Raw genomic sequence first — 113,421 nt, forward strand, 5'->3', positions numbered from 1 at the left:
AGCCACCCCCCGCCCCCCCCTGGCGTGGGCGGCCGTCCTCGGGGCCCGCCGCCGACCTCCCCCCCCCCACCCACCTCGTCCGCCCCCGCCAACCCCCCGCGGCTCCTGCGAGCAGGACGGCGCAGACGGCCGCCGTGGCCCGTGGTGCGGGTCGCGCGTGTGGCATCGCCGACCACCCTCCTATTTGTGTGATTAACGGAATATCGGATGAACCGAATCCACAGGGGAGGGTGCACCGAGTCAAGCGACACGGCCCACACGGTCGCTGCAACGGACCCGCGCTTCCCCCCGGCTCCGGCGGCCCGGTCGACCGCTCACCGCACCATTCGCCGCTCGGTGCGACCGTTCGCCGACAGATCGCGGCGCACCGTCTGTCGCAGCGCGCCGGGATGCGTTCGTATACGCCACGTGTCAGGGGACTTCTACGGAGAAGGGTGCAGGCGATGGCGACCGCGACCGCGACGACCGACGAGCAGGCATTGGCAGATCTGCAGCGGGAGCACGGCCCCGCGCTGCTGAGCTTCCTGCTGGGCCTTACCTACGGTGACCAGCAGCGCGCCGAGGACCTGCTGCAGGAAACACTGGTCAGGGCCTGGCAGCACCCCGAGGCCTTCGACGCCCCGTACGACTCCATGCGCCCCTGGCTGTTCACCGTGGGGCGCCGGCTCGCCATCGACGCCCGGCGCTCCCGGATGGCCCGGCCCACCGAGATAGGCGACGGGGTGCTGGCCATCACGCCCGACCCGGCCGACGTCACCGAGAGCGCGGTGGCCGCCCTCGACGTGCGGGCCGCGGTCGGCTCGCTCAGCCCGGAGCACCGCGCCGTTCTCGTCCGGATCTACTTCCACGGGATGAGCGTCAACGAGGCCGCGCAGGCCCTCGGCATTCCGCCGGGCACGGTCAAGTCCCGTTCGCACTACGCGCTGCGCGCCCTCGCCCGCTGTCTGCCGGGGTACAGCAGGCGCACCGCCCCCTCCGCCCCGGCGGCCACGGTGATGGCCGCCTCCCCCACCGGTAGCGGGTGCCGGACCGCCGTATGCGAAACGTCACGCGCGAGTTGAGTAAACCGGCCTTCCCCACCGTGTCTGTCGGTGGAGGCTCGTCGTGGAGAGGCGAACCCAGTCCCACGGGAGAGGGTGAGGAGACATGCGGCCGGGAAGTACGAACGGCACCAGCGGAGGCGGCATCGCCGTCCCCATGGCGTGGCTGTGCGCCGAATACACCGCGGACGAGATGATGCGCACCGCCGCGCTGGTGGATCCGGCCTCCCTCGAGTTCCGGGCCGGCCGGCAGGCGCTCGCCCTCACCATCCATCTGTGCGACGGCGCCGACCCGCTCTCCGGGACGTCACCCACGGCGTGTGCCGACGACTGGCTGGCCGTTACCTCGTACGGGCACCCCTGGCCGCAGTGGGTGCGGGAACGGCTCGCGGCCCGCAGGGCACGGGAGCGGCACGGCGGTGAGGACCCCGACCTGGCGCTCGCGGTCGACGCCTGGCGTCTGCTGCGCGAGACCGAACTGCTCGCCACCGACCTCGGGGGCCTCGAGCCGTGGCACACCTCCCGTCCGGCGGAGACCCCGCCCGACGAGGCCGTGCAGGTGTGGATGCCCGCCTGGGAGCTCGGGCTGCCGCTCGGGCATCTGGCGATCCGTCTGTGGTGAACCGTCCCCCCGCTGCGGCCGGCGGGGTCAGGTCAGGGCACGCGGGCCCGCCGAGGAGTGGACGCCCGCCCGGTACTTGGGTATCCGGACGGTGATCTTCATCCCGGCGCCGACGGCGGTCTCGATGACCAGGCCGTAGTCGTCCCCGTACACCTGGCGCAGCCGCTCGTCGACGTTGCTCAGGCCGATGCCCGACGAGGTGGTGCGCTCCCCGGCGAGGATGGCGCGCAGGGTGTCCGGGTCCATGCCCACGCCGTCGTCCTCGACGGTCACCATCGCCTCCGCGCCCGCGTCCTGGGCGGAGATCGTGACGCGGCAGGCGTTCCTGGAGTCCTCGAGGCCGTGCTTGACGGCGTTCTCGACCAGGGGCTGGAGGCACAGGAACGGCAGCGTGACCGGCAGGACCTCGGGGGCGACCTGGAGGGTGACCTTGAGCCGGTCGCCGAAGCGGGCCCCGGCGAGGGCCAGATACTGCTCGATGGAGCGCAGTTCGTCGGCGAGCTGGGTGAACTCGCCGTGCCGGCGGAACGAGTAGCGCGTGAAGTCGGCGAACTCCAGCAGCAGTTCGCGGGCCCGCTCCGGATCGGTGCGGACGAAGGACGCGATCGCGGCCAGCGAGTTGAAGATGAAGTGGGGGGAGATCTGCGCCCGCAGGGCGCGGATCTCCGCCTCGATCAGGCGGGTGCGGGAGCGGTCCAGCTCGGCCAGTTCCAGTTGTACGGAGACCCAGCGTGCCACCTCGGTGGCCGCCCGCACCAGTACGGCCGACTCCCGGGAGCCGTACGCGACCAAGGCGCCCAGCACCCCTTCCTCGCCGGTCAGCGGTGCGATGACGACCCAGCGCAGCGGGCAGTCCAGCTCGTCGCACTCGGCATGGACGCTGCGGCTGCGCCCGGAGTCGAGCACCTCCGCCACCAGCTCCATGACCTGCTGCCGGTGGCGGTCGGCGCCGGGCCCGTCCCAGGCGAGCACCCCGTCGCGGTCCGTGAGGCAGAGGGTCTCCGTCCCGAGCAGCGGGCGCAGCCGCCGGGCGGCCTTGCGCGCCGTGTCCTCCGTGAGGCCCGCCCGCAGCGGCGGCGCGGCGAGGGACGCGGTGTGCAGGGTGTGGAAGGTCGCACGCTCGACGGGCGTGCCGAGGTCGAGGTCCCGGTCGCCGCCGCGGCCGGCGGTCAGCCGGCCGATCACCGTGCCGAGGGCCAGCAGCAGGAGCCCCGCCGCGGCCAGTGCGGCCCACTCGGTCCCGGTCATCGTGGTGCTCCTTCGCGCTGCGGCCGGCCCACCAGGCCCTCCGGGAGATGAAGCCGGGCCAGCGTCGCGGCGGCGCCGGCCGGTATGTGGCGCGGGGTGGCCAGGGACACCCCGATCATGGTCAGGAAGCCGAGCGGCACCGACCAGACGGCGGGCCAGGCCAACAGCGTGTGCGTCCAGCCTCCCGGTGCCAGGCCGGTGCGGGTGGCCATCACCGCGGTCAGGGCCGCTCCGCCGCCGACGACGAGACCGGCCGCCGCGCCGGGCGGGGTGAGCCCGCGCCACCAGATGCCGAGGATCAGCAGCGGGCAGAACGAGGAGGCGGAGACGGCGAAGGCGAGGCCGACCGCGTCGGCGACCGGGACCTTCGTCGCCAGCACGCTCAGCGCGAGCGGCGCGGCCATCGCGAACAGGGTCGCGAGGCGGAAGTGCCGTACACCGCGCGAGGGCAGCACGTCCTGGGTGAGCACTCCGGCCACGGACATCGTGAGGCCGGAGGCGGTGGACAGGAAGGCGGCGAACGCGCCGCCGGCGAGCAGCGCGCCGAGCAGTTCCCCGGCGAGCCCGCCGATGACCCGGTCCGGCAGCACCAGCACGGCCGCGTCGGCGGCGCCGGTGAGTGCCAGTTCGGGCGCGTAGATGCGGCCCAGCGCGCCGTAGACCGGCGGGAGCAGATAGAAGGCGCCGATCAGTCCGAGCACGACCAGGGTGGTGCGGCGGGCGGCGCGGCCGTTGGGACTGGTGTAGAAGCGGACGGCGACATGGGGCAGGCCCATGGTGCCGAGGAAGGTGGCGAGGATCAGCCCGTAGGTCGCGTAGAGCTGGTGGCCGTCCCGGTCGCCGGACAGCGGCTCCGACCAGCCGTACGGGCCGGTGCCCTCGCTGCTCCGCCGGGGGACCTCCGCGCCCTCGGGGAAGCGCAACGTCGTGCCCGCCTCGATCCGGTGCGTGCCCTCGCTCAGGGTGACGGGGCTCCGCTCGTGCCGCGCGCCGTCGACCGTTCCGGAGACGGTGAGGCTCAGCGGCACCTCGACGTCGACACGGACGGTGTCGTCGAAGCGGACGGCGGTGTGTTCCTGGAAGACGGCGGGCGCGTCGAACCGGGCGCGCGGGGCGTCGTCGCCGACCCAGGCCGCGACCAGGAACAGTGCCGGGACGAGCAGGGCGGTGAGCTTCAGCCAGTACTGGAAGGCCTGGACGAAGGTGATGCTGCGCATCCCGCCGGCGGCGACGGCCCCGGTGACGACGACGGCCACGACGACGCTGCCGACCCAGTCCGGCGCGCCGGTAAGGATTTCCAGGGTCAGGCCCGCGCCCTGGAGCTGCGGCAGCAGATACAGCCAGCCGATGCCGACGACGAAGAGACTCGCGAGCCTGCGCACCTGCGCCGATTCGAGGCGGGCGTCCGCGAAGTCGGAGAGCGTGTACGCCCCCGAGCGGCGCAGCGGGGCGGCGACGAATACGAGAAGGACCAGATAGCCGGCCGTGTACCCGACCGGGTACCAGAGCAGGTCCGGGCCCTGGAGGAGCACCAGCCCGGTGATGCCGAGGAAGGACGCGGCGGAGAGGTACTCGCCGCTGATGGCGGCCGCGTTGAGGGCGGGCTTGACGGTGCGGGAGGCGACGTAGAAGTCGGAGGTGGTGCGGGATATGCGCAGGCCGAGCGCGCCGACGAGCACAGTGGCGAGCACCACGGCGGTGACGGCGGCCACCGCGTAGGTCTGGTTCACGTGGTTACTCCCGCGGGCACCGTCAGCGGCCCTCGACAAGCCTGGTGAAGTCGCGTTCGTTGCGCTCGGCCCGGTGCACGTACCAGCGGGCGATCAGCCACATCACGGGGTAGACGGCCACGCCGAGCACGGCCCAGACGAACGGCTCCGGCGACGCGGGCGAACCTCCGAGGGCGGACGGCAGGGCGAACAGCAGCGGCAGCGAGCCGACGAGGAGGGCGAGCGTGCCGAGCGCGTACAGGGCGGCCCGTAGCTGACTGCGCATCAGGGAGCGGACGTACGTGGCGCCGAGGGTCGTCTGCTCGCTGATCTCGGAGCGGGCGGGCGCGTGGCCGGGCGGACGGCGGGCGCCGCGCGGCACACCGGTGACCACCTCGCGGCGTGGGGATTGCTCTGCAGACATCGTCGTCCGCTCCAGCGTCTGTATCGGCGAACTCGGGGAGGTGCTGGAGTCTACGCACGAGCGGTTGTGGGCGGTAGAGACGAGCGGGGCCCTCCTGAGCGGCGGGCCCGGCCCGCCGGGCCGCGGCTCAGCGGCCGGTGTCACCGGCGCAGTCCCGCAGCGCGATCTCCAGCTCCACGTAGGACTCCTCGGCCCGCCGGAAGGCGACTTCGAGGGCCGCTTCCGCACGTGGTCCGGCGATCCCCTGTGCCGACTGGCGGATCTCGTCCAGCACGTCGGCCCACCGTCCCGCGGCGCTGCGCACGGTGGCGAGGAGCTCCTGGAGATCGTGGACGTCGGCCGGGCAGGTGTGCGGAACGCCGCGGAGCTCGTCCAGCAGTGCGTCGATGTCGCGCATCAGGCCCCTTCTTCCCGGCGTGATCAAGGTTAGGGGCGGGCGGGCGCGGTCATGGCATCGGTCCGCGGCCACGTCGCCGTACGGCCGGTCCCGCGCGACGAACGGCCGCTGCTGATCGCCGAACGGTCCGTCAGCCTCTGGCGTGCCGCAGCAGCAGGTCACGGAGCTGGCGCGCGTGACGCCGGCTGACCGCGAGCTCGGCGCCGCCGACCCGTACGGTCGTCGCGCCGGCGTCCAGCCGCAGTTCGTCGATGCGGCCGAGGGCCACCAGGTGACTGCGGTGGATACGGACGAACCCGCGCGACGCCCAGCGCTCCTCGAGGGCGGACAGCGGGATGCGGACCAGATGGCTGCCCGCGGGGGTGTGCAGCCGGGCGTAGTCGCCCTGCGCCTCGACGTAGGTGATGTCGTCGACCGGCACGAAGCGGGTGACCCCGCCGAGTTCGACGGGTATCTGCTCCGGTCCCCCGCCCGCGGCCTGCTGCGCGGCCTCCGGGGCCTCCTGGGCGGGCGCGGGCTGGTCGGGGCGCTGCGGTTCGCGCAGGGTGAAGACCAGGTCGCTGACCCTGCGCACCGCTTCGGCGAGCCGCTCCCGGCGCACGGGCTTGAGCACGTAGTCGACGGCCTTGAGGTCGAAGGCCTGGACCGCGAACCCCTCGTGCGCCGTGACGAAGACGATCAGGGGCGGCCTGGCGAATCCGGCGAGGAGCCGGGCGACGTCCAGCCCGGTCAGCCCGGCCATGTGGATGTCGAGGAACACGACGTCGATGTCGTCCTCGCCGTCCGGCCCGCCCTCCAGGGCGCGGCCGATGCGGCGCAGCGCCTCCGTGGCGTCGGTGGCGCCCTCAGCGCTGCGGATCCGTGAGTCGGCACGCAGGAGGTAGAGCAGTTCCTCGAGCGCCGGTTTCTCGTCGTCGACAGCCAGTACGCGCAGCATGGGGCGGAGTCTAGGTCCGCCGCCGAGTCTCGGCCACGGGCGGTCCGCTTTGCGATTGCGGCCGTGTCCGCGGCGGGTTGAGCAGAGCGCCTTCCCGCTGCGTATTCCAGGGTGACCGCCCGTAACACCTTGAGGAAACGAGGACCGCCCATGAGCCGGCAGCAGCCGCACCAGGATGTGGCCGCGTATGCGCTGGGCATCCTGGAACCGGCCGACGCCCATCGGTTCGAGGAGCATCTCGCCGGTTGCGCCGCGTGTGCCGTGGGGCTGTCCGACTTCGCCGGCGTCGCGACCGCGCTGTCCGAGCTCGCCGGCCCGGGCCGGATCGACGCCCGCCCCGGGCCGCAGCTGCTCGAACGTCTGACCGGCGCCGTCGTGCTGCAGCGGCGGCGGGACCGCAGGCGGCGCTTCCGGCTGGTGGCCGTGGCCGCCGCGCTGATCGTCGCCCTGCCCGTCGCCGTGGTCACCGTCCGGGACGCCGCGCAGGAGCCCGCGCCGCCCCGGGTCGTCGCCTCGGACCCCGTCTCGGGGGTGACCGCGTCGGTGGCGCTGGAGGACCGCGACTGGGGTACGTCGGTCGCGATGCGGCTGAGCGGACTGGCCGGTCCGCGCACCTGCCGGCTCATTGCGATCGGCAAGGACGGGGTGGAGCACCCGGTGCTCAGCTGGTGGGTGCCGAAGGGCGGTTACGGCGTCCAGAAGGAGCCCGGCGGGGAGGGCCCGCTGGACCTGGAGGCGAGCACCGGGCTGCACCCGGGCGAGATCGGCCGCTGGGAGGTCCGCTCGGACCAGGGCGAGCGGCTGCTGTCGATCGGCGGCTGACGGCCCGGACCGCGTGACCCCAGCGACCGCCCGCGCCGGCCTCACTCGGGCAAACCTCACTTGAGGAGGCGGGAGAGCCTGCGGTCGGCGAGCGGCTTGCCACCGGTCTGGCAGGCCGGGCAGTACTGCAGGGACGAGTCGCTGAAGGACACCTCGCGCACGGTGTCCCCGCAGACGGGGCAGGGCTCGCCGGTGCGGCCGTGGACGCGCAGCCGGCTCTTCTTCTCCGACTTGAGGCGGCCGGCCGCCACGCCCCGGGAGTGTTCGACGGCCTCGCCGAGCGTCGTCCGGAGCGCCTCGTACAGCGCGTCGCGCTCGGCGTCGTCCAGGTTCTGCACCGGTTTGAAGGGGGACATCTTCGCCGCGTGGAGGATCTCGTCGCTGTACGCGTTCCCGATCCCGGCGATCAGGCGCTGGTCGCGCAGCGCTCCCTTGAGCTGTCGCCGTTCACCGGCCAGCACGCGGGCGAACGCGGCGCGGTCGAAGTCGTCGGCGAGCGGGTCGGGCCCCAGCGCCGCCACCCCGGGCACCTCGGCCGGGTCGCGCACGAGGTGCACGGCGAGGCGCTTGGTCGTACCGGCCTCGGTCAGGTCGAAGCCGCCGCCCTCCGCCAGCACGGTCCGCAGCGCCAGCGGGCCCTTGCCGGGCCGGGGCGGCGCGGCGGGGATCTCGTCCTGCCACCGGAGCCAGCCGGCGCGGGCCAGGTGGATCACCAGGTGGAGGCCGCCCGCGGTGACGTCGAGCCACTTGCCGTGCCGGTCCACGGCGGTGACCTGCGCGCCTTCCACGGCGGAGATCGGCGGGTCGTACGTCTTGAGCACGCTGACGGCCACCGGCAGCACGCGGGCGATGCGGCGGCCCACCAGATGGGTGCCGAGGAATTCGCGCAGCGCCTCGACCTCGGGCAGTTCGGGCATGCCTCCACCCTGCCGCAGCGGACGGCCGGTCGCGCGCCGAGTCGCGCGGAACCCGTGAATGCGGAGCGCGTGAATGCGGAGCCCGTACGTCAGAGCCCGTACACACGCGCCGCCGTGCCGCCGAAGACCGCGCGCCGCTCCGCCTCGCCGAGGTGTCCGGTCAGTGTGCGGGCGCCGTCGAGGACCTCCTCGTAACCGGCGGCGAGCAGACACACGGGCCAGTCGGAGCCGAACATCAGCCGGTCCGGGCCGAAGGCGTCCAGCGCGGTGTCCGCATAGGGCCGCAGGTCCTCGACGGTCCACACGGACGGGTCGGCCTCCGTCATTAGTCCGGAGAGTTTGCAGACGGTGTTCGGCAGCGCGGCCAGGCTCCGCAGCGCGCCGCGCCAGGGCTCGAGCCGACCGGAGGCGACGGGCGGTTTGCCGAGGTGGTCGAGGACGAACGTGAGTCCCGGCAGCCGGGCGGCCGCCTCCACGGCGGCGGGCAGCTGGTGCGGCAGGACCACGAGGTCGTGGGCGAGCCCGGCGTCCGCGACGGCCGCGAGGCCGCGCAGCACGTCGGGGCGCAGCAGCCAGCGGGGGTCCGGTTCGCTCTGGACCTGGTGGCGGATGCCGACGAGCCGCCGCCCGCCGGGGAGTTCGCGGAGGGCGGCGAGGGCGTCGGCGACACCGGGGGCGGTGAGGTCGGTCCATCCGACGACGCCGGCGACGAGGCCGCCGGCCGCGGCGAGGGCGAGGAGCTCCGGGGTCTCCTGCGCGGCACACACGGTCTGGACGAGGACGGTGGCGTGCACACCGGCGGCCCGGGCCCGCGGCGCCAGGTCCTCGATGCCGAAGCTGCGCCGGATGGCGGCCGTGCCGGGGCCGTTGAGCCATTCCTGGTCCCGTACGGACAGGTCCCACACATGGTGGTGGGCGTCGACGACGGTCACCGGTCCGCCAGGCCCGGCGGGGGTGTGTCCCGCAGCAGTCCCTCGGCGCGCAGCTCGTCGTAGAGCGCGGGCGGTACGGGCACGGCGAGCAGGGCGGCCGTGTCCCGCACCTCGGCGGCGGACCGCCCGCCGGCGACGACGCCCGCCACGGCCGGACGGCCGAGGGGGTAGTGCAGGGCGGCGGCGCGCAGCGGGACGCCGTGGCGTTCGGCGACGGCCTTCATGCGCAGGGCGCGTTCGACGAGAGACGGTGGCGCGGTGGCGTAGTCGTAGCGGGCGCCGGGCCGGGGATCGGCGAGCAGGCCGGAGTTGAACACGCCGCCGACGACGACGCTCCTGCCGCGCGCGGCGGCCACCGGCAGCAGTTCGGCGAGCGCGCTCTGGTCGAGCAGGGTGCAGCGGCCGGCGCACAGCACCACGTCGATGTCGGTGTCGCGTACGAACCGGGCGAGCATCGCCGCCTGGTTCATGCCCGCGCCGATGGCCCCGACGACTCCCTCGGCGCGCAGCGCTTCCAGCGCTGGACAGGCGTGGCGCAGCGCGGTCTCCTCGTGGTCGTCCGGGTCGTGGAGGTGGACGACGTCGATACGGTCCAGGCCCAGCCGCAGCAGGCTCGCCTCGATGGAGCGGCGTACGCCGTCGGCGCTGAAGTCCCAGATCCGCCGGTGGTCGGCGGGCACGGCGAAGCCGTGGGCGAGGTCGTCGCCGTCGGCAGGGCAGGGTTCGAGCAGCCGGCCCACCTTGGTGGAGAGGGTGTACGCCTCGCGCGGCCTGCCGCGCAGCGCCTCGCCGAGTCTGCGCTCGGAGAGGCCGAGTCCGTAGTGGGGTGCGGTGTCGAAGGCGCGGATGCCCGCCTCCCAGGCGGCGTCGACCGCGGCCAGCGCGGCGTCGTGGCCCATGGGTGCGTAGAGGTTTCCGATGCCGGCCGCCCCGAAGGACAGTTCGGTGATCTCGACGGCGCTGTGCCCGAGCCTGGTGCGTCGCATCCGGCTGCTGCCCCCTCGCCCTGGATCCGGACGTCCGTCCCTGCATATTCATCGGAGCACTTCGAACCCGTCAACACCTGGGGAGCGGGAACTGCGCTTTCCGGCCGACCATTTGTCCGATCTCTGGGGACGCTTGAGAGCCGGCCGGCCGGGTACCCGCGATCCGCACGGGCCGCAGCCGATCCGTACGGGCCGCACCCAAGGAGGTCTCCATGCCCGCTCGCGACGCCCTGGCGGAGTACCGCCGCAAGCGCGACTTCCACCGGACCACGGAGCCCTCGGGCGACGGCGGGCCCCGCGACGCCGAGACCAGCTCGTTCGTGGTGCAGATCCACGACGCGAGCACCATGCACTTCGACTTCCGCCTCGAGGTCGACGGCGTCCTCAAGAGCTGGGCGGTGCCCAAGGGGCCGTCCGCCGATCCGGGCGCGAAGCGGCTGGCCATGCCGACCGAGGACCATCCCCTGGAGTACGCGGACTACGAAGGGGTCATCGCACCGGGCGAGTACGGCGCCGGGGCCGTCATCATCTGGGACGAGGGCACCTACCGCAGCCTCGCCACCGACCGGCGCGGTCACGAGATCCCGTTCGCCGAGGCACTGGAGAACGGGCACGCCTCGTTCTGGCTCGACGGCGCGAAGCTGCACGGCGGCTACGCGCTCACCCGCACCCGCGGCGGCCGGTACGGCGAGCGGGAGACCTGGCTGCTGGTGAAGAAGCAGGACCGGCACGCCTCCTCGCACGACGCGCCCGAGCCGCGCCGCGCCAGGTCGGCGCGCACCGGCCGCACCCTGGGGCGGGTGGCCGCGGACGCGGAGGCCGGCCGTACCTGAACGACGGTCGCGGAGAACGGGTCACGGCGCGGACCGGTCCGGCACCCGGAACTCGCACCACACGCACTTGCCGGTGCCCCGCGACTCGACACCCCAGGCGTCGGACAACCGCTCGACCAGCATCAGGCCCCGCCCGGAGATGCCCGACACGCTCACCTCACGCCGGCGCGGCAGCGCGCTGGAGCGGTCCTCGACCTCCACCCGCAGCCGCCATTCGCCGCCGGCCGGCACCCGTACGGTGACGATCGCCCCGCCGTCGGTGTGCACCAGCGCGTTGGTGATCAGTTCGTCCGCGGCCAGTTCGATCTCGTCCGCCCGGTACCGGGCGCCCCAGGACTCCACGGCCGCGCGGACCATGTGGCGGGCGGAGCGCAGCGCCTCCGGGTCGCCCTGGGCGACGTGCTGCTGGAGCCGGCCGCCGGCCTTGGCGGTGTAGGCCTCCTTGCGGCGCAGCAGCAGGAGCGCCACGTCGTCGTCACCGCCGCGTTCGTCCACCACTTCGCAGAGCCGGTCGGCGAGGCGCTGGACGTCGCGGGGGCCCTCGCGGACCAGCTCGGACAGGGCCCGCATGCCGTCGTCGAGGTCGGAGCCCGGCTGTTCGACCAGGCCGTCGGTGTACATCACCAGCGTCTGCCCCGGGTCCAGCTCGATGATGATGACCGGGTACTCCAGCCGGCCGAACTCCGCGGACAGCCCGAGCGGCAGGCCGCCCGACATCGCGAGTCTGCGGCACGTGCCGTCCCGGTCGCGCATCAGCGGGTCGACGTGTCCGGCCCTGACCACCTGCACCACCCCGGTGGACAGGTCCGCCTCGGCGTAGATGCACGTCGCGAACCGGTCGGTGTCCAGTTCGTGCAGGAAGACGGAGGCGCGGGCCATCACCGTGGCCGGGGGGTGGCCCTCCGCCGCGTACGCCCGCAGGACGATGCGCAGCTGTCCCATGACGGCGGCCGCGTGCGTGTCGTGCCCCTGTACGTCGCCGATGACCGCGCCGACGCGGCCGCCGGGCAGCGGGATGACGTCGTACCAGTCGCCGCCGATGTCCTGGCCGAAGCGCGCGGAGCGGTAGCGGACCGCGATCTGGGCGCCCGGCACGTCGGGGATCCGGCGCGGCAGCATGGCCTGCTGCAGGCCCTCGGCGAGGTCGTGCTCCTGCTCGTACAGCACGGCGCGCTGGAGGCTCTGCGCGATGCTGCTGCCGAGGGCCACCAGCAGATTGCGCTCGTCGGGGCTGAAGGCGGTCTTGTCGCGGTAGAGCAGGCCGAGCGCGCCGATGGGGCGGGCCTGCGCGATGAGCGGCAGATAGGCGGCGGCGGTGATGCCGAGTCCGCTGATGTGCGGCCACAGGATCGGGTACGACCGGGCGAAGTCGGCCTTGGACTCGATGAAGCGAGGGGTGAGCGTGCGCACCACCTCGCTCATCGGGTACTGCTCGTCGACCCGCGTGTAGCGGGTGCCGGGGACGAAGGAGCCTTCGGGCCCCTCCGCCACCAGATGGATCCGGCCCGACTCCAGGAGGCCCATGACAAGGCTGGTGGCCCCGAGGTGCTCCAGGCCGTGGGAGTCCTTCAGCAGTTCGATGACGTCCTGCACGGTGCGGGCGTGGGCGAGGGCGGCGGTGGTGCTCTCGACGACGCTGGTCTGCCTGCGGCGCTCGAGGTCGACCTCCACATGGGCGCTGGAGTCGGCCAGCTCCTGGGTCGCGTCCCTGACGATGCCGATGATGCGCACCGGACGGCCGGTCTCGTCCCGCCGTACGCAGGCCTGGGTGTGGGTCCAGCGCAGATGTCCGTCGCGGCACCGGATGCGGAAGTAGGCGCCGTAGTGGTCGCTCCCGTTCTTCAGCGCCTGGGACACCATGGTGTCGAGACGGGCGGCCTCGTCGGCGGGCACCCGTGGCGCCAGGCTCTCCGGACGGCCGTCGTACTCCTCGGGGCGCAGGTCGAACACCTCGAGACCGGGCCCGTCCATGTGCATGAGCCCGCTGGTGAGGTCCCAGTCGAACGTGCCCATCCGGTTGAGGACGAGACTTAGATCCGCGTGCGCCGGCCAGTCGTCGGGAAGCGACAGGGCACCCGCTGCCCGATCAGCCATGGGGCCACTCTGCCATGGTTTGTCGCGATTCACGAGCGGTCGGTACCGGGCCTGTCCGGCGGTCAGGGCCGGAACGCGTCACCCTCGGCGGGCCCGTCCGGGGCCGGACCGGACGGCGCGGCCGGGCCGCCACCCGCTCCCGCACCGGCGCCGCCGGGGAGCGCCGGCTCGGCGGGCTCGGGGACCACGGGGGCCGCGGGGTCCGGCTCCGAGGGCAGATCGGGGAAGTCGGGGAGGTCGGGCTGCGGGGCGGCGGGAAGGTCCGGCTCGACCGGCGGCGCGGGCTCCGCGGGCGCGGCGGGGGGCTCGGCGGGGGGCTGCGGCTGCGCCGGGCTCTCCGAGGGCCGCGGCCCCGAGTTCGTACCCTCGGCGCCCTCCACGCCCGCGGGGTCGGCGGCGCCGTCCGGCTCGGTGCGGTCGGGGTCGGCGAAGACCTCCTCGGGGTCCACGGGCGGCTGCGCCGCCGGCCGGGAGTCGTCCTCGCCCTCGGTGCCGCTGGGACGCTCGATCCAGCCGTTGTCCACGATGCTGACGAGCAGCAGGTTGTTGACGGGCTGCCCCGAGGGCTTGACGACGAGCGTCCGGTCGGCGCGGTAGCCGGGCCAGGCGGTGCCCTTGGCGACCATCCCGGCCGCGGCCGGCACCGGGGGCTTCAATGGCGTGCCGGAGGCGCACCGCAGGCGCGGGGCGCCGTACTGGTCGACCAGGATCGCCGTGCCGGCCTGGAGGACCGACTGCCGGGCGACGGCCGAGCCGTCACGGAAGCCGTGGCCGGTGACGCGGACGTCGGCGCGCAGCACGACCGGGGTGAGGCCGCGCAGGAAGGCACCGATGCCCGACGGCTCGATGTCCGCCCCCTCGGCGAACGCGCGGGCCTTGTCCTTCTCGGCGGCCAGCAGTCCGGCCTGCCGTGCCACGTCGCAGGCCGCCACCTCCTGGGTGCCGGCGTACAGGCCCGGTGTCGCGCCCGACAGGGTGCGCAGGGTCACCCCTCCCCCGGACGGGCTCTTGGGCGCGCTCGCGACTCGCGGCAGCGCGGGCGGCGGTCCGGGCGTGGCGGTCGAGGCCGTGAAGGGGTCGGGGCCCTGCGCCGCGGACGACTGGAGGAGGATCTCCTCCGGCTCCGCCGCCTTGCTCTCGCCGCCGCAGCCGGCGGCCAGCGGCCCCACGCACAGCGCGGCGACCGCCGCGTACAGACCACGCATCGGTGAGCGCACCAAGATCTCCTGCCTTTCGCAACCCGGGACGTCCCTCAATTTCTGACGGGTCATCATGAAGAATGCGACTTGAACGCGTTCAGTTCGGTGCGTAGAGTCGACGCCGAGGCGTTTGAACACGTTCAATCATTGGGGGGGTGCGGCATGTTCGTACTGGTCAACCTGATCGTCATGCTCGGGATGCTGTTCGTCGTCCCCGCCGGGCTGCGGCTGGTGGACCCCGTACGGCTCGCGCCCGTTCGGCGGATCTGGCCGCTCTTCGCCGTGCCGGGTGCGGTCGCGCTCTGGCTGCCGCGAGGGGGCGGAGCCACCGCCCTGGCCGTCGTCTACGCGCTCGGCACGCTGCTGCCGGCCGCCCACGCGCTCCGCCGGCTCGCCGCCGGCCGCTCGGTCGCGCCCGTGGAGATCGCGGTGCTGACGGCCCTGGTCGCACCTTCCGTCGCGGGTGTCGCGCTGGTCGCGGAGCGGGCCGGTCACGAGCTGTTCGGCTTCACGCTGCCGATCCTGGCGCTGACCGTGCCGCACTTCCACTTCGCCGGCTTCGCCGCCGCGCTCGTCGCGGGCCTGGTCTGCGGGCCGGCCGACGGGCCGCTCGCGCGGTTCGCCGCGCTCAGCGTGCCCATCGGCACACTGGGCGTCCTCGGCGGCTACTTCGTCGACGACTGGGCCGAGCTGGCCGGCGCGCTGGTGCTGACCGCGGGCATGTGGGCCGTGGCCCTGGGGACCTGGCGCGACGTCCGCGGCGCGGAACGCGACCCGTGGACGCGGGCCCTGCTCGCCGTCTCCGCGGCCGTGCTGGTGGCGACGATGCTGCTGGCGCTGAGCTGGGCGGTCGGCGAGGCCGCGGACCTCCCCCACCCGAACCTGACCTGGATGGCCGCCACCCACGGCCTCGGCAACGCCCTCGGCTTCGCGCTCTGCTCGGTGCTGGCCTGGCGCAGGATCCACGACATGAGAAGGACCGAGAACATGAAGGAGAGTGCCGTATGAGCGCCGCACGCAGGAACACCACCCGCAGCTTCGACTACCCCGAGGTCGGCGCGACACGGAACGACCCGCTGCCGGCCGGCTACCACCATCTGCGCCACACCGCCCGGATCGGCAGCGGCCGGGCCGCCTTCGAGGCGGCGGGCGGCGCCGTCACGACCTGGCGCATGCACCGCGCGTCGGGGGCCAGGGTGCGGGCCACCGCGGAGCGCGCCGCGGCCGGGGTGCGGGTCGAGGTCTCCGTCGGCGTCGGACCGCTGCGCGTCGCCGCGCCCTGCGAGGTCGTCTGGACCGTCTACGACAAGGACCGCACGGGCTTCGCGTACGGCACGCTGACCGGCCACCCCGAGCAGGGTGAGGAGGCGTTCACCGTCGATCTGCGCGACGACGGCTCCGTGTGGTTCACCGTGCTCGCGTTCAGCCGGCCCGCCGCCTGGTACTGCAGGCTCGGCGGACCGCTCGTGCCCGTGCTGCAGCGCTGGTACGCCCGGCGGCTGGGCAACACGCTGCGGCGGATCGCTGCCGGCTGATCCCGGAGGGCGGGCCGATACTGGGGGCCATGGAATGGTTCGGCGACGACGCCTACTGGCTGAGCCGGCTGGTCTTCCAGCGGGCGCTCGCCGCCGTGTATCTCGTCGCCTTCCTCTCCGCCGCCCTGCAGTTCAAGGCGCTGATCGGCGAGCGCGGCATGCTGCCCGTGCCGGACTACCTGCACCGGACGGACCGGCGCAGCGCGCCGACCCTGTTCCGGCTGCACTACTCCGACCGCTTCTTCGCGCTGGTCGCCTGGACCGGCTGCCTGCTCTCTGCGGCCCTGGTCGCGGGAGCGGCCGACCGGCTGCCGCTCGGGGCCGCGATGGCCTGGTGGGCGGTGCTGTGGGTGCTGTACCTGTCGATCGTCAACGTGGGGCAGACCTGGTACGGCTTCGGATGGGAGTCGCTGCTGCTGGAGACCGGGTTCCTCGCGGTCTTCCTCGGCAACGAGCACGTCGAGCCGCCGGTGCTGGTGCTGTGGCTGCTGCGCTGGCTGCTGTTCCGGGTGGAGTTCGGGGCGGGGTTGATCAAGCTCCGCGGTGACGCGTGTTGGCGCGATCTGACCTGTCTGTACTTCCATCACGAGACCCAGCCGATGCCCGGACCGCTGAGCCGGCTCTTCCATCTGCTGCCGAAGCCCGTCCACCGGATCGAGACCGCGGCCAACCACGTGGTCCAACTCGGCGTACCGGTGCTGCTGTTCACCCCGCAGCCGGTGGCGAGTATCGCCGCGGCACTGATCGTGGTGACCCAGCTGTGGCTGGTCCTGTCGGGCAACTTCGCCTGGCTGAACTGGCTGACCATCGTCCTCGCCCTCTCCGCGGTCGACGGCTCGCTGATCGCGGGCGCCCACCCACTGCCCCGGGCGCCGCTCTGGTACCAGGTCGTGGTGCTGGCCGTGACCGCGCTGGTGCTGGTCCTCAGCTACCGCCCGGCGCTCAACCTGTTCTCCAAGCACCAGGCGATGAACCGCTCCTACGACGCGCTGCACCTGGTGAACTCCTACGGCGCCTTCGGCACGGTGGGCCGGGTCCGCCAGGAACTGGTGGTCGAGGGCACGGACGAGGGCACCGTCTGGCGGGAGTACGAGTTCAAGGGCAAGCCGGGCGACGAGCGGCGGCTGCCGCGCCAGTACGCCCCGTACCATCTGCGGCTCGACTGGATGATGTGGTTCGCCGCGCTCTCCCCCGCCTACGCGCGGCCGTGGTTCCTGCCGTTCGTGGAGCGGCTGCTCGAAGGGGACCGGGACACGCTCCGGCTGCTGCGGCGCAATCCGTTCCCGGACGCGCCGCCCGCGTACGTACGGGCGCGGCTCTACCGCTACCGGTTCACGACCCGGCGGGAGCGGCGGGAGACCGGGGCGCGGTGGCACCGGACCTTCGTACGGGAGTTCCTGGCGCCGACACGGCTGTCCTGACCCGCTCGGCCGCGGGCCCGGGGGCGCAGCGGTGTGCCCCCTGCGGGGCGACAGGGGGCACACGGTGAAGCACTGGTCAGTCGATACCCGGCAGGATGTGCGGTTCGGCGAGGTCCTCCTCGTAACCGGCGAGCCGGATCGGGGCCGAGCGTGCCCAGACCTCGAGATTGCCGAGCTCTTCGGCCTTGCCGGCCCGTTCGCCGCCGCGCTCGGGCGGTCGTTGGTCTTGCTTCACATCTGGTGTCACCGCGCACTCCTCTGTGTCGGGTAACTGGGGCAGGGGCAGTTCGGTCGCGGTGGCGCCGTCACTCGGGCGGGACCGCGGCCTGGTTGCAGACCTGTCCCAGGACGGCCGAAGGGGGTTTGTGGATCCCTTGGTGACTCGTCCGTTCACCCCAAGATAACCAAATGAGCACCGCCGCGCTCGATAGCGCCTCGAATTGCGCTCGTTTCCGGCCGATCGGTGTCCGGAGACAGACCGACGGCCGGTGCACCCCTGACGGGTGCACCGGCCGTGACGGGCGGTGCGATGTGCCCTCGGCGGTCTACCAGTTGGCGGGGGCGTAGTCCTTGAGGAAGCAGCCGAACAGGTCTTCGCCCTCCTCGCCGCGCACGATCGGGTCGTAGACGCGGGCCGCGCCGTCGATCAGGTCGAGAGGGGCGTGGAAGCCGGCGTCCGCCAGCCGCATCTTGTCGGGGTGCGGCCGCTCGTCGGTGATCCAGCCGGTGTCGACGGCCGTCATCAGGATGCCGTCCGCCTCGAACATCTCCTGGGCGCTGGTGCGAGTCAGCATGTTCAGCGCGGCCTTGGCCATGTTGGTGTGCGGGTGGCCCGCGCCCTTGTAGCCGCGACTGAAGACGCCCTCCATCGCGGAGACGTTGACGACGTACTTCCGCCGGGACGCGGCCGCCGCCATCGCCGGGCGTAGCCGGCTGATCAGGATGAACGGCGCGGTCGAGTTGCAGAGCTGGACCTCGAGGAGTTCGACCGGATCGACCTCGGAGACGGTCTGGATCCAGCTGTTCGTGTCGTGCAGGTCGGGCACCAGGCCGCCCGCGTCGATGGCCGTGCCCGCCGCGATGCGCTCCAGGGAGGCGGAGCCGCTGACCAGGGCGAGGCCCGTGACGTCCTGCGCCGTCAGCCCCTGCGCGCCCGACGACGGCAGCGCGGCCACCGAGTCGACGGCGCCGCTGCCGAAGGTGCCGATGACCTCGGCCGGCGGCAGCTCGCCCGCCGGCAGCGGCGCCGACTCCGCGGCGATCAGCTCCCGGTACGCCTGCGGGGAGCGGCGGACCGTCTGGGCGGCGTTGTTGATCAGGATGTCGAGCGGGCCCGCGGCGGCGACGGAGTCGGCGAGGGCGACGACCTGGGCCGGGTCGCGCAGGTCGATCCCCACGACCTTGAGGCGGTGGATCCACTCGTCGCTGTCCGGCATCGCCTTGAAGCGGCGGATGGCGTCGCTCGGGAAGCGGGTGGTGATGGTGGTGTGGGCGCCGTCACGCAGCAGCCGCAGCGCGATGTACATGCCGATCTTGGCCCGGCCGCCCGTGAGCAGGGCGCGCTTGCCGGTCAGGTCGGCGCGGGCGTCGCGCCGGGCGCGGTTCTCCGTGGCGCACTCCTGGCAGAGCTGGTGGTAGAACGCGTCGACCTCGACGTAGCGGGTCTTGCAGATGTAGCAGGAGCGGGGGCGCCGCAGGACGCCCGCGATCTCCCCCTGGGACGAGGACGACGGCAGCACGCCCTGCGTCTCGTCGTCGATCCGGGCCGCGGAGCCCGTCGCGGTCGCCTCCGTGACGGCCTTGTCGTGCGCCGTCTTGGCCGCGCGGCGCTCCTGGCGGCGGCGCTGCTTCACCGTCCGGTACACACCGGCGGTGGCGCGGCGTACCGCGATCGCGTCGGGGTGGTCGACCTCGAGCTTGTCGAGCTCTTCGAGCACGCTCAGGCAGACGGCCAGCCGCTCAGGGTCGATGCCCGGCCCGTACGCCACCGGGCTGTCCTCTGTCACCGTCATCGCTTGTTGCCGTTCTTCCTAGGTCACTCGAATGCCGCGTTTCAAAAGCTCGACTTTACTGACTGTTGAGGTACCGACCAAATGACACCCGTCACATGAGATCCGGCGGCGGGACCGCTCGCTCCGGGGGGCGCCGCGGGGAAAACCGGGCCGGGCGCGGATTGGCCGAATTGTGTGCGACGCCGCCGGTGATCGACATCGGAGGTGATTGGTCTGTACCTGTGTAGGTGTCGACATTCGCTCTCCCCAGGCGCCGCCTGCCGATCCGCTGCCGCGGCGGTCACCTCACGCGTCCGGCCGTCCCGTGTGAGCCGTACGGCCGGCCCTGGGCGCCACATCCGTTTTGCGCCAGGTTTCACCGTCCCCACACACTTATGGCGTAGCGCACCTCACTATGTGATCCGACAGAGCCGACGTGGCGGGTCGCCGTTGCGGTCCGGCCATTTCTGGGGGGACAGGGCATGCCGGATGGGGGTCCGGCATGCCCTGTCAGGGGAGGGACCACTGTGAGGCGTACCGTCCGCACCACCGCTTTCGCCTGCGCAGGCGCACTGCTGCCGGCTCTCATGGCGCCGGCGGCGAGCGCCGCGGAGCCGCCCGCGCCGCGGGTCGATCTGCGGGTGCTCGTGGTCGACGACGGCGGTCCCGCCGTCGAGGCGATCGCCGCCGAACTGGGCGACCAGGGCACACCGTTCACCCGGGTGGATCTCCGCAGGGCAGAGCGCGCGGAGATCGACGCGGCGTTCCTCGCCGACACCGTCGACGGCCGGCCGCGCGCCAAGTACCAGGCGGTGGTGCTGCCCAGCGACAGCCCGGCCCAGCTGGCGGCGGCCGAGCTCGCCGCGCTCACCTCGTACGAGAAGCGCTTCGCGATCCCGCAGGTGGACGCGTACACCTATGCCAGGCCCGAGGTGGGGCTCGCCTATCCGGTGCACGGCGGCTACAGCGGTTCGCTGGACGGCGCGGAGGCGGGGGTCACGGCCGCCGGCCGGGCCGGGCCGTTCGGCTATCTGGACGGGCCCGTCCCGTTCGAGGACAACTCCCCCGTCGTCGGCGAGAGTTACGCCCATGCCGCGCTGCCGGCGGCCGGCGCGGACTTCACCACCTATGTGGACGTCCCCATGCCGGGCACCGGCGGGCGCGGCTCGCTCGTCGGGGAGTACCGGCACGACGGCCGGCGGGAACTCGTCGTCACCTTCGTCTACAACCAGTACCAGCAGCAGTTCCGGCTGCTGGCGCGGGGCATCGTGGACTGGATGACGCAGGGCGTGCGGCTCGGCGCGGGCCGCAACCACTTCGCGGTCCACGTCGACGACGTGCTGGCCGCCGACGACCGCTGGGACAGCGAGCTCAACTGCACGCCCGGCGACGTCGACTGCCCGCCCGGTCAGGGCGAGCCCGACCCGATCCGGATGTCCGCGGAGGACGCCCGGTACGCCGCCGGGTGGTCGGTCTCGAGGGACTTCACCCTCGACATGGTCTTCAACGGCGGCGGCAGCGAGCTGTTCAAGGAGGAGAACGGCGGCGGCGACCCGCTGGCCGGGCAGCTCACCGCCGACAGGGACCTCTACCGGTGGGTGAACCACACCTACAATCACCCGTTCCTCGGCTGCGTCCAGGACGTCTCCACCGTCCCGTGGACCTGCGCCAAGAACGCGGACGGCAGTGTGAAGTACGTCAGCCGCGCCGAGATCGCCGGCCAGATCGCGGACAACCGCGCCTGGGGCCGGCGCGCCGGACTCCCGATGCGGGCCGACGAGCTGGTCACCGGCGAGCACTCGGGCCTCAAGGTCCTGCCGCAGCAGCCGGACGACAACCCGAACCTCGCGCCCGCCCTGGCCGACAACGCGATCACGTCCCTTGCCTCGGACAACTCCCGCGACGGGCAGCAGCGCACAGTGGGCCCGGCCCTGACCGTGCCCCGCTACCCGATGAACATCTTCTACAACGCGGGCCGCAAGGCCGAGCAGATCGACGAGTACAACTGGATCTACACCCGGGCCGCCGACGGAGGCAGCGGCATCTGCGAGTCCTCGCCCGTCACCACGTGTCTGGACGAACCGCTGGACCCGGCCACCGGGTACGACGCGTACCTCGTCCCGCTGGAGGCGCGGATCGCGCTCGGCCATGTGCTGTCCGGCGACCCGCGGCCCCACTTCATCCACCAGTCCAATCTGGCGGAGGACCGCATCGCCTACCCGGTACTCGACCGCGTCCTGGAGACGTACACCGCCCTGTTCGCCGACAGCGCGCCGCTGGTGAATCTGCGTCAGCGCGACATCGGCGCGGAACTGCGGGCTCGCGCGGCATGGGGGGCGGCGGTCGCGGCCGGGCAGGTGACCGCGTACCGCATCGGCGACGCGGTGACCGTGCGGGCGCCTTCCGGCGTACAGGTCACGGCCACGATGCCGACTGGCACCCGCCAGAACCAACTCCTGGGCTCGACCGCCTTCGGCACCCCGTACGCCGGTTCCGTCTCCGGCTGGGTGTCGCCGGGGCTGCTGCAGGACCGGGTCACGCTCGCCCTGCCGGCGGGCACGCCGGCGCCCGCACTCCTCCGCGCGAAGAAGGCGGAACCGGTGCGGGAGCGCACGCCGCGGCTGCCGCTGCCCCGAGGGGTGCGCGAGCCGGTGGCACACGGGGTCGCGCGCTGACCACGCGCACCCGACCGAAGGACGACTCGCACCACTCGCACACCCGGGGGAAGTTCCGCATGGCACCGAGGATCGGGCCGCCGCGTGCCGGCGCGCCGCAGGTCACCCTGCTGACCGAGGGCACATATCCGCACAGTCACGGCGGCGTGAGCGTCTGGTGCGACCAGCTCGTGCGCGGCATGCCCGATGTCGGTTTCCGCGTCACCGCGGTGACCGGCACCGGGCGGGAGCCGGTCGTCTGGGAGCTGCCGCGCCATGTCGCGGACCCGGTCACCGTGCCCATGTGGGGCCCGGCCCCGACGGGACGGGCGCCGCGCGGGGCACGGCTGCGCCGGCTGACCGGCGTCTACGAGCGGTTCCTGACCGCGCTCGTCGATCCGGCGGCCGAGGACGGCTTCGGGCCGGCGCTGTACGAGCTGGCCCGCGGCGCCCGTGACGGCGTGCTGTCCCCGGTGCTGCGGTCCGACCGCGCGGTGCGTGTCCTGACGGACCTGTGGACGCGGCGCGACCTGCCGCTGTCCGCCGCGCAGCCCACGCTCCACGACGCGCTCACCGCCACCGACCTGCTGGAGCACGCCCTGCGGCCGCTGGCCGCGGCCCCTCCCGAGACCGGCGTCGCGCATGCCGTCAGCGGCGGGATCGCGGCGCTGCCGGGTCTGGTGGGCGCGCACGAACACGGTGTGCCGCTGCTGCTCACCGAGCACGGCGTCTACTTGCGGGAACGTTTCCTCGGCTATCGCACCGGGCCGTACAGCTGGCCGGTCAAGGCGCTGCTGCTGGGCTTCTTCCGGCTGCTGGCCGAGCAGACGTACCGGGTGGCCGCCCTGGTCACGCCGGGCAACCGCTACAACCGGCTGTGGGAGGAGCGCGGTGGCGCCGACCCGCGGCTGATACGCACCGTCTACAACGGCGTCGACCCGTCCGCGTTCCCGCCCGCCGGGCCGGAGCCCGCGACGCCGACGCTGAGCTGGGCCGGCCGGGTCGACCCGATAAAGGATCTCGGGACGCTGATCCGGGCGTTCGCGCTCGTACGGCAGGAGGTGCCGCAGGCGCGGCTGAGGCTGTTCGGCGGCACACCGCGCGGCGGGGAGGCGTACCGGGAGAGCTGCGAGGCGCTCGCGGCCGAGCTGGGGCACGGCGAGGCCGTCCGGTTCGAGGGGCGCGTGGACGACATAAGGGACGCGTACGCGGCGGGCAGTGTGGTGATGCTGTCCAGCATCAGCGAGGGCTTCCCGTTCACCCTGATCGAGGCCATGTCGTGCGGGCGGGCGACCGTCTCGACCGATGTCGGCGGGGTGCGGGAGGCCGTCGGTGAGTGCGGTCTTGTCGTGCCGCCGCGGGAGCCGGAGGCCATGGCCCGTGCCGCGCTGGAGCTGCTGCGCGATCCGGGGCGCCGGGCGGCGCTGGGCGAGCGGGCACGGCTGCGGGTGATCGAGCAGTTCACCCTGCGGCAGACCGTCGACACCTTCCGCTCCATCTATCTCGAACTCGCCCTGGGCACACGGGAAGCCGTCGTGGCGCGTCCGTTCGCCACCGCGGGAGCCACCGGATGAGCGGCCCGCTGCGGCTGGTCCCCGGCGACGGGGACACGCTGTCCGCCTCCCTGGCGGCGCCGCTCCCCCGAGAGCGCCGGCGGCCCGGCTGGGCGAAGGACCCCGCCGACGAGCTGGCCGAGCGGCTCTTCGAGCCGATCGCGTCCGCCGTGCACCCCTACGAGGTGGCGGCCCTGCTCGAGTCGGACGGGCTGACGCCCGATCAGATCGGCGAACGCTACGGCCGGCCCGACCTGTTCACGCTTGCCGAGGACCTGTACGAGCGGGTGCCGCGCCACTATCCGCGGCCGCCCGCGGCCGTCGACCCGTGGCGTGCGGACCCCGTCCGCTGTGTGCTGCGCAGCCTCGTCTTCGCGCTGCCCGGACTGGCGTACGTGCTGGGCGGCGGGCTGTGGCACGGTCGTTCGGAGATCGCCGGGCTGGTCGTCGCCGGACTGGCCGCCTGGGCGTGGAACCAGGGGCTGAGCCATCGCGCCCATGTCCGGCTCGCGGCCGGGGGCCGGGCGGCGGCCGGGCGGACCCTGGCGGTGGGGGCGCCCGCGGGGGCACTGGTCGCCTCGGCCGCCGGGCTGGCCGTCGCGGGCCCCGGCCCGGGCGCGTTGTTCGCCGTCGGGCAGTCCTGCTATCTGGCCGCGGCGAGCGTCCTGCTCGTCCTCGGGCGGGAGCGGCTGCTGCTGGCCTCGCTCCTGCCGGTCGCCGCGGGAGCCGCCGCCACCGCGGCCGGAACGCCGCCCGTGCCGCCGGCCGTTGCGCTGCTGCTCGCCACGGTGCTGCTGGCCGCCGCGGCAGCCACGCACAGGGTGCGCTCCGCGCTGCGGTCGGGACCGGCCGCCGGCGACGACGGCGGGCCGGGGCTGCCGCGCTCGCTTCCGTACGGCCTGTTCGGGCTCGGTGCCGGGGTGCTCGCGGCGCTCATGGGGGCGGCGGACCCGGCCCTCGTCGTGGTGCTCACGCTCAGCATGGGCTACGCCGAATGGCTGCTGTACCGGTTCCGGTCCCTCGCCGTGGGCGCCCTGCGGAACAGCACCGGCATGAGCGACTTCAGGCTGCGCGCGGCCGGGGCGCTTGTGCGCTGCCTGTGCGGGTACTCGGCGCTCCTGGCGGCCGGCGCCCTGCTGTTGGGGAGGGGGCCCGCCGCCCTGCTGTCGCTGCTGACGCTCGGCGTCGTGCTGTGGACGGCGCTGCTGCTCCAGGCGTTCGCGCTGCCGTGGGTCCCCGCTCTGGTGACGCTTCTCGCCGCCGCCGCACAGGCGGGCGCCGCGGCGGCCGGCCTCCCACAGGACACCGTCCGGACCGTCTGCGGCACCGCGGCGGCGGCCGTCCTGGTCCTCACCGCGGTACGGCGGCTCTGCCGGCCGACCGCGCACCGCTGACCGCCATGTCCGTACTCCGTCACTGCGTCACTCCGACATCCACCACGGGAGCTCTTTCGTGACACCGAACACGCTGGTCGCCGTCACCGGGGCGGAGGGTTTCATCGGTTCGCACCTGACCGAGACACTCGTCGCCGCGGGATTCCGGGTCCGGGCGATGGCCCAGTACAACTCCTTCTCCTCCTACGGCTGGCTGGAGACCCTCTCCCCCGAGGTACTGGACCAGGTCGAGATCGTCCTCGGCGACGTCCGCGACCCGGGCTCCGTGCACCAGCTCGTCGACGGCGCGGAGGCGGTCTACCACCTCGCCGCGCTCATCGCCATCCCGTACTCCTACCAGGCGCCGCACAGTTACGTGGACACCAACGTCACCGGCACGCTCAACGTGCTGGAGGCGGTGCGGCGGCTCGGCGTCCCGCGGCTGGTGCACACCTCCACCAGTGAGACGTACGGCACCGCGCAGACGGTGCCGATCAGCGAGGACCATCCGATCAACACCCAGTCCCCGTACGCCGCTTCGAAGGCGGGCGGCGACCGGCTCGCCGACAGCTACCACGCGAGCTTCGGCACGCCGGTGGTGACACTGCGGCCCTTCAACACCTTCGGACCGCGCCAGTCGATGCGCGCCGTCATCCCCACCGTCATCGGGCAGGTCGCCGCGGGGGAACGGACGATCACCCTCGGGGACCTGCGCCCGACCCGCGACTTCCTCTACGTCAAGGACACGGCGCGCGCCTTCCTCACGGTGGGCACGGCGCCCGCCGACGCCGTCGTGGGCCGCACCTTCAACGCCGGCACCGGCGGCGAGGTGTCGGTCGGCGAACTGACCGCGCTCATCGGCAAACTGATGGGCGCGGACCTCGAGATACGGCAGGACGAGCAGCGCATCCGGCCGGCCGCCTCCGAGGTGATGCGCCTGGTCGCCGACGCCTCCCGGCTGCGCGCCGCGACCGGCTGGGCGCCGGAGCACGACCTGGAGCGCGGCCTGGGCCACACCATCGACTTCTTCCGCGACCCGGCCAACCTGGCCCGCTACAAGACCGGCATCTACAACATCTGATCGACGTCCGAGCCGTCCGACGCAGACGTCCGACGGACGAGGGTCCGAGGCACAGGTCCGAGCACGGGTCCGACGCACAGGTCCGGCCCACCGGGGGAATCCGGCCCGGACCTCCCGCCCGGACCCTCCACACGGCAACCGACCGCACAGGGGAGCCCCATGCACGCAGTGATACTCGCCGGAGGCAAGGGCGTCCGGCTCCGCCCGTACACGACCGCCCTGCCCAAACCGCTGGTGCCCATCGGCGACCAGCACGCCATCCTGGAGATCGTGCTCCGCCAGCTGGCGACCGCCGGCTTCAGCAGCTGCACGCTCGCGATCGGCCATCTCGGCCACATCATCCGCGCCTACGTCGGCAACGGCTCCCAGTGGGGGCTGCGGGTCGGCTACTCCAGCGAGGACAGCCCCCTCGGCACGATGGGTCCGCTGCTCACCATGACGGACCGGCTGCCCGAGCACTTCCTCGTGATGAACGGGGACGTCCTCACCGACCTGGACTACGGCGACGTGCTGAGACAGCACACCGGGTCCGGCGCGCCGCTGACCGTCGCCACGTACGCCCGCAAGGTCGCCATCGACTTCGGCGTGCTCACCACCGAGGCGGGCAGGGTCACCGGTTTCGCGGAGAAGCCGAGCATGGACTACCGGGTCTCCATGGGCGTGTACGGGCTGAGCCGGAACACCCTCGCCGGGTACACGCCCGGCCTGCCGCTCGGTTTCGACGAACTGATGCTGGACCTGCTGAAGGCGGGCGACCCGCCGCACGCCTACGAGTTCGACGGCTACTGGCTCGACATCGGCCGGCCCGACGACTACGACCGCGCCAACGCCGAGTTCACCACCCACCGCGGCCTGCTGCTCAAGGGGGCGTGAGCACAGGTGCGCATCCTCCTGCTGGGGTCCACCGGATTCCTCGGCGCCCACACCGCGACACGACTGCGCGCCCTGCCGGACGTGCGGCTGCTGCTCGGCGGCCGGACGCTCGGCTCGGACCTGGAGGCCGATCTGACCGCCGACCCCGAGGTGCTCGCGTCGGCGCTGCGCCTCGCGGCGCCCGACGTGGTCGTCAACTGCGCGGGGCTCGTCGCGGGCAGCGCCGTACGGCTCACGGACGTCAACGCACGAGGCCCGGCCGCCCTGTGCGAGGCGATGCGCGACACCGTGCCGGACGCGCGTCTCGTACATCTGGGCTCGGCGGCCGAGTACGGTCCCACCGTGCCCGGTGAGCCCGTCGCCGAGTCGGCCCCGACCCGGCCGCTCGGCCCGTACGGCGCGACGAAGCTGGCGGGGACGGTCGCCGTGACCGCCTCCGGAGTCGACGCCGTGGTCCTCCGCGTCTTCAACCCGGTCGGCCCCGGCGCCCCGGCGGCCGGGCTGCCCGGCCGGCTCACCGCGGAGCTGCGGCGGGCCGGCGGGCGCGGCCGGGTCCGGGTGGGCGACCTGTCGGCGTACCGGGACTTCGTCGACGTACGGGACGTGGCGGACGCGGTCGCCGCGGCCGTGACCGCGCAAGGCCCGCTGCCGCCGGTGCTCAACATCGGCAGCGGGCTCCCGACGCAGGTGCGGGAGCTGGCGTCGCTGCTGGTGGAGGCGGCGGGCTTCGGCGGGCACCTCGACGAGGCCGGCGACGGGTCCGGGCGCTCTGCGGCCGTGCCGTGGCAGGCGGCCGACGTCTCGGCGGCCCGCGCCGCGCTCGGCTGGCGGCCGCGCCGGACACTGGCCGAGTCGGTCGCCGACCTGTGGCAGGCGGCGGGCGGGGGCGCCGGGGCCATGGGCTCCGGCCCCGTACAGGCGGTGAGCGGCCCGGCATGAAGCTGCTCGTCCCTCTCTACGTCCACCCCGGCGTCGACCCGGCCGCCTGGCGGACGCTGGTGGACCACGCTCCCCTGCTGTACGGCGTCGTGCTCAACGCCGCCGACGGTCCGGGGACCGCGCCGGACGCCGGGTTCGCCGCGGCGGCCGGCGCGCTGCGGGCGGCCGGTGTGCGGGTGCTCGGCTATGTGGACACCGACTACGGACGCCGCTCCGCCCGCGCCGTCGCCGGCGACTACGAGCGTCATCGCGACTGGTACGGCACGGACGGGTTCTTCCTCGACCAGGCCGCGCCCGACCAGGCCGGGGTGCGCCACTACCGGCGCCTGGCCAGGGCGGCCAGGTCGCACGGGGCGGGGACGGTCGTCCTCAATCCGGGGGTGCATCCCGCGCCCGGCTACGCGGCGTTCGCCGACCTGCTGGTCACCTTCGAGGGCGGCTGGGAGGCGTACCGCACGGCCCCGGCCGCGCCGCCGTGGACCGGGGCCCATCCGCCGGAGACGTTCTGCCACCTGGTGCACGGGGTGCCGCGCGCGCTGTCGGGGCTGGCCGCCCGCACGGCCGCGCTGCGCCGGGCCGCGGTGCACTGCGCCGTCCCTGGCCGGGGGCCCAACCCGTGGTCGGCGCTGCCGCCGGCCCTGGGCGCGTCGTGATCTCCCGCTCCCGTGCGGTCCTCGCCGCCCTGCTGCTGGTGCTGCTCGCCGCCTGTACGGCCCCGGACGGCGGCGGCCCGCGGCCGCTGTGGCTGCCGCAGCCGGGCACGGACTGGCAGTGGCAGCTGGACGGGACGATCGACCACGGCGTCGACGTGCCGGTCTACGACATCGACGGCTTCGAGAACGACGCCGCGACCGTACGCCGGCTCCACCGCGAGGGCCGCAAGGTCATCTGCTACATCAACGCCGGCGCATGGGAGGACTTCCGCCCCGACGCCGGCGACTTCCCGCGCTCGGTGCTGGGCGCGCCCAACGGCTGGGCGGGCGAGCGCTGGCTGGACATCCGCCGGCTCGACGTACTGGAGCCGCTGATGGCCGAGCGTATCGAGATGTGCCGCGAGCGCGGCTTCGACGCCGTCGAACCGGACCTCCTCGACGGCTGGACCAACCACACCGGCTTCCCGCTGACCGCCGCGCACCAGCTCGCCTACAACCGGATGATCGCGCGGCTCTCCCACGAGCGGGGACTGTCGGTCGGGCTCAAGAACGACCTCGATCAAGTGCCGGAACTGGTCGACGACTTCGATTTCGCGGTGAACGAGGAGTGCGCCCAGTACGGCGGGTGCGCGGCCCTCACCCCGTTCGTCGCGGCGGGGAAGGCCGTCTTCCACGTCGAGTACGCGGTCCCGGTGGAGCGGTTCTGCGGTCAGGTGACCCGGCTGGGCTTCAGCTCCATGCGCAAGAAGCTCGACCTGGGGGCGTGGCGGCAGCCCTGCTGACGCCAGCCGCGGGCCGGCCGCAGAAGTGGGCGTTCGACCGCCGCCGAACGGATACTGGAGACGAGCCGTGTGCACCCCGACCGCCCCGGCCGGAGTACGCACGCCCACCCGGAGGCGGACCTTGGAACCGTCCCCGTACTACTTCGGCAGTACGGGCAAGTGCCTGCTCAAGAACGACGACGTGACGGCGGAAGGGGGACAGGGTTGTCACTATGAGCTCCCTCGCGCTGTCCGTGCTCCTCTCGCTGGTCTCCGCGGTCGCCTACGCGGCTGGGGCGATCCTTCAGGAACACGTGGCGACCACCACACCCTCGCGCCCGTACGCGCCCCTGCACCAGCCCGGCTGGTGGGCCGCCGTCGCCCTCAACTGCACGGGAGCGGTCCTGCACGTGGTGGCGCTCGCGTACGGCCCGCTGAGCCTGGTGCAGCCCCTGGGAGCACTGACCATCGTCTTCGCGCTGCCGATGGCCGCTCTCTTCGTACGGCGCAGGGCGGGCTCCACCGCCTGGCGCGGCGCGATCATGGCCACCGTCGGCCTCGCCGGGCTCCTCGCCCTCACGGGGGAGACGGAGTCCCGCCCGCTGGACGCGACCGGGCGCGGCGCCCTCGCGATCGCCACCCTCGGCACGGTCGCGCTGCTCTTCCTGGCCGCCCAGGGCGTGCACCGGCCGATCCAGCGCAGCATGCTGCTGGCGGGCGCGGCCGGCGTCGCCTTCGGCATCGCGTCCGTCTTCACCAAATCGGTCGCCGTGGACTGGCTGTGGAGCTCGCCGTTCGCCCAGTGGCCGAGCCTCGCGGTGATCGCCGCGCTGGCCACCGGCGGCCTGCTGCTCTCCCAGGCGGCCTACCGCGGCGCGGGGCTCGCCGCACCGCTGGCGACGCTCACCGTCGTCAACCCGGTCGTCGCGGCGGTCGTGGGCATCACCATGTTCGGCGAGGACTTCCGCTACGGCGTCGCGGGCACGGTGCTCGCCCTCGGCTGCGGCGCGGTCGCCGCCGGCGGCCTGATCCTGCTCACCGTCGAACGGCTCGGCACCGGGCGGGCGACGCGGCCCGGGCAGCCCTTGTCAGATCGACACACCTCTCGCCCGCAGGTACGCGAGGGGGTCGATGTCGGAGCCGTACCCGGGTCCCGTGCGGATCTCGAAGTGGAGATGCGGCCCCGTGCTGTTGCCGGTGGATCCTGAGCGCGCGATCCGCTGACCGGCACCCACCTGCTGACCGGCCCGCACGTTCATGGCCGACAGATGCGCGTACTGGCTGTACCTGCCGTCGTTGTGCCGCACGACGATCTCGTACCCGTACGCCCCGGCCCACCCGGCCGACACGACCTTCCCGGCCGCGACCGCCTTCACGGAGGTGCCGGTCGGGACGGGGAAGTCGACGCCCGTGTGGTAGCCGCTCGACCACGACGAACCGGTCTTGCGGTAGGAGGTCGAGGGGCCGGCCGCGACGGGGGCGACGCTGGGCGCGGTGGGCGCCTTCGGCGCCGTCGTCTGTGGCTTCTGCGGCTGCGGCCGGGGCTTCGACTGCGGCTTGTCCTGCTGGGGCCTTGCTTGCGGCTTCTCCTGCTTGGGCTGCGGCTTTGCCTGCTGCGGCTTCTCCGGCTTCGGCTGCGGTTTCGCTTCCGGGCGGGACTCCGGCTTCTCCGGCCCGGGCTGCGGCTTCGGGGCCTCGGTTCTGGGCTGCGTCCGCTCCTGGGGCGGGGCCGTCCTGCCCTGCAGGGTCAGCCGCTGTCCGGGGAAGATCAGATCGGGGTCGTCGCCCACGACCGCGCGGTTCTGCGCGTACAGCCCCTGCCAGCCGCCCCTGACCCGCTCCGAGCGCGCGATCTTGGACAGCGAGTCACCGCGGGCGACGGTGTAGCCCTCGCGCCGCGTCGGCACGGTGGTCGGGGACGAGGCGTCCTTCGACACGATCCGCTTCGGCGGCGCGGCCTGCTGCGGTCCCGTCCCCGCGATGTCCGGGGCCTCGCCGCCACGGGTCAGCCCGGCCTCGCCCGAGCACGTCGGCCAGGCGCGCGGCCCCTGCCCCTCGAGAACCTTCTCCGCGACGGCGATCTGCTGGTCCTTGGTGGCCAGATCCGCGCGCGGGGCGTACCGCTGCCCGCCGTACGCCTCCCAGGTGGCCTGGCTGAACTGGAGACCGCCGTAGTAGCCGTTGCCGCTGTTGATCCCCCAGTCGCTGGTGGACTCGCAGGCCGCGACCTTCTCCCACACGTCCACGGACGCGGCGTGCGTGGACCCTGCGCCGATCAGGGGCAGCGCGATGCCGGCGCCGCCGGCGGTGACGGTGAGCGAAGCGCGGTTGATTCGGCTCGGCTGATATCGGCGGTGCCGACCGGTTCCGGCCATGACGGTCTCCCCCTGGGCGCAATTCTGGTCATGTCGCAATCGAGCAACTTACGGGCCGCGTACGGACAGTGACAAGGCTTCAGCCCAACGCTGGCCCGATCCCGCCGGTGCCGGGCGGCGCCCGGTGGGTCCGGGTTACGCGCCCGGTCCTGGCCCGGTCCGTGTAGTTCGGTGTCCGGGTGCCGCGCGTCCGGGCGGGGCCCGGGGCTTCCGGTCCTGGCCCGGTCCGATGCCGTTTGGCGTCCGGGCGAGGCCCGGTCCTGTGCGCTTGCGTCCGGGTGCCGCTCCGGGGGCATGTCCGGGACTGCTTTCTCGTACTTGCCCCGCCCCAACTAACGACGCCTTACGTCCCGAACACACCCCCTGCGCGTCCCCCTGCCCGGGGCGGCCGTTTCGCCCCCGCCGGTGGGCGTGTGCAGGTGAGAGAAGTCCCCCACCCCGCCCCTTCCCGAAACTGGGGCTCCGCCCCCAGACACCGACGAGGCGCGCCCGGGCGGCGGGCCCCGAACCGGGGCTCTGCCCCGGCCCCCGCGGGAGACGCGGCACCCGTGCGGGTACGCCGGTTGGCGCGAAAGTGTCGCTCCACCGGGAGCGGTCGCGCCGCCACCGGCCGGAGCGTAGCGAGGGCTCCGGGCCGACGCCCCGGCAGTGGATCCGCGCGCGGGCAGTTGCCGACGCGCACCAACCCGTGCGGGAAGGGGAACCCTTGGGGCTACCACCGGTCGGGACGGGCCCCACGCGGCGGGGGGCGGGGTCGCAGGAGGGGGGTGACCGGACGTAAAGCGACGCGACTCGCGCGAAGCGCGGTGAGGACAGCAGTCCGGGATCCCCCTCCGGAGACCCCGGCCCCCGCACCACCCACCGGGCGGTGGCCCGGACCCGGCCCGGACCCGGCCAGAGCTACCGGACCCGGCCCGCCCGACCCGGACAGACCTACCGGCGACCCGCCGCGTGCCCGCCGCCGTGCAGGAACGCCGACAACGGGAGCGTCGCCGCTCCCACCGTCACCGCGTCCGGTCCGAGCCGGCCAAGTTCGATCGCCGTGCGGGACGCCGCGTGAGCGAGCGCGTACTCGCCCGCGTAGCGCCGCACTTCGGGCAGGAGGCGCGGCCCGAGCTGCAGCCCGGCCCAGCCGCCGAGGAGGATGCGCTCGGGCCGGAAGAGGTTGATGAGGTCGGCGACGGCGGCGCCCAGGTATTCGGCCGTCTCGTCGAGGAGGGCGAGCGCGGCGCGGTCCCCGGCGCCCTGTTCGGGATACGCCGCCGCGAGCAGCGCGCTGAGGGCCGACTCGTCGTCCGCGTCGGCGGGCAGCGGGCCGCCCGCTTCCCGCCAGCGCTCGCGCAGGGCTTCGGCGCCCGCGTACGCCTCGAGGCAGCCGAGGGAGCCGCACCGGCAGCGGCGGCCGCGGATGTGGGCCACGGTGTGGCCCCATTCGAGGGCGTCGGTGCGGGCGCTCTCGTCGGGCGTGGCGGCGTGGACGACGCACGCGCCGACGCCGGAGCCGATGAGGGCGACCGCGGCGGAGGCCGCGCCCCGGCCGCCGCCGAACCACATCTCCGCCTGCCCGAGGGTCTTGGCGCCGTTGTCGATGAACAGCGGTGCCTCGGGCGGGATGTCGACGCTCTTGCGCAGCAACTGCTCGAAGGGGACGGCGTTCCAGCCGATGGTCTGGCCGTGTACGACTGCGCCGTCGGCGGCGTGTTCGACGATGCCGGGCACGCCGATGCCGACGCCGAGCAGCCGGCCGGGGTCGGCGTCGCCGTCGCGCAGGACGTCGGCGACGGCGGCGCGTACGTGGGAGACGATGCGGTCGACGTCGTAGCCGTGCCGGGTGATCGGCCGCTCGGTGCGGGCGAGTTCGGTGAGGGAGAGATCGAAGAGCTCGGCCCGCACGCGGGTCTCGCCGATGTCGATGCCGATCAGCAGTCCGCTGCCGGGGGCGACGCGCAGCAGGGTCCGAGGTCTGCCGCCGTCGGAGTCGACGATGCCGGCTTCTTCGAGGAGGCCGTCCGCGGCGAGTTCGGAGACGACGTTGCTGATCGAACCGGAGCTGAGTCCGGTGGCCGGCCCGAGCTCCTGACGGCTCAGCGGGCCGTCGAAGTACAGCCGCTGAAGGACCAGGGCGCGGTTGCCGCGCCGCAGGTCACGCACTGTCCGCCTCTTGCCTTCCGCCATGGTGCTCCTTCCCGGGAACGCAACATACCCCGGCAGGGTCACCGCTCCGCGGCCAGGGGCGCGACGCCCGCGGGCCGCCGACGGGGGCGCAGCCGTGCGGCGGCGACCCGACAAGGACGCGGAGGATCGGGTGCGGATGTCCGCCCGTGGCACCAGGATCGGTGAATGGCCCGCCTCGCCCGTACGTATGCGTAGGGGCGCAGGGCCGCACGTAATCCACGGACTTCCAGGAGCACACGCATGAGTGGAACAGCTCGGATCGGCGTCACGGGGCTCGCGGTGATGGGCCGCAATCTGGCCCGGAACTTCGCCCGCAACGGCTTCACGGTGGCCGTCCACAACCGTACGGCGGCCAGGACGCGCGCCCTGGTGGAGGAGTTCGGTCACGAGGGCACGTTCGTCGCCGCCGAGTCGGCGGAGGAGTTCGTCGCGGCGCTGGAGCGGCCGCGGCGGCTGGTGATCATGGTCAAGGCGGGTGAGGCGACGGACGCGGTGATCGAGGAGTTCGCGCCGCTGCTCGAGGAGGGCGACGTCATCATCGACGGCGGCAACGCCCACTTCGCCGACACCCGGCGCCGGGAGAAGGAGCTCCGGGAGCGCGGCATCCACTTTGTGGGCGTCGGCATCTCCGGCGGCGAGGAGGGCGCCCTGCACGGTCCGAGCATCATGCCGGGCGGCTCGGCCGAGTCGTACGCCTCGCTCGGTCCGCTGCTGGAGCGGATCGCGGCGAAGGCCCCGGACGGCACGCCGTGCGTCACCCATGTCGGGCCGGACGGCGCGGGCCACTTCGTGAAGATGGTCCACAACGGCATCGAGTATGCCGACATGCAGCTCATCGCGGAGGCGTACCACCTACTGCGCGCGGTCGCGGGCTTCTCCCCCGCGCAGATCGCGGAGACCTTCCGCACGTGGAACACGGGGCGGCTCGACTCGTATCTGATCGAGATCACCGCGGAGGTGCTGGCGCACACGGACGCGGCGACGGGCAAGCCGTTCGTCGATGTCGTCATGGACCAGGCGGAGCAGAAGGGCACGGGCCGCTGGACGGTGCAGATCGCGCTCGATCTGGGGGTTCCGGTGTCGGGGATCGCGGAGGCGGTCTTCGCGCGGTCCCTCTCGGGCCACGCGGGGCTGCGGGACGCGTCGCGCTCGCTGCCCGGCCCGCAGCCTGAGCCGATGGCCCCCGAGGACGCGGCGCGCTTCGCCGACCAGGTCGAGCAGGCGCTGTACGCGTCCAAGATCGTGTCGTACACGCAGGGCTTCCACCAGGTGCAGGCCGGCAGCGACGCGTACGGCTGGGACGTGGACGCCGGTTCCGTGGCGGCGATCTGGCGGGCCGGATGCATCATCAGGGCCGCGTTCCTGGACCGTATCCGCGGGGCGTACGACGAGCGGCCGGATCTGCCGAGCCTGCTCGCGGACAAGCAGTTCGCCGAGGAGATCGGCGCGGCGCAGGACGACTGGCGGCAGGTCGTCGCGACGGCCGCCCGGCAGGGCGTGCCGACGCCGGGCTTCTCGGCGGCGCTGGCCTACTACGACGCGCTGCGCGCCACGCGGCTCCCCGCGGCGCTCACGCAGGGGCAGCGTGACTTCTTCGGTGCGCACACCTACCGGCGGACCGACCGGGAGGGGTCGTTCCACACCCTCTGGGGCGGTGACCGCACCGAGGTGGACGCGGGCTGACGGGCCGGGTCGGGCCGACGGGGTCGTCTTGCCGGGGCCCGGCCGTTCGGTCGGGGCCCGGCGGCTCGCTCAGGGCCCGGCGGGGCCCGGCTGGGGTTCGGGTTCCGGTACGGGGTCGGGGCTCGGTCCGGGCGGCTTCGGGATCGGGTCCGGTGAGGGGACCGGCGGCGGGCTCGGCGTCGGCACCGGCCCGGGCAGCGGACCCGGGTCCGGCGGCGCCCCGGGGTCGGGCGTCGGCACCGGTGGTGCGGGGTCGGGGTACGGGTGCGTCATGCCGGCCTCCAGGGTGCGAAGTCGTACGTCGCGCATGTCTCCGGTCCGCGTTCCCATGCGGGCGGGATCCACTCCCCGCGCGACGGGACGATCTCACCGGGGCCGGGGCGGACCGGAGCGCGGCCTCGCCGGGGGCGTGCGCCGGGGAGCGTAAGGACTCCCGTGGCGCCCGGGGCGTGTGCGGCGGCGTGCCGCTCAGGAGACGGCCGCGTGCACCGCGGCCGCCGCCGCCCGCAGGCCGGGCCGGGGGCTGGACAGCACGGGCACACGGCTGCCGGTGCGCTCCGCGGCAGCCGCCATCGAGGCCTGGGCGAGCACGATGACGTCCGCGTCGCCGATCCCGTCCACGGCGGCGGTCACCGCCGCCAGGTACCCGTCCCGGTCGCCCGCCTCGAACCGCTCCCAGGCGCCCTCGACGAGCACCGTCCTCAGCTCGGTCTCGCGCCCCGCCGCCTCGTCCCGGATCAGGGCGGCCGTCGGCGCCAGCGTGCTGTGCAGCGCCGCCACCACGACGATCCGCCGGTGCCGGGCCGCCGTGGCCGCCATGGGCCGGTCGACGCGCAGCACCGGTACGCCGAGGGCGTCCCCGCAGGCCTCGGCGACGTCGCCGATCGTGGAACAGGTGCACAGCGCGGCGCGCGCACCGCCGGCGACCGCGTCCCCGAGGACGGCGGCCACGTCATCGGCGACGGCCTCGGGCCCTTCGCGTACGGCGCGGGCCAGCAGTTCCTCGTGCACGAGGTGCCGAATCGCCAGCGACGGGTGCTCGCCGTCCCGCAGACCGTCGAAGACGGGCACATGGACCGGGGACGTGTGCAGCAGCGCCAGCATGACCGGGATGGTACGCGGCGCGGCACGGGCGTCGTCAGCCGGGCACCGCGGGCGCCGACGGGGCTTCTCCCGGCTCGAAGGAGGCGAGCAGCAGCTCCAGGGCGGCCTGGTCGGGTCCGACGAACGGGTCGGCGCCCGGGGCCCCGCTGATGGTGTCGATCATCTGCGGTGTGCGGCCGACGGCGGGCGGCAGATGCGTACTGAGCACGGCTTCGGGGGCCATGGCCCGCAACGGCTGGACGGTGGACAGATACCTGGCGGGGTCGACGTTGTGGATCCACGGGCTGTCCACGGTCGCCCAGAGCAGCTGGCCGGCCCGCAGCTCGTCGTCCTTGACGTCGCCCACGTGTCCCGCGGCGGCGAGTTCGGCCGTGGGCATCGGGGCACCGAAGCAGTCCGAGCTGAAGCAGGTGCGCGACGCGTCGTCGTAGAAGCCGGTCGTGGCCGGGTTGTCGAACAGCGGCGGCCGGAAGGCCCTGAGCGTACGGTCGCCGACGTCGAGGGACTGGCCGGGATTGAGCAGATGGACCCGGTCCAGCGGCAACGGCCGCTCCGTGGACATGATGCCGACGCCGAGGTACGTCGTCACGAGACGGGCCCGGGGCGCCGCCTCCAGCAGCGCGAACAGCCCTCCGGTGTGGTCGCGGTCTGGATGCGTCAGCCAGATCCAGCGGACGTCCGCCGGGTCGACGACCGAGCCGAGCGTGTTGAGGAAGTCGCGGTCCGGCAGTCCGAGGCCCGTGTCGACGACGACGGGCTCGGCGGCGTGGAGCACGAACGCGTTGACCGGCAGGTAGCCGATGCCGGGCACCTCGAGGAAATCGTTGAGGACGGTGACGTCCCGACCGATCTTGTGAATACTCATAACGGCTCCGACGCCCCCTGGTGACAGGAAGGGGACCGCCGGCACAAACGCCCGCGCTCCCCGCGGGCCCCACGCTCAAGGCGTGCCCACCACCGGGCCGGGAGACTCCTGCTCCCAGTCTGCGCCCCGGCGGCGCGGCACGCCCGCGTGCGTCGTCGCGGGAGCAGACCTCAGAGCGCGGGAGCCGCCTGCGGGCTGCGCGCGGTGTCGCTGCCGGGCACCGGCTCCGAGGCGTCGGCCCCGAGCGCGACGATCCGGTTGTCGGCGTCCACGTGCACGACACTCGGCACCAGGGTGCGCGCCTCCGCGTCCTCGACCTGGGCGTAGCTGATGAGAATGACGAGATCGCCGGGGTGGACCAGGTGCGCGGCCGCACCGTTGATCCCGATCACACCGGAGCCGCGCTGCCCCTCGATGACGTAGGTCTCCAGGCGGGCGCCGTTGGTGATGTCCACGATGTGGACGAGCTCGCCCGGCAGCAGGTCGGCGGCGTCCATGAGATCGCGGTCGACGGTGACGGAGCCCACATAGTGAAGATCGGCCTGGGTGACGGTGGCCCGGTGGATCTTGGACTTGAACATGGTGCGCAGCATCGAGGTACTCCTGGAGCTAGGCTCCCTGCCTGCGTTTTTGCAGGTCAAGGGCGGTTTCCCTACCTTACAACGAGTCGTGTGCCCGGTCAGCACTGCCCAGGTCCTTCAGGACTCATGCTGACCACTTGCCGACTTCCTGACGCATCATCAGGCGACTGCAGGAGGGCTTCACCCGCCCTCCCGGACCCCACCGCGACGACGGCACAAGCCTACGCAGCGTCCCTCCAAGGGCGTCAGTGATCACCATCACACGGACCGTCTGGACGGCAGTCAGGAGCGAAGGCGCTCGACCGGAAGTCGGGCCACGCGCCGCCATGGTCGGCTTGCCCAGGCCCCTCGCATCCCGCCTCAAGAGAGGCACCCGCAGTTACACGAATCTGAATGGCCGAAGCAGGGCGGCAACATGGCGCCGGATCGCCGGCCGGCCAACAGGCGATTCTCATGATCATGGCTGTGGCTCGTCCGTGACTCCTGGCGGTGGCACAGGGTGGGTGTCAAGGACGTTGGAATTCGGCCCGAGCAGAGCGCGAGCCGCTGCCGCGATCAGGCTCAGGTCAGACTCAGGGAGCACCCTCCCGCCCGTCAGCATCCCGCCCTCCGCACGCAAGCTGTGGGATGTGCACGCCCGGCCGGGTAGCCGCTCTTCACCGAAGTTGGGGCGATCTCACCTGCCGCCACCCGTAGCAACCGGCTTTCGGTGTGCCCTGAACGGCTGGGTAGGGTCGCGGTACCCGAACTGGAGAGGCTTGCACGGCCAACCAGATTGTGATCGCGCAGACGACCAGCGACGACGAACACCAGGCTACGAGCTCAAGAGTTCGTAACACGATCACGAGTGGGCCTTCTTGAGGCGTCGCCGGCAGATGAGGCTGCAGGCGAGGGAGACGAAGGCGTCGTGGAGGTCGGTGCGGCGTTCCCATCGGACGGCGCGGTGGTGATGACCTTGAGCGGGGTGCCGCGTCCATCGCCGATCAGCTGGTGCTTGCTGCCCGTCTTGCGCCGGTCGACCGGCGTCGGACCGGTGTCGGCACCCCCTTTTCGCCCGGATGTGGGAGCCGTCCACGCAGGCCCGCGACCAGTCGAGTTCGCCCGCCGCGTTCAGTTCGGCCGGCAGAATCCGGTGCAGCTGGTCAAAGACGCCGGCCTGCTGCCACCGCTCCAGGCGGCGCCGGCAGGTCTGCCCGGAGCCGAACCACAGCTCCAGGGGCAGCAGTTGCCAGGCCAGTCGTCGTAGAGGACGTCCAGGATGCCCTTTGCTGTCCGGGCCTCATGGTTCGATCAGGCCGGCTCGGATGGCGTAGCGGGTGAGTTCCAGCCGGTCTTTGAGGCCGAGTTTGGCGAGCAGGTTGGCGCGGTGGCGTTCGACGGTTTTGGTGCTGATGAAGAGGAGGTCGGCGATCTCTTTCGAGGTGTGGCCTTCTGCGACGAGTTTGAGGATTTCTTCCTCGCGGTCGGTGATGGCTTTGGCGGGGAGGCTGTCGCCGTCTTTGGCGCGGTCGAGGTAGTTGCGGATGAGGGCGTTGATGGCTCCGGGGTAGAGGAAGGGTTCGTCGCGCATGGCGGCGCGGCAGGCTTCGACGAGGTCGCGGTCGGCGACGGATTTGAGGACGTAGCCGGCGGCTCCGGCTTTGAGGGCTTCGAAGAAGTACTGCTCGTTGTCGTACATGGTCAAGATGAGGATGCGCAGGTCAGGCTGGGTGCGGGAGAGTTCACGGGCTGCCTGCAGGCCGGTCAGTCGCGGCATGGCGATGTCGAGGATGGCCAGGTCGGGCTGTTCGGCGTGGGCCTTGTCGATGGCTTCGGCTCCGTCGCCGGCTTCGGCGACGACGGTGAGGTCCGGTTCGTTGTCGAGGATGAGCCGGACCCCGCGGCGGACCAGTGCGTGGTCGTCGGCGAGCAGGATGCGGGTCTTTGTCGGCTCGGACATGGTCAGTGGCTCCCGGATCGGGTGGGCACGTCGAGGCGTACTTCGGTGCCGCCCATGGGGCCGGGGCCGAGGGCGAGTTCCGCGCCGATGAGCAGGGCGCGCTCGCGCATGCCCCGGATGCCGGCACCTTCGGGTGCTCCTTGTAGTCCTCGGCCGTCGTCGCGGATGCGCAGTTCGACCCCGGTCGGGGTGCGGTGGAGGGTGAGATCGAGGCGCCTGGCGTGGGCGTGGCGGACGACGTTGGTGAGGCTTTCCTGGGCGACGCGGTAGAGAACCAGTTCGGCTTCCTCGCCCAGGGGCGGGAGATCGGGCTCCAGTTGCCGCCGGGCGGTGATTCCTGAGTGGCCGGGGATCTCGGTGGTCAGGGATTTGAGGGCGCTGACCAGACCGAGCTCTTCGAGGACGCCGGGGCGGAGTCTGCGGGCGATGCGGCGGATCTCGTCCAGACTGTCGCGGGTCGTCTCCTGGACCTGGTGCAGTTCGGTACGGAGCGGCTCGGGGGCTTTGTCGCCGACGCGTTTGAGTTCGAGCAGCACGGCGGTGAGGGTTTGTCCGATCTCGTCGTGGAGTTCCTGGGCGATGCGCCGTCGCTCGGCCTCTTGGGCGGACAGGGCGCGGGCGCTGCTGGTGGCACGTTCGGTCTCCAGGCGGTCGAGCATGGTGTTGAACGTCTTGATCAGGTCGGCGATCTCTCCGTGTCCGGCCACCGCCGGGCGGGGGCCGGGGCGCAGCAGGTCGATGGTGGTCATGGCTCGGGCGAGCCGGGCCAGTGGGGCCAGACCTACCCGGAGGAGCGCGGCGTTGGCGACGAGGAGCGTGACGAGACCGGCGGTGAGGATCAGAGCCTCGGTGAGCAGCACCGGAGTGGAGACGGTCACGGGGCCGAGCAGGAGCAGTCCGGTGGCTGCGGTCAGTACTGCCGCGTTGACCAGGAAGATCCGCCAGAACAGGGACACGGCTGCGGTGCCTCCTCTCACTGTGATGTCCTCACTATCGTCTGTATGGACGTTGCGCTCGGTTCACGGCTCTCCGCCTGCCGCGTTTCCGCTCTTGTGTCGCAGGGCCAGCCTTTCGGCGTGTGCTCGGTGCTGTCCATCGGGGCCGGCACCCATTTTCCGGACCGGTGTGCAGCCGTGCGTACAGGTCTCACCCCCCTTGGAAATGGGTGCCGGCCCCGATGGCCGCAGCCGGGGAGAACAGGTGATCGTGGAGCCAGGCCCGGTGGCTACGGCGGTGTTCGCCGCTGGCGACGCACCTCATCGCCTCCTCCAGCGACCTCGTCGTCCCTGACGAGCGCAGCGGTCACCGCCTTTCGTTCCGGCAGTTCCGCCGCGGCCTGCCTGATCGTCACGGCAGTCATCGTCGGAGTGTCGGCCCTGCATGTGAGCTGCGCCGCGTCGCCCTGGCCTCAGGGTGGTGACCGACCAGAAGGGAATGCATGCCACCACGAACCCGTCGCCACATCGGCCCGCCACCTCAGCCCGGTGGCACGAGTCCCAGGAAGCAGGGGCCATGGCCCGCTTCGACGACGAACACCTGCGCGACATCGAGGCCCGGCTGCAGCGCGACGACCCGCGATTCGCCGAAGCCCTCGGATCCGGGCAGCCGTGCCGTCCGCGTGAGTACCGGCACGGACGGGCCTGGCTGGTACTCGTCATCGCCCTCGTCTGCCTGGGCGTGGGCGTCGGCATCGGCCACGGCCTGCTCATCGCGTTCGGGCTCGTCACCGCCGGCGTCGCCGGGCACCTGTTCGACAGTCAGCGCGCCTGCTCAGGAAAGTACAGGCGTAGCGCCCGATGATGTCGGCCAGACAGTTGTCGGAGTGAGTACGGAGACGGCCGGATGACGCTGCAGCAGCTGTACCTGGTGCTGCTGATCGGCGGCACGGTGCTGCTCGCGAGTATTGCCGCTGCCCGGACCGCGAATCGGCTCGGGCTGCCCAGCCTGCTGCTGTTCCTCGCGGTCGGTGTGATCATCGGTGAGGACGCGCTCGGCCTGGAGTTCGACGACGCCCAGCTCGCGCAGTCCCTGGGCACCGCCGGCCTGGCCGTCATCCTGGTGGAAGGCGGGCTGACGACCCAGTGGTCGGACGTGCGGCGCCTGCTGGCGCCGGCCGGGGTGCTCGCCACCGCCGGCGTGGCGATCTCGGTCGCCGTCACCGCCGCCGGAGCGCATCTGCTGCTGGGCATGGACTGGCATCTGGCCCTGCTGCTCGGAGCGATCGTCTCCTCCACCGACGCCGCGGCAGTCTTCGCCGTCCTGCGGGCGCTGCCGCTCCCGCAAAAAGTCACCGGCCTGCTGGAGGCCGAATCGGGCTTCAACGACGCCCCCACCATCATCCTGGTCCTGGTCTTCTCCACGGCCGCAGCCGATCTGCCCGACCCCGTGCACATCATGGGCAACGTCGTCTACCAGCTGGCCGTCGGCGCGACCCTGGGACTGCTCGTCGGCCGTATCGGTGTGGCCGCGCTGCGGCACATCGCGCTGCCCGCCACCGGGCTGTACCCGCTGGCCACCGTAGGCTTCGGCATCATCGCCTTCGCCGCCGGCGGCGCCGCGAACGCCAGCGGCATCATCGCCGCCTACCTGTCCGGACTCGTCCTCGGGAACTCGAAGCTGCCGCACCGCGCCGCCACTCGGTCCTTCGCCGAAGGAGCCGGCTGGCTGGCCCAGATCGGTCTGTTCGTCATGCTCGGCCTGCTCGTCACACCCAGCGAGCTGCCCTCCGCGATCCTCCCTGCCATCGGTGTGGGCCTCGTCCTGCTGCTCGTGGCCCGGCCCGTGTCCGTCGTGGCATGCCTGCTCCCATTCCGCACGCCCTGGCGGGAAAAGGCATTCATCTCCTGGGCCGGGCTTCGCGGCGCCGTGCCGATCGTGCTCGCCACGTTCCCCATCGTCGCCGGGGTGGACGGCGCCCGGGAACTTCTGAACATCGTTTTCGTCCTGGTCGTCATCTTCACCATGGTCCAGGGGCCCAGCCTGCCCGCCGCCGCCCGCCTGCTCGGCCTGACCCGGCCCGGCGCACTGCGCGATGTGCAGGTGGAGAGCGCGCCGCTGGACGTCATGGACGCCGACCTGCTCACCGCCGCCATCCCGCAAGGCTCCCGACTCCACGGCGTCGCCATCTTCGAACTGCGGTTGCCGCCGCCGGTCGTCGTTACCCTGATCGTCCGAGACGGCACCACGATCGTTCCCCGCCACGACACCGTGCTCCGCGCCGGCGACGAACTCCTGCTGATCACCACACCGGGCACCCGGGACGCCGCCGAACGGCGACTGCGCGCCATCGGCCGGCGCGGCAAACTCGCGCGCTGGCACGGCGAACACGGAGACGCCGAGCCCGCCGACCGGAGCAGCAGCCCCTGACCGGCGAGCAGCAGGCAGATACGCACGGGGCCGGACCAGGCCCGCCGTCGAATTCTCCGCCAACTTGAGGCCCAACTCCCCTTCCGCCCATTTTGCGAACTTTTCCCTGCGCTAGAATTCTTTACTGCGTCATGACGCTCCATTGAGCGGATGCATGCTCATTTTTCGCGGGCGGCCAGTGCGCAGCCATGGATTCGCTGGGACGGGGGCATGACATGGGCCGACATATCCACGCCCTGGGCCTGCCCGTCGCCGCCCCGGCCTTCCGCTGCCCCACATCACGCGCCCCCAGGGCAGTACGCGTCGACAGGGCCGCTCGCGACAACGTGCCAGATACAGGCACCGGCTCCAGCAAACAGCGCGTCTGACGCGTCCCGATTCCCGGGCACCCCCTGTCTCCAGGCCTCACATCCTGACGCCCAGCGCGCCCGGGGCAGGCAGCGCGGGCGGCAGTGCTCGGCCTGCCGCGGTGAGGATGCAGAATCCATGTCGGGCAGGAGCTGACGCGCGAACCGCTCCAGCCCGGCTCGACCCGCCGTATCCGTCACCGCATGTTCGTACCGCTTCCTTTTGGAGCACGCCATGGAGCCGACAGCTCACGTCAGCAAGACCGCCCTGCCCGGGGTGGGCAACCGCTTCGACCTCGAGACCGAGGCCGGTGCCCATCTGTCCGTCGTCGTGCACCAGGACGGGCGGCGCATCCTCGCCTTCCATGATCCCGAGGACGACGACAGCTGCAAGGACGCAGCGCCTCTCGCACCGCACGAGGCGTCCGCGCTGGCCAAACTGCTCACCCCCGACCCGGTCGCACATCTGCACCAGCACCTGGAGATCGACCTGGTCACCGAGCACATCCCTGTCACCAAGCGGTCCCCGTATGCGGGCCGGCTGCTCGCCGACACCCAGGCGCGCTCCCGCACCGGCGCGTCCATCGTCGCCGTACTGCGCCGCACCGCCGCCGTCCCGTCGCCCACACCCGATTTCCGCTTCGCCATCGGCGACACGCTCGTGGTCGTCGGCACCCGCGAGGGCGTCGATGCCGTCGCCGAACTCATCACCGGAGGATAGAGGCCTGTGCACAACACCACTGCCATGCTCATCGAGCTCGGGGCGATCATCCTTGCCCTGGGGCTCCTCGGACGCCTCGCAGGACGTGTGGGCTTCTCCCCCATACCTCTTTACCTGCTCGCCGGACTCGCCTTCGGTCACGGCGGCATACTCCCCCTTCAGGCCAGCGAGGAATTCACCGCCACCGGCGCCGAGATCGGCGTCATCCTCCTCCTGCTGCTGCTCGGCCTGGAGTACAGCGCCTCCGAACTCGTCACCAACCTCAAGACCCAGTACCCGTCCGGCGCCGTCGACTTCGTCCTCAACGCCCTGCCCGGTGCGGCCGCCGCACTCCTCCTCGGCTGGGGACCGGTCGCAGCCGTCGCCCTCGCCGGTGTCACCTGGATCTCCTCCTCCGGCGTCATCGCGAAGGTCCTCGGCGACCTCGGCCGGCTCGGCAACCGCGAAACACCCGTCATCCTCGGCGTCCTCGTCATCGAGGACCTCGCCATGGCCGTCTACCTGCCCATCCTCACCGCGCTGTTGGCCGGAGTGAGCCTGGCCGGCGGCACGATCACACTGCTCATCTCGCTCGGCACCGTCGGCGCCGTCCTCTACCTCGCCCTGCGCCACGGCCGCGTCATCAGCAAGGCGGTCTCCTCCGACAACGCCGAAATGCTCCTCCTGGTCGTCCTCGGTCTCACCCTCCTCGTCGCCGGCATCGCCCAGGAACTCCAAGTCTCCGCCGCCGTCGGCGCCTTCCTCGTCGGCATCGCCCTGTCCGGAGAGGTCGCCGAAGGCGCCCGCACACTCCTCACCCCCCTCCGCGACCTGTTCGCCGCCGTCTTCTTCGTCTTCTTCGGGCTGTCCACCAACCCCGCGGACATCCCGCCCGTACTCATCCCCGCCCTGGCCCTCGCGGTCATCACGACACTCACGAAGATCGCCACCGGGTGGTACGCGGCCCGCCGCGCCGGGATCAAGACCGCAGGCCGCTGGCGCGCCGGCGGCACCCTCGTGGCCCGCGGCGAGTTCTCCATCGTCATCGCCGGCCTCGCCGTCGGCGTCGAACCCCGCATCGGCCCGCTCGCCACCGCCTACGTCCTGATCCTCGTCATCGTCGGCCCGCTGGCCGCCCGCTGGACCGAACCCCTCGCCCGCCGCCTCACACGCCGCCCCACACCCACGCCACCCGCCACCGCCCCCGCGGCAGAACGGATCGACGCCGCCCACACGAACAACTGAGCCGGCCACGGGTGACCGGGACCGCGCCGCCGGACATTCGGTGAACGGTTCGGACATGCGCCACGACTCACCCCTAGGGACACGGGCCGTGCCGGCTGGGCTTCGGCGGCGGCTCGGCCGCGGATGCCCCCGGCTGCTCAGCTGCGCCTGCCTTCCCTCGTTGGTCCCGGAACGACGGCAACGGGACACTGTGCCGTGTGCAGGACCTCGTTGGTCACGGAGCCGAGAAGCAGCGTGCGCAGTCCCGCCCGGCCCCGTGATCCGACGACGAGCACGTCCGCCTTCCTGGACAGCTCCGTCAGGTTCGTCGCCGGATGCGCTCCCCAGTCGATACGCAGGCCGACACGCACCTCCGGGTACCGTCCGGCGAACTCGGCGATCTGCCCGGTGAGAAAGCGCCGTGCGCTGTTCTCGGACTCACTCGCAGTCGACTCGTCCATACCGCTGTGGCCGGGGAGCAGAGGGGGGCGGTACATGGCGTGCACGACTTCCAGGCGGGCGGTCCGGCGGGCGGCCTCCGCGAACGCGAAGTCCAGCGCCTCCGGCCGGAAATGCACGATGTCGACACCGGCGACGACGACGTTGCTCGGCGGGCCGGCGTCTCTGCCCGGGCGGGTGACCAGCACGGGGCACTCGGCGTGGGTGGCCACGTGGAGGCTCACCGATCCCAGAGGCAGGCGCGGGAAGCCGCCGCCACCCCGGTGCGCCAGCACCACGAGTGAAGCCGCCGCTGAGCGCTCGACCAGTGTTCCGGCCGGGTCGCCGAGGGGCAGTTCTACGGCGACGACGATGTCCGGAAACGCGGACCGGGCAATGGCCTCGAAGTCGTCCACCAGGGCCGCGCTCCGCCGCACAGCCGCTCGTGCTTCCGCATCCTTCTCTGCCGCGTCACCCAGAGGGCTGGGCTGTCGGACGGCGTGCACCACGTGCAGCGGGACGGCGCGCAGTGCGGCCTGATGGGCGGCGTACCTGACGAGGGCGTCCTGGTCCGCGGCGTCGTCGACGCCGACCAGGACGGGCTTGGCATCAGTCATCTCGACTCCTGTCGGGGTGCAGGCGGCTCCTCGACGACGTCAAGAACGGCGGGCGGGGCCAGCCCGTTCGGCTGCAACGGCTCCTGCGTGCCGCTGGGTGACGACAGGATCGCTGTGAGGAGCAGTCCGAGAATGGCCACGGCGGCAAGTACCACCGCGGCCACGGCGCTCCACGAGCGCTGGTCGACGCCGTCCTCTGCCTGGTCGACGAGATCCTCGTCCGCAGCCCGGTCCCCGGCCCGGCCGTCGCGGCGGCCTGCTTGCCGCTCTTCGGCCTGTGCCGTCCCTTCATCGCCCAGGTCGGTGAACTGGCTGTTGATGGCTTGGATGCGTTGTGCCAGTTCGGGATCCTCGCGGGCGAGACTTCGTTCGATCCGGGCGAACGCATGTTCTTCGTTCATCGCGGAACTCATACCGATCGTCTCCCTGCTCCGGCGAATCCATGACTCACGGCCGAGGACCACTGTCGGCCACTGCATCCACTGCCTCCCGACACGCCGTTTCCCGGCACGCAGACTCCGGCTCCGGTAGAACGCGGTTCCCGCTCCGGTAGAACGCGGTTCCCGAGCTCCGGTAGAACGCGGTTCCCGAGTACCCCCTCCGCGGCACGCGAGACGTACGTCGGTGGAGGGAATGCGGCGCGGGCGTGGTCTCTTGGCCGAGCCATGGCAACGGGAGGACACAACCAGCCGTACAAGAGTGATCCGCGCGGCCCGTACCCGGTTTGCCCCGAGTCGACGTGGATACAGGGACCGCGTGCTCATGCCGTGTCCGGAGATCGGCACTTGCGGTGGCGGCATCCGGCGTCGGCGGTCCTGCCGCGCCTGAGCCGATCGCGGAGATCCGCCCGGGTCTCCGCGACGAGGCGGACCCCTCGTAGCCCCGGCGTGCGGGACGGTGCGTCCGGGGTGACGCTGGTGGCCGGGTGACCAGGTTCGACGGACCAGGGAGACGCCGTCGGCCCGGCCGGCCGCGTAGTGCGGCACCGAGACGCGGGCCTCGGAAACGCCCAGTGAGTCATCCGTGAGTGGAAGGGATCGTATGAACCCGGTCGATCTGCCCCAGCCCGTTGTCCGCCGGACCTCGGCAGAGGTCGATGCCGAGGCTCTGCGACAGGATCTGCAGGCTCGTGTCGACGGCGAGGTCCGGTTCGACACGGGCAGCCGTGGGGCGTACTCCACGGATGCCTCGAACTACCGGCAGGTTCCCATCGGGGTGGTGATCCCGCGGACCGTGGAGGCGGCGGAGCAGGCCGTGGCGGTGTGCCGGGAGCACGACGCACCCCTGCTGTCCCGCGGCGGCGGCACCAGCCTGGCCGGTGAGTGCTGCAACACCGCGGTGGTTCTGGACTGGAGCAAGTACTGCGACAGACTGGTGTCGGTGGACGCCGAGAACCGGCGGTGCGTCGTCGAGCCGGGCATCGTGCTGGACGACCTGAACCGGCGGCTCGCCGAATACGGACTGCAGTTCGGACCGCGGCCCGCCACCCACCCGAACTGCACCATCGGCGGGATGATCGGCAACAACTCGTGCGGTTCGACAGCCCAGGCGTACGGCAAGGTCGTCGACAACCTCCACCGCCTCCAGGTGCTCACCTACGACGGAACCCGTATGTGGGTCGGGCGGACGGGGGTCGCCGAACTGGAACGGCTGGCGTCCGGCGAAGGGAGGCAGGCCGAGCTGTACCGCGGAATGGTGGCCCTGCGGGACCGGTACGCCGGCCCGGTCCGGGAGCGCTTTCCCGACATTCCCCGCCGGGTGTCGGGGTACAACCTCGATTCGCTCCTGCCCGAGCACGGCTTCGACGTGGCCGGATTGCTGACCGGTTCGGAGTCCACGCTCGTCACCGTCCTGCGCGCCGAACTGGAGCTGGTGCCCGCTCCCGCGCACAGCACGCTGGTCGTGCTCGGCTACCGGGATGTGTGCGAGGCCGCCGCGCACGTGCCGGCCGTCCTGGAGCACGAGCCCACCGCGCTGGAGGGCGTGGACCGCCGGCTGGTCCACTACCAGCGGAAGAAGGATCTCAATCCCGATGCCCTGGGCAAGCTGCCCGAAGGCCGGGCCTACCTCATGGTCCAGTTCTCCGGTGACACCCGTGAGAATGTGCGGGACAAGGCCAGGGCCCTCATCGACGCCGCACCGGGCCAGGTCGGTCACGCCTGGTACGACGAAGAGCAGCAGATGCACGAGATGTGGCTGGTGCGCGAGTCGGCCCTGGGCGCGACGGCCCACGTGCCGGGCGAGCCGGACACGTGGGAGGGCTGGGAGGATTCCGCCGTTCCGGTGGAACGCCTCGCCGACTACCTGCGCGACCTGAAGCGGCTGTACGAGGAGTTCGACTACGGACAACCCTCGGTGTACGGCCATTTCGGCCACGGCTGTGTGCACACCCGCATCCCCTTCGACCTGGAGTCCGAGCAGGGGGTGGCCCGGATGCGGGCCTTCGTCGAGAAGGCCGCCGACCTGGTCGTCGCCTACGGCGGGTCGCTGTCCGGCGAGCACGGTGACGGCCAGTCGCGGGGCGAACTGCTGACGAAGATGTTCGGGCCCGAGCTGATCGAGGGGTTCGAACGGCTGAAGGGACTCTTCGATCCGGGCGACCGGATGAACCCCGGCAAGGTCGTCCGGCCCCACCGCCTCGACGAGAACCTGCGTCTGGGGGCGGACTACCGCCCCTGGGAGCCGGAGACCGCCTTCTCCTACCCGCACGACGACGGGAAGTTCAGCCGGGCCGCCGCCCGCTGCGTCGGCGTCGGCAAGTGCCGCTCCTCAAAGGGCGGTGTGATGTGCCCCAGCTACCGCGTGACCCGTGAGGAGGAGCACTCCACGCGTGGCCGGGCACGCCTGCTGTTCGAGATGGTCCGCAACGACTCACCGGTCCCGTCCGACTGGCGCTCCCGCGAGGTCCACGACGCACTCGACCTGTGCCTGGCCTGCAAGGGCTGCAAGACGGACTGCCCCGTCAACGTCGACATGGCCACCTACAAGGCGGAGTTCCTGCACCACCACTACGCGGGCCGTCTGAGGCCCCGCGCGCACTACTCGATGGGCTGGCTGCCCGCCGTGGCCCGCCTCGTCGCGCTCGCCCCCCGTACCGTGAACGCGCTGACCTCCCTGCCCTGGGTGGCCCGGACGGCCAAGGCCGTCGGCGGCATCGCGCCCGAGCGGGACATCCCCCTCTTCGCCGAACAGCGCTTCACCGACTGGTGGCGGGAGCGGGGCGGGCCGCGCGGCGACGGACACCGTGGCGAGGTGGTGGTGTGGCCCGACACCTTCACGAACAACTTCCATCCCGCCATCGGCAAAGCCGCCGTCGAGGTCCTCGAAGCGGCGGGATTCCGGGTCAAGGTGCCCCGGGCGGCGGTGTGCTGCGCCCTGACCTGGATCTCCACCGGCCAGCTCGACGTCGCGAAACGCGTCCTCGCCCACACCGTCGACGTGCTCCGCGAGGACCTGCGCCGGGGCACGCCCGTCGTGGGCCTGGAACCCAGCTGCACCGCCGTCTTCCGCGCCGACGCCGCCGAACTCCTCCCGAACGACCCTGACGTCGAACGTCTTCGCGAGCAGACCCGAACCCTCGCAGAACTGCTCGTGGAGGGCGCCGAGGACTGGGAACCGCCCGCTGTCGACGCCCGCGCCCTGGTCCAGCGCCACTGCCACCAGTACGCCGTGATGGGCTTCGACGCCGACCGGAAGCTGCTGGAGCGCGCGGGCGTCACCGCCGAGGTGCTGGACGAGGGCTGCTGCGGACTGGCCGGCGACTTCGGCTTCGAGAAGGGCCACTACGGCGTCTCGATGGCGTGCGCGGAGGCCGGGCTGCTTCCGGCCGTACGGGACGCGGACGAGGCGACACTGGTCCTGGCGGACGGCTTCAGCTGCCGCACCCAGGTGGAGCAGGCCGGCACCGGGCGCCGCCCCGTACACCTCGCCGAGGTACTGGCAGCCGCACTCCGCGACGAGGACTCGACGGGCACCCGGCCCGAGCGGCCGTCACGCCCCCGTCCGGAGGCTCTGCTGCGACCTGCCGCGGCCGCGGGTGCGGGCCTCGCGGCACCGGCGCTGGCGCTGCTGGTCCTGGTGGTCCGCAAACGACTCCGCGGACGTCGGTCCCGGCGGTAGCCGCTCCCCTGCCGGGCAGGGGAGCACTGCATGACCTCCCACCAACGGGAGACTTCGTTCTCGATCTTCTCCCGCCAGGCCCGGTTCTCCCTGGGACGCAGGTGCGGCAGGAGCCGCCGGGTGTGCGGGCCGTGGTCCTTCCGCTTGCCCGGCTCGGCGTCCACGACCGGCCCGCCGAGGCGGACAGCACGTCGGCGGCATCGCCTCAGTCGTCGCCGATGCCGGCGCCCGTACGCCTGCCGCCGATCGGGCGTTCCGAGCGGACCGACGGGTGGCCGCGATTCCCTTCTGGAACCAGGTGTCGGCGCCGCTTCGTGTTTTGCCGGCAGGCGGCGTCCGTCGCGTAGTGCTGCGCCGCTGAAATAGTGAGCATGCGGGCTGGGATCAAGATCGCGCCGGTTCATGCGGGCATGTGATCTTCGGAGACAGTTGGCCGCGGTTCCGTGCGGCATGAGCGCGGGGCCACGGAGTAGTGCGGCGGAAGGACAGGCACAGCGCAGTGACAGTCGCCGATGCGGTGTTCGCGTGGTTGGGAGCAGGAGCGCTGCTTGCAGCAGTGCTTCCCCGAGTGGTGGCCGGACGTCCGCTCTCGATGCCCCTGCTGTTCTTGGTGGCCGGCGTCGGCGTGTACCTGCTGCCCCTGCCGCTGCCTGTGATCGATCCGGTGGAAGACCGGCTGCTGACTGAACACATCACCGAGATCGGCGTGATCATCGCGCTGATGGGCGCCGGGCTGGCGCTCAACCGACCCGTCGGCCGGCGTCGGTGGGGCACGACCTGGCGGCTGCTGGGCGTCACGATGATGTTGACCGTCGTGGCCACCGCCCTTGTGGCGTGGTGGCTGCTGGACTGGCCGCCCGCGGCCGCCCTGCTGCTGGCCGCCGTCCTCGCCCCGACTGATCCGGTGCTCGCCTCAGAGGTGCGGGTGGGTGAGCCCACCGAGGACGAGCACGACGAGGACGAGGTGCGCTTCGCCCTCACCAGCGAGGCGGGCCTCAACGACGGGCTTGCCTTCCCCTTGACGTACGCGGCTGTCGCGCTGGCCGCTGCCGCGGGAAGCGGCTGGTCGGCCGCCTGGGTCGGCGCCTGGGCAATGGAGGACGTCGCCTTCAAATGCACCGTGGGTGTGCTGAGCGGGTTGCTCGTCGGCCGGCTGCTGGGCTGGCTGTTCTTCCGCGCCCGCTCGCCGGTGTTGCGCATGTCCGAACACCGGGACGGCTTCGTCGCCCTGGGTGCCACCTTCCTGTCCTACGGGGTGGCCGAGCTGCTGGGGGGCTACGGCTTTCTCGCCGTGTTCACCACCGCGTGCGCGATCCGGGCGGCTGAACGTGCCCACGGCTTCCACAACATCCTTCACGACTTCGTGGAACAGATTGAGCGCCTGTTCACCGCGGCGTTGCTGTTTCTGCTGGGCGCATTCATCGCACTGGGCGGCCTTGCCCCTCTGACCTGGCAGGGCGCCGTCACCGCGCTGGTGCTCCTGCTGGTGATCCGGCCGTTGTCCGGGTGGGCCGGGCTGATCGGGAGCCCCATGCGCGCCAGGGAACGCTGGGTTGTCGCGGGCTACGGCATCCGAGGCATCGGTTCGCTGTACTACCTCGCCTACGGTCTGGGACAGCACGACTTCCCGGTGCCGGCGCGGGAGCTATGGGCGGTAGTGACGTTCACCGTGCTCGCCTCGGTGGTGCTGCATGGCGTCACAGCAGGTCCGGTCGTCGCCCGGCTCGACCGGCTGCGGACTGCCACCACGCCCCCGCAAGGCGACGGCATATGACCCGCCAACAGCAGTGATGCGCATCGGGCCCCCGCGCCGGAAGCGGGTCTTCCCCGAAGCCGAGTACGGCGGTGGACTCAGCGCCAGTCGTCGATCACGTAGGCGTCCGGGTGGCTGTAGCCAGGTTCGTTGGGCTTGTGCATGGTCACCCCTTGCAGCCAGGTACGGAAACCGCGGTCGACCATGCGCCGGTAGGCATCCTGGCGGGCCAGGTTCACGCCGGCGTCCAGCTGCCCCAGTCCCTTGTCGGTGGCCAGCTGCTCGCACGCATCCAGCAGTCGTTCGAACCGGTCCGCGGCATCCGGACCGGGGCGTACGGCGCCGAATTTGACGAAGCACACGTCCTCACCGGCCTCCGACCCCGCTCCGCAGTGGCAGACAGCCAGACCGTCGAGGCCGGAGTCGGCGCCCTCGAGGAGGATGGTGTCACCGAGCCCCTGCGCCTGTGCGGCCATGATCTCGCGCTCCAGGCTCAGGCCCTCGTACACGGCCCCCGTCAGTGCGCGACTGAGGCTCACTGCGTCGGGCCGCTCAGCGGCGGTCAGCTCGCTGTACAGCACTCGGCCGGGGACTGGGGCACTGACGGCGACCTGTTTCTTCATGATGGCTGTAAGGAATCGGGGCCAGAAACCGTACCGGCGGTAGAGCTCGAGATGCTTGGGACTGTGCGAGAAGGTGAACAGGCCGAGGTGGCGGTTCTCCCAGGCGTCGAAGCAGGCCATGACCGGCTCCATGAGGAGCCTGCCGATGCCCTGGTCCCACCGATCCGGACGTACGGTCAGGGGGCCGAAGAACCCGACGCTGCCCCAGTTGGTGGCGAAGTTCGATCCGACGACCTCGCCCTCGACGGTCGCCGCGAAGGCCGCGTGTGGATCTGCCGTCCAGCGGGTGCGGACATGGTCGGCGGTTCCGAAGAACGCCTCCGGCTCAGGGGCCCCGAGGAAGGTCCCGAAGGCGACCCTGAAGATCTCGTCGGCCCGATCCAGGTCCGGCTCAACCAGCGGGCGGACCGACACCGAGGCGGCGCCACTCGTTCGCTCTTCTGCGGGCATGATCGCTCTCCTTTCCGCCCCTCGGTTCCATCGCACCACGGACGTGCTCCGCGGGCGAAGCGACACGGTCCGGCGGTGCCTCAAGGATCGAGCGGCCACCTTCCCCGACGACCGGGCGGCCGTCTTCCTGCCGATCGACGACCCGCTGGGCCACGGTCCGCCGGGGGCCTCCGAGGAGCCGCAGGAGCGCCAACGGTGCCTGCTCCACCGCCTCGTCCCGCCATGGTTGTCACCGCCGTCAACAAGTTCGCCCAGCGAACTATTGGAGCCCGCCATGGCTGCCTGACCTTGTGCGTGATGTCGTCGTGGTTGCCGGCGTCGGAGGCCGGTACCGGTGAGGCAGCCGTCGAGGACGTCGTGGCGGTACTGGAGCCGGCAGAGGCGGCGTCGGACGACAGTGATCAAGTCATCGGGGTCGGCGAAGGCACGGTTGGCCACGGTGGTGTGTCGCAGGACGGACCAGGCGCCCTCGACCGGGTTGAGGTCGGGTGCGTAGGGCGGCAGTTGGAAGAAGGTGAGCCGGTGTTCAAATGCCGGATGAAGGGACCGAACGCCGCGTGAAGCCGCGCTGCGGACCGGCGACCACCTTGGCCACGGCCGGCGGACGTGAAATGGCCCCAGCTCTTCGGCACCAGCTCACCGACCACCATCAGCACCACCGTGGAGACGACCACCCCGAGGACGGTGGCGACGGACGAGGCCGCCGCTCCGAGTCCAACGGCATCGAGCGGGCCGCGCAGCAGCGCGGCGGGGCCCGCTCGGCCAGCATGCCGATCACCAGGGAGATGACGGTGTGCCGAGCTGGGCACCGGAGAGTTGAAGGGACAGTTTGCGAACGGCCTTGAGCGCGCTGCCGGCTCCACGCTCGCCCGCCTCGGCGGCACGCTCCATCTCACCGCGCTCGACGGTGGCCGGCGAGAACTCGCCGCGACGAACAGCGCGCACCCTGCAGCAGTACGTCCTGGTCGACCCCGACGGGTGGCGTCTGACCGGAACTCCGGTGGCGTCGTCGCCGGCCGGGCCGGCGTGGGCCCGCCCGACGCCCCCGTACGGACCGACGGCCACCGCCCCGGACGCACGGGAATTCGCGCCGAATCAGTGTGCTGCAGCACAAGCTTTCGGAACCGCCGGGACCTGATGAAGTCACGCACGGCGCATTCTCAGCCCCGCTGGCCCCCCCTACCGTCTTCGCGTAGTCAACGACATGAATGATCACGTCGGCGCCATTGGGGGAAATGAAATGGCCCCGCCATCCGAACTTCTGGACCGCACACAGGACGCCCGGGTCTGCGAGCGAATTCTGGACCTGCTCGAAAGCGAAGGTGCACGATTCCGGCTGTTGCTCCATCAGCCGGAGCGCCGTACCGATGTCGCGAGCAGGCTGCGCGGACATCCCCTGCGCCAGGCGGCCAAGTGCATGGTGGTCCGCATCAAGTTGTCGAAGCGGACCAGCCGCTACGTCCTCGCCGTCGTTCCCGGCGACCGGCTGGTGGACCTGGAGGGGCTCCGGCTCCGCTACGGCGGCAAGGACGCCTCCTTCGTCCAGGGGGAGACCGCCGAGCAGCTGACGGGCGCGGTGTGCGGCTTGATCACCCCGTTCTCGTTCCACCCCGATCTCGAAGTGGTGGTGGATCCGGAACTCCTGCAGCAGGAAGAGATCTTCTTCAATGCCGCACGGCTCGACCTCTCCGTCGGACTGAACTCCGACGACTATGTCTCGATCGCCCTGCCGCACATCGCGCCGGTCGCCATGAACGCCTCGATGAACCTTGACTGACAGGACTGGAAACAACGACGATTCCGGACTCCGCGGCCACCGCCCCGGTGAAGCTCGCCGCCATTCGGCCGTCGCACACCTGGGGAGACGAGCCGGGTGAATTCCTACGAGCGCTCGAATCCCCTTGGCACGGGCTGATGGCCGACCTTCAGGATCTGATGCACACGGCGACGGCCTCGTGCGCCGTCTCGCGCGGCCTCAAGGCGCTCTGCCTGCCGCTGACCATCCGCACCATCACCTGCCGTCCGACCTGGGCAGCGACTCCGAGTCGGTCCCGCGCCATGGCCCTGGCGGAGACATGAGGCAGCGGCGGCTGGGCCAAGCCCGGGCAGCGACCTGCTGTTGGGCCGGGGCGAGCGGCGGCGTCTGCGCGAACGCCGCCTGCGCGAGCGTCGGGGGCTGCCGCGGCTGTTGCTCGGGCTGCTGGGGCGTCGTCTGCTGCGGTGTCGTCCGCTGCGGCAGGGGGACCTGGGACAGCATGGGGCGGGCCGGCTCCGGGACCGACGCCTGCGTCAGCCAGAAGGCTCTGACCTGAGAGGAAGAGCCATCATCTCGGATCGGCCACTCGGGTCACGTACTCCGGCCCCGTGCCCGGGCCAGCTGCTTCAGTTCGATGATGGTCGCGACGGCGCGCAGCCAGGTGGCCGCGGTGTCGTCGACGGCGGTCCCGCCCACGAGTTCGGTGCCGGCCCGCAGCCACTCCCGTACGAGGACGGCCGCATCGCGGCGAGGCAGGGGCTCGGGCAACTCTGCGGCGCGGGCGAGGCCTCCGGCGCGCACGGTGTCGGCGAGGAAGGCGACCGAGCGCGGCTCGGTGGCGAGGCGGTCGAGGATGACGGCTGCGGCCACGGCGCCGTCGCCGAACAGGGCGGTGCGCCGGGGGCCGGGCTCGGCGGTGAGGCCGTAACGCAGCAGGACGGTGATGTCGAGCCGGGCCAGCTCGTCGTCCGTGCGGTCCGGCGGGTACGGGACGTCGTCGTTCATGGCGGGGCCTCGGGTGTCTCGTCTCATCTGACTGGTCCGCTGCGGCTCAGTTGACGGTGACGGTGTAGGTGATGCGCTCGGGGGCCTGGGAGGGGGTGGTCGCCCCCGTGGTCGGGGTGGCGGAAGGTCCGGTCGTCTCGGGGGGCAGGGTGGAGGTGTTGCCCTGGCAGGTGGTGGACGTGCAGTGCAGCAGCGTGAACCGAGTGGTCCCTTTGCCCTTGGCCTCGAAGGTGAAGGTGAGCCGGCCGCCGGCGCCGGCCGCCGGCTCGTCGCCGGAGTCGGACGCGTAGTCCTGGCCGCGGCTGACCAGGACGGAGCTGTCGGGCTCGGCGACCAGGTACCAGTATTCGCGGGTGGAGGCGTTCTGGTCGACGGTGAGCGTGAAGCGCTCGCCCGGCTCGGCAGTGATGCTGGTGTCGTTCACCGGGCGGCTCGCGGTGCTCGCGGGGTGGCTCGAGGAGCCGCCGGCCGGTTCGTCGGGGCCCGAGCCGCAGCCCGTGGCGAGAGCGAGGAGTGCGGCCGCCGCGATCGCGGCACCGCCCCTGCTACCGCGGAAGATAGACGCTGTACGCGTTGGGGAGATCACTGTTGGAAGCCTTGCCCATGTGGCCGTTGATGAAGTCGTCCTCGCTGACCCAGGTGGTCGAGCCCCAGGGGTTGTACACCTGAAGCATGTCACCCTCCTGGGCGATGATGGTCATCGCGTGGGCGCCGTCCTTGCCCGAGACGTCGACAGGCACCGGGTGCCCCTGCGCCACCGACTTCTCGACTTCGGTGAGGACCGCCCTGCGTTCGGCGGCGCTGTCCAGGTCCTGGCGCTCGTAGTCAGTTCCGGTGGCACCGCCGACGGTGGTGTCGTTGATCCGTTCCTGGCCCTCCGGCCCCATGCCGCCCCAGTTCTCGCCGCCGTCGCCTTCGGTGTGCAGCCGGTGCTGTTCGGCCACCAGGCGCTGCTTGAAGGCGTCGGGGTCGTCCTGCTGCCCGTCGGGACCGCCGGTGAGCTCGAGCGCGTACAGGGGGTCGACCATGGCCCGGGACGTGACGGTGGACGAGGCCACGCAGGTGCCCTCGGAGCCGTCGCCGCCCTGGACCCACCGCTGGCCCTGGAACTCGACGTAGTCCTTGTTGTTGTTCGAGCCGTCCGGCGCCACGCCCTCGTCGTTCATGCTGTCCGAGGCGGTGACCACCGGAGTGAGGTGCCGGCGCAGCCAGTCGGGGTCCTTCCCGTGGATCTTGTCCTGGAACTCCCCGATCTCGGCGACGCTGTGGCCGGCGGCCAGGGCCTTCATCAGGTAGGCCCGCTCCTGCGGGGTGTCCGCCTTCGCCAGCATCCGCTCCATGGCGGTCTCATCACCGAGACTCAGCTGGTCCATGCGCGTCGACGCGCGCGCCAGGTCTCCGGCCGTGAGGATCTCGTTCAACTCGGTGTCGGCACCCGCCACGCCGGTGTCGGCAAGCATCAGCTTGTCGACGGCGGTGAGTTCGCTGGTTTCCATCTTCCCGGCCCGTGCCTCGGCGGCCCACTTGTTCAGGTCCCGGGCCGCAACGCGGGTGGCCTCCTGCGCGTCGGAGACGGCGTCATGCATCAGGTCGACCGCGTAGGAGCCGAAGTGGGCGGCGTTCTTCCGGTCCCACTCCTCCTCGTCGTTCTCGTGCAGGTCGTCGAAGAAACCGTCCTTGCCGCCGAGCGTCTTCCGCTGCTCCAGCAACTGTCCGCGCCCCTGCTCGTCCTTGCGCTGCGCGGCACCGATCGCGTCGGCCAGTGTCAGCAGCACCGACGCGCCCTCCTGGAACGCCTCGCTCATCTGGTTCGCCGCCCGCCCGGCGGCGTTCACCACGTCGGAGGCGAGAACGCTCGTGTCGCCGACCCACACCTCCGGAAGACCCTTGCGGCCCACCCGGTCGACCTGCTCGAAGACACCGCCGACCGGGTCGACCTGGCCGCGGTAGAGCCTTGCCAGGCCCTCCAGCATGCCCGGATCGCCGCCCGGTGCCGGCACCGAGAGTGCGTCGTCGATCAGGGCGAGGATCTCGTTCTTGCTCCCGGCACCGAGCATCTGCTTGGACAGCCCGGCGAGCCATGCGATGCGGAAGGAAGGGGAGTCGAGGGGAGAGAAGAAGGACACCGGCCCGCGCCTCAGTAGCTCGACAGGACCGAAGTACGCCCGGCCCGCGTCGATGTGTCGGTGCGGCTGCTCGTGCCGCTGATGGTGACGCTGTCCACATGCGTCTCCACGAGGCCGTCGGTGCCGCGGTAGGTCTTCTTGGCCAACTGCACCTTGCCACCGAGCTCGTGCAACGCCGATGCCAGTGTCTTGGCCTCCGCCTCCCAAGCCTTGACGAACGCGTTCAGCGCCGACGCGGCGTCATCGCCGCCGACATCGCCGTACGAGTACGTGGTGCGGGACTTGACTGCCGAACTGACGCCGTCCATGTCCCTGCCTGCGTTGTCGAGTTGCTGGGCCGGGCCGGTCATACCTGCCTTGACCTGGTAGCCGTCCGAGCCCACCGCGCCTCCCCCATATGCATTCCGTCGTGGCCGCGGGCAGGCTGACACCCGCTGCACATGCAAACGATCATACTTCTTCCGTCACACACACCTTCTTCGCATCACCCGCCCACGGCACGCCTGCCGCGCCGGCATCCTGGAGCAGGCCACCGTGGACGTGCTGCGCGCCGCGGGCGCCGGCGCACGGCTCGACCGGGAAGGGCTGGTCCACGACGGCATAGAACTGCGCTTCGACGGCCGCGCCCACCGCGTCGACTCCCCCTCCCTCACAGGCGGGCGCAGAGTGACGGTCTACGCCCAGACCGAGGTCGTGAAGGACCTGATCGCCCTCCAGCTCGCCGACGGCGGACCGCTGCTCTTCGACGCCGAGGTCCACGCGGTGGAGGGCGCCGACACCGACCGGCCGCTCGTCCGCTACACCCATGACGGCCGCGAGCAGACGCTGACCTGCAACTACGTCGTCGGCTGCGACGGCTTTCACGGCGTCGCACGGGAAGCCGTCCCGGACGGCGTGCGCACCACGTACGAGCGGACCTATCCGTACTCCTGGCTCGGCATCCTCGCCGACGCACCGCCGGTGTACGACGAACTGATCTACGCCCACTCCGAGCGCGGCTTCGCTCTGGCCAGCATGCGCTCCGAGTCGGTGAGCCGCCTGTATCTCCAGGTCCCCAACGGAACCGACCCCGCCTACTGGCCGGACGAACGTGTCTGGGACGAGCTGGACGCCCGCCTCGCCCTTCGCGCAGAGCCCGGCCGGCGGCTGAAGCGCGGACCCGTCACCCAGAAGTCGGTGCTGCCGATGCGCAATTCCGTCACCGAGCCGATGCGCCACGGCCGGGTCTTCCTCGCCGGCGACGCCGCGCACATCGTGCCGCCCACCGGCGCCAAGGGCCTCAATCTCGCCGCCGCCGACGTCACGGTCCTGGCCCGTGCCTTCGCACACCTCAAGCGCACCGGCTCGGCCGAACTGCTCGACGCGTACTCCGGCACCTGCCTGCGCCGGGTGTGGCGGGCCGAGCACTTCTCGTACTTCATGACCACCACCCTGCACACCGATCCGGCCCAGCCCCCTTCGGCACCAGGCTCCAGCTCTCCCAGCTGGAGCGGATCGCGACGTCACCGCACGCCGCCGCCGAACTGGCGGAGAACTACACGGGACTGCCGCTCCCACCGGTCGTCTGACAGGCGTACGACACGGCCGGCCCGCCGGGGAGATCCCCGGCGGGCCGTGGTCTTCCGCGCTCTCGTTCCCGGCAGGCGAGGCCGCCTTCCTCCTGTCGCCGGCATGCGGAGCCTCGTATGCCCGAACCCGCTTCCCTCACCCCGCCCGCCGTCGTGGACGCCGGTACGCCGGATGTCGCACCCCCTTCCGGCGCGGCGCACCGGCTGCGCCTGACGTTGCCGAGAGCGCACCGCAGACGTAACCGGACGTTTCGGACCCGCTGCCACGCAGGCCGGAGGCCGTCCACGGCCCCGGTCCGCCTCCCCGCTTCCGTGGGCGGCCGGACGCCGGAACGGCCGTACACTCGCAGCATGGGTCGCACGAGTTCTACGAGGCAGTGCCTGCGCCAGGCCGCCTCGGAAGTGCGTCCGGACATCGCCCACCCGGCCACCGCCGCCGGCGTAGAGGCGCCCCGTACCCGCCGTGTCGCGCTGCACGGCCACGGTTAGCGATCCTCTCTCCCCCGGCGCGTCGCTCTCCACGCCGTAGGCCGGGCTTCTCCCCGGCCGAGCCCGCCTCGCCCTGCTGACGGCCGGGCGGTCTCCGCCCTGCTCCACGTCACCACAGCAGCCTCCGGCACTCGCCGGCGCTGCAGCCTGGCTACGGCCGCACCATCGGGCCGTGCCACCTCGAAGGGATCATTGTGAAGCTGAGCGAGTTGTTGGCCGGCCAGGAGCACCACGTACTCGAGGGTGACCCGAGCAGAACAGCGATCACCGCGGGAACCACATTCGACGTGGACCGGGTGACGCCGGGCTGCCTGTTCATCGCCGTGCCAGGACACCGGAAGGGCGGGCACGGCTCCGTGGCGCCCGCGCTCGCCCGCGGGGCGGCCGCCGTACTCGTCGACGGCACGGACCCGGCGCTGTCGCTGACGGTGTGGCCACCCGGCACCTGTGCCGTGCGGGTGCCGGACGTCCGGAAGGCGGCCGCGATCGTGGCCTCCCGCTACTTCGGCGAGCCGGGGCGGCAGATGGACATGGTGGCGATCACCGGCACCAACGGCAAGACGTCGGTCTCGTACATGATCGAGTCCGCCCTGCGGATCTCCGAGGGCGCGAAGTCGGGGGTCATCGGGACGGCCGGCAGCCGGATCGGCGACGAGCTGATCCCGATGCCGCAGTCGGGGCTGAGCACCCCGGAGTCACCGGACATGCAGTATCTGCTGGGGTGCATGCGCGACCGCGGGGTCGGCAGTGTGGTGCTGGAGGCCACCTCGATGGGCTTGCTGACGCACCGGGTGGACCGTACGTTCATCGACGTCGGGGTGTTCACCAACCTGACGCAGGACCACCTCGACGACCACGGCACGATGGCGAACTACCGGGACGCCAAGCTCCGCCTCTTCCAGGGGCTGTGCCGGCGGGCGGTGGTCAACGCCGACGACCCGGTGGGCGCCGGGATCGTCGCGATGATGCCGGATGCGGTGACCACGTACGCCCTGGACGCGCCGGCGGACTACCGGGCGACCGACCTCGTCGTCAGCTCGTCGGGCACCCGGTTCACGCTCCACCACGGCGGACGCACGTATCCGGCGTCGATCCCGATCCCGGGCCGGTTCTCGGTGGCCAACGCGCTCGCCACCCTGGCCGCCTGCCATGTCCTCGGACACGACCTGGGCGCCCTGGTCGCCGCACTCGACCGGATGCCGCCGGTCCCCGGCCGGTTCGAGCGCTTCCAGACGCCGGGCGGTGCGTCCGTGATCGTGGACTACGCCCATTCCCCGGACTCCCTGGACAAGGTCCTGGCCACCATCCGCGGCTACGCGCGGGGCCGGGTGATCACCGTCTTCGGCTGCGGCGGCGACCGGGACACGACGAAGCGGGCCGACATGGGGCGGATCGCCGGAACCCACTCCGACCTGTGCGTCCTCACCTCGGACAACCCGCGCAACGAGGACCCGCAGGCCATCCTGGACCAGATCGCCCCGGGCCTCGCTGCGACCGGCACCCCGTTCGAGCGGATCGCCGACCGCCGTGAGGCCATCTCGTTCGCCGTGTCCGCGGCGGGCCCGGAGGACACCGTCCTGATCGCCGGCAAGGGCAGCGAGCCGCACCAGATCGTCGGCGAGGAGCTGCTGCCCTTCAGCGACATGGCCACCGTGCGTGAGCTCGCCCTGGAACAGCCGGCCGTCGTCCGCTCCCGCGCCGCCCGGTCCGCCGCTTCTTCCGCAGCAGGCCGCTGACGCGAGGGCACATCCCCGTCAGACGCGGGGATGTGTCTCGTACATCCGGACAGCCACCAGCAGGCCGGACGCGGCAGTGAGGGCGGCGACGGCCCAGACGGCGGTGGTCAGGCTGTAGACGTCGGCGAGGACTCCGGCGAAGAGGGCGCCGACGGCGAAGCCGCCGTCGCGCCAGAGCCGGTAGACGCCGACGGCTCGGGCACGCCAGGCGGGGTGGGCGACGTCGCCGATGACGGCGAGCAGGGTCGGGTAGACCAGGGCGGTGCCGACGCCCAGCAGGATCTGGGCGGTGGCCCAGACGCCGAAGGTGGTGCCGGCGGCGACGAGGGCGATGGCGGCGGCCTGGACCAGCATCCCGGCGGTGATCAGGTGCTTGCGGCCGACGCGGTCGGACCACCAGCCGGTGAGCATCTGGCCGGCGCCCCAGACGGCGGGGTACAGGGCGGCGAGGACGCCGATCTGGGCGACGGACAGTCCGTGGGCGGCGAAGAGCAGCGGGAAGATGCCCCAGGCGAGGGCGTCGTTGAGGTTGTTGACCAGGCCGGCCTGGCTGGCGGCGGACAGGGCCTTGTCACGGAGGCTGGTGAGGCGGGCGATCTGGCCGGTGGTCAGTTGCCCGTCGTGCTCGCTGCCCGCAGCGCTCACGTGGCGGGCCGCTTCGAAACGGGCGTGGTCGCGGGTCTCGCGGACCACGAGGGTGGACAGTCCCAGGGCCAGTACGACGTAGGCGGCGCCGAGCAGGAACGGCTCGGGGCGCAGCCCGGCGTGTTCGGCGATGGCGCCGGTGGCCATGGCGGTGGCGGCGACGGCGACGTACCCGGCGGCCTCGTTGAAGCCCATGGCCAGGCCGCGGCGCTCCGGGCCCGCCAGGTCGATCTTCATGATGACGGTGGTGGACCAGGTCAGGCCCTGGTTGACGCCGAGCAGGATATTGGCGGCGATGATCCAGCCCCAGGTCGGGCCCCAGGCGAGCATGGCGGGCACCGGCAGGGCGATGAGCCATCCGGCGATCAGGACGGGTTTGCGGCCGTAGCGGTCGGACCAGGTGCCGGCGAAGAAGTTGGTGACGGCCTTGGTGGCGCCGAAGGCCAGGATGTAGGTCATGGCCGCGGTGTACGCGGACAGGTGGAAGACGTCGTCGGCCAGCAGCGGCAGGACGGTGCGTTCCTGGCCGAGCATGCCGCCCACGAGGGCGTTGATCAGGACGAGCAGGCTGAACTGGGCGAGGTTGGCCCGTAGTCCGAGGCGTATCGCGGGGCCCGTCCCGGCGCCGGTGCGCATGGTCACGCGGTCTCCTCCAGGGGGCGGCCGGTGGCCCTGGCCCAGTCGGCCGGTCCGCCGTCGAGGACGGCGAGGTTCTCGTGGCCGGCGCGCCGGAGGAGGCTGGCGGCGGTCATGGCGCGTTCGCCGTGGCCGCAGGCGACGACGGCGCCCCGGGGCGCTTCGCCGGAACGGGCGGTGAGGTCGCCGAGTTCGATGTGGACGGCGCCGGGGATGTGGCCGGCGGTGTGTTCCGTGCGCTGGCGGATGTCGAGGACGGGGCGCTCGGCGATCCGGTCGGCGGTGAGGAGCTCGATGCGTTCCTGCTCTCCGCCTCCCCCGGTCCAGGAGTCCATGCCGCCGTCGAGGTGTCCCGCCAGCCGCTCGTGGCCGATCTTCAGCGCCTGCCACGTGAGTTCGGCGAGGTCCTGGTCCGGGGCGGCGACGAAGACGAGGGGCGTGTCGTCGGGCAGCAGCCAGCCCAGCCAGGTGGCGAACTGGTCCCGCAGCGGGATGGAGAGGGCTCCGGGGATGTGGCCCCCGGCGAAGTCGGCGACGGGGCGTACGTCGACGAGCTGAGCGCCCTCGCCGAGCAGGTGGCGCACCCGGTCCGGGGAGAGCGCCGGAAGCACGGGGGCGCGGCGGAGAACGGCGGGCCCGCGCCGGTTCGCCTCGCTCAGCCGGTCGAAGTACGCGGGGTAGGTGCCGAGGCTGCCGAGCAGCCGCCGTACGAAGGTGTCCTCGTCGGGTGCGGCGAGCAGTGGGTTGCTCCGCTTCTGCGCGGCGACGGTGGTGGTGCGCTCGGCGCCCGGTGGCGCGGAGCAGAAGGACCCGGCGCCGTGTGTCGGCCACACCGCGGTCGCGTCCGGCAGTGCGGCCAGGCGCCGCAGCGAGCGGTACTGCGCGCGGGCCAGTTCCTCCGCGCGGTCGGCGCCGAGCAGGTCCGTACGGGCGGCGGAGCCGACGATCAGTGAGCCGCCGGTGAAGACGCCGAGTTCGCGGGTGCCGTCCAGGAGCAGGAAGGAGAGGTGCTCGTCGGTGTGGCCGGGGGTGGCCAGCGCGCGCAGCGTCAGGCCGCCGAGGTCGATCTCGTCCCCGTCGGCGAGTGCGGTGTGCGGGAAGGCGCGGTTCCCGGTGGCGGAGGCGAGTACGGCGGCGCCGTCGTCGGCGGCCAGCTGCACCGCGCCGGAGAGGAAGTCGGCGTGCAGATGGGTGTCGGCGGCGAAGGCGACCGTGAGGCCGCGCCGGCCGGCGGCCGCGCGCAGAGCCCGCAGATCACGGCTCGCGTCCACGGCGAGGGCACGTCCGTCGCCCAGGTCGACGAGGTAGGCGCTGTTGCCCAGCCCCTCGTCGACGAGCGGGATCAAGTGGTCGTCGGCGAAGCCCATCGGGTCCTCCAGGTGTCGCGGAAGGTGGGGTCGCCGCAGCGGCCACCCTTGGTTACAATATTCCATGGAATGATGGAGGATGCCATGGGAGACCCCGCACGCAAGGCCGCGCTCTACGACGCGTTCGCACAGACCGGCAAGGCGCTCAGCAGCGGAAAGCGCCTGGAGCTGCTCGATCTGCTGGCGCAGGGCGAGCGCACCGTCGACGCGCTCGCCAGGGCCGCGGGGCTGAACCTGACCACCGCCTCCGCCCATCTGCAGACGCTGAAGCAGGCCGGACTCGTGGCCACCCGCCGCGACGGCGTGCGCATCCACTACCGGCTGGCCGGCGACGACGTGGCCGCCCTCTACGCCCTGCTGCGCCAGGTCGCCCAGACGCACCAGGCGACTGTCGAGCCCGCCCGCACCGCCTACCTCGGCGCGGATGACGCCGAGGCGGTGGACCGCGACGCGCTGGTGGCGCGCGCCCGTGAGGGCGGGATCGTCCTCCTCGACGTCCGCCCGGCCGAGGAGTACGCCGCCGGGCACATCCCCGGCGCGATCTCCATTCCCGTCGACGAACTCGCGGACCGCATCGCCGAGTTGCCCGCCGACGCCGAGGTGGTCGCGTACTGCCGGGGGGCGTACTGCGTCCTCGCCCACGACGCCGTGCGCCTGCTCGGCGCCCGGGGCCGCAAGGCCGTCCGGCTGACCGACGGGATGCTGGAGTGGCGGCTGGCCGACCTGCCCGTGGACAGCGGGGCCGCGGCGTGACCCCGGCGCTCGACGGCGGCCCACGCTCCGTCCGCCTCGACCACCACGCCACCGGCCCGGTCGCCACGCGGCTCTCCCCCGGCCCCTGACCACCGCCGAGGGCGTCGACCGGACCGTCGGACCGGGCCCGGCGCTTGTCCGGCCGGCAAGCGCCGGGCTCGCCGGTCGAGCGGGCAGGCCGGCGGCCGCGGAGCAGGACGACGTACGGCTGGCGGTCCTTGGCCCTGGTGGAGGTCACATGTCGGTGCTGGAGACGCGCTGGACGGCGAGGAGGGCGACGTCGTCGATGCGCTCGGGGGCGTCGCGCCGGGCGAGGAAGTCCACCAGTTGCCCGAGGTCGAGCCCGTCCTCGCTCGCTGCCGCCCAGCGGTGGATGTCGTCGATCATCTCGCGCACGCAGACGTCGATGTCGGCGTTCCGGCGCTCCACCAGCCCGTCGGTGAACAGCACCAGCGCCTCGTCGCCTGCCATACCGGTCGTGGTCGTCGGGAACACGGCCGCGGGGTCGACGCCGAGGGGCGGGCCGCCCGCCAGGACGACCTCGCTGACGGCTCCGCGGTGGATGCGCAAGGGGTGGAGGTGTCCCGCCCGGCCGCCCTTCAGCTCGCCGCCCTGCGGGTCGAGGACCAGATAGGTGCAGGTGGCGAAGCGGTCGGTGTCGAGGTCGCAGAGGACCCGGTTGACCTGCCCGAGGAGGGCGCCGGGCGGCAGCCCCGCCTCCGCGCACGCCCGCAGGGCGACGCGCAGCTGCCCCATGACGGCGGAGGCGTGGGCGTCGTGACCCTGGACGTCGCCGATGACGAGGGCCGCCGTTCCGTCCCTGAGCGAGAGGATGTCGTACCAGTCGCCCCCGATGTGCATGCCCTGTGTGCCGGGCAGATAGCGGGAGTGCACGGTGAGTGAGTCCAGCGCCGGTAGGTGCCTCGGCAGCATGGCCTCCTGGAGGTCGGTGGCACGCTGGTGCTCCGTGTCGAACAGCCGGGCGCGTTCCAGGCTCTGGGTGAGGATGACGGCGACGGCGGTGTAGAAGGTCCGCTCGCCGGCGTCGAACTTCCGCGGCCGGGCGAAGGCGATGAGGCAGGCGCCGGTGACCTGGTCCACGGACCCCAGGGACAGCACCACCCATGAGCGCGGCGGTACGTCGCCGGTGGCTGCGAGTTCGGCGAGCTCCGGGCCGGTGTGCCGGCTGAGGTCCTCGATGAACAGCGCCTGCTCCTGCCTGGCGGCCAGGGCCATGACGGTGTGCGCGGGCCCGCGCAGGTGGGACAGCGCCGTGGGGATGGCGGTCTCGCCGACGATCGTCAGCCGGCCGGCTTCCTCGATGCCGAGGAGCAGGTTCTCGGCGCCGAGCGCCGGCCGGGCGAGCTGCGTCATGACGCGGGTGACGTCCCGCACGGTGACGGCCTGCGAGAGCGCTCGGGTGAGCGTGAAGAGGAACGAGTCGCGTGAGCTGTCCGCCGACACCGAACCGCGCGGCGACCGGTCGGTTCCGTCGCCGGTCTCCATGACCAGGCCGACCGCGCGGGTGGGCCGGCCCTGGTCATCCATGATCACGCGGCCGAATTCGGTCACGGCGTGCACGCTGCCGTCGGGGTGCAGAATGCGGTAGCCGAGGTGGTACCGCCCGGCGTCCTCCGCCGCGCCGTGCGCGGGGGCGCTGACCGCCTCCTCCGTCACGCGGGCGATGGCCGCCTGCAGAACCGGCACGTCGTCCGGGTGCAGCAGGGCGAAGAACGTGTCGCCCGCGCCGTCGAACGTGGCGGGATCCACCCCGTAGATGGCGCAGGTCCGTTCGTCCCAGTACACGTTGTCGGCCATGAAGTCCCAGGCGAAGACGCCGGCCCGGGCCGCTTCGGCGGCCTCGCCGAGCGTCGCGTCGCAGCTGTGCGCGGCGAGCACATGGGCGCAGCACTCCGCGACCAGGTCGAGGACTTCCGGGTGCTCGTGGCAGACGCCGTCCGCGCCGCCGCCTTCGAGGGACACGACCAGGACGCCCCGGACCTGCCCGTCCGAGGACAGCGGCAGCGCATGCGTCCGGGGGCCCGCGCCGTCCGGCTGCGTACGGCGTCCGGTGCGCAGGACCTCACGGGCGGTGGCGTCGAGCGCGCGGTCGCTGTCGGCGTCGCCGGAGCCGTCCGCCGGGGCGGGCCGGCGGTGGAGGCCCGTCCGGTCCTGCACGTACAGGAAGGTCCGGCCGGCCGGGAGGGCGCCGGCACTGTCGTCCGCGAGCGTCAGTGCCTCGAGCAGCGCCTGCGGATCACGGCAGCGCAGTACCCGCGCGAGCAGGTTCCGGAGCCCCGCGGGTTCGACCATGGCCGCGCCATACCTTCCAGTGACCGAGCAAAGCCGGATGAATTGCCCTTATCGCATGAACTGTCCTCAATGGTAGGAACAGGATGCGACATCCTCTCCCGCTGGGACGAAGCGCCTCGTCGCGCGCCCGCCCGGGGGAGCGCACCGGGCGGCGGGCGCCGCCCCGTGCGAGGAGGTCCGATACTGGTCGTGTGAGTGATTCGCACATCAAGCCTCACCTGCGATGCCTCCATGGCAGCGGCTCCGATCTCGGCCACGCGGTGGCGGAGCGGTCGCTGGAGCGGGCGGCGGGGAAGTCGGACGTCGCGCCGCTTCCGCTGGGCCCGCCGGTTCACGTGCTGGTGGTCCATACGGGCGGATCGTCGAATCTGCGCTGGTCCGCGGACGGCACGGCGCGCCGCGAGCGTTTCCACGCGGGGCAGGCGCTGGTCAATCCGGCCGGATGGGCGTCGCGGCCCCGCTGGCAGGACGACGTGGAGCTGCTGCTGCTCGGCATCGACCCTGTGTGGCTGGAGAAACTGGCCGCGGAGGGCGGGGCGACGGGCCCGGTCGAGCTGGTGCCGCGGTTCCACTTCACCGATCCGCTGCTGAAGATGCTGCTGGAGCGACTGGTGGCCGAGTACGCCCGTCCGGGCCCGGCGGACGCGCTGTACGCACAGTCGCTGGTACAGGCCGCGGCCGCGGTGGTACTGCGGGTGGCGGGCGAGGGCGGCGCCGTGGCGCGCCGGGAGGGCGGACTGCCGCCGCGCCGTCTGACCGAGGTCGTGGACTTCATCCACGCGAACCTCTCCCAGCGGGTCACGCTGGCGGATCTGGCGAGCGTGGCGGGGGTGAGCGAGTCGCACTTCACCCGCGTCTTCAGGGCGTCGACCGGGGAGTCCCCGCACCGGTACATGATGCAGCGGCGCCTGGAGCACGCGCGGCGTGAGCTGGTGCTCTCCAGCCGTCCGATCGCGGAGATCGCGACGGAGGCGGGGTTCGCCGACCAGAGCCACCTGACACGGATGATGCGGCGCCACGAGGGGGCCACGCCGCAGGCGCTGCGGGACGGAAACGGCGGCCGCTGACGGGCGGCGCCCGAAGTCGTGAGCGTTCTGTTCCACCGGTGATCGGATCGTTCAAGATACGCGCCCGTTGTGGCGGCGATTCTGTGGGACACGGCACTGCTCCCGGTGCAGACCGCCGGCCGGTGCCGTCCCTCGTTCGCCACATCGCAAGGAGGCCGTCATGGTCGACACTCCGGACAAGACACTCACCGGCAAGGCCGCCTTCGTCGGCGGCGCGTCCCGCAACCTCGGCGGGCTGATCAGCACCACCCTCGGCGCGAAGGGCGCCCTGGTCGCGGTGCACTACAACAGCGACTCCTCACGGGCCAAGGCCGAGGACGTCGTCGCGCAGATCAACGCCGGCCCGGGCGAGGCGTTCGCGATCCAGGGCGATCTGACGAAGGCCGCCGAGGTGGAGCGGGTCTTCGACGAGGTCCTGAACCGGTTCGGCAAACTGGACTTCAGTGTCAACACCGCCGGCATGGTGCTGAAGAAGCCGCTGACCGAGATCACCGAGGAGGAGTACGACCGTATGTTCGCGGTCAACTCCAAGGCCGCGTTCTTCGTCATGCGGGAGGCCGCACGCCGCATCGAGGACGGCGGGAAGATCATCACGATCGTGACGTCGCTGCTCGCCGCCTACACGGGGCTGTACTCGTCCTACGCGGGCAGCAAGGCGCCGGTCGAGCACTTCACCCGCGCCCTGTCGAAGGAGCTGTTCGACCGGAACGTCTCGGTCAACAACATCGCCCCCGGGCCGATGGACACCTCGTTCTTCTACCCGGCGGAGGACGACGACTCGGTCGCGTACCACAAGTCGTCCGCGATGAACGGCGATCTGACCAAGATCGAAGATATCGTTCCGTGGGTGACGCACTTGCTGACGGACGGCTGGTGGGCCAACGGCCAGACCCTCTTCCTCAACGGCGGATACACCACCCGCTGACCGGATCCGGCCGTGCCCGCGCCGCCGCCGGTCCGTCGCCCGGCCGGTCCCCCTCGTACCGATCTGATCGAAGGCCACCGTGACAGCCCAGCTCAACGACCCGGCCGTGGCCGCGTTCGTCGACGCCGTCAACGCCGGCGACAAGGACGCGTTCTTCGCGGCGCTCACCCCGGACGCCACCATGGCGGACGACGGTACCGAACGCGACCTGCGCGACTGGACCGAGAAGGAGATCTTCTCCTCGGACGGGCGCATGGACGTCGAGGACGTCTCGCCCGACGGGCGCACCCTGACCGCCGTCTACACCAACTCGACCTGGGGCTCCATGCGCACGCGCTGGACGTTCACCGTCTCCGGGGGCAGGATCAGCCGCTTCGAGACCGGCCAGGCGTGAACAGCCCGCCGCCCCAGCGCCCCTCCCCCGCTCGTCAACGCACCGCAGGGATCGCCCGCCCATGAGCCAGACACCCTCCATCGCCGGCGCCTGGCACCGGCCGATGGTCGCTCGCCCCTCCGACGAGAAGCACCGCAGCGCGACGGCGCTGGAGCTCTTCTTCGACCTGTGCTTCGTCGTCGCCGTCGCCCAGGCGGCCGCGGCGTTCGAACACGAGCTGGCCGAAGGGCACATCGGCCACGGGGTGCTCGGATACGCCCTGGTGTTCTTCGCGATCTGGTGGGCCTGGATGAACTTCACCTGGTTCGCCTCCGCGTACGACACCGACGACGTCCCTTACCGGCTGCTCACCCTGGTCCAGATCACCGGCGCGCTGATCATGGCCGCCGGCGCGGCCGAGGCCCTCCAGCACCAGGACTTCACCGTCATCACATGGGGCTATGTGGTCATGCGCCTCGCGATGGTCACCCAGTGGCTGCGCGCCGCCCACGCCGACCCCGAACGCCGCACCAGCTGCCTGCGTTACGCGGTGGGGATCTTCGTCGTCCAGATCGGCTGGGTCGCACGCCTGTTCCTCCCGGACGACGGCGGCCTGGTCTCGTTCGCGATCCTGCTCGTGGCCGAACTGTCCGTTCCCGTCTGGGCGGAGCGCGCGGCGATCACCACGTGGCATCCGCACCACATCGCCGAACGCTACGGCCTGTTCACCATCATCGTCCTCGGCGAATCGATCACGGCGGCCACGCTGGCCGTCCGTACCGCCCTCGACGACGACGCCGTGCTCGGAGACATCGCCACCCTCGTCGTCGGCGGCATCCTCACCGTCTTCTCCCTGTGGTGGCTCTACTTCGCGCAGAACGCACCGCGCAGGCTCACCGGTCTGAACGCCGCCCTGCTGTGGGGCTACGGGCACTACGCCGTCTTCGCCTCCGCGGCCGCCGTCGGCGCCGGACTCGCGCTCAACGTCGCCCACGCCACCGGCCACGGCCACCTCACCGACCACGCCGTCGCGGCCGCCTACACGATCCCCGTCGCCGTCTTCATCACCGTCGTCTGGCTTCTGCACCACCGGTCCTCCGAGGTGCGCGGCGCGAACGACATCATCCACCCGCTGTCCGTCGTCGCGGTCCTGGCGGCGACCTTCGCCCCCGTCCCCGTACTCGTCACCGGAATCGTCGCGACGCTCCTCATCGCCGCGACCCTCGTCGTGGGCGCCCGCGCCGCGGCGGCGGCGCGGCGCGCCTGAGAGGGCGGCGGTCACGGGCGTCGCGCGACGAACACGAACTCCCGGCCCGGGCGGTCGGGTGCGTCGCGCACGTCCTCGACCACATAGCCGTGCCCGGCCAGGTCTTTCTCGACCTCCGCCCGCTCACGGAAGCGCAACGTCGAGTCGGACGTCAGTACCCGGCCGTCCGCGGCGAACACATAGGTCCACCGGAACGACACCAGCGGCCCGCTCACCTCCGTGAGCCGAACCCAGCTCTCGACTGCGCCGACGCCCGGAATCTCCGTCACGGCGTGGGAACTCTCGCGGTTCCACTCCTCCCAGGCGCGCCTCGCCGGATCCCGGGTTTCGAACACCAGTCGCCCGCCGGCCCGCAGCGCTTGCCGGGCCCCCCGCAACGTCCTCTGCCACGTCCCCGGATCGACGACGGCCTGGGCGACGTTCGCCGTCATGGTCGCAAGATCGACGCACAAGGGCGGCAGGGCCGTCGCGTCACCGTGGATCCAGCGGACTCGCTCGCTGCCCGGTTTGGCCCGGGCGACATCGATGGACGCCTGGGCGGGGTCGACGCCGACGACCTCGATTCCGCGATCGGCCAGCAGGAGGCCGAACACCCCTGTCCCACAGCCGATGTCCAGCACGCGACCCGCCCCGAACTCTTCCGTCATCCGGAGATAGACGTCGAGATCGCTGCGATCGGGGTCGAGCCGGTCATAGATCGCGGCGAGCCGGGGATACCCGAAGCACTCGTCAGTCATGCTCCCGAACGTATCCGGCGCCGAACCCGGGCCGATTGGACCGGATCGCTCCCGCGGGGCGCGGTCGTCGCTGATGATGTCCGTGTGGCCAACCGCATCAGCGCTCTGATCTCAGCCTTCGGCGTGCTTTGCAGCACGTTCCTGCTCGTCATTGCCGTTGACGAGTACCGCTCCGGGGCATCGGCTCGCTGGATCGTGGCCGGAATCGCACTCTTCGTCAGCGCGGTGTACGCGCTCGTACGCGACGTGCGGCGGCTCGGCGCCGGGCCACCGGCCTGATACGAACGGGACCGGGTTCCGACCGGCCCCGCCGGTCAGGGACCGAATCGGCCGGCGACCGACGCGCAGTGGGCACGCGTCGAGCCGCCACTGCCCCACGGGTGGACGGCGTCAGGCCGGGGAGAAGGTGACGTCGACGGACCGCTCGCGCAGCCTCTCAGCCGAGCGGCGCCGTGCCCGGTCAGCAGGGCCTGCCGAACTCTTCGGGAGCAGGGCCGGTGTCCGTCTCGCACCATGCGTTCGGGCAGGCCCGGAGGGACGGGTTTCGAATCGAACGGGGAAGCGGGAAGATCTCCGCATGGTGATCACCGCACGTGCCCTCAACCGCTCCACGCTCGCCCGGCAGTTGCTGCTCGGGCGGGAGTCACTCGGGGTTCTGGAGGGGATCCGGCGGGTGGTGGCGCTGCAGGCGCAGCAGCCCGCGTCGCCGTATGTCGCGCTGTGGAACCGGATCGGCGGTTTCGATCCGGCCGGTCTCGACGCGGCCACGAGCGGGCACCAGGCGGTCAAGTCGACGCTGATGCGGCTCACGTTGCACATGGTCCACGCCGAGGACTACCGGGCTTTCCGTGAGGCCATGGAGCCGACGCTGCGCTCGTCCAGGCTGGGTGACGCCCGGTTCACGGCGTCCGGGCTCACCGCGGCCGACGCCGACGTGCTGGTCCCGGATCTGATGAAGTACGCCGACCGGCCGCGGACCGTGGCCGAGTTGCGGGGGCGGCTCGAGGAGTTGCGGGGCGCGCCGGTGGAGGCGGCGGCGTGGCGGATGCTGCGTCAGTACGCGCCGCTGTGGCACGCGCCCGTCGGCGGTCCCTGGTCGTTCGACAGCAGCCAGTCGTACATCGCGGCGGGCGCGCAGCCGGAACTGGCGGACCCCGACGCCGCCGCCGGTGGTCTGCGGACGCTGATCCGCCGCTGTCTGGAGGGGTTCGGGCCGGCTTCGGTGGCGGACATGGCTCAGTTCACGGGGGCCCAGCGGGTCCGCGTCAGAGCGGCGGTCCAGGCGCTCGGCGACGGGCTGGAGCAGTTGCCCGGGCCGGGCGGCACGGTGCTGTACGACATCCCCGGCGCACCCCGGCCCGCGGAGGACACGCCCGCGCCGCCCCGGCTCATGGCCATGTGGGACAGCATCCTGCTCGCCTACGCCGACCGGGGCCGCGTGATACCGCCCGACTACCGCAGGCATGTGATCCGGGTGAACGGCGACGTACTGCCCACGCTGCTGGTCGACGGGTACGTCGCCGGCGCCTGGCGGCCCGTCGACGGAGGGATCGAGGCGACCGCTTTCCACGCTCTGCCGGAGCACGCCTGGGAGGGCCTGGCGGCCGAGGCGCGGGCGCTCGTCGCCTTCCTCGCCGACCGCGACCCCGCGGTCTACCGCCGCTACGACCACTGGTGGGCCAAGGGGCTGCCGGCCGCCGAGACCCGCCTGCTCGCCGCCGGCCGACCCGCGGGGCCACGGTTCGGGACCGCCCGTGCGTGACGGTGCGCCGACGCGCGCCGCCTTCGTGGGTCAGGCCGTCACCGAGGGCACGACCCGTACGCCGAAGCCGTAGTCGCCGAGGGCGCCGGCGATGCCGATGAAGAGGAGGCTGTAGTGCTCCTGACCCCGGGCCGTGGCGATGCCGCCGAGGTCGAGCAGGGACGACTCGGACCAGCCCAGGTCGTTCAGCAGGGCGCGGACCGTGCGCTTGGCGTCGGTGTCGTCGCCGGAGAGGAAGAGGGTGCTCGGGCCCTCGACCGAGTCGGGCGCGACCATGAGGCGGGCGTCGACGGTGCAGAGCGTCTTGACGACCCGGGTGTCGGGGAACGTCCGCTGGATCTCCTCCCCGAGGCTCTCCACCAGGTGGGAGAGCATTCCGTCCTCCGTGAAGCCGACCGCCACGTCGAGCAGCACCTTCGCGGCGAGGGCCGGCGCGCCGACCTCGGTGAGCAGCGGCACGGACGCCGTGCCCGGCGTCGCGTTCACCACCACGTCCGAGGCGGCGACGGCGGTGGCCACGTCCACCACCGGGACGCCCCTTGCGGCGGCCGGTTCCGTGCCGTCCGGCCGCCGTGACCCGAGGACGACGTCATGGCCGGCCGCGGCCCAGCCGGCGGCCAGTGCCTGTCCTACATTTCCCGTTCCAAGAATTCCGATCTTCATACGGTCGACGTTAAGGCGGACGGGCCAGCCGTCGCGTCCGGCCGAAGTCCCCCTCGCCGTACCCCATCGGTCCTACAACTTCCGCCGGGGCGCCGGTGCTTCACGTCTGACGGGCGTCGCGCCACAACCGACCGCCCTGCGGGCGGCCGACGGCCCGGGCGCCACCTGACCGGGCCGGTGGCCGAGTGCCCGTCGCCGTACGGCGGTCGGGCGGGGAACTCGGTGCCGTACGCGTACGCCCCATCACGCCCTCCCGGCCCCGTGGTGCCGCGGGCGTCCTACTCGGAGTCGGCGCGCTCGATCAGGTCGGTCAGCGGCACGCCGGGGTCGGCGAGTTTCGCGGGGTCGACCGGCTGTCCGGAGGTGACGAGCTCGCGGATCGGGTCGGTGACGTCCCAGACGTTGACGTTCATGCCCGCGAGCACCCGGCCGCGGGAGACCCAGAAGGCGATGAACTCGCGGCTCTCCTTCCGGCCGCGGAAGACGACCTGGTCGTAGCCGCCCGGCTCCACGTAGCCCGTGTACTCCATGCCCAGGTCGTACTGGTCGGTGAAGAAGTACGGGACCCGGTCGTAGGCCACGTCCTGGCCGAGCATGGCCCGGGCCGCGGTCTGCGGCTGGTTCAGCGCGTTGGCCCAGTGCTCGACCCGGATGTACTTGCCGAGCAGCGGGTGGAAGGCGTCGGCCACGTCGCCGGCGGCGTGGATGTCGGGGTCGGAGGAGCGCAGGCCGGCGTCGACGCGGATGCCGTTGCCGATCTCCAGACCGGCGGCCTCGGCGAGCGCGGTGACGGGGGTGATGCCGACGCCGACGACGACCGCGTCGGCGTCGACGCGGCTGCCGTCGGCCAGAAGTACGCCGTTCGCCCTGCGGCCCGCCCTGGTGATCTCCGCGACCTGTACGCCGCAGCGCAGGTCGACGCCGTGCTCGGTGTGCAGGTCGGCGAAGACCTGGGCCGTCTCGCGGCCCAGCAGCCGCAGCAGCGGCAGTTCGGCGGCCTCCAGCAGCGTCACCTCGGCGCCCGCCGCCCTGGCGGCGGCGGCCGTCTCCAGGCCGATCCACCCGGCCCCGATCACCACCACCCGTGAGGCGGACGCGAAGGCGTCCTTGATGCGGTCGCTGTCGGGGAGCCGGCGCAGATAGTGGACGCCGTCCAGGTCGGCTCCCGGCACGGGCAGCGGGCGCGGCGACGATCCGGTGGTCAGCAGCAGCTTCGCGTATCCGATGCGGCTGCCGTCGGCGAGGATGATCTCGTGGGCGGCCGGGTCGACGGCGGTGACCGCGATGCCGAGGCGCAGCTCGACCTTGTGGTCGGCGTACCACTGGTGGGGGTGGACGTAGACGCTGTCCCGCTCTTCCTTGCCGAGCAGGTATCCCTTGGAGAGCGGCGGCCGTTCGTAGGGGCGCTCGGCCTCGTCCCCCACCAGCACGAGCGGGCCGTCGAAACCCTCGTCGCGCAGGGCCTGCGCTGCTTTCGCACCGGCCAGGCCGGCTCCGACGATCACATATGCGTTGTGTGCGGGCATGTCCGCTCCTCTGTCGCGTGGGGGGTCTCAGGGCGGTTGCGTGCCACCCCGCCGGGCCGGTCAGCCGGGTGGGGGCCGGTCGTCCGTGGGCGGGGCGCCGGGCTCCCTCGTACAGGTGCCCTCGGGGCCGGGCGCGCCGTGACCGCCGGACGCGGCGCGCAGTTCGACGCAGCACCGGCCCGGACGGGGAGCGAGGACGGCCTCGATCCCGTTGGTGCGCAGTCCCGCGAGGAAACCGCAGAGAAAGGCGTGGTTGATCGCGCACACCAGCTCGGGAGAGCGGGCGGCGAGGGGGTGGAAGGGGCAGTTGAGCAGCCACAGGTCGGTCGGTGTCGGCCGGTCGGGTTCGAAGCCGCGCTGCTCCAGGACGGCTTCGGCGAGGGTGACGGAACGCTCGGGGCCCAGCCTGCCGGGACGGCTGTCGGCGCGGGTGGCTGCGCCGAGTTCCTCGCCGCGGGTGCGGGCCGTGCGCAGTGCGGCGGTGCGCGCGTCCTCGCCCGGCTGCCGGCCGAGTACGGCGTCCATGAGGATCTCGGCGAGTACGTCGGGTCGGCGCTCGGGAATGCTGACACGGATGTCGGCGCCGGCCGGCTCGTACACCTTCGGCCGGCGGCCGACCCTGGGGGCCGCGCCGGGGCTGTCGTAACCGGCGCGCAGCAGCCCGGATGCGACGAGCTTGTCCAGGTGGAAGGCGGCCAGCTTGACCGAGATCCCGGCGTCGGCGGCGGCCTCCTCCCGGGTGACCGGCCGACGGGCCCGGCGTATGAAGCCGTGCATCCTGCGGCGCGTCTCGTCGGCGAGGACCGAGACCGCTTCGACGCCCTGGTCGGAGGTCATACCTCCACCGTAAGTCCAATAAGCGCTTCCGCAATGGCAGACAGAGCGGCGTGGTCGGGGTTTTCTTGGCCGTGATCCCAGTAAGGCCAATATTATTTAGTGAAATACCTCGGTGGAGTCGACGGATTCCGGGTGCGGAGTCGGGTCGGCCACCCAGCCGGCCGTCAGGACGAGACGCGAGGTCCGGTGGACCGCCAGAAAGCCGAACGGGCGGTCGAACACGGCCTCGACGAGGCGGGTGGTGTACCGGGGGCGCGGCGGCAGGCCGCCGGCCACCCCCGACACCGCGGTCACGGAGGCGGACTCGAACCCTTCGGCATCGAAGACGGCGAGGGCCGACTGGTTCGCGGAGTCGACCGCGAGCGGCTCGGGGCCGATGCCGGGGAAGTGACCGTGAGCGGTGTCCGTGGCTGCCAGGAGGCCGAACGTCTCGGGCCGGCGCAGCAGATCGTGGTCCGCGGTCAGCCGGAACGGGCTGGTGAGGACGGCCAGCGTGGGCTCGGGCGTGAGGCTGCGCTCGGTACTCACCTGAAGGCCGGGCCCCGCGGCGCCCGGCGGCAGATGGGCGCCGGTCACGGTCGGATACGTGCCGGACAGGGCGGCGACGCCCGACTCCACCACCTGCGCGGCCGTCATCCCGGCGTCTCCCAGCAGCAGATGGACGTCCACGCCGGTGTCCCCGACGACCTTGAGGACGGTCAGCGGACCCTCGGGCGTCGCCGTCACGCCCACCCGGTCCAGCAGTGAGGTCTCGCGGCGCAGGCCGAGCAGCCACCGCCCCGCCCACGGTCCGCTGTCGGGGACCGCCTCGCACTCCGCGAAGGGCCGCAGCCATCGCATCCGCACCGTCTGTGCGGCCGCCAGGACGAGCAGGGTGTCGGGGCGGAGCTGGACCGGCATCGAGGGGATCAGTCCGCGTGTCCGCTCGGCGGCCCAGGCGTCGAGGGCGCCGCGGTCGGCCACCGGATCTCCGCTGAGGACGCCGAAGGTGCCGACGGGAAGGCCGGCCACCCAGTCGGGGTGCAGCGGGAGCGTCGCCCCGGCCCACAGGCCGAGGGCGGACGCCGTGCCGCGGACCGACGACAGCGCGTCGAGGAACTGGCGTGCGGCACCCGCGGCGTCGGCCGCCGGCAGTCCCACGGCCTCCTCGAGCTCCGCACGGGCCGGCCCGTGGGCCGCGTCCGCGAGAAGGGAGAGCAGCGGCCACACGCTGGTCGCCGACAGTACGGTGCTGCCTGCGCCGCTGCCGGCGTCAACGCCTGCACCGATGTCTGCGCCGATGTCTGCGGCCCATCGTGCGGTCAGCCGGTTCACGGCGCGTACGGATCGTGCTGCCGGCTGCATGAAGGTCCCCCGCGGTTCGCTGACGAGTCGGTACCGTCGCACGCGAACACGCGCCGCGGCGAGCGCTTTTCAGCAGCGCGACGCAGGCGCGTCGGCCGCGTTCAGTCGTCGGCGAGCGGTACGCGGGCGATCGGCGTGGCCAGATCCAGGCCGGCCGGCAGCGTGCCGAAGGCGAGGCCGCGGTCGCCGGCCAGGCGTGACGCGCAGAACGCGTCCGCCACGGCCGCCGGTGCGTGCCGGACCAGTAGGGAGCCCTGGAGGACCAGGGCCATGCGCTCGACCAGCCGGCGGGCGAGCAGCGCCGCGTCGTCGGTGGGCACCAGCTCGGCGCGCAACTGGCGCCACGCCCCGTCCAGTCGGGCGTCCGCGCCCGCCGCGGCCTCGATCTCCGTGGCGTACGCCGCCAGGGACTCGGGCTCCTTGGTCAGCGCGCGCAGCACGTCGAGCGCGTTGACGTTGCCGGAGCCTTCCCAGATGCCGTTCAGCGGCGCCTCCCGGTAGAGCCGGGGCATGCCGGACGCCTCGTCGTAGCCGTTTCCGCCGAGGCACTCCAGGGCTTCGGCGACCGCCGCGGGCTGCCGCTTGCACACCCAGTACTTGCCGACCGCGGTCGCGAGCCGCAGGAACGCCCGTTCCTGGGAGTCGCCGCGCTGTGCGCGGTCGGCCGCTCCCGCGATGCGGAGCGCGAGCGTGGTCGCCGCCTCGGACTCGACGCTCAGATCGGCGACGACGTTGCGCATCAGCGGCTGGTCGATCAGCTTGGCGCCGAACACGGAGCGGTGACGGACATGGTGGGCGGCCTGGGTGAGCGCGGTGCGGATGCCGGACGCCGAGCCGAGGACGCAGTCGAGCCGGGTCATCGTGACCATGTCGATGATCGTGCGTACGCCCTGGCCCTCGGACCCCACCAGCCAGGCGACGGTGTCGTCGAACTCGGGCTCGCTGCTGGCGTTGGAGCGGTTGCCGAGCTTGTCCTTGAGGCGCTGGATGCGGAAGGTGTTGCGGCTGCCGTCGGGGAGGACCCGCGGCACCAGGAAGCAGGACAGGCCGCCGGGGGCCTGGGCGAGCACCAGGAACAGGTCGTTCATGGGCGCGCTGGTGAACCACTTGTGGCCGCGCAACCGCCAGGTGCCGTCCGGCTGTTCGACGGCGACGGTGGTGTTGGCGCGCACATCGGTGCCGCCCTGCTTCTCCGTCATACCCATCCCGGCGAGCAGTCCGCGCTTGCCGCCGGGCGCGCGCAGCCCGGGGTCGTACACCCGGCTGGTCAGCAACGGCTCGTAGACCGCGGCCAGTTGCGGCGCGGAGCGCAGGGCGGGCACGGCGGCGTACGTCATGGACACCGGGCAGGCGTGGCCCTGTTCGGCGGAGCTCCACACCATGAAGCCCGCGGCGCGCGCGACATGGGCGCCGGGCCGGTCGTCGGCCCACGGCGCGCCGCCGAGCCCCTCGCGGATCGCGACGTCCATGAGCGCGTGGTACGAGGGGTGGAACTCGACCTCGTCGATCCGGTTCCCGTAGCGGTCGTGGGTGCGCAGCAGCGGTTCGCAGCGGTTGGCCTCCTCTGCCCAGCGCTGGGCCTCCTCCGAGCCGGCCAGCCTGCCGACGCGGTGCAGGTCGTCCGCGTACCAGCCGGCGCCTTCGCGGTGCAGGCCATCGAGCAGTACGGGGTCGTCCGCGACGTCGTGGCCGACGAGCGGCGGCGGCTGGTTGGTCACGGCATGGGTGGCGGCGGTGGGCCGGCTGCGCGGGGTGGCGGCGGTCGTGTCGTGGGCTGCGGCCGGAGTCGTCATCGTGGTCCTCGGGGAGTCGTAGGGGTGGTCAGCCGGCGGTCCGGGCGCCGGCGCAGCGCAGGGACATCGCGACGAGTTCGGCGACCAGGTGCTCGGCGGCGTCGCCGGACGCCGTGTCGGACAGCGGGTCCACCAGCACCTCGCCGATCGCGCCGGTCAGCGCCGCGGCGGTGACCTCGGGGTCCTGCGGTGGCAGCTGCCCGCCCGCGATGCCCTCGCGGATCACCTCGGCGAACACGTCGCGGTAGCGGCGCCGGAACTCCAGCCGCTCCTGGCCGACGGCCGGTTCGGCGGGGGCGGCGAGCAGCGCGTGGGCGAGGCCGCGGCGCTCCATGGCGCGGCGGGCGAAGACGCGTACGCCGTGCGCGAGCCGCTCGACGGGGTCCCCGCCCGCGTCCCTGAGCACGTCCGCGAGCACCTCCACCTCACGGCCCGAGGCGCGGCGGAAGACCTCGACGGCCAGCGCCCCTTTGGACGGGAAGTGCTGGTAGACGGACCCGACGGACATGCCGGCCGCGGCGGCGACCGCGGTGACGGACGCGTTCGCCCAGCCGGACTCGGCGACGACGGACGTCGCCTGCTCGACGAGGCGCTCCCGCGCGGCGTCGAGCCGGCTCTGCACGGCGGGTGTCTTGCGGTAGGCCATACAACAAGTGAACCACTGTTCAGGCCTTCGGGCCAGCCCCTGGCAGCCGAGGAAACCACGCACTAAAAAGTGCGTACTTGATCATGGTCCGGCTCCGTACGAGCCTGAGGGGCATGGAAGAACACACCGCTTCGAAGGCTCCTGTCACCCTCCTCGGCCTCGGCGACATGGGCACCGCTCTCGCCCGCGCCTGGCTCTCCGCAGGACATCCGCTGACCGTCTGGAACCGCACCCGCGCCAAGGCCGAAGCTCTGGCGGCCGAGGGCGCCCGGGTGGCGGCCACGCCGGCCGAGGCGCTGGCCTCGGCCACCGGTCCCGTCGTCCTCTGCCTGCTGGACGACGCCTCCGTGGGCGAGACCCTCGACGGCACGGACCTGACCGGCAAGGACCTGGTCGACCTGACCACCAGCACTCCCGCTCTGTCCAGGCAACGGGCCCGCTGGGCCGAGGAACGAGGGGCCCGGTTCCTGGACGGCGGGATCATGGCCGTCCCCCCGATGATCGGCCGGCCGGAGACCGGCGGCTATGTCTTCTACAGCGGCGACCGCGCCCTGTTCGAACGCCACCGGGAGGTGCTGGAGACTCCCGCCGGCGCGAAGTTCGTCGGCGGCGACGCCGGCCACGCGGCACTGCACGACATCGCCCTGCTCAGCGCGATGACCGGCATGTTCGCGGGCGTCACCCACGCCTTCGCTCTGGTGCGCCCCGAGAAGGACCTCGACCGGGCCGGTTTCGCCGCCCTGCTCGCGGACTGGCTCGGCGCCATGGCCGGCACGGCTCACGAGATCGCCGCGCAGTTGGAGAGCGGCGACTACACCGAGGGGGTCACCTCGAACCTCGCCATGATGTCGGCGGGAAACGCCGCGCTCCTGGCCACGGCCGAGGACCAGTCGGTCGACCCCCGGCTCCTCACGCCCTGCATGGACCTGATGCGCCGACGGGTGGCCCAGGGCCACGGCGACGAGGGCCTGGCGGGCACGGTCGACCTGCTCAGGAACGAGTGACGCCCGGGGCGGGCACCGGGGCCGGCGACCGGGCCACCGGGACTTCGACGGACAGGCGGTCCTAATCCTCGAGGGTGTCGGCTTCCTGCTCCCTCGCCGAGTCGTCGACGTCCGCGCCGATCTGGCCCTTGGCGCGCCTGCCGACGACGGCGGCCGCCGCGAGGGCGCTGGCCGCGAAGGCGGCGCCCAGGATCCATGGGCCGTCGAAGCGGTGGCGGGTCACGTGGTCGAGGGAGTAGCGGCCGGGGCCCATGAGCCCGATGGCGGCCGCGGTGAAGCCGAGGAACGCCGGGTACTCGAAACCGCCGGACTGGGCGAAGAAGCCGGCCGGTGCGTGGACGGAGACGGCGCCCGCCATGTTGCCGGTCACCGCCGCGCCCGCCGCGGGCGTGGCGAGGCCGAGGGCGAGCAGCAGGCCGCCGCCCGCCTCGGCGATGCCCGCGGCCATCGCGCTCTGCCTGGGCGGGTGGAAGCCCATGGCCTCCATGCCCTGCGCGGTGCCTTCCAGGCCGCCGCCGCCGAACCAGCCGAAGAGTTTCTGGGTGCCGTGGGCCATGAGGACGGCGCCCGTTCCCGTGCGCAGGACGAGCAGGCCGAGGTCACGTCGGTTGAGGCAGGTCATCGGTACTCCCGGTGCGGTGACGGTGGCGACGCCCTCCACTCTGGGCGCGCCGCGCGCCGGGGCCGCTGCGTTGCTGGGCCGTACGGGTGAGGCCGGGGCCGGTCAGGACGGACCGGCCGCCGCCCGCAGGTGGTGCATCGCGTACGAGCGCCACGGCCGCCAGCGTTCGGGGTCCGCGCCGGGCGGCAGTGCCGGGTCGTCGGGGAGCAGGACGTCGGGGTCGCCGAGTGCGTGGAGCCGGACGGCGGCGGCGGTTCGGGGGCCGATGCCGGGCAGCCGCAGCAGGCGGTGCTCGGTCTCCTCGCGGTCGGCGCCGGGGTCGAGGACGAGATCGCCGGTGGCGAGCGCTTCGGCCAGGGCGCGCAGCGCCGGGTCGTCGGTGCCGGTCAGGTCCCGCGCGCGGGGGAACAGGTGGGTGAGGCCGCCGCTGGGGGCGGGGAGCGGCTCGCCGTGCGCGGCGACGAGGTCGCCGGCCGCGCGCCGGCTCACCAGGGTGCGGATCGCCGCCTCGTGCGGGTCCGCGGCGCCGGGGACGCGCAGGCCGGGGCGGGCCGCGACGAGCGGGGCGAGGGCCGGGTCGGCGCCGAGGCGTTCCGCGACCGCGCAGGGGTCGGCGTCCAGGTCGAGCAGGCGGCGCATCCGCTGGGTGGCGGAGGTCAGGTCGCGCAGGTCCGTCAGGTGCAGCCGGCACTCGAGCCAGCCGCCGGCTCCCGGGCGTTCCCCGACCTCGGCGATGCCCGCGCCGCCGGGCAGCCGCAGGGTCCGGCGGTAGGTGCGGGCGCCGCGGGCACCGGTGACCTCTTCGGTGCCGGGGACGGCGTTGGCGGCGAGATGGTCGAACATCGACTCCGCCGCGTACGGGCCCCGGTGGGCCAGCCGCAGCGGGATGCCGGAGCCGGTGTCGACCGGCGTGGCGCGGCCGGGCCGCAGGGCGCGCAGTTCGGTGGGGGTGGCGGCGTAGATCTCGCGGATCGTGTCGTTGAACTGCCGTACGCTCGCGAACCCTGCCGCGAAGGCGATCTCGGCGGCCTGCAGGGACGTCGTCTGCAGCAGTACGCGGGCGGTGTGGCCGCGCTGGGCGCGGGCCAGGGCGACGGGCCCGGCGCCCAGTTCGGCGTTGAGCTGGCGCTGCACCTGGCGGGCGCTGTAGCCGAGGCGGGTGGCGAGCCCGGCGACGCCTTCCCGGTCGACGATCCCGTCGCCGATCAGCCGCATGGCGCGGCCGACGACGTCGGCGCGGACGTTCCACTCGGCGGAGCCGGGGACCGCGTCGGGGCGGCAGCGGCGGCAGGCGCGGAAGCCGGCGGCCTGGGCCGCGGCGGCGGTGCGGTAGAAGGAGACGTTCCGGCGTTTGGGTGTGATGGCGGGGCAGCTGGGGCGGCAGTAGATCCCGGTCGTGGAGACGGCGAAGAAGAAGACGCCGTCGAACCGGGCGTCCCGGCTGGTCACGGCCTCGTAGCGACTGTCGGGGACCGCGGGTGCCTCGGTGGTCATACGGCCAGTATGCGAGCGGCCCCGGCACCGGGCTGGCGGAAATCGGACATGACGGCGACGCGGACCGGGCCGCCCTCGGGGTCGGCCCGGGTGATCCAGTCGGCGCGCAGATGGACGGCCCGGCCGGGCAGGGCGGTGCGTGGCAGGTGCCGGCGGTCCAGCTCGCGGCCGTCCTGGCTGACGAGGAGGACGGGCCGGGCGAGGCGCTGCGAGGTACGGAGGGTGAAGCGTCCTTCCAGGGGCGGCGGGCCGTCGGGGTTCAGGCGGTTCGGCGCGATCCAGAGCAGGGGGCGTTCCACGTGCAGGGGCATCCGACCGTGCGCCCAGGCCCCGGCCCCGGCTCCGGCTCCGGCTCCGGCTCCGGCCAGATGATGCACGACGAAGCCGGCGGCCCGGCGGCCCTCCGCCGCCGCCGTCGCGGCCGGTTCTGCGCCGTGGAGCAGGTTGCCGACGGCGAAGACGCCCGGCAGGGAGGTGCGGAAGGCCGTGTCGACGGCCGGGCCGCGCGTACCGGGATCGAGGGCGGCACCGCCGAGCCGGGCGAGTTCGTGGTCGGGGATCCAGTCGCCGGTGAAGACGATCGTGTCGCAGACGAGGAACGTGCTGCTGCCGTCGCCGCCCCGCAGGCGGACGCCCGCCGCCCTGCCGCGGCCGGTCACCTCCTCGACGGCCGTCCCGGTGATCACCGGGACCCGGTGCCGGGGCGAACGCGGAGGGGCGTGCGGGTCCTCGGTGACGAGGGCGACCACGTGGGTGCCGCTCGCCCGCAGGGTGTCCACGGCGTGGAGTGCGACGGCCTCCGAGCCGACGACGACCGCGCGGCGGCCGACCCGCTGCCCGTACAGGTGGACGGCCTGCTGGAGTTCGCCGGTGGTCAGGACGCCGGCCGGCCGGGTGCCGGGGACCAGGCGGGCGCTGCGGGGCCGTTCGCGGGCCCCGGTGGCGAGGACGACGGCGCGGGCGGTGAGGCGTTCGAGGCCGTCCGGTCCGGTGGTGTCCAGGGTGCGGGGACCGGCCCAGCCGGTGGCGGTGACGCCGGTGCGCAGTACGGCTCCGGCGCCGGTGGCCGCGTCCACGAGCCACTCGGCGTACCGGGGGCCGTCGACGGGCCGGTGGCGGGGCCCGAACCCGCGGTGGCGGCTGTGGCGCGGGATGCCGCCGGGCCGCTGTTCGCGTTCCAGTACCTCGACGCGGCCGGCGCCGGCGGCGGCCAGGTGGGCGGCCGCGGCGAGTCCGGCCGGACCCGCGCCGACGACGAGGACGTCCACGGTGCGTTCCGCGCGGCTCACCCGCGGCCCTCCTCGAACAGTGCGCGGACCGCGGGTCCGCAGTAGAAGCCCTGGCAGCGGCCGCCGCGGGCGCGGGTGCGGCGCCGCAGTCCGTCGAGCGACCGGGGCGGGACGGTGCTGTTCAGCGCGTCGCGGATCTCGCCGCGGGTGACGCGTTCGCAGTGGCAGACGATGGCGCCGTACGCGGGGTCGGCGGCGATGAGGCCGGCCCGCTGGTAGGGACGCGGGCCCGCTTCGCCGATGCCGGGCATCCGGACGGGTTCCAGGTCGCGGGCGGGGCCCAGGTCGAGGCCGGCGTCGCCGAGGAGGCCGGTGACGTAGGCGGCGACGGCCATGGAGGCCGTCAGGCCGGTGGAGCGGATGCCTCCGACGGTGACGTACCGCTGCCGGGCGTGGGCCCGGATGCGGTAGTCGTCCTGCCCGGTCGCGGCGCGCAGGCCCGCGTAGACGGCGGTGACCTCCTCGTCCACGAGGGCGGGCAGGATCCGCCGGCCCTGTTCGCGCAGGGTCCGCAGGCCCTCGGCGGTCGACCCGGTGGCCTGCTTGTCGTCGAGGTCCTCCGCGGTCGGGCCGAGGAGGACGTTGCCGTACACGGTCGGTGCGACGAGGACGCCCTTGCCGAGGGCGGTCGGGACGGGGAGCAGGATGTGGCGGACGAGGGGGCGGGCGAGCTTGTCGTAGACGATGAGCTGGCCGCGTCTGGGGATGACGGTGAAGTCGTCGTGGCCGAGGTGCCGGTCGAGCTCGTCGGCGTGCAGTCCGGCGGCGTTGACGAGGTAGCGGGTGCGCAGCAGGCCGCGTGAGGTGGCGAGTTCGTGGTGGCCGCCGCCGGTCACGGATTCCACCCGGCAGCCAAGGTGCAGGGCGGTGCCCGCGCGGACGGCCTGGGTGGCGTAGGCGAGGGTCGTGGTCCAGGGGCAGATGATCCACTCGTCGGGGATCTCGAGTGCGCCGAGCGCGCCGGGGCCCAGGTGCGGTTCGCGCAGGGCGAGTTCGGCGGCGTCCAGGAGACGGGTGCCGTGGTGGCCGTTGCGGGCGGCCTTGGCGGCGAGGGCGGGGAGCGTGGCGAGCTGCCCGGCGTCCCAGGCGACGAGCAGGGCGCCGACCGGTTCAAGGGGGATGCCGCTCTCTTCCGCGTAGGCGGCGAGGCGGCGCCGGCCGTCGCGTACGAGCCGGGACTCCAGGGAACCGGGCACGGCGTCGAAACCGGTGTGCAGGATGGCCGTGTTGGCCTTGGAGGTGCCTTCCCCGACGTCGTCGGCGGCGTCGACTAGCGCGATGCGCAGCCGGTGGCGGGCGAGTTCGCGGGCGATGGCGGCGCCGACGACACCGGCGCCGACGACGGTGACGTCGTACAGCTGGTCGGGCAGGGGGCCGCCGGTCGTGACGGTCATGGCGCTCCGGGTCCGGCGGCGGGCGGCGGGGTGCGTTCCAGCAGGGCGGTGACCTCGGCGCGGAAGGCGCCGAGCCGTTCGGCCGCCTGCTGGGCGCCGATACGGGGCTCGTAGACGGCGGACGGCCGCCAGGCGGGGACGGCCTGCTCGGGGGTGAGGTCCGCGTCGATGCCGAGGCGGGCGACGGCCGCGGCGCCGAGGGCGGTGGCGTCCGGCAGGGCGGAGACCTCGACGGGGAGTTGGAGGAGGTCGGCCTGCGTCTGCATGAGCAGCGCGGAGCGGGTGAGGCCGCCGTCGACGCGCAGCGCGGTCAGCGGGGCGCCGAGGTCGGTGGCGACGGCGTCGGTGAGGGAGACGACCTGTGCGGCGAGCCCTTCGCACAGTGCGCGTACGAGGTGGCCGGGGCCGGTGTCCAGGCCGAGGCCGGTGACGCTGCCGCGGACGTCGCCGCGCCACCAGGGCGCCGCGAGCCCGGCGAGCGCCGGTACGAAGGTGACGCCGCCGCTGTCGGGCGCCGTGCCGCCGACGGTGTCGAGGTCCGCGGCGCCGGAGATCACGCCCAGGTCGGTGAGCCATCGCACGGCGGAGGCGGCGGTGTAGACCTGCCCGTCGAGGCAGTAGCTGGTGCGGCCGCCGAGCCGCCAGGCGACGCAGCCGACGAGTCCGGTGGTGGAGCGGCGGGGCCGGTGCCCGGTCTGGGCGAGCAGGAACGCGCCGGTGCCGTACGTGCACTTGGCGGAGCCGGGTCCGGTGACGCTCTGGGCGAGGAGCGCGGCCTGCTGGTCGACGAGGAGGCCGGTGAGCGGAATGCCGGTGCCGAAGGCGGTGGTGACGCCGACGGGTCCGGCGGCGTCGACGACGTCCGGCAGCCGTTCGCCGGTCAGGCCGAAGATCTCGAGTGCCCGTGGCGACCAGGCGACGCGGTCGAGGTCGAGGAGCTGGGTGCGTCCGGCGGTGGCCGCGTCGGTGACGAACGCGCCGGTGAGCCGGTGCACGAGCCAGGAGTCGCTGGTGGTGACGACGCCTTCGCGGGTGAGTTCACGGCGGATCCAGGCCATCTTCGGCGCGGCGAAGTACGGGTCCAGGGGCAGCCCGGTGAGGTGGCGTAACTCCTCGGCGTGCGGCGCGATTTCGGCGCACAGCGGCTCGGCGCGCCGGTCCTGCCAGACGATCGCGTCGGTGAGCGGCTCGCCGGTGGACGGATCCCAGGCGAGGACGGTCTCGCCCTGGTTGGCCAGGCCGACGGCCTCGACGCTCTCACCGGCGTCGGCCAGTGCCCGGCGCCCCGCGTCCACGACGGAGGACAGCAGCTCGGCCGGGTCGACCTCGACGCGCCCGCCGGGGCCGTGGCGGGGCGACACGGGCGCGAAGCCGGTGCCGATGACGCCGCGGGCAGGGCAGACCACGAGCGCCTTGGTGCCGGACGTGCCCTGGTCGACGGCAAGCACCGGGCCCGTCATCGGCCACCCCGCTCTCCGGTGGAAGGAACGACAAGAACAGAAGCAACGACAAGAAGGCTGAGGGAACGCGGCACAGACCTTGATCGCTGACGAAAGCGTGGTACAGACGGGCACCGTCGTCAAGGGCGGGACCTCCAGCTGACACCGTTGTCCGGAACTGCTTGCCGAGCGCCGCCACTTGAGTAAGATCAGCCGCGCAACGAAGCGAAACGGGGGGCCGGCGCAGCTCTCCGCATCGCCCGATCTCTGCCGATGCCAGCCGACCACCGCCGTCGGCGCGCATCAGCCCCCACTGCCCCAAGAGGCCTCATGACGACCAGTGCACGACCCGAGCTGCCCCTTGCGGCACCGCGCCCGGCGGACCGTCCGGTGACGGAATCGGGGGCCCGGCGGCCGTGTTGACGGACCCCCTCGCGGCGTTACGCCGCCCGGCGGAGCCCGGCCCCGCCCCCACGTCCCGGCGTCCCGTGCGCCACGGACGGACCCGTCGCTGATGGCCCCGGACACCTTCCGCCCGGTCTACCATCCGGCCGGCCGCGACAAGGAACTGCGCACCGCGCTCCAGGACTTGCGCACCGGCCGCTGGCGGTCGATGCGCGACATCCTCGAGACGACGGCCGACTGGGACCTGTGGACGCGGCGCACCCAGGTGCTGGCCGCGGTCGCGGCCGGCTCCGACACGGTGCAGGCGTGGCGGACCGAGGAGCCCGGGAGTTCCGCCGCGGTCGTGATGCACTGCCGCGTCGTCGTCGAACGGGCGTTGCGCGCCCACCGTGACGGGCACCGGCGCACCCAGGAGCTGTGGCACGAGGCCTGGGAGGCGTGCAGGCTGGCCGCGCACCGGTCGCCGGAGGACCCCGTGCCGTGGGTGTGCCTGCTGGCCCTGGCCCAGCTCGACGAGGGGCAGCGGCTGGAGGAGCACCGGATGGCGCCGCCGGGACCAATGCTCTTCCCCGGGCCGTGGGGCCTGCTGGCCCAGGCGGACAAGCGTGACCCGCACAACCGCGAGGCGTACCACCGGATGCTGCAGTTCCTGTACGCGCGGCGGTCCGGCGTCCATCTGTCGGAGGCGGTGAACTTCGTCCAGTGGGCGTGCTCCGCCGCGCCCACCGGATCGTCGGTCAAGGCGCTGCCGCTGTATGTGCGGGTCGAGCGCTACCGGCGGGAGAAGGGCCATGAGAAGGCGCTGGACCTGCACTGGGTCACGGACGACGCGGCCCGTGACGCGCGGCTGGCGCTGCGGGACTGGTTCGACGCGATACGGCCGGAGACCTGCACGCTGCTCGATCTGAGCCACTTGGCGCACGCGCTGTGGGGCTCGCAGCAATTCGCCGAGGCGGGACGGGTGTTCGAGGCCCTCGGACCGTTCTGGACGACGCAGCCGTGGGGCTGCCGCACGCCCGATCCCGGTGACGCGGGGCTCGCGGAGGAGGTGTTCGCGCGCGCCCGTGCCCGCTGTCTGGCGGCGGCGCGCGACACCCGTCCGGGCCCGCCCCCGGATACGTACAGCTGAGCGGCCCCGCTCCCCTCCCCGCCGACCCGCTCCAGCCCGTAAGCCCCTCCCCGCCGGCCAGCTCCCCCTGTCCTCCCTCCCCGCTGATCCGCTCCCCGCCCCTGCCCGCTCAGCACGTCCCCGTCCCCGGAGGTATCCCGATGTCCATATCCCCGCCGAAGTGGTCTGATCCCGGCCAGGATCCTCCCAAGGACGAGGAGGAACGGCTGCGGGAGCTCGGCTACCAGCCCGTCCTCGCCCGGCGGATGGGCAGCTTCGGCAACTTCGCGATCAGCTTCTCGGTGATCTCGATCCTGTCCGGCTGTATGACGCTGTACGGGTTCGGCCTCGGCACCGGCGGTCCGGCGGTGATGCTGTGGGGCTGGGCCGGCGTCGGCCTCTTCGTCCTGTGCGTCGGCATGGCCCTGGCGGAGGTGACCAGCGCCTATCCGACGTCCGGCGCGCTCTACTACATGGCCGACCGGCTGGGCGGCCGCAAGTGGGGCTGGTACACCGGCTGGCTCAACCTGCTCGGGCTGCTCGGCGCGATCGCCGGCATCGACTACGGCTGCGCCCTGTTCACCGGCGCGTTCCTGAACCTGCAGTGGGGATTCGAGCCCACTCCGGGCTCCACGATGATCATCTTCATCTGCATCCTGCTGCTGCACGCCACCCTCAACCTGTTCGGGGTGCGGCTGGTCAGCCTGCTCAACTCCGTCAGCGTCTGGTGGCACCTCGGCGGTGTGGCGCTGATCGTGGGCGCCCTGGTGATCGTGCCGGCCGACCACCAGTCCCCCGAGTTCGTCTTCGGCCAGTTCGTCAACAACACCGGCTGGGACAACCCGATCTATGTCGCCGCCATCGGTCTGCTGCTCGCCCAGTACACCTTCAGCGGGTACGACGCCTCGGCCCATCTCTCCGAGGAGACCTCCAACGCGTCCGTCGCCGCCGCCAAGGGCATCGTGCGCTCCATCTGGGTCTCCTGGATCGCCGGGTTCGCGCTGCTCGCCGGTCTGACCTTCGCCATCCAGGACTACGCGGGCACCCAGAACACCGCGACCGGGGTGCCGCCCGCGCAGATCCTCATCGACGCGCTGGGCACCGGCGCCGCCACGGCGCTGCTGCTCGTGGTGATCGTGGCGCAGCTCTTCTGCGGCAACGCGGAGGTGGCCGCCGCCAGCCGGATGGTGTTCGCCTTCAGCCGTGACAACGCCCTGCCCGGCTCCAAGCTGTGGCGCAAGGTGAGCAGCCGCACGCAGACGCCCGTCCCCGCGGTGTGGCTGTCCGTGTCGTTCGCCTGCCTGCTGGCCGTGCCGTCGCTGTACTCGGCGACCGCCTACGCGGCGGTCACCGCGATCAACGTCATCGGCATCACCCCGGCGTACGCGATCCCGGTCTACCTGCGGCTGCGGGCCGGCGACCGCTTCGAGCCCGGCCCCTGGTCGCTCGGCCGGTGGAGCAAACCGATCGGCTGGGTCGCGGTGGTGTGGGTGGCGTGCGTGACCGTGCTGTTCTGTCTGCCGCAGTCGAATCCGGTGACCGTCGACTCGATGAACTACGCCTCGATCGCGCTGGCGGCGGTGCTGATCCTGGCCACGGTGTGGTGGTTCGTGGCGCGCCGTTCGTACAGCGTCCCGGCCGCTTACGGGAACGCGCGCGAGCGGGCGGAGATCGCGGAGAACATCGTCTGACCGCCCCACGCGCACCGGAGGGCCCGACCGTGACGGTCGGGCCCTTCCGCGTTCTCGCCCGAGGAATTTCTGCGCGAAGCATTGACGGCGCGTCATCGCGGCCCTACGTTCGGCGCGTTGCACTTCGTACGTCATATATGAGACGCGATACGCGAGATCTGAGAGTGCTGATGACCTTCGCCCCCACTCCGATCCCCTCCCGGACGCAGTACGTCCTGGAGGCGATCAAGCACGGCATCCTCACCGGTGGCCTCAGCCCCGGCCAGGCCCTGGTCGAGACCGAACTGGCCACGCAGTTCGGGGTGTCGAAGACCCCGGTGCGGGAGGCGCTCAAGACGCTGGCCGGCACCGGGCTGGTGGTGATGAGCCAGTACAAGGGCGTCACCGTCCGCATGGTCGACGCCGACATGGCGCGCGAGGTCTACGACGTGCGGCTGCTGCTCGAGCCGGAGGCGCTGCGGCGCTCGATCACCCGCCGCGCCTCCCTGGAGGAGGCGCGGACCGCGCTCGTCAGGGCCGACGAGGCGGCCGACCAGGCCGAACGGTCGCTGGCGAACCGGGAGTTCCACCGGGCGCTGTACGTCTCCTGCGGCAATCCGCTGCTGGCCCGGATGCTCGACGAGGTCCGCGACCAGGCGGCCCTGGTGTCCACGGTGGCGTGGGCGGCCGACCCGTCGTGGCAGCGGGAGGCGGATGAGCACCGCGAGATCCTGCGGCTCGCACTGGCCGGCGACGCCGACGCCGCGGCCCGCGCCCTGCACGAGCACATCGACTCGTTCGTGCAGCGGGCGTTCCCGATGACGGCCGAGGAGGCCCAGGCATGAGTGGCGATCCGGGCTTCACCTCCCTGCGGGATGCGCTCGCCGATGTGGTGGCCATCCCGGTCACGCCCTTCACCGCGGACGACACCGTCGACGCCGGCGCGTACCGGGCACTGGTGCGCCGGCTGCTCGACGGCGGTGTGCGCACGCTCACGCCCAACGGCAACACCGGCGAGTACTACGCGCTCGGCCCCGACGAGCGGCGCGCCGTCACCGAGTTGACGGTCGAGGAGTGCGCCGGCCGGGCCGTCGTCCTGGCCGGTGTGGGCCTCGACGTGCCGACGGCGGTCGCCGGCGCGCGGCACGCGCGGGACGTGGGCGCCCGGATGGTGATGGTGCATCAGCCGGTGCACCCGTATGTGTCGCAGGACGGCTGGGTGGACTATCACCGGGCGATCGCGGAGGCGGTGCCCGAGCTCGGGGTCGTGCCGTACGTCCGCAATCCGCAGCTGCGGGGCGAGCGCATGGCGGCGCTCGGGGAGCTGTGCCCCAATGTCATCGGTGTGAAGTATGCGGTCCCGGATGCGGCGCGGTTCGCGGCGTTCGCCCGCGACGCGGGCATGGAGCGGTTCGTGTGGATCGCGGGCCTCGCCGAGCTGTACGCGCCCTCGTACTTCTCCGCCGGCGCCACCGGGTTCACCTCGGGACTGGTGAATGTGTCGCCGTCCGTCTCGCTGGGGATGCTCGCCGCACTGCGCACCGGGGACCACGCGGCCGCCATGAAGATCTGGGAGCAGATCCGGCCGCTGGAGGAGCTGCGCGCCGCCCAGCGGTCCGCGGACAACGTGACGGTGGTCAAGGAGGCGCTGGCCTCGCTCGGTCTGTGCCGCCGCGACGTCCGCCCGCCGAGCAGCATGCTGGCGAGCGGGCGGCGGGACGAGGTCGCCGACCTGGTGGCCGGGTGGTCCGTATGACCGTGCGACCGGAGGAGTTGCGCAGCCACCAGTGGTACGGGACGGACGGGCTGCGCTCGTTCTCCCACCGGGCCCGTACCCGCCAGCTCGGCTATCTGCCCGAGGAGCACCTGGGCAAGCCGGTGATCGCCGTCCTCAACACCTGGTCCGACATCAACCCGTGCCATGCCCATCTGCGCGACCGGGCGCAGGCCGTGAAGCGGGCCGTGTGGCAGGCGGGCGGCTTCCCGTTGGAGTTCCCCGTCTCCACACTCTCCGAGACGTTCCAGAAGCCGACCCCGATGCTCTACCGCAACATGCTGGCGATGGAGACGGAGGAGCTGCTGCGCTCCTACCCGGTGGACGGCGCGGTGCTGCTGGGCGGCTGCGACAAGACGACGCCGGCGCTGCTGATGGGCGCCGCCAGCGCGGATCTGCCGGCGGTCTTCGTGCCGGCGGGCCCGATGCTGCCCGGCCACTGGCGGGGCGAGGTGCTGGGCTCCGGTACCGACATGTGGAAGTACTGGGACGACAAGCGGGCCGGGCTCATCGGCGACTGCGAGATGAGCGAACTGGAGGGCGGGCTCGCCCGCTCCCCCGGCACCTGCATGACCATGGGCACCGCGGCGACGCTGACCGCCGCCGCGGAGGCGCTGGGCGTGACCGTCCCCGGCGCGTCGTCGGTCCCCGCGGTCGACTCCGGCCACGACCGGATGGCGGCGGCGTCCGGACTGCGGATCGTGGAACTGGTGCGCCAGGACCTGCGGGTGTCGCGCATCCTCACCAGGGAGGCGTTCGAGGACGCGGTGACCACGGTGCTCGGTCTCGGCGGCTCCACCAACGCCGTCATCCATCTGATCGCCATGGCCGGGCGGGCGGGGGTGCCGCTGGACCTGGACGACTTCGACCGGATCGCCCGTACGGTGCCGGTGCTCGCCAACGTCCGTCCCGGTGGCGGGCCTTATCTGATGGAGGACTTCCACTTCGCGGGCGGCCTGCCGGGCTTCCTGTCCCGCATCCGGGACCTGCTCCACCTGGACCGGCCGACCGTCGCCCACGCCACGCTGCGCGAGCAGCTCGACGGCGCGCTGGTGCACAACGACGACGTGATCCGCACCCGTGACAACCCGGTCGCAGCCGAGGGCGGGGTCGCCGTCCTGCGGGGCAACCTCTGCCCCGACGGCGCCGTCATCAAGCACGTCGCCGCCGACCCGGCGCTGCTGAAGCACACCGGACCGGCGGTGGTCTTCCCGGACTACCGGACGATGCAGCGCACAATCGACGACCCGTCGCTCGGCATCACCGCGAACCATGTGCTGGTCCTGCAGAACGCGGGCCCGAAGGGCGGGCCCGGTATGCCGGAGTACGGGATGCTGCCACTGCCGGACCACCTGCTGAAGCAGGGCGTGCGGGACATGGTCCGGATCTCCGACGCCCGTATGAGCGGCACCAGTTACGGCACCTGCGTGCTGCACGTCGCCCCCGAGTCGTATGTGGGCGGGCCGCTGGCCCTGGTCCGCACCGGGGACCTGATCACGCTCGACGTCGAGGCGCGTTCACTGCGTCTCGAGGTGTCCGACGCGGAGCTGGAGCGGCGCAGGTCGCAGTGGACCCCGCCGCCGGCCCGTTACGAGCGCGGCTACGGCGCGCTCTACAGCGAGCAGGTCACCCAGGCCGACACGGGATGCGACTTCGCGTTCCTGGCCAGGCCGGGCGACGTCCCGGACCCGTACGCCGGCTGAGACCGGCGCCCTCCCCCTTCTTACTCCTTCGCCCGTCATCCGCACAGCGCCGGAGAAAGCACTTACCATCAGATCGGAGATGCAGTCATGGCCCAAGCTGTGGCGCAGAAATCGCCAGGGCCGCCGACCCGGCGGCCGGGGGCGCCCGGCCGCCGTACAGGGTCGGTCCCACGCCGGCTGCCGTATCTGCTGATCGCTCCCGCCGGGCTGCTGTTGCTCGGTTTCATCGCGTACCCGGTGCTGAGCGTCTTCTATTACAGCCTGCAGGAGTACAACCCGACCAAGCCGTGGCGCAACGGCTTCGCCGGCTTCTCGAACTTCACAACGATCTTCACTGAGGACCCGCTCTTCTGGGACACCCTGACCTTCAGCCTCAAGTGGGTCGTGGTCGAGGTGGGCCTGCAGCTGCTGTTCGGCCTGGCACTCGCGCTGATCATCAACCAGACCTTCGCCGGCCGGGCCCTCGGCAGGGCGCTGGTGTTCTCGCCGTGGGCCGTCTCCGGGGTGCTGACCTCGGCGATCTGGGTGCTGCTCTACAACTCCCAGACCGGCCTCACCCGTTACCTCGCGGACTTCGGCATCGGCGAGTACGGCACCTCGTGGCTCTCCGACACCTCGACCGTGTTCTCCGCGGTGGTCATCGCGGACCTGTGGCGAGGCGTGCCGTTCTTCGCGATCCTCATCCTCGCCGACCTCCAGTCCGTGCCCAAGGACCTGTACGAGGCGGCCGAGGTGGACGGGGCCAGCCGGATACGGCAGTTCCTGCACATCACACTGCCGCACCTGAAGGACGCGATCGTCCTGTCCACCCTCCTGCGGGCGGTGTGGGAGTTCAACAACGTCGACCTGCTCTACACCCTGACCGGCGGCGGACCGGCCGGCGAGACGACCACGCTGCCGCTCTACATCGCCAACACCAGTGTCGACGCACATGACTTCGGATACGCGTCGGCACTGACGACGGTGGCGTTCGTGATCCTGCTCTTCTTCTCGATGGTCTATCTGCGCCTGAGCAAGTTCGGAGGCCAGGACAAGTGATCACCACTTCGGTCACGCGCACCCCCACCCCCGCGCCCCCGGCGGCCGCCGCCCCGCCGCCCGCTCCCCGGCGCCGCAGGCGCGCCTGGGACGAGGTGCCGCGGTGGCAGATCTATCTGCCGTTCGGCGTCTATCTCGTCTTCACGCTCGTCCCCTTCTACTGGATCCTGCTCTTCGCGCTCCGCCCCTCCGGGTCGACCTCGCTGGTGCCGTGGCCGATGACCACGGAGCACTTCGAGAAGGTGTGGACCGAGCGCGCCTTCGCCACCTACTTCCAGAACAGCGTTCTCACCGGCATCGCCGTCCTCTTCATGACGACGGTGGTCGCACTGGCCGGCGGCTACGCGCTCGCCCGCTTCGACTTCCGCCTCAAGAAGGCGTTCATGCTGGCGCTGCTGTGCTCCCAGTTCGTACCGGGCGCGCTGCTGCTGGTACCGCTCTTCGAGATCTTCGCGAATCTGCGGATGATCAACTCGCTGGGCAGCGTCATCCTCGCGGAGACCGTCTTCCAGCTCCCCCTGTCGATGATCCTCATCAGCGGATTCATCAAGAACGTGCCGTACACCCTGGAGGAGGCGGCCTGGGTGGACGGCTGCAACCGCTTCAGCGCCTTCCGCGTCGTCGTGCTGCCGCTGCTGCGGCCCGGGCTGATCGCGGTCGGCTCCTTCGCCTTCGTGCACGCCTGGAACCACTTCCTGTTCGCCCTGATGTTCCTCAACAACCAGGACAAGCAGACCATCCCGGTCGGCCTCAACACCCTGATGGGCGCGGACAGCGTCGACCTCGGCGCGCTGGCGGCGGGCGGCGTCATCGCCGCCGTGCCGGTGGTGATCGTGTTCGCGTTCATCCAGAAGTGGCTGATCACCGGCTTCAGCGCGGGGGCGGTGAAGGGATGAGCACCGTACGCGAGCCGCTGCCGGTGGTGCTCGTCGGCGCCCGCGGCCACGGCGGCCACCACCTGGCGAACCTCCGAAGGCTCCAGCGGCAGGGGCTGGTGCGGCTGGCCGGCGTCTGCGACGTCCGCCCGCTCTTTTGGCAGGAGCTCGAAGGCTTCCCCGGCGCCGAGCAGTCGCCGGACCTCGACGCGCTGCTCGCCGCCACCGGCGCCCGGATCGCGGTCGTCTGCACACCGATCCAGACCCACACGGACCTGGCGCTGGTGGCCGCCCGGCGCGGCGCGCACCTGCTGCTGGAGAAGCCGCCGGCCCCCTCGTACGCGGAGTTCCGGCGGATGGCCGACGGGGTCGCGGCGGCGGGTGTCGCCTGTCAGATCGGCTTCCAGGCGCTCGGTTCGCACGCGCTGCCCGCGATCCGCTCGCTCGTCGCCGACGCCGCGATCGGCGAGGTGCGCGGCGTCGGGGCGGCCGGGGCGTGGGTGCGCGACGAGGCGTACTTCCGGCGCTCGCCCTGGGCGGGCCGCCGCCGGCTCGACGGCGTCGACGTGGTCGACGGGGTGCTGACCAACCCGCTCGCCCACGCGGTGTCGACGGCGCTGGCTCTGGCGGACAGCACGCGCGCCGAGGACATCACGGACGTCGAGACCGAGCTGTTCCGTGCCAACGCCGTCGAGTCCGACGACACGTCCTGCGTCCGGGTGACGACGGCGCGCGGCGGGCGGGTCACCGTGGCGGCGACTCTGTGCGCCGAGACCGCGGCCGAGCCGTACGTGATGGTGCACGGCACCCGGGGCCGGATCACCTTCTGGTACAAGCAGGACCAGGTGCTGCTGCAGCGGACCGGGCACGGCCCGGACGAGAGCGTCCACGGCCGGACCGACCTGCTGGAGAACCTGGTCCGGCATCTGACGGACGGCGCGGCGCTGCTCGTGCCGCCCGAGGTCTGCGGCGCCTTCATGCGCGTCGTGGAGGCCGTGCGCACCGCCCCCGATCCGGCGCCGCTGCCGCCGTCGGTGTGGCGCTCCGTCAAGGACGGCGGCGTGCCGCGGCGGGTGGTCCCGGGCGTCGACGCCCTCGTCGCCGCCGGCGCCACGTCCCTGCGCCTCTACTCCGAACTCGGCGCCCCCTGGGCGCGTCCCGCGGAGGTGGGCGCACCATGACGGACACGCTCACCCTCTGCTGCTCCGGACGCCCCGTCGGGCGCTACACCTTCCTGCCGGACATGGACCGCCGCTCCTCCCCGCGCCCCTACCTCCACCCGCTGACCACGCCGGCCGGCGTGCCGGTCACCGAGCTGCGGCCCGCGGACCACCCGCACCATGTGGGCGTGTCGGTCGCGGTGCCGGACGTGGCGGGGCACAACTTCTGGGGCGGGCGCACCTTCGTACGCGACCAGGGACCGACGGAGCTCGACAACCACGGCGAGCAGCGGCACACCGGCTTCAAACTGTGCGACAAGGACGGCTTCGTCGAGGAGCTGAGCTGGGTCGCGGGGAAACACACCCTGCTGCGCGAGCACCGCACGGTCGCGGCCACCCCGCTGACCGGCACGGCATGGGCCCTGGACCTCACCTTCTCGCTGACCAACACGGCGGGCACGGCCCTGTCCGTCGGCAGCCCCGCCACCAACGGGCGGCCGGGCGCCGCCTACGGGGGCTTCTTCTGGCGGGCCCCCAAGGAGCCGTCCCCGCCCGCGGTGTTCACCGACCGGGCCGACGGCGAGGCCGCCGCACACGGCGCGCGCGCCGGCTGGGTGGCCCTCGCGGGCGCCGGCTGGACGCTGGTGTTCGCCGGGGCGACCGGGCGCACCCGCGAGGACCCGTGGTTCGTCCGGGCCGAGGAGTACCCCGGCGTGGGTTCGTCGCTGGCGCACACCGAACGGCTGCCGATCGCGCCCGGTGAGACCGTCGTACGCCGTGTGGTGACCGTGGTCGCCGACGGGCGGCTGGACCGTGCGGGCGCGGCGGCGCTGGTCCGCAGGGCGGTGGCCGCGTGATCACCGGAGACCTCGGCGACGGCACGTACCGCAACCCGGTGCTGAACGCGGACTGGTCCGACCCCGACGTGGTCGCGGTCGGCGACGACTTCTACCTCACCGCGTCCAGTTTCGGCCGGGCCCCGGGGCTGCCGCTGCTGCACTCCCGCGACCTCGTCAACTGGAGCCTGGTCGGGCACGCGCTCAGGCGGCTGGAGCCGGCGGCCGCGTTCGCCGCCCCCCGGCACGACGGCGGGGTGTGGGCGCCCTCGATCCGGCACCACGACGGCCGCTTCTGGATCTTCTGGGGCGACCCCGACCACGGCATCTGGCAGGTCAACTCCCTCGACATCAGGCAGGGCTGGAGCCGTCCGCACCTGGTGAAGGAGGGCAGGGGGCTGATCGACCCGTGCCCCCTGTGGGACGAGGAGACCGGCGAGGCGTACCTCGTGCACGCCTGGGCCAGGTCCCGCTCCGGCATCAAGAACCGGCTCACCGGGCACCGGATGCGCCCCGACGGCAGCGCGCTGCTCGACGGCGGCCGGACCGTCGTGGACGGTGACGCACTGCCCGGCTGGTTCACCCTCGAAGGCCCCAAGCTGTACCGGCACGACGGGTGGTTCTGGATCCTCGCCCCCGCCGGCGGAGTCGCCACCGGCTGGCAGGGAGCCCTGCGCTCCCGGGACTTCTTCGGCCCCTACGAGGAGCGGGTCGTCCTGGAGCAGGGCGCCACCCCCGTCAACGGTCCGCACCAGGGCGGCTGGGTCCGGACCCGCCACGGCGAGGACTGGTTCCTGCACTTCCAGGAGCGCGGGGCGTACGGGCGGGTCGTCCATCTCCAGCCGATGCGGTGGGACGACGACGGCTGGCCCGTGCTCGGCGAGGACGGCTCGCCAGTGCTCCGCCACCCCAAGCCCGCGCTGCCGCGCCAGCCCCGGTGCGCGCCGGCCACCGACGACGCGTTCCCCGGCGGGCGGCACGGCCGCCAGTGGCAGTGGACCGCCAATCCGGGCGACGGCTGGGTGACGCTGCACTCGGGCGACGGTCTGCGGCTGATGTGCGTACGCGGCGGCGACGCGCACGATCTGCGCCGGCTGCCCCACGTACTCACCCAGCGGCTTCCGGGCCACGAGGCCGTCGTCGAGGTCGAACTGCGCCTGGACAGCGAGGAACCGGGGGCGCGGGCCGGGCTCGCGGTGCTCGGTGACGCGTTCTCCTGGATCGGCCTCGAGCGGGCGCCCGGCGGGGCGGTGCACCTGGTGCACCGGTTCGCCGAGGCCACCGCGGAGGCGGAGCGGGACGCCGCGCACCGGCGGCCCGCGCCCGAGGGCCGGGCGCGGCTGCGGATCGCGGTCGGGGCGGGGGCGCGGTGCCGGTTCTCGGCCGCGGTGCCCGGCGCGCTCGACCCCGGGTTCCTGCCGTCGGGCCAGGTCTTCACCGCCGCCCCGTGGCGCTGGGTCGGCGCCCTCCTCGGCCTGTTCGCCGCGGCGCCGGGGGACGGGCCCGCGGCGGCGGGTCACGCCGGCGCCGCGACGTTCACACAGTTCCGCATCACCCCCGTACACACACCCGGCACAGACAGCGCACCCGACCCACCCGGCACCCCCAGCCCATCCAACCCACCCAGCACGTCCGTACCAGCAGAAATGAGCCGACCATGAACATCTTCCGCCGGGGACACGGCAGAGCCGCCAGTGTCCTCGCCCTCACCTCGGCCCTCGCGCTGACCGCCACCGCCTGCGGCGACGGCGGTGGCGGAGCCGCCGGCGACAAGGGCGGCGAGGGCTCCGGCAAGGGCGAGATCACCTTCTGGGACAACAACGGCGGTGTGCGCACCGACGTGTGGAAGGAGATCATCGCCGACTTCGAGAAGAAGCACCCGGACATCAAGGTCGACTACGTCGGGGTCGCCTCGACCGAGGTCCAGTCCAAGTACGACACGGCCATCCAGGGCGGCGGCCTGCCCGACGTCGGCGGCGTCGGGGCCGCGATGCTGGCCGGGATCGCCGCGCAGGGCGCGCTGGAGCCCCTGGACGAGCGCATCGCCGCCAGCTCGCTCGACGGCAAGCTGAACACCGGCATGGTGGAGAGCGTGAAGGCCGCGGGCGGCCAGAACAAGATGTTCACGGTGCCGACCTCCGCGAGCAACGGTGTGCTGTACTACCGCACCGACCTGTTCGACAAGGCCGGTCTGGAGCCGCCGACCACCTGGTCGAAGTTCTTCACCGCCGCCGACCGGCTGACCGCCAGGGACAAGAACCGCTTCGGCTACACGATCCGCGGCGGCGCCGGCTCCATCGCCCAGGCGCTGGACGCCATATACGGCCAGAGCGGCATCGAGACGTTCTGGAACGGCGACCGCACCACCGTCAACGACCCGAAGAACGTGGCGGCGCTGGAGAAGTACGCGGCCCTCTTCAAGAAGAACACGCCGGCCGCCGACGTGAACAACGACTTCACCAAGATGGTCTCCCAGTGGGACAGCGGCGAGATCGGCATGCTCAACCACAACCTGGGCTCGTACAAGGACCATGTGAAGGCGCTGGGCACGGAGAAGTTCCGCGGCATCCCTCTCCCCACGGCCGACGACGGCACCCGGGTGCAGGTCTCCAACCCGGTCGACGGGCTCGGCCTGTTCAAGTCCAGCAAGAACAAGACGGCGGCCTGGAAGTTCATCGAGTTCGCCGCATCCCACGAGTCCAACAGCAAGTGGAACGAGTCGGCCGGCGCGATCCCCGCCCACACCGACGCGGCGAAGGACGCGTGGGTGCAGAAGGCGGAGCCCACCAGGCTGGCGGCCGAGGCGCTGTTCAGCGGTACGACGAAGATCGTGCAGCTGCCGTACTACCTGCCCGACTGGAACACCATCTCCAAGGCCGACAACGAGCCGGGCTTCCAAAAGGTGCTGCTCGGCAAGATGTCCGAGAAGGACTTCCTCGACACGCTCGCCGAGCAGCTCAACGAGGCGCAGGCCGAGTGGAAGCAGCAGAACAAGTGAGGCCCACCCGCCGCCAGGTGGTCGCGGCCGTCGCGGGCGTACCGCTCACGATCGCCGCGGCCCCCGCCGCCCCGGCGGCGGGCCGCCCGACGCGCACACTGTTCGTCGCGGGCGACTCGACCGCCGCGCAGAAGTACGCCGACGCCGCACCGGAGACCGGTTGGGGCATGGCGCTCCCGTTCTTCCTGGGCCGGTACGTGCGGGTCGACAACCACGCGGTGAACGGCCGCAGTTCGAAGAGCTTCGCCGACGAGGGCCGACTGGACGCCGTCTGGGAACGGATCCGCCCGGGCGACCTTCTGCTCGTTCAGTTCGGTCACAACGACGCCAAGAGCGCCGACCCGGCGCGGTACACCGAGCCGTGGTCGACGTACCAGGAACAGCTGCGCCGCTATGTCGAGGGGGCGCGGGCGCGCGGCGCCGTGCCGGTGCTCGCGACCTCCGTCGAGCGGCGCAGGTTCGACGCGCGGGGCGACGCGGTCACCACCCACGGCGACTACCCGGCGGCGATGCGGGCGCTGGCCGGCGAAACAGGCACCGCGCTCCTCGACATCCAGGCCCGCTCGATCGCCCGCTGGCAGGAGCTGGGCCCCGAGGGGACCAAGGCGTACTTCAACTGGACGCCCACCGAACAGGACAACACGCACTTCAATCCCCCGGGCGCCGTCGCGGTCGCACGGATGGTCGCCGGCGAGCTGCTGCGGGCCGGTGTGCTCGCCCCGCGCGACGTACGCCGTCTCGACGACGAGATCCCCGACTCATGGATCACCTGGCCACCGGCCGGCTGACAGGGAAGAGAGCCGCACCATGTCCACCAAGAGAAGCAACAGAAGCCGGCGACGCGCCGTCACGGCGGTCGTGGGATGCACCGCACTGGTCCTGTCCGTGACCGCGACGGCGGCGGCCGCACCGCACGGCGACCGCCACCACGGCCACCACCGGGACACGGCCCGCCAGACCCTGCCCGACCAGGACGGCTGGGCGGCGCTGGACGGCGGCACCACGGGCGGCGCGCACGCCGACCGCGCGCACGTCCACACCGTCACCACCTGGGAGCAGTTCAGAGCGGCGCTCGCCGACGAGAGCGACGCTCCCCGGATCATCAAGGTCAAGGGCACCCTCGACGCGACGGAGTCCGGGTGCGCGGCGTTCGAGGCCGAGGGGTACGACTTCGACACCTACCTCGCCGACTACCACCCCGACGTGTGGGGCTACGACACCGAGGTCAGCGGCCCGCAGGAGGACCTGCGCGCGCAGTCCGCCGACAACCAGGCCGAGGCCGTCAAGGCGTACGTGCCGCCGAACACCACCATCGTCGGCCTCGGCCGGGACGCGGGCATCGTCGGCGCCAGTCTCCAGGTCAAGGGCGTGGACAACGTCATCGTCCGCAACCTCACCCTGGAGAGCCCGCTGGACTGCTTCCCGCAGTGGGACCCCACCGACGGCGCCAACGGGGCGTGGAACTCGGAGTACGACAGCCTCGTCGTGTACGGCTCCACCCATGTGTGGATCGATCACAACACCTTCACCGACGGGCGCCACCCCGACAGTTCACTCCCCCGCTACTACGGCCAGCTGTACCAGCAGCACGACGGCGAGCTGGACATCGTGCGCGGCGCCGACCTGGTGACCGCCTCCTGGAACGTCTTCGCCGACCACGACAAGACACTGATGATCGGCAACAGCGACAGCGCCGGCGCCACCGACCGCGGGAAGCTCCGGGTCACCCTGCACCACAACCTCTTCAAGGACGTCGTGGAGCGCGCCCCGCGCGTCCGCTTCGGCCAGGTCGACGCGTACAACAACCACTACGTCGTCGACGGGGACGCGTACGGCTACACCTTCGGGATCGGCGCGGAGTCGCAGCTCGTGGCCGAGCGGAACTCCTTCTCGCTGCCGGACGGTGTCGGCGCCGGCCGGATCCTGAAGAAGTGGAAGGACGCGCCCGTCACAACGGAGGGCAACTACGTCAACGGCCGGCCGGTGGACCTGGTGGCCGTCCACAACGCGGAGGTGCCGGAGGAGACGCTGCGCCGGGACGCCGGCTGGACGCCGGTCCTGCGGACCCGGGTCGACCACCCACGGGCCGTCCCGTGGCTGGTCACGTACCGCGCGGGCGCCGGCCGGCTGCACTGACGGCCGAAAGGAGCCCACCATGACCACACATCCCACCGGCGTCGCCCGCCGGTCCCTGCTGGCGGCCGGCGCGGGAGCGGCGCTCGCCCTCGCCGTACAGCGGCCGGCGGCCGCCGCCGGCCGGCCCGGGCCCTTCGGCCCGTTCGGCTCCCCCACGGCCCGGCTCACACCGCGCACGCTGTACGTCCACCCCGGCGGGCTCGGCGACCACACCACCGTCCAGGCCGCCGTCTCCGCGGCGGACGGCCCCGGCCGCACGCTCGTCATCGCCCCCGGGACGTACCGCGAGGTGGTGACGGTCCCCGACACCCACGCCGGTCTCACCCTCATCGGCGCGAGCCGTGACCCGCGTGACGTCGTCCTGGTGTACGACAACGCGGCCGGCACCCCGCGGCCGGACGGCTCCGGCACCTACGGGACCAGCGGCTCCGCGACCACCACCGTGCGCGCCGCCGGCTTCACCGCCCGCTGGATCACCTTCGCCAACGACTGGCTGCGGGCTGACCATCCGGAGATCACCTCCACCCAGGCGGTCGCGCTCAAGGTGATGGGCGACCGCTCGGCGTTCCACCACTGCCGCTTCCTCGGCCACCAGGACACCCTCTACACCGACTCGCTCGCCCGGTCGGCCGTCGCGCGGCAGTACTTCTCGCACTGCTACGCCGAGGGCGACGTCGACTTCGTCTTCGGACGGGCCCGCGCGGTGTTCGGGAACTGCCGCTTCCACACCCTGGCGCGCGACGTGGACTTCACGCCCCAGGGCATGGTGTTCGCCCCGTCCACGGCCCGCGCGAACCCGTACGGCTTCCTCGCCGTGCGGTGCCGCTTCACCAGCGGCGCACCGGACGGCGCGTACAAACTGTCGCGGCCGTGGGTGCCCAGTTCGGACCCGACGGCATGGCCGTCGCTGGTGGTGCGCGACAGTGTGATCGGGCCGGGCATCGACGCCGTCGCCCCGTACACGAACATGCGGGACGCGTACCCGTGGCAGGCGCAGCGGTACGCCGAGTACCGCAACTCCGGTCCCGGGGCGCGGATCACCGTGCCGGAGAACCGGCCGCAACTGGACCGCGCCGGGGCTGCGTCGGCGACGCGGGAGGTGTATCTGGACGGCTGGGCGCCCCGGCGGAGCGCGGACTGACCCACGGCCGCGCAGGAGGCCCCCGCCGGGCGTGCCCGGCGGGGGCGTTCACCGTTGGCCGGGTCCTCAGTCGTAGCTGATGTCGGAGGAGCCGTAGCGGCAGTGGGTTCCGTCGGGGCCGCTGCCGATCTTCCTCGGCTCGTCGCCGTCGTCGTTGCCCTCGTAGCGGGCGCACAGCTCCATCTTGCGGCTGCCGTCTCCGTGGATGCGGATGTTGCGCAGCGCGGCCGTGTCGCCGTAGTTGCTGTTGATGCCGACGAGCGACTTGCCGGGCGCGGTGACGTCGACGTCGTTCACGATGATCGAACGCCGGTACTGCGTCGAGCAGTTGCCGCAGGAGCGGACCAGTTTGCCGAAGTCGGCGACCTGGAACTTGGTGACGACGAGTTTGCCCGCGCCGTTGAACTGGAAGACCTTGTCGGAGGCCTTGCGCGCGCCGCCGCCGTAGACGGTGTATACCGAGCCGGACGACTTGCCCTTGAAGCTCGCCGCGTCCTCGCCGACGTCCTCCCACCAGACGTTCTGGAGGGTGCAGCTGCCCATGCAGTGGACGCCGTCGGCGGCGGGGGGGCCGAGGACGACGTTCTTCAGGACCGCGCCGTCCTTGAGCTTGAAGACCGGGTCCTGTCCCTCGTCCTGGCCGCCGCCGCCGAGGCCGCCGCTGCCGTAGAAACGCTTCAGGCCGCCGTCGTAGGTGCCGGAGACCTCGATGGTGGCGGTCACCGCCTTGCTGCCCTTGGGCGTCGGCCAGGGGGAGGCCGCGCCGGCGGACGTGAGCATGCTGTTGGTGACGACGCCGGCCACGGTCAGCCCGAGCGCCGCGCCCAGCGCGGCGACCGCCCTGCGGCGGCGTGGGCTCCTCTTGTGTCGGCTCATTGTTCCGGTCCCTTCAATGTGGGGGCAGACCTACATGCGCAGGTCGCCGCCGAGGGGCCCGGGGTTGCCGCGTCGGCCGGGGTTTCTCCGTGATCCGGATCACTTACGGGCGGGGGTGAACTCCCCGCCGGTCTCGACCGGTTCGCCCGACAGCGTGGTCCGGACGGTGTACGTGTCGCCGCCCGCGTCGCGCCCGCCCTCGGCGTGGTTGTACTGGGCGGCGAAGACGTGCCGGCCCGGCGGGACGGTGCGGCCGGGGCGCAGCACCCAGCGGTAGACGAGGGCGCCGCTGTCCTCGCGTACGGAGAAGTCGAAGTCCGCGGCGGGGCGGGTGCGCCAGTTGCCGGTGCTCTCGACGCCGCCGGTGCGGGCGACGCGCAGCTCCACGGTGAGCGCGGTGAGTTCCCCGGCGTTCTTCACGGTGACGTTGGACTGTGCCCAGTAGCTGTTGCTGTGCGGGTCCACCGAGCCGTCGGTCCACAGCCGGCCGTCGCCGGTGCCGGCCGGCGCGGACGGGGTGGCCGGGGGCGCCGCCACGCCACTCCCGTCGCCCTCGTGGTCCATGGCCGCCACGGCGTAGCCGCCGAGCGCCAGGACCGCGACGACGGCCGCCGTCGCCCCGGCGATCCGCACCCGGCCGGCCCTGGGCAGCGGCGGCCGGACGACCGGGTGCGGCTCCTCGGCCATGCCGCGCTCGACGCGGGCGAGCATCCGCGCCCGGTCGGGGCTGTGCGACCGGGCCGCCTCCCGCAGCCGCCCGCGTACCTCGTCGTGCGTCACTTCCTGCCTCCGACCAGATCGACGGCCGCCTGGGGGCCCAGCAGCCGGTGCAGTTCCGCCATGCCCTTGGAGGTCTGGCTCTTGACCGTGCCGACCGAGATGCCGAGCACCAGGGACGTGTCGCGTTCCGACAGGTCGAAGGCGTGGCGCAGCACGACGCAGGCGCGCTTGCGGAACGGCAGCGCGCGCAGCGCCTCCTGTACGTCCACGACGCCGGGCACGTCGGGGCCCTCCACCGTGTCGGGGCGCCGGGACCAGAACAGCGCGACCCGGCGGCGCTCCCGGACGGCGCTCCTGATGCGGCTGCGGGCGAGGTTGGCGACCACGCCGCGGGCGTAGGCGGCGGGATGCTCGGCGGCGCGGGCCCGGTCCCAGCGGTGCCACAGCGCGAGCATCGCGTCCGCGGCGAGGTCGTCGGCGGCGTCGGCCTCGCCGGTCAGCAGGTGGGCGAGGCGGGCCAGTTCCGCGTAGTGGCGCTCGAAGAAGTCCTGGAACTCCGCGCGCGCGTCAGCGGCGGGTGTGCCCACGGCGGTGTCCTCTCTCCGGGTCTTCGGGGCGCGGCGGTCAGCGGGGCGCCGGTCCCGAGCTGGCCCGTACGGTCAGTTCGGGCGGCAGCAGTACGGTACCGGCGGCCTGGCGGCCGTCGAGCACGGCCACCACCTGTTCCACGGCGCGCCTGCCCATCTCCTGCGCCGGGACGGCGACGGCGGTGAGCGGGACGGAGGCCCGCTCGGCGACCTGGTCGGGACAGATCGCCACGACGGAGACGTCCTCCGGGACGGCCAGCCGGCGCTGGCGCAGCAGTGCGAGCAGCGGGTCGGCGGCGGCCTCGTTCTGGACCACGAAGGCGGTGGTGCCGGGGCGTTCCTCGAGGATTCTGCCGAGTGTGGCGTCGACGGCGGTCCAGCCGCTCCCGCAGGGGCGGTGGAGCAGCCGCGCTCCGCGCGCACCGGCGGCGGACCGCAGGCCGGCGAGGGTGCGCTCGGCGAAGCCGGTGCGGCGTTCGTAGACCCCGGGCGCCTCGCCGACGAACGCGATCTGCCGGTGGCCGAGTCCGGCGAGGTGTTCCACGCACAGCGCCCCCGCCGCCTCGAAGTCGAGGTCGACGCAGCTCAGCCGGTCGGCGTCGGCGGGCAGTCCGATGAGAACGGAGGGCCGCCGCGCCTCGCGCAGCAGCGGCAGACGCTCGTCGTCGAGCTCGACGTCCATGACGATCATCGCGTCGGCGACCGCGCTGCCCTCGACGCGGCGCACGGCGTCCGGACCCTCCTCGCCGGTGAGGAGGAGGACGTCGTAGCCGTGGGCACGGGCGGTGGTGGTGACCGCCATGGCGATCTGGAGCATCACGGGCACGTAGACGTCGGTGCGCAGCGGGACCATCAGGGCGATGATGTCCGAGCGGCTGCTGGCGAGGGCCCGGGCGCCCGCGTGGGGCCGGTAGCCGAGCTCCTCGATGCTGCGGTTCACGCGGTCGCGGGTGGTCCCGGAGATCGAGCGTTTTCCGCTGAGCACATAGCTGACGGTGCTGGCCGAGACTCCGGCGTGGCGGGCGACATCGGCAAGGGTGACCATCACGTTCTCCACAGCGGGACGTACGGACGCGCCTCGGCGCCCTGGGCCATGACCCTAAGTTGCGGGTCAAGGCGTGTCCAGGCCGGCCGGGGCGCGTCCGTCGCGGTGGCGCCGGGCCACCGGGTCACCGGACCGCGGTGACCCGGTGACCCGGTGACCCGGCTCGTGTGCCGGAGATTCCCGGGGTGTTCCAGGAGTGTCCTCAGAGCGCGGGATGCGCGTTCTTCATGAGCTCCTGGAACTGCGCGGAGAACCAGTGTCCGGCGACGGGGGCGTCGCCCAGCGCGCCGGACATGTTGTTCCCGTTGCGGGCGTTACCGGTGTACGTGGGGTCGCACATCCGGTCGAAGCCCTTGCCCTCGTCGTTCGGGATCTCCTTGCTGGAGCCGTCGGACTCACCCGGCGGCTTGACCCACAGGTAGGCGTCGATGCCCGGCTCGGGAGCCGCCTGCGGCCGCTCGCCGATTCCGGCGCCTGCCTGGTTGCACCAGTTGCCGAGGTGGATGCGGCGGTCGAGCTTGCCACCGTTGACATAGGTGTCGACGTTGGTCTGCGGTCCCGGTCCGGTGGGCCGGTCGGCGCCGCCCCAGCCGTTGCGGGAGGTGTCGATCAGCATGCCGATGTCGGAGGCGAAGCCGGCCTGGACCAGACGCCCGCGGAAGGCCTGCGCGTACGACAGCTCATCGACGTAGCGGTTCCAGTCGACCCACTTGGACTGGCGCACCGAGGTGCCGTTCACCGAGTCGCCGATGTCGTAGTACGGCTCGTCGAGGATGCCGTAGTTGGCGGTGTTGGTGATGAAGCCGTGGACGTACTCGAGCTTGCTGCCCTCGGCCTTGGCGGCCTCTGCGAACAGCTCGGCGGAGGGGCCGAAGTTGTCGTCCCAGCCGAGCCAGCCGTGGTGTCCGGCGTCGATGTAGTTGTAGACGTTGGGGATCGGGCCGAGCTTGGACAGCGCGTAGCCGACGCCCTTGACGTAGTTGCCGTTCGCCTTCATCACGTCGCACTGCGGGGTGGCGGTGGGCCTGCTGCCCGCGTTGGTGATGAGGTTGGGCAACGAGTCGATCTCGATGACCGTGGTGATACGCAGGTCCGCGTACTTCGGGTCGGCGACGATCGACGCGATCGGGTCGATGAACTCGCTCTTGTAGCGCGGGAGTTCCTCGGGTCCGAGCTCACCGTTGGAGGCGAGGGCGGCGCAGTCGCGGCCGGGCAGGTCGTAGACGACGACGTTGATGGCGAGCGGGTCGCCGCCGGACTGGACGAGCGCCTCGTCGAGGTGGTCGCGCAGGCCCATGCCGCCGTTGACGCCCTCGATCGCCGCGATGCGGTCCAGCCACACCGAGGTGGAGGTGTTCGCGATGCGGCTGCCGCCCGGTTCGGCGGCGGCCTTCGCGGACCACTCGGGGTTGACGTACAGCTTGGCGCCGGCGAACGGGTTGTCCGCCTTGTCACCGGTCGGCGGGTCGGTCGGCGGGTCCGTGGGCGGGTCGGTAGGGGGATCGGTCGGCGGGTCCGTCGGGGTGGTGTCGCCGTTGCAGGCCACGCCGTTGACCGCGAAGGACGTCGGGGCGGTGTTGGTGCCGCTGTACGAGAACTGGGCGCCGGGCGAGACGGTGGCACCGGCCGCGATGGACCGGTTCCAGTCCGGGCCCTTGACCGTGATGGTCTTCCCTGACTGCGACCAGATGCCGTTCCAGCCGTTGCCCAGCTGCTGGTTGCCCGAGTAGGCGTAGGTCAGCGCCCAGTTGTCGAGGCTGGAGGTGCCGGTGTTCTTGATGTCCACCGTGGCGGTGAAGCCGGAGCCCCAGTCACTGGTCTTGTAGTCGACGCTGCAGGCGAGCGCCGCGGCGGCGGCCGGCGTCTGCATCACGGTGACCGCGCCGGCGCCGGTGGCGAGCAGGCTGCAGGCAGCCAGCAGCGCGGTCCGCTTTCTGCGCAGTGGTGGCGCGGTGTCGCGGCTCATTGTGTCGCGGCTCATGGGGTGACGTTTCCTCTCGTCGACGGAGCAGAGCGGGGGCGTGCGACTGGTCGGCCGGCCGCACGAGAACCGGCAAATCCATGGGAGCGCTCCCAGCCAAAGTGGCCGGATTCCATGGAGGAATCCACTGACTCGGGAGGCTCGACCCGCAATGGCGCAAGCCGCCGCAGGGTGATGGCGTCCGGTGGCGGCGGGCCGCCGAACGGGGCGACGGGGAGGTGCGGGGGGTGACGCATGAGCGACTCCTTGCAGCTCGGACCCGCCGAAACCGGCGTGTCCAGTGATGGAACCGCTCCCACTGGTTGCACCGGAGGCTAGCGCCGAACCGCGCACCAGAAAAGGGGAGTTGGCAAATTTCTTGACGGAGCGCACCTCCGTACACCGGTTTCTGCGCCACCTCTTGACAGCCTTGCCCGGCCACTCCACCGTGGGAGCGCTCCCACTGGTTCAAGGCTTGTGCTCAGCCTCCACATGCCCAACTCCCAGAGCCGCTAGGAGAGTCACCCTCATGTCCCCACCAGGAAGACGGCGCCCGCTGCGGCGCGTACTGACGGCGCTCGCCGCCGTCCTCTCGCTCCCCCTGGCCCTGACCGCGACCGGCACCGGGCCGGCCCATGCCGCCGCCGTGCAGTGCAGTGTCGACTACAAGGCCAATGACTGGGGTTCCGGCTTCACCACCGACCTCACGATCACCAACCGCGGCTCAGAGGCCATCGACGACTGGACCCTCACCTACGACTACGCCGGGAACCAGCGGCTCAGCAACGGCTGGAACGGCACCTGGTCGCAGTCCGGCAGCACCGTCACCGTCAAGGCGCCCGCCTGGAGCAGCACGATCGCCGCCGGTGCCGCCGTCAGCACCGGCGCCCAGTTCTCCTACAGCGGCACCAACGCCGCCCCCACCTCCTTCTTCGTCAACGGCACCAAGTGCACCGGCGCGCACCAGCCGCCCATCGCGGTCCTGACCAGCCCGGCCGCCGGTGCCGTCTTCTCGGCCGGCGACCCCGTCCCGCTGGCCGCCACCGCCGCGGCCGCCGACGGCGCGACGGTGAGCAGGGTCGAGTTCTACAGCGACACCGCCCTGCTGGGCACGGACACCACCTCGCCGTACACCTTCAGCGCCACCGGCCTCGCGGCCGGCTCCTACTCGCTCTACGCCAAGGCGTACGACAGCCAGGGCGCCTCCGCCGAGTCCTCCCCGGTCGGGATCACCGTGGCCGCCGGCCCCGCCCTGGTCGCCACGCCGTCCCAACTGGCGGTCGGGCAGGGCGAGTCGGGCACGTTCGCCGTCAAGCTCTCGACGCAGCCGGCGTCGAACGTCACGGCCGCGGTCGCCCGCACCGCGGGCAACTCCGGCCTGAGCGTGAGCAGCGGCGCGAGCCTCACCTTCACCCCGTCGAACTGGAACACCGCGCAGCAGGTCACCATCGCCGCCGACAGTGAGGGCACCGGCTCCGCCACCTTCGCCGTGACGGCGCCCGGCCACGCCGCCGCCGAGGTGACGGCGACGCAGCTCGGCGGTTCCAAGCAGTACGACGAGCGCTTCCTCGACCTGTACGGGAAGATCACCGACCCGGCCAACGGCTACTTCTCGCCCGAGGGCATCCCGTACCACTCGGTCGAGACGCTGATCGTCGAGGCCCCCGACCACGGGCACGAGACGACCTCCGAGGCGTACAGCTATCTGATCTGGCTGCAGGCCATGTACGGCCGGATCAGCGGCGACTGGACGAAGTTCAACGGCGCCTGGGAGATCATGGAGAAGTTCATGATCCCCAACCACGCCGACCAGGCCACCGGCTCCTTCTACGACCCGAACAAGCCGGCGACCTACGCACCGGAGCACGACCTGCCCTCCCAGTACCCGGCCGAGCTCCAGCCCTCCGTGGCCTCCGGCAAGGACCCGATCGCGGCCGAGCTGAAGAGCGCGTACGGCACGGACGACGTCTACGGCATGCACTGGCTCCAGGATGTCGACAACGTCTACGGGTACGGCAACGAGCCGGGCAAGTGCGAGGCCGGTCCGAGCGCCACCGGGCCCTCGTACATCAACACCTTCCAGCGCGGGCCGCAGGAGTCGGTCTGGGAGACCGTGCCCCAGCCGACCTGCGACCGGTTCGCCTACGGCGGCCCGAACGGCTATCTGGACCTGTTCACCAAGGACGCGTCCTACGCCAAGCAGTGGAAGTTCACCAACGCGCCGGACGCGGACGCCCGCGCCGTGCAGGCCGCCTACTGGGCGGACCTCTGGGCCAAGGAGCAGGGCAAGGGCTCCGAGGTCTCGGCGACGGTCGCCAAGGCCGCGAAGATGGGCGACTACCTGCGCTACGCCATGTTCGACAAGTACTTCAAGAAGATCGGCGACTGCGTCGGGCCGACGACCTGCCCGGGCGGCACCGGCAAGGACAGCTCGCACTACCTGCTGTCCTGGTACTACGCCTGGGGCGGCGCGAACGACGCCTCCGCGGGCTGGGCCTGGCGCATCGGCTCCAGTCACGCGCACGGCGGCTACCAGAACCCGATGGCCGCGTACGCGCTGAGCTCGTACGCACCGCTGAAGCCCAAGTCGGCGACCGGCCAGTCCGACTGGGCGAAGAGCCTGGAGCGGCAGATCGAGTTCTACCGCTGGCTGCAGGCCGACGAGGGCGCGATCGCGGGCGGCGCGACCAACAGCGTCGGCGGCCGCTACGAGGCCCCGGCGGCGGGCACGCCGACCTTCTACGGCATGGCGTACGACGAGAAGCCCGTCTACCACGACCCGCCGTCGAACCAGTGGTTCGGCTTCCAGGCGTGGTCGATGGAGCGGGTGGCCGAGTACTACCAGCAGACGGGCGACGCCAAGGCGAAGGCCGTGCTCGACAAGTGGGTCGACTGGGCCGTGTCGGAGACGACCATCAACCCCGACGGCACGTTCCTGATGCCCTCCACCCTCCAGTGGTCCGGCAAGCCCGACACCTGGAACCCCTCGTCGCCGGGCGCCAACGCCGGCCTGCACGTGACCGTGGCCGACTACACCCAGGACGTGGGCGTGGCCGGTGCGTACGCCAAGGTGCTGACGTACTACGCGGCACGGTCGGGCGACGCCGACGCGAAGCGGGTGGCGAAGGGTCTGCTGGACGGCATGTGGGACCACCACCAGGACGCGCTGGGCATCGCGGTGCCGGAGACGCGGACCGACTACAACCGGTTCGACGACCCGGTGTACGTGCCGGACACCTTCACGGGCACGATGCCGAACGGCGACACGATCGACTCGTCGTCCACGTTCGCCTCGCTGCGCTCCTTCTACCAGGACGACCCGGCGTGGTCGAAGATCGAGGCCTATCTGGCGGGCGGCGCCGCGCCCGAGTTCACCTACCACCGTTTCTGGGCCCAGGCGGACATCGCGCTGGCCATGGGGGCGTACGCGGAGCTGCTCGAGTGACGCCGCCGCGTCGCT

At 72.5% G+C, this 113,421-nt stretch carries 95 protein-coding genes and 4 pseudogenes; 51 read left to right on the plus strand and 48 right to left on the minus strand.

The genetic code is table 11. The annotated features are described in order from the left end of the window. Nucleotides 1–443: 443 nt before the first annotated feature. Together ACWD01_RS17275 and ACWD01_RS17280 are read left to right on the plus strand one after the other, a co-directional pair. The gene (locus ACWD01_RS17275; protein ID WP_451162574.1) at nt 444–1,061 is read left to right on the plus strand and encodes a sigma-70 family RNA polymerase sigma factor; all 618 of its coding nucleotides are present in this window, start codon (nt 444–446) and stop codon (nt 1,059–1,061) included. A gap of 85 nt (nt 1,062–1,146) precedes the next feature. Further along, nucleotides 1,147–1,662: a hypothetical protein gene (locus ACWD01_RS17280; protein WP_451162576.1), complete on the plus strand. Its 516-nt coding sequence runs from the start codon at nt 1,147–1,149 to the stop codon at nt 1,660–1,662. A 27-nt stretch (nt 1,663–1,689) separates the two neighbouring features. Here the strand turns inward: ACWD01_RS17280 and ACWD01_RS17285 are convergent, their stop codons facing one another. The 5 genes from ACWD01_RS17285 to ACWD01_RS17305 form a co-directional block, all read right to left on the minus strand. Continuing rightward, the gene (locus ACWD01_RS17285) at nt 1,690–2,910 is read right to left on the minus strand and encodes a sensor histidine kinase (protein ID WP_451162578.1); all 1,221 of its coding nucleotides are present in this window, start codon (nt 2,908–2,910) and stop codon (nt 1,690–1,692) included. Then, the gene (locus ACWD01_RS17290) at nt 2,907–4,640 is read right to left on the minus strand and encodes a sodium/solute symporter (protein WP_451162580.1); all 1,734 of its coding nucleotides are present in this window, start codon (nt 4,638–4,640) and stop codon (nt 2,907–2,909) included. Before ACWD01_RS17290 ends, ACWD01_RS17285 begins: the two co-directional genes overlap by 4 nt. 22 nt (nt 4,641–4,662) lie before the next feature. After that, nucleotides 4,663–5,043, minus strand: coding sequence for a hypothetical protein (locus tag ACWD01_RS17295; RefSeq protein WP_451162582.1), 381 nt, complete (start codon nt 5,041–5,043; stop codon nt 4,663–4,665). 127 nt (nt 5,044–5,170) lie between these two features. Next, nucleotides 5,171–5,440: a hypothetical protein gene (locus ACWD01_RS17300; protein ID WP_451162584.1), complete on the minus strand. Its 270-nt coding sequence runs from the start codon at nt 5,438–5,440 to the stop codon at nt 5,171–5,173. 130 nt (nt 5,441–5,570) lie between these two features. Next, nucleotides 5,571–6,377, minus strand: a complete 807-nt coding sequence (locus ACWD01_RS17305) for a LytR/AlgR family response regulator transcription factor (RefSeq protein ID WP_451162586.1) — start codon at nt 6,375–6,377, stop codon at nt 5,571–5,573. Nucleotides 6,378–6,527: 150 nt separating this feature from the next. Between ACWD01_RS17305 and ACWD01_RS17310 the strand changes: the two genes are divergently transcribed. Continuing rightward, nucleotides 6,528–7,199 (plus strand): anti-sigma factor family protein, encoded by a 672-nt coding sequence (locus ACWD01_RS17310; protein WP_451162588.1) that lies wholly within the window; start codon nt 6,528–6,530, stop codon nt 7,197–7,199. Nucleotides 7,200–7,255: 56 nt separating this feature from the next. Here the strand turns inward: ACWD01_RS17310 and ACWD01_RS17315 are convergent, their stop codons facing one another. The 3 genes from ACWD01_RS17315 to ACWD01_RS17325 all read right to left on the minus strand — a co-directional run bounded on the left by ACWD01_RS17315 (nt 7,256) and on the right by ACWD01_RS17325 (nt 10,034). Next, complete coding sequence (locus tag ACWD01_RS17315) at nt 7,256–8,116, minus strand: Fpg/Nei family DNA glycosylase (RefSeq protein ID WP_451162590.1); 861 nt, start codon at nt 8,114–8,116, stop codon at nt 7,256–7,258. 89 nt (nt 8,117–8,205) lie between these two features. Beyond that, the gene (locus ACWD01_RS17320) at nt 8,206–9,048 is read right to left on the minus strand and encodes an amidohydrolase family protein (RefSeq protein WP_451162592.1); all 843 of its coding nucleotides are present in this window, start codon (nt 9,046–9,048) and stop codon (nt 8,206–8,208) included. After that, nucleotides 9,045–10,034: an aldo/keto reductase gene (locus ACWD01_RS17325; protein WP_451162594.1), complete on the minus strand. Its 990-nt coding sequence runs from the start codon at nt 10,032–10,034 to the stop codon at nt 9,045–9,047. Before ACWD01_RS17325 ends, ACWD01_RS17320 begins: the two co-directional genes overlap by 4 nt. Before the next feature lie 212 nt (nt 10,035–10,246). On the opposite strand from ACWD01_RS17325, the gene ACWD01_RS17330 reads away from it, so the two are divergent. Beyond that, complete coding sequence (locus ACWD01_RS17330) at nt 10,247–10,867, plus strand: DNA polymerase ligase N-terminal domain-containing protein (protein ID WP_451162596.1); 621 nt, start codon at nt 10,247–10,249, stop codon at nt 10,865–10,867. A gap of 21 nt (nt 10,868–10,888) precedes the next feature. Here ACWD01_RS17330 and ACWD01_RS17335 read toward each other — a convergent pair whose 3' ends face one another. Together ACWD01_RS17335 and ACWD01_RS17340 are read right to left on the minus strand one after the other, a co-directional pair. Beyond that, the gene (locus ACWD01_RS17335) at nt 10,889–12,961 is read right to left on the minus strand and encodes a SpoIIE family protein phosphatase (protein WP_451162598.1); all 2,073 of its coding nucleotides are present in this window, start codon (nt 12,959–12,961) and stop codon (nt 10,889–10,891) included. Nucleotides 12,962–13,023: 62 nt separating this feature from the next. Continuing rightward, nucleotides 13,024–14,178, minus strand: a complete 1,155-nt coding sequence (locus ACWD01_RS17340; RefSeq protein ID WP_451162600.1) for a DUF6777 domain-containing protein — start codon at nt 14,176–14,178, stop codon at nt 13,024–13,026. A 144-nt stretch (nt 14,179–14,322) separates the two neighbouring features. On the opposite strand from ACWD01_RS17340, the gene ACWD01_RS17345 reads away from it, so the two are divergent. Genes ACWD01_RS17345 through ACWD01_RS17355 form a run of 3 tightly spaced genes read left to right on the plus strand, consistent with a single transcriptional unit; the run spans nt 14,323 to nt 17,116 of the window. After that, nucleotides 14,323–15,168: a YndJ family protein gene (locus ACWD01_RS17345; protein ID WP_451162602.1), complete on the plus strand. Its 846-nt coding sequence runs from the start codon at nt 14,323–14,325 to the stop codon at nt 15,166–15,168. Beyond that, nucleotides 15,165–15,695 carry a DUF1990 family protein gene (locus ACWD01_RS17350; RefSeq protein WP_451162604.1) on the plus strand — a complete coding sequence of 177 codons (531 nt, stop codon included), beginning with the start codon at nt 15,165–15,167 and terminating at the stop codon, nt 15,693–15,695. The genes ACWD01_RS17345 and ACWD01_RS17350 overlap by 4 nt, the downstream gene beginning before the upstream one ends. A 29-nt stretch (nt 15,696–15,724) precedes the next feature. After that, nucleotides 15,725–17,116, plus strand: a complete 1,392-nt coding sequence (locus ACWD01_RS17355; RefSeq protein ID WP_451162606.1) for a lipase maturation factor family protein — start codon at nt 15,725–15,727, stop codon at nt 17,114–17,116. Nucleotides 17,117–17,192: 76 nt separating this feature from the next. Here the strand turns inward: ACWD01_RS17355 and ACWD01_RS17360 are convergent, their stop codons facing one another. Beyond that, complete coding sequence (locus ACWD01_RS17360; RefSeq protein WP_356891048.1) at nt 17,193–17,363, minus strand: hypothetical protein; 171 nt, start codon at nt 17,361–17,363, stop codon at nt 17,193–17,195. A 298-nt stretch (nt 17,364–17,661) separates the two neighbouring features. Further along, nucleotides 17,662–19,128 (minus strand): SDR family NAD(P)-dependent oxidoreductase, encoded by a 1,467-nt coding sequence (locus ACWD01_RS17365; protein ID WP_451162608.1) that lies wholly within the window; start codon nt 19,126–19,128, stop codon nt 17,662–17,664. A gap of 506 nt (nt 19,129–19,634) precedes the next feature. On the opposite strand from ACWD01_RS17365, the gene ACWD01_RS17370 reads away from it, so the two are divergent. The 9 genes from ACWD01_RS17370 (at nt 19,635) to ACWD01_RS17410 (ending at nt 30,202) form a co-directional block, all read left to right on the plus strand. Further along, nucleotides 19,635–21,782: a hypothetical protein gene (locus ACWD01_RS17370; protein ID WP_451162610.1), complete on the plus strand. Its 2,148-nt coding sequence runs from the start codon at nt 19,635–19,637 to the stop codon at nt 21,780–21,782. A gap of 59 nt (nt 21,783–21,841) precedes the next feature. After that, on the plus strand, nt 21,842–23,335 hold the full coding sequence (gene pelF, locus ACWD01_RS17375) for a GT4 family glycosyltransferase PelF (protein ID WP_451162612.1): 1,494 nt from the start codon (nt 21,842–21,844) through the stop codon (nt 23,333–23,335). Beyond that, nucleotides 23,332–24,708: a hypothetical protein gene (locus ACWD01_RS17380; protein WP_451162614.1), complete on the plus strand. Its 1,377-nt coding sequence runs from the start codon at nt 23,332–23,334 to the stop codon at nt 24,706–24,708. The genes pelF and ACWD01_RS17380 overlap by 4 nt, the downstream gene beginning before the upstream one ends. Before the next feature lie 58 nt (nt 24,709–24,766). Further along, complete coding sequence (locus ACWD01_RS17385) at nt 24,767–25,768, plus strand: SDR family NAD(P)-dependent oxidoreductase (protein ID WP_451162616.1); 1,002 nt, start codon at nt 24,767–24,769, stop codon at nt 25,766–25,768. Nucleotides 25,769–25,927: 159 nt separating this feature from the next. After that, nucleotides 25,928–26,641 carry a sugar phosphate nucleotidyltransferase gene (locus ACWD01_RS17390; RefSeq protein ID WP_451162618.1) on the plus strand — a complete coding sequence of 238 codons (714 nt, stop codon included), beginning with the start codon at nt 25,928–25,930 and terminating at the stop codon, nt 26,639–26,641. Nucleotides 26,642–26,647: 6 nt separating this feature from the next. After that, complete coding sequence (locus ACWD01_RS17395) at nt 26,648–27,580, plus strand: NAD-dependent epimerase/dehydratase family protein (protein ID WP_451162620.1); 933 nt, start codon at nt 26,648–26,650, stop codon at nt 27,578–27,580. After that, nucleotides 27,577–28,233: a spherulation-specific family 4 protein gene (locus ACWD01_RS17400; RefSeq protein WP_451162622.1), complete on the plus strand. Its 657-nt coding sequence runs from the start codon at nt 27,577–27,579 to the stop codon at nt 28,231–28,233. Before ACWD01_RS17395 ends, ACWD01_RS17400 begins: the two co-directional genes overlap by 4 nt. Continuing rightward, nucleotides 28,233–29,015 carry an endo alpha-1,4 polygalactosaminidase gene (locus ACWD01_RS17405; RefSeq protein WP_451162869.1) on the plus strand — a complete coding sequence of 261 codons (783 nt, stop codon included), beginning with the start codon at nt 28,233–28,235 and terminating at the stop codon, nt 29,013–29,015. The genes ACWD01_RS17400 and ACWD01_RS17405 overlap by 1 nt, the downstream gene beginning before the upstream one ends. 212 nt (nt 29,016–29,227) lie before the next feature. Then, entirely contained in the window at nt 29,228–30,202 is a 975-nt protein-coding gene (locus ACWD01_RS17410) for a DMT family transporter (RefSeq protein WP_451162624.1), read from the plus strand. On the opposite strand, the gene ACWD01_RS17415 is transcribed toward ACWD01_RS17410, so the two are convergent. Beyond that, entirely contained in the window at nt 30,083–31,369 is a 1,287-nt protein-coding gene (locus tag ACWD01_RS17415) for a peptidoglycan DD-metalloendopeptidase family protein (protein ID WP_451162626.1), read from the minus strand. The genes ACWD01_RS17410 and ACWD01_RS17415 overlap by 120 nt on opposite strands. 933 nt (nt 31,370–32,302) lie before the next feature. Beyond that, nucleotides 32,303–33,544 carry an ROK family protein gene (locus tag ACWD01_RS17420; RefSeq protein WP_451162628.1) on the minus strand — a complete coding sequence of 414 codons (1,242 nt, stop codon included), beginning with the start codon at nt 33,542–33,544 and terminating at the stop codon, nt 32,303–32,305. Between the two features lie 240 nt (nt 33,545–33,784). On the opposite strand from ACWD01_RS17420, the gene gndA reads away from it, so the two are divergent. Next, nucleotides 33,785–35,227, plus strand: a complete 1,443-nt coding sequence (gene gndA, locus ACWD01_RS17425; RefSeq protein ID WP_451162630.1) for an NADP-dependent phosphogluconate dehydrogenase — start codon at nt 33,785–33,787, stop codon at nt 35,225–35,227. 468 nt (nt 35,228–35,695) lie between these two features. On the opposite strand, the gene ACWD01_RS17430 is transcribed toward gndA, so the two are convergent. The 5 genes from ACWD01_RS17430 to ACWD01_RS17450 all read right to left on the minus strand — a co-directional run bounded on the left by ACWD01_RS17430 (nt 35,696) and on the right by ACWD01_RS17450 (nt 40,672). Further along, complete coding sequence (locus ACWD01_RS17430; protein WP_451162632.1) at nt 35,696–36,331, minus strand: aspartate/glutamate racemase family protein; 636 nt, start codon at nt 36,329–36,331, stop codon at nt 35,696–35,698. 34 nt (nt 36,332–36,365) lie between these two features. Continuing rightward, complete coding sequence (locus tag ACWD01_RS17435; protein ID WP_451162634.1) at nt 36,366–37,196, minus strand: MBL fold metallo-hydrolase; 831 nt, start codon at nt 37,194–37,196, stop codon at nt 36,366–36,368. A 170-nt stretch (nt 37,197–37,366) separates the two neighbouring features. Continuing rightward, a complete protein-coding gene (gene panD / locus ACWD01_RS17440; protein ID WP_451162636.1) occupies nt 37,367–37,789 on the minus strand; it encodes an aspartate 1-decarboxylase in 423 nt (140 codons plus the stop codon). 1,267 nt (nt 37,790–39,056) lie between these two features. Further along, nucleotides 39,057–39,716, minus strand: a complete 660-nt coding sequence (locus ACWD01_RS17445) for a response regulator (RefSeq protein WP_451162638.1) — start codon at nt 39,714–39,716, stop codon at nt 39,057–39,059. Nucleotides 39,717–39,718: 2 nt separating this feature from the next. Further along, entirely contained in the window at nt 39,719–40,672 is a 954-nt protein-coding gene (locus ACWD01_RS17450; protein WP_451162640.1) for a HAMP domain-containing sensor histidine kinase, read from the minus strand. Nucleotides 40,673–41,228: 556 nt separating this feature from the next. On the opposite strand from ACWD01_RS17450, the gene ACWD01_RS17455 reads away from it, so the two are divergent. From ACWD01_RS17455 to ACWD01_RS17470, 4 genes are all read left to right on the plus strand, one after another. Then, complete coding sequence (locus ACWD01_RS17455; RefSeq protein WP_451162642.1) at nt 41,229–41,516, plus strand: DUF3040 domain-containing protein; 288 nt, start codon at nt 41,229–41,231, stop codon at nt 41,514–41,516. Nucleotides 41,517–41,558: 42 nt separating this feature from the next. Beyond that, nucleotides 41,559–43,082 (plus strand): potassium/proton antiporter, encoded by a 1,524-nt coding sequence (locus tag ACWD01_RS17460; protein WP_451162644.1) that lies wholly within the window; start codon nt 41,559–41,561, stop codon nt 43,080–43,082. Nucleotides 43,083–43,664: 582 nt separating this feature from the next. Then, nucleotides 43,665–44,150, plus strand: coding sequence for a cation:proton antiporter regulatory subunit (locus ACWD01_RS17465; RefSeq protein WP_451162646.1), 486 nt, complete (start codon nt 43,665–43,667; stop codon nt 44,148–44,150). 6 nt (nt 44,151–44,156) lie between these two features. Then, a complete protein-coding gene (locus tag ACWD01_RS17470; RefSeq protein ID WP_451162648.1) occupies nt 44,157–45,374 on the plus strand; it encodes a cation:proton antiporter in 1,218 nt (405 codons plus the stop codon). Nucleotides 45,375–45,511: 137 nt separating this feature from the next. On the opposite strand, the gene ACWD01_RS17475 is transcribed toward ACWD01_RS17470, so the two are convergent. Both ACWD01_RS17475 and ACWD01_RS17480 read right to left on the minus strand, forming a co-directional pair. Further along, the gene (locus tag ACWD01_RS17475; RefSeq protein WP_451162650.1) at nt 45,512–46,408 is read right to left on the minus strand and encodes a universal stress protein; all 897 of its coding nucleotides are present in this window, start codon (nt 46,406–46,408) and stop codon (nt 45,512–45,514) included. Continuing rightward, nucleotides 46,405–46,821, minus strand: coding sequence for a hypothetical protein (locus ACWD01_RS17480; RefSeq protein ID WP_451162652.1), 417 nt, complete (start codon nt 46,819–46,821; stop codon nt 46,405–46,407). Before ACWD01_RS17480 ends, ACWD01_RS17475 begins: the two co-directional genes overlap by 4 nt. Before the next feature lie 628 nt (nt 46,822–47,449). Between ACWD01_RS17480 and ACWD01_RS17485 the strand changes: the two genes are divergently transcribed. Further along, nucleotides 47,450–50,527, plus strand: a complete 3,078-nt coding sequence (locus tag ACWD01_RS17485) for an FAD-binding and (Fe-S)-binding domain-containing protein (protein ID WP_451162654.1) — start codon at nt 47,450–47,452, stop codon at nt 50,525–50,527. A 499-nt stretch (nt 50,528–51,026) separates the two neighbouring features. Continuing rightward, on the plus strand, nt 51,027–52,301 hold the full coding sequence (locus ACWD01_RS17490) for a cation:proton antiporter (RefSeq protein ID WP_451162656.1): 1,275 nt from the start codon (nt 51,027–51,029) through the stop codon (nt 52,299–52,301). A 77-nt stretch (nt 52,302–52,378) separates the two neighbouring features. Here ACWD01_RS17490 and ACWD01_RS17495 read toward each other — a convergent pair whose 3' ends face one another. From ACWD01_RS17495 to ACWD01_RS17505, 3 genes and pseudogenes are all read right to left on the minus strand, one after another. Further along, complete coding sequence (locus tag ACWD01_RS17495) at nt 52,379–53,353, minus strand: GNAT family N-acetyltransferase (RefSeq protein WP_451162658.1); 975 nt, start codon at nt 53,351–53,353, stop codon at nt 52,379–52,381. 459 nt (nt 53,354–53,812) lie between these two features. Beyond that, a pseudogene (locus tag ACWD01_RS17500) lies at nt 53,813–53,857 on the minus strand (hypothetical protein); the annotation flags it as partial. Nucleotides 53,858–53,877: 20 nt separating this feature from the next. After that, a pseudogene (locus ACWD01_RS17505) lies at nt 53,878–54,291 on the minus strand (CNNM domain-containing protein); the annotation flags it as partial. 266 nt (nt 54,292–54,557) lie between these two features. Here ACWD01_RS17505 and ACWD01_RS17510 point away from each other — a divergent pair. Next, complete coding sequence (locus tag ACWD01_RS17510) at nt 54,558–55,130, plus strand: YbaK/EbsC family protein (protein WP_451162660.1); 573 nt, start codon at nt 54,558–54,560, stop codon at nt 55,128–55,130. Nucleotides 55,131–55,267: 137 nt separating this feature from the next. Next, a complete protein-coding gene (locus ACWD01_RS17515) occupies nt 55,268–55,432 on the plus strand; it encodes a hypothetical protein (protein WP_451162662.1) in 165 nt (54 codons plus the stop codon). A gap of 268 nt (nt 55,433–55,700) precedes the next feature. On the opposite strand, the gene ACWD01_RS17520 is transcribed toward ACWD01_RS17515, so the two are convergent. From ACWD01_RS17520 to ACWD01_RS17535, 4 genes are all read right to left on the minus strand, one after another. Next, a complete protein-coding gene (locus ACWD01_RS17520; protein WP_451162664.1) occupies nt 55,701–56,114 on the minus strand; it encodes a hypothetical protein in 414 nt (137 codons plus the stop codon). A gap of 46 nt (nt 56,115–56,160) precedes the next feature. Further along, the gene (locus ACWD01_RS17525; protein ID WP_451162666.1) at nt 56,161–56,538 is read right to left on the minus strand and encodes a protease inhibitor I42 family protein; all 378 of its coding nucleotides are present in this window, start codon (nt 56,536–56,538) and stop codon (nt 56,161–56,163) included. Between the two features lie 121 nt (nt 56,539–56,659). Then, nucleotides 56,660–58,240 (minus strand): peptidoglycan-binding protein, encoded by a 1,581-nt coding sequence (locus tag ACWD01_RS17530; protein WP_451162668.1) that lies wholly within the window; start codon nt 58,238–58,240, stop codon nt 56,660–56,662. An 11-nt stretch (nt 58,241–58,251) separates the two neighbouring features. Beyond that, nucleotides 58,252–58,623 carry a hypothetical protein gene (locus ACWD01_RS17535; RefSeq protein ID WP_451162670.1) on the minus strand — a complete coding sequence of 124 codons (372 nt, stop codon included), beginning with the start codon at nt 58,621–58,623 and terminating at the stop codon, nt 58,252–58,254. Between the two features lie 124 nt (nt 58,624–58,747). On the opposite strand from ACWD01_RS17535, the pseudogene ACWD01_RS17540 reads away from it, so the two are divergent. The 3 genes and pseudogenes from ACWD01_RS17540 to ACWD01_RS17550 form a co-directional block, all read left to right on the plus strand. After that, nucleotides 58,748–59,808: pseudogene (locus tag ACWD01_RS17540) on the plus strand (4-hydroxybenzoate 3-monooxygenase); the annotation flags it as partial. Between the two features lie 351 nt (nt 59,809–60,159). Then, complete coding sequence (locus tag ACWD01_RS17545; RefSeq protein WP_451162672.1) at nt 60,160–60,297, plus strand: hypothetical protein; 138 nt, start codon at nt 60,160–60,162, stop codon at nt 60,295–60,297. 194 nt (nt 60,298–60,491) lie between these two features. After that, nucleotides 60,492–62,033: a UDP-N-acetylmuramoyl-L-alanyl-D-glutamate--2,6-diaminopimelate ligase gene (locus ACWD01_RS17550; protein ID WP_451162674.1), complete on the plus strand. Its 1,542-nt coding sequence runs from the start codon at nt 60,492–60,494 to the stop codon at nt 62,031–62,033. A gap of 18 nt (nt 62,034–62,051) precedes the next feature. Here the strand turns inward: ACWD01_RS17550 and ACWD01_RS17555 are convergent, their stop codons facing one another. Beyond that, nucleotides 62,052–63,314 (minus strand): MFS transporter, encoded by a 1,263-nt coding sequence (locus ACWD01_RS17555; protein ID WP_451162871.1) that lies wholly within the window; start codon nt 63,312–63,314, stop codon nt 62,052–62,054. Nucleotides 63,315–63,316: 2 nt separating this feature from the next. Next, a complete protein-coding gene (locus ACWD01_RS17560; RefSeq protein ID WP_451162676.1) occupies nt 63,317–64,681 on the minus strand; it encodes an MBL fold metallo-hydrolase in 1,365 nt (454 codons plus the stop codon). Nucleotides 64,682–64,765: 84 nt separating this feature from the next. Here ACWD01_RS17560 and ACWD01_RS17565 point away from each other — a divergent pair, with 84 nt between their 5' ends. Continuing rightward, a complete protein-coding gene (locus ACWD01_RS17565; RefSeq protein ID WP_451162678.1) occupies nt 64,766–65,434 on the plus strand; it encodes an ArsR/SmtB family transcription factor in 669 nt (222 codons plus the stop codon). Between the two features lie 234 nt (nt 65,435–65,668). On the opposite strand, the gene ACWD01_RS17570 is transcribed toward ACWD01_RS17565, so the two are convergent. Beyond that, nucleotides 65,669–67,747, minus strand: a complete 2,079-nt coding sequence (locus ACWD01_RS17570) for a SpoIIE family protein phosphatase (RefSeq protein ID WP_451162680.1) — start codon at nt 67,745–67,747, stop codon at nt 65,669–65,671. 191 nt (nt 67,748–67,938) lie between these two features. Between ACWD01_RS17570 and ACWD01_RS17575 the strand changes: the two genes are divergently transcribed. From ACWD01_RS17575 to ACWD01_RS17590, 4 genes are all read left to right on the plus strand, one after another. Continuing rightward, nucleotides 67,939–68,814 carry a helix-turn-helix domain-containing protein gene (locus ACWD01_RS17575; RefSeq protein ID WP_451162682.1) on the plus strand — a complete coding sequence of 292 codons (876 nt, stop codon included), beginning with the start codon at nt 67,939–67,941 and terminating at the stop codon, nt 68,812–68,814. A gap of 160 nt (nt 68,815–68,974) precedes the next feature. After that, on the plus strand, nt 68,975–69,739 hold the full coding sequence (locus ACWD01_RS17580; RefSeq protein WP_451162684.1) for an SDR family oxidoreductase: 765 nt from the start codon (nt 68,975–68,977) through the stop codon (nt 69,737–69,739). Nucleotides 69,740–69,818: 79 nt separating this feature from the next. Further along, nucleotides 69,819–70,133, plus strand: a complete 315-nt coding sequence (locus tag ACWD01_RS17585) for a nuclear transport factor 2 family protein (RefSeq protein WP_451162686.1) — start codon at nt 69,819–69,821, stop codon at nt 70,131–70,133. Nucleotides 70,134–70,194: 61 nt separating this feature from the next. Continuing rightward, a complete protein-coding gene (locus tag ACWD01_RS17590; RefSeq protein ID WP_451162688.1) occupies nt 70,195–71,379 on the plus strand; it encodes a low temperature requirement protein A in 1,185 nt (394 codons plus the stop codon). 11 nt (nt 71,380–71,390) lie between these two features. Here ACWD01_RS17590 and ACWD01_RS17595 read toward each other — a convergent pair whose 3' ends face one another. Beyond that, the gene (locus ACWD01_RS17595; RefSeq protein ID WP_451162690.1) at nt 71,391–72,116 is read right to left on the minus strand and encodes a class I SAM-dependent methyltransferase; all 726 of its coding nucleotides are present in this window, start codon (nt 72,114–72,116) and stop codon (nt 71,391–71,393) included. A gap of 84 nt (nt 72,117–72,200) precedes the next feature. Here ACWD01_RS17595 and ACWD01_RS17600 point away from each other — a divergent pair, with 84 nt between their 5' ends. Together ACWD01_RS17600 and ACWD01_RS17605 are read left to right on the plus strand one after the other, a co-directional pair. Further along, nucleotides 72,201–72,395 carry a hypothetical protein gene (locus ACWD01_RS17600; protein WP_451162692.1) on the plus strand — a complete coding sequence of 65 codons (195 nt, stop codon included), beginning with the start codon at nt 72,201–72,203 and terminating at the stop codon, nt 72,393–72,395. A gap of 298 nt (nt 72,396–72,693) precedes the next feature. Beyond that, nucleotides 72,694–73,878, plus strand: a complete 1,185-nt coding sequence (locus tag ACWD01_RS17605; protein WP_451162694.1) for a winged helix DNA-binding domain-containing protein — start codon at nt 72,694–72,696, stop codon at nt 73,876–73,878. A 30-nt stretch (nt 73,879–73,908) separates the two neighbouring features. Here ACWD01_RS17605 and ACWD01_RS17610 read toward each other — a convergent pair. The 6 genes and pseudogenes from ACWD01_RS17610 to ACWD01_RS17635 all read right to left on the minus strand — a co-directional run. Continuing rightward, a pseudogene (locus ACWD01_RS17610) lies at nt 73,909–74,544 on the minus strand (NADPH-dependent F420 reductase); the annotation flags it as partial. Between the two features lie 275 nt (nt 74,545–74,819). Then, on the minus strand, nt 74,820–76,067 hold the full coding sequence (locus ACWD01_RS17615; protein ID WP_451162696.1) for an NAD(P)/FAD-dependent oxidoreductase: 1,248 nt from the start codon (nt 76,065–76,067) through the stop codon (nt 74,820–74,822). A 60-nt stretch (nt 76,068–76,127) separates the two neighbouring features. Beyond that, nucleotides 76,128–76,904, minus strand: coding sequence for a helix-turn-helix transcriptional regulator (locus ACWD01_RS17620; RefSeq protein WP_451162698.1), 777 nt, complete (start codon nt 76,902–76,904; stop codon nt 76,128–76,130). Between the two features lie 96 nt (nt 76,905–77,000). Continuing rightward, nucleotides 77,001–78,248, minus strand: a complete 1,248-nt coding sequence (locus ACWD01_RS17625) for a serpin family protein (protein ID WP_451162700.1) — start codon at nt 78,246–78,248, stop codon at nt 77,001–77,003. A gap of 101 nt (nt 78,249–78,349) precedes the next feature. Further along, nucleotides 78,350–80,041: an acyl-CoA dehydrogenase family protein gene (locus tag ACWD01_RS17630; protein WP_451162702.1), complete on the minus strand. Its 1,692-nt coding sequence runs from the start codon at nt 80,039–80,041 to the stop codon at nt 78,350–78,352. A 28-nt stretch (nt 80,042–80,069) separates the two neighbouring features. Further along, nucleotides 80,070–80,687: a TetR/AcrR family transcriptional regulator gene (locus tag ACWD01_RS17635; RefSeq protein ID WP_451162704.1), complete on the minus strand. Its 618-nt coding sequence runs from the start codon at nt 80,685–80,687 to the stop codon at nt 80,070–80,072. Nucleotides 80,688–80,800: 113 nt separating this feature from the next. On the opposite strand from ACWD01_RS17635, the gene ACWD01_RS17640 reads away from it, so the two are divergent. Then, the gene (locus ACWD01_RS17640; RefSeq protein WP_451162706.1) at nt 80,801–81,691 is read left to right on the plus strand and encodes an NAD(P)-dependent oxidoreductase; all 891 of its coding nucleotides are present in this window, start codon (nt 80,801–80,803) and stop codon (nt 81,689–81,691) included. 61 nt (nt 81,692–81,752) lie between these two features. Here the strand turns inward: ACWD01_RS17640 and ACWD01_RS17645 are convergent, their stop codons facing one another. The 5 genes from ACWD01_RS17645 to ACWD01_RS17665 all read right to left on the minus strand — a co-directional run bounded on the left by ACWD01_RS17645 (nt 81,753) and on the right by ACWD01_RS17665 (nt 87,950). Then, the gene (locus tag ACWD01_RS17645; RefSeq protein ID WP_451162708.1) at nt 81,753–82,313 is read right to left on the minus strand and encodes a DoxX family protein; all 561 of its coding nucleotides are present in this window, start codon (nt 82,311–82,313) and stop codon (nt 81,753–81,755) included. A 102-nt stretch (nt 82,314–82,415) separates the two neighbouring features. After that, nucleotides 82,416–83,807 carry an AlkA N-terminal domain-containing protein gene (locus ACWD01_RS17650; RefSeq protein ID WP_451162710.1) on the minus strand — a complete coding sequence of 464 codons (1,392 nt, stop codon included), beginning with the start codon at nt 83,805–83,807 and terminating at the stop codon, nt 82,416–82,418. Continuing rightward, a complete protein-coding gene (locus ACWD01_RS17655; protein ID WP_451162712.1) occupies nt 83,804–85,096 on the minus strand; it encodes an NAD(P)/FAD-dependent oxidoreductase in 1,293 nt (430 codons plus the stop codon). The genes ACWD01_RS17650 and ACWD01_RS17655 overlap by 4 nt, the downstream gene beginning before the upstream one ends. Continuing rightward, entirely contained in the window at nt 85,093–86,490 is a 1,398-nt protein-coding gene (locus ACWD01_RS17660) for an FAD-dependent oxidoreductase (protein ID WP_451162714.1), read from the minus strand. The genes ACWD01_RS17655 and ACWD01_RS17660 overlap by 4 nt, the downstream gene beginning before the upstream one ends. Beyond that, a complete protein-coding gene (locus ACWD01_RS17665) occupies nt 86,487–87,950 on the minus strand; it encodes an FGGY family carbohydrate kinase (RefSeq protein WP_451162716.1) in 1,464 nt (487 codons plus the stop codon). Before ACWD01_RS17665 ends, ACWD01_RS17660 begins: the two co-directional genes overlap by 4 nt. A 493-nt stretch (nt 87,951–88,443) precedes the next feature. Here ACWD01_RS17665 and ACWD01_RS17670 point away from each other — a divergent pair, with 493 nt between their 5' ends. The 14 genes from ACWD01_RS17670 to ACWD01_RS17735 all read left to right on the plus strand — a co-directional run bounded on the left by ACWD01_RS17670 (nt 88,444) and on the right by ACWD01_RS17735 (nt 104,773). Then, nucleotides 88,444–89,463, plus strand: coding sequence for a hypothetical protein (locus ACWD01_RS17670; RefSeq protein ID WP_451162718.1), 1,020 nt, complete (start codon nt 88,444–88,446; stop codon nt 89,461–89,463). 140 nt (nt 89,464–89,603) lie between these two features. Next, complete coding sequence (locus tag ACWD01_RS17675) at nt 89,604–91,133, plus strand: amino acid permease (protein ID WP_451162720.1); 1,530 nt, start codon at nt 89,604–89,606, stop codon at nt 91,131–91,133. A 170-nt stretch (nt 91,134–91,303) separates the two neighbouring features. Continuing rightward, nucleotides 91,304–91,957 (plus strand): GntR family transcriptional regulator, encoded by a 654-nt coding sequence (locus ACWD01_RS17680; protein WP_451162722.1) that lies wholly within the window; start codon nt 91,304–91,306, stop codon nt 91,955–91,957. Further along, a complete protein-coding gene (locus tag ACWD01_RS17685) occupies nt 91,954–92,868 on the plus strand; it encodes a dihydrodipicolinate synthase family protein (RefSeq protein ID WP_451162724.1) in 915 nt (304 codons plus the stop codon). Before ACWD01_RS17680 ends, ACWD01_RS17685 begins: the two co-directional genes overlap by 4 nt. Beyond that, nucleotides 92,865–94,589: an L-arabinonate dehydratase gene (gene araD, locus ACWD01_RS17690; protein ID WP_451162726.1), complete on the plus strand. Its 1,725-nt coding sequence runs from the start codon at nt 92,865–92,867 to the stop codon at nt 94,587–94,589. Before ACWD01_RS17685 ends, araD begins: the two co-directional genes overlap by 4 nt. Nucleotides 94,590–94,676: 87 nt before the next feature. Beyond that, complete coding sequence (locus ACWD01_RS17695; RefSeq protein ID WP_451162728.1) at nt 94,677–95,627, plus strand: carbohydrate ABC transporter permease; 951 nt, start codon at nt 94,677–94,679, stop codon at nt 95,625–95,627. After that, nucleotides 95,624–96,523 carry a carbohydrate ABC transporter permease gene (locus ACWD01_RS17700; protein WP_451162730.1) on the plus strand — a complete coding sequence of 300 codons (900 nt, stop codon included), beginning with the start codon at nt 95,624–95,626 and terminating at the stop codon, nt 96,521–96,523. Before ACWD01_RS17695 ends, ACWD01_RS17700 begins: the two co-directional genes overlap by 4 nt. After that, on the plus strand, nt 96,520–97,683 hold the full coding sequence (locus tag ACWD01_RS17705) for a Gfo/Idh/MocA family protein (protein WP_451162732.1): 1,164 nt from the start codon (nt 96,520–96,522) through the stop codon (nt 97,681–97,683). The genes ACWD01_RS17700 and ACWD01_RS17705 overlap by 4 nt, the downstream gene beginning before the upstream one ends. Further along, nucleotides 97,680–98,519: a DUF6807 domain-containing protein gene (locus tag ACWD01_RS17710; protein WP_451162734.1), complete on the plus strand. Its 840-nt coding sequence runs from the start codon at nt 97,680–97,682 to the stop codon at nt 98,517–98,519. Before ACWD01_RS17705 ends, ACWD01_RS17710 begins: the two co-directional genes overlap by 4 nt. After that, entirely contained in the window at nt 98,516–100,159 is a 1,644-nt protein-coding gene (locus tag ACWD01_RS17715) for a family 43 glycosylhydrolase (protein WP_451162736.1), read from the plus strand. The genes ACWD01_RS17710 and ACWD01_RS17715 overlap by 4 nt, the downstream gene beginning before the upstream one ends. Further along, on the plus strand, nt 100,156–101,496 hold the full coding sequence (locus tag ACWD01_RS17720; RefSeq protein WP_451162738.1) for an ABC transporter substrate-binding protein: 1,341 nt from the start codon (nt 100,156–100,158) through the stop codon (nt 101,494–101,496). The genes ACWD01_RS17715 and ACWD01_RS17720 overlap by 4 nt, the downstream gene beginning before the upstream one ends. Further along, complete coding sequence (locus ACWD01_RS17725; protein ID WP_451162740.1) at nt 101,493–102,284, plus strand: rhamnogalacturonan acetylesterase; 792 nt, start codon at nt 101,493–101,495, stop codon at nt 102,282–102,284. The genes ACWD01_RS17720 and ACWD01_RS17725 overlap by 4 nt, the downstream gene beginning before the upstream one ends. Before the next feature lie 19 nt (nt 102,285–102,303). Further along, nucleotides 102,304–103,632 (plus strand): pectate lyase family protein, encoded by a 1,329-nt coding sequence (locus ACWD01_RS17730; RefSeq protein WP_451162742.1) that lies wholly within the window; start codon nt 102,304–102,306, stop codon nt 103,630–103,632. 19 nt (nt 103,633–103,651) lie between these two features. Further along, the gene (locus ACWD01_RS17735) at nt 103,652–104,773 is read left to right on the plus strand and encodes a pectinesterase family protein (RefSeq protein WP_451162744.1); all 1,122 of its coding nucleotides are present in this window, start codon (nt 103,652–103,654) and stop codon (nt 104,771–104,773) included. Between the two features lie 66 nt (nt 104,774–104,839). On the opposite strand, the gene ACWD01_RS17740 is transcribed toward ACWD01_RS17735, so the two are convergent. The 5 genes from ACWD01_RS17740 to ACWD01_RS17760 form a co-directional block, all read right to left on the minus strand. Continuing rightward, nucleotides 104,840–105,649 carry a pectate lyase gene (locus tag ACWD01_RS17740; protein WP_451162746.1) on the minus strand — a complete coding sequence of 270 codons (810 nt, stop codon included), beginning with the start codon at nt 105,647–105,649 and terminating at the stop codon, nt 104,840–104,842. A 99-nt stretch (nt 105,650–105,748) separates the two neighbouring features. Beyond that, the gene (locus ACWD01_RS17745) at nt 105,749–106,429 is read right to left on the minus strand and encodes a hypothetical protein (protein WP_451162748.1); all 681 of its coding nucleotides are present in this window, start codon (nt 106,427–106,429) and stop codon (nt 105,749–105,751) included. Next, nucleotides 106,426–106,956 (minus strand): SigE family RNA polymerase sigma factor, encoded by a 531-nt coding sequence (locus ACWD01_RS17750; protein ID WP_356890928.1) that lies wholly within the window; start codon nt 106,954–106,956, stop codon nt 106,426–106,428. Before ACWD01_RS17750 ends, ACWD01_RS17745 begins: the two co-directional genes overlap by 4 nt. A 37-nt stretch (nt 106,957–106,993) precedes the next feature. Continuing rightward, nucleotides 106,994–108,001 (minus strand): LacI family DNA-binding transcriptional regulator, encoded by a 1,008-nt coding sequence (locus ACWD01_RS17755; RefSeq protein ID WP_451162750.1) that lies wholly within the window; start codon nt 107,999–108,001, stop codon nt 106,994–106,996. 202 nt (nt 108,002–108,203) lie between these two features. After that, nucleotides 108,204–109,967: a glycoside hydrolase family 6 protein gene (locus ACWD01_RS17760; RefSeq protein WP_451162873.1), complete on the minus strand. Its 1,764-nt coding sequence runs from the start codon at nt 109,965–109,967 to the stop codon at nt 108,204–108,206. Nucleotides 109,968–110,490: 523 nt separating this feature from the next. Here ACWD01_RS17760 and ACWD01_RS17765 point away from each other — a divergent pair. Beyond that, the gene (locus ACWD01_RS17765) at nt 110,491–113,406 is read left to right on the plus strand and encodes a glycoside hydrolase family 48 protein (RefSeq protein ID WP_451162752.1); all 2,916 of its coding nucleotides are present in this window, start codon (nt 110,491–110,493) and stop codon (nt 113,404–113,406) included. The last annotated feature ends 15 nt before the right edge of the window (nt 113,407–113,421 follow it).

The organism is Streptomyces sp. NPDC002835 (genome assembly GCF_053591995.1).

Excerpts from the sequence above, each read along its gene's own strand:
- ACWD01_RS17275 (WP_451162574.1), top strand. The coding sequence starts at position 444 with ATGGCGACCGCGACCGCGACGACCGACGAGCAGGCATTGGCAGATCTG.
- ACWD01_RS17280 (WP_451162576.1), top strand. The coding sequence starts at position 1,147 with ATGCGGCCGGGAAGTACGAACGGCACCAGCGGAGGCGGCATCGCCGTC.
- ACWD01_RS17285 (WP_451162578.1), bottom strand. The coding sequence starts at position 2,910 with ATGACCGGGACCGAGTGGGCCGCACTGGCCGCGGCGGGGCTCCTGCTG.
- ACWD01_RS17295 (WP_451162582.1), bottom strand. The coding sequence starts at position 5,043 with ATGTCTGCAGAGCAATCCCCACGCCGCGAGGTGGTCACCGGTGTGCCG.
- ACWD01_RS17300 (WP_451162584.1), bottom strand. The coding sequence starts at position 5,440 with ATGCGCGACATCGACGCACTGCTGGACGAGCTCCGCGGCGTTCCGCAC.
- ACWD01_RS17305 (WP_451162586.1), bottom strand. The coding sequence starts at position 6,377 with ATGCTGCGCGTACTGGCTGTCGACGACGAGAAACCGGCGCTCGAGGAA.
- ACWD01_RS17310 (WP_451162588.1), top strand. The coding sequence starts at position 6,528 with ATGAGCCGGCAGCAGCCGCACCAGGATGTGGCCGCGTATGCGCTGGGC.
- ACWD01_RS17315 (WP_451162590.1), bottom strand. The coding sequence starts at position 8,116 with ATGCCCGAACTGCCCGAGGTCGAGGCGCTGCGCGAATTCCTCGGCACC.
- ACWD01_RS17325 (WP_451162594.1), bottom strand. The coding sequence starts at position 10,034 with ATGCGACGCACCAGGCTCGGGCACAGCGCCGTCGAGATCACCGAACTG.
- ACWD01_RS17330 (WP_451162596.1), top strand. The coding sequence starts at position 10,247 with ATGCCCGCTCGCGACGCCCTGGCGGAGTACCGCCGCAAGCGCGACTTC.
- ACWD01_RS17335 (WP_451162598.1), bottom strand. The coding sequence starts at position 12,961 with ATGGCTGATCGGGCAGCGGGTGCCCTGTCGCTTCCCGACGACTGGCCG.
- ACWD01_RS17345 (WP_451162602.1), top strand. The coding sequence starts at position 14,323 with ATGTTCGTACTGGTCAACCTGATCGTCATGCTCGGGATGCTGTTCGTC.
- ACWD01_RS17350 (WP_451162604.1), top strand. The coding sequence starts at position 15,165 with ATGAGCGCCGCACGCAGGAACACCACCCGCAGCTTCGACTACCCCGAG.
- ACWD01_RS17355 (WP_451162606.1), top strand. The coding sequence starts at position 15,725 with ATGGAATGGTTCGGCGACGACGCCTACTGGCTGAGCCGGCTGGTCTTC.
- ACWD01_RS17365 (WP_451162608.1), bottom strand. The coding sequence starts at position 19,128 with ATGACGGTGACAGAGGACAGCCCGGTGGCGTACGGGCCGGGCATCGAC.
- pelF (WP_451162612.1), top strand. The coding sequence starts at position 21,842 with ATGGCACCGAGGATCGGGCCGCCGCGTGCCGGCGCGCCGCAGGTCACC.
- ACWD01_RS17380 (WP_451162614.1), top strand. The coding sequence starts at position 23,332 with ATGAGCGGCCCGCTGCGGCTGGTCCCCGGCGACGGGGACACGCTGTCC.
- ACWD01_RS17390 (WP_451162618.1), top strand. The coding sequence starts at position 25,928 with ATGCACGCAGTGATACTCGCCGGAGGCAAGGGCGTCCGGCTCCGCCCG.
- ACWD01_RS17400 (WP_451162622.1), top strand. The coding sequence starts at position 27,577 with ATGAAGCTGCTCGTCCCTCTCTACGTCCACCCCGGCGTCGACCCGGCC.
- ACWD01_RS17410 (WP_451162624.1), top strand. The coding sequence starts at position 29,228 with ATGAGCTCCCTCGCGCTGTCCGTGCTCCTCTCGCTGGTCTCCGCGGTC.
- ACWD01_RS17415 (WP_451162626.1), bottom strand. The coding sequence starts at position 31,369 with ATGGCCGGAACCGGTCGGCACCGCCGATATCAGCCGAGCCGAATCAAC.
- ACWD01_RS17420 (WP_451162628.1), bottom strand. The coding sequence starts at position 33,544 with ATGGCGGAAGGCAAGAGGCGGACAGTGCGTGACCTGCGGCGCGGCAAC.
- gndA (WP_451162630.1), top strand. The coding sequence starts at position 33,785 with ATGAGTGGAACAGCTCGGATCGGCGTCACGGGGCTCGCGGTGATGGGC.
- ACWD01_RS17430 (WP_451162632.1), bottom strand. The coding sequence starts at position 36,331 with ATGCTGGCGCTGCTGCACACGTCCCCGGTCCATGTGCCCGTCTTCGAC.
- ACWD01_RS17435 (WP_451162634.1), bottom strand. The coding sequence starts at position 37,196 with ATGAGTATTCACAAGATCGGTCGGGACGTCACCGTCCTCAACGATTTC.
- panD (WP_451162636.1), bottom strand. The coding sequence starts at position 37,789 with ATGCTGCGCACCATGTTCAAGTCCAAGATCCACCGGGCCACCGTCACC.
- ACWD01_RS17445 (WP_451162638.1), bottom strand. The coding sequence starts at position 39,716 with ATGTCCGAGCCGACAAAGACCCGCATCCTGCTCGCCGACGACCACGCA.
- ACWD01_RS17455 (WP_451162642.1), top strand. The coding sequence starts at position 41,229 with ATGGCCCGCTTCGACGACGAACACCTGCGCGACATCGAGGCCCGGCTG.
- ACWD01_RS17460 (WP_451162644.1), top strand. The coding sequence starts at position 41,559 with ATGACGCTGCAGCAGCTGTACCTGGTGCTGCTGATCGGCGGCACGGTG.
- ACWD01_RS17465 (WP_451162646.1), top strand. The coding sequence starts at position 43,665 with ATGGAGCCGACAGCTCACGTCAGCAAGACCGCCCTGCCCGGGGTGGGC.
- ACWD01_RS17475 (WP_451162650.1), bottom strand. The coding sequence starts at position 46,408 with ATGACTGATGCCAAGCCCGTCCTGGTCGGCGTCGACGACGCCGCGGAC.
- ACWD01_RS17480 (WP_451162652.1), bottom strand. The coding sequence starts at position 46,821 with ATGAGTTCCGCGATGAACGAAGAACATGCGTTCGCCCGGATCGAACGA.
- ACWD01_RS17485 (WP_451162654.1), top strand. The coding sequence starts at position 47,450 with ATGAACCCGGTCGATCTGCCCCAGCCCGTTGTCCGCCGGACCTCGGCA.
- ACWD01_RS17495 (WP_451162658.1), bottom strand. The coding sequence starts at position 53,353 with ATGCCCGCAGAAGAGCGAACGAGTGGCGCCGCCTCGGTGTCGGTCCGC.
- ACWD01_RS17510 (WP_451162660.1), top strand. The coding sequence starts at position 54,558 with ATGAATGATCACGTCGGCGCCATTGGGGGAAATGAAATGGCCCCGCCA.
- ACWD01_RS17515 (WP_451162662.1), top strand. The coding sequence starts at position 55,268 with ATGGCCGACCTTCAGGATCTGATGCACACGGCGACGGCCTCGTGCGCC.
- ACWD01_RS17520 (WP_451162664.1), bottom strand. The coding sequence starts at position 56,114 with ATGAACGACGACGTCCCGTACCCGCCGGACCGCACGGACGACGAGCTG.
- ACWD01_RS17545 (WP_451162672.1), top strand. The coding sequence starts at position 60,160 with ATGGGTCGCACGAGTTCTACGAGGCAGTGCCTGCGCCAGGCCGCCTCG.
- ACWD01_RS17555 (WP_451162871.1), bottom strand. The coding sequence starts at position 63,314 with ATGCGCACCGGCGCCGGGACGGGCCCCGCGATACGCCTCGGACTACGG.
- ACWD01_RS17560 (WP_451162676.1), bottom strand. The coding sequence starts at position 64,681 with ATGGGCTTCGCCGACGACCACTTGATCCCGCTCGTCGACGAGGGGCTG.
- ACWD01_RS17565 (WP_451162678.1), top strand. The coding sequence starts at position 64,766 with ATGGGAGACCCCGCACGCAAGGCCGCGCTCTACGACGCGTTCGCACAG.
- ACWD01_RS17570 (WP_451162680.1), bottom strand. The coding sequence starts at position 67,747 with ATGGTCGAACCCGCGGGGCTCCGGAACCTGCTCGCGCGGGTACTGCGC.
- ACWD01_RS17580 (WP_451162684.1), top strand. The coding sequence starts at position 68,975 with ATGGTCGACACTCCGGACAAGACACTCACCGGCAAGGCCGCCTTCGTC.
- ACWD01_RS17590 (WP_451162688.1), top strand. The coding sequence starts at position 70,195 with ATGAGCCAGACACCCTCCATCGCCGGCGCCTGGCACCGGCCGATGGTC.
- ACWD01_RS17595 (WP_451162690.1), bottom strand. The coding sequence starts at position 72,116 with ATGACTGACGAGTGCTTCGGGTATCCCCGGCTCGCCGCGATCTATGAC.
- ACWD01_RS17605 (WP_451162694.1), top strand. The coding sequence starts at position 72,694 with ATGGTGATCACCGCACGTGCCCTCAACCGCTCCACGCTCGCCCGGCAG.
- ACWD01_RS17615 (WP_451162696.1), bottom strand. The coding sequence starts at position 76,067 with ATGCCCGCACACAACGCATATGTGATCGTCGGAGCCGGCCTGGCCGGT.
- ACWD01_RS17620 (WP_451162698.1), bottom strand. The coding sequence starts at position 76,904 with ATGACCTCCGACCAGGGCGTCGAAGCGGTCTCGGTCCTCGCCGACGAG.
- ACWD01_RS17625 (WP_451162700.1), bottom strand. The coding sequence starts at position 78,248 with ATGCAGCCGGCAGCACGATCCGTACGCGCCGTGAACCGGCTGACCGCA.
- ACWD01_RS17630 (WP_451162702.1), bottom strand. The coding sequence starts at position 80,041 with ATGACGACTCCGGCCGCAGCCCACGACACGACCGCCGCCACCCCGCGC.
- ACWD01_RS17635 (WP_451162704.1), bottom strand. The coding sequence starts at position 80,687 with ATGGCCTACCGCAAGACACCCGCCGTGCAGAGCCGGCTCGACGCCGCG.
- ACWD01_RS17640 (WP_451162706.1), top strand. The coding sequence starts at position 80,801 with ATGGAAGAACACACCGCTTCGAAGGCTCCTGTCACCCTCCTCGGCCTC.
- ACWD01_RS17645 (WP_451162708.1), bottom strand. The coding sequence starts at position 82,313 with ATGACCTGCCTCAACCGACGTGACCTCGGCCTGCTCGTCCTGCGCACG.
- ACWD01_RS17650 (WP_451162710.1), bottom strand. The coding sequence starts at position 83,807 with ATGACCACCGAGGCACCCGCGGTCCCCGACAGTCGCTACGAGGCCGTG.
- ACWD01_RS17660 (WP_451162714.1), bottom strand. The coding sequence starts at position 86,490 with ATGACCGTCACGACCGGCGGCCCCCTGCCCGACCAGCTGTACGACGTC.
- ACWD01_RS17665 (WP_451162716.1), bottom strand. The coding sequence starts at position 87,950 with ATGACGGGCCCGGTGCTTGCCGTCGACCAGGGCACGTCCGGCACCAAG.
- ACWD01_RS17670 (WP_451162718.1), top strand. The coding sequence starts at position 88,444 with ATGGCCCCGGACACCTTCCGCCCGGTCTACCATCCGGCCGGCCGCGAC.
- ACWD01_RS17675 (WP_451162720.1), top strand. The coding sequence starts at position 89,604 with ATGTCCATATCCCCGCCGAAGTGGTCTGATCCCGGCCAGGATCCTCCC.
- ACWD01_RS17680 (WP_451162722.1), top strand. The coding sequence starts at position 91,304 with ATGACCTTCGCCCCCACTCCGATCCCCTCCCGGACGCAGTACGTCCTG.
- ACWD01_RS17685 (WP_451162724.1), top strand. The coding sequence starts at position 91,954 with ATGAGTGGCGATCCGGGCTTCACCTCCCTGCGGGATGCGCTCGCCGAT.
- araD (WP_451162726.1), top strand. The coding sequence starts at position 92,865 with ATGACCGTGCGACCGGAGGAGTTGCGCAGCCACCAGTGGTACGGGACG.
- ACWD01_RS17695 (WP_451162728.1), top strand. The coding sequence starts at position 94,677 with ATGGCCCAAGCTGTGGCGCAGAAATCGCCAGGGCCGCCGACCCGGCGG.
- ACWD01_RS17705 (WP_451162732.1), top strand. The coding sequence starts at position 96,520 with ATGAGCACCGTACGCGAGCCGCTGCCGGTGGTGCTCGTCGGCGCCCGC.
- ACWD01_RS17710 (WP_451162734.1), top strand. The coding sequence starts at position 97,680 with ATGACGGACACGCTCACCCTCTGCTGCTCCGGACGCCCCGTCGGGCGC.
- ACWD01_RS17720 (WP_451162738.1), top strand. The coding sequence starts at position 100,156 with ATGAACATCTTCCGCCGGGGACACGGCAGAGCCGCCAGTGTCCTCGCC.
- ACWD01_RS17730 (WP_451162742.1), top strand. The coding sequence starts at position 102,304 with ATGTCCACCAAGAGAAGCAACAGAAGCCGGCGACGCGCCGTCACGGCG.
- ACWD01_RS17735 (WP_451162744.1), top strand. The coding sequence starts at position 103,652 with ATGACCACACATCCCACCGGCGTCGCCCGCCGGTCCCTGCTGGCGGCC.
- ACWD01_RS17740 (WP_451162746.1), bottom strand. The coding sequence starts at position 105,649 with ATGAGCCGACACAAGAGGAGCCCACGCCGCCGCAGGGCGGTCGCCGCG.
- ACWD01_RS17755 (WP_451162750.1), bottom strand. The coding sequence starts at position 108,001 with ATGGTCACCCTTGCCGATGTCGCCCGCCACGCCGGAGTCTCGGCCAGC.
- ACWD01_RS17760 (WP_451162873.1), bottom strand. The coding sequence starts at position 109,967 with ATGAGCCGCGACACCGCGCCACCACTGCGCAGAAAGCGGACCGCGCTG.
- ACWD01_RS17765 (WP_451162752.1), top strand. The coding sequence starts at position 110,491 with ATGTCCCCACCAGGAAGACGGCGCCCGCTGCGGCGCGTACTGACGGCG.